The sequence below is a fragment of the Thermococcus sp. JCM 11816 genome, assembly GCF_055396515.1.
The window spans coordinates 980,232-1,084,549 of sequence record NZ_AP043741.1 but is presented as its reverse complement, the minus strand read 5'-3'; the positions used below and the strand labels follow the sequence as shown (position 1 = coordinate 1,084,549).

At 51.9% G+C, this 104,318-nt stretch carries 134 protein-coding genes, 1 rRNA gene and 2 pseudogenes (1 of these 137 only partly in view); 59 read left to right on the top strand and 78 right to left on the bottom strand.

The window, feature by feature from the left end:
• Positions 1-84: 84 nt before the first annotated feature.
• The 18 genes from ACZ5TN_RS06200 to ACZ5TN_RS06115 form a co-directional block, all read right to left on the bottom strand.
• Positions 85-255 (bottom strand): hypothetical protein, encoded by a 171-nt coding sequence (locus ACZ5TN_RS06200; RefSeq protein ID WP_367884938.1) that lies wholly within the window; start codon positions 253-255, stop codon positions 85-87.
• Positions 255-608: a hypothetical protein gene (locus ACZ5TN_RS06195; protein WP_464916256.1), complete on the bottom strand. Its 354-nt coding sequence runs from the start codon at positions 606-608 to the stop codon at positions 255-257. The genes ACZ5TN_RS06200 and ACZ5TN_RS06195 overlap by 1 nt, the downstream gene beginning before the upstream one ends.
• Before the next feature lie 171 nt (positions 609-779).
• Positions 780-1,130, bottom strand: a complete 351-nt coding sequence (locus ACZ5TN_RS06190) for a hypothetical protein (protein WP_054840547.1) — start codon at positions 1,128-1,130, stop codon at positions 780-782.
• Positions 1,131-1,136: 6 nt separating this feature from the next.
• Positions 1,137-1,670 carry a hypothetical protein gene (locus ACZ5TN_RS06185; protein WP_464916255.1) on the bottom strand — a complete coding sequence of 178 codons (534 nt, stop codon included), beginning with the start codon at positions 1,668-1,670 and terminating at the stop codon, positions 1,137-1,139.
• On the bottom strand, positions 1,670-2,095 hold the full coding sequence (locus ACZ5TN_RS06180; RefSeq protein WP_054840548.1) for a hypothetical protein: 426 nt from the start codon (positions 2,093-2,095) through the stop codon (positions 1,670-1,672). The genes ACZ5TN_RS06185 and ACZ5TN_RS06180 overlap by 1 nt, the downstream gene beginning before the upstream one ends.
• Positions 2,092-2,532 (bottom strand): hypothetical protein, encoded by a 441-nt coding sequence (locus tag ACZ5TN_RS06175; protein ID WP_464916254.1) that lies wholly within the window; start codon positions 2,530-2,532, stop codon positions 2,092-2,094. The genes ACZ5TN_RS06180 and ACZ5TN_RS06175 overlap by 4 nt, the downstream gene beginning before the upstream one ends.
• On the bottom strand, positions 2,529-2,861 hold the full coding sequence (locus tag ACZ5TN_RS06170; RefSeq protein WP_464916253.1) for a hypothetical protein: 333 nt from the start codon (positions 2,859-2,861) through the stop codon (positions 2,529-2,531). Before ACZ5TN_RS06170 ends, ACZ5TN_RS06175 begins: the two co-directional genes overlap by 4 nt.
• Positions 2,858-3,049 (bottom strand): hypothetical protein, encoded by a 192-nt coding sequence (locus tag ACZ5TN_RS06165; protein ID WP_464916252.1) that lies wholly within the window; start codon positions 3,047-3,049, stop codon positions 2,858-2,860. Before ACZ5TN_RS06165 ends, ACZ5TN_RS06170 begins: the two co-directional genes overlap by 4 nt.
• Positions 3,046-3,330, bottom strand: a complete 285-nt coding sequence (locus tag ACZ5TN_RS06160) for a hypothetical protein (RefSeq protein WP_464916251.1) — start codon at positions 3,328-3,330, stop codon at positions 3,046-3,048. The genes ACZ5TN_RS06165 and ACZ5TN_RS06160 overlap by 4 nt, the downstream gene beginning before the upstream one ends.
• Positions 3,327-3,572 carry a hypothetical protein gene (locus ACZ5TN_RS06155; protein WP_054840551.1) on the bottom strand — a complete coding sequence of 82 codons (246 nt, stop codon included), beginning with the start codon at positions 3,570-3,572 and terminating at the stop codon, positions 3,327-3,329. The genes ACZ5TN_RS06160 and ACZ5TN_RS06155 overlap by 4 nt, the downstream gene beginning before the upstream one ends.
• Positions 3,565-3,984: a hypothetical protein gene (locus ACZ5TN_RS06150; RefSeq protein ID WP_464916250.1), complete on the bottom strand. Its 420-nt coding sequence runs from the start codon at positions 3,982-3,984 to the stop codon at positions 3,565-3,567. The genes ACZ5TN_RS06155 and ACZ5TN_RS06150 overlap by 8 nt, the downstream gene beginning before the upstream one ends.
• On the bottom strand, positions 3,960-4,172 hold the full coding sequence (locus tag ACZ5TN_RS06145; protein WP_054840553.1) for a hypothetical protein: 213 nt from the start codon (positions 4,170-4,172) through the stop codon (positions 3,960-3,962). Before ACZ5TN_RS06145 ends, ACZ5TN_RS06150 begins: the two co-directional genes overlap by 25 nt.
• Positions 4,172-4,474, bottom strand: coding sequence for a hypothetical protein (locus tag ACZ5TN_RS06140; protein WP_464916249.1), 303 nt, complete (start codon positions 4,472-4,474; stop codon positions 4,172-4,174). Before ACZ5TN_RS06140 ends, ACZ5TN_RS06145 begins: the two co-directional genes overlap by 1 nt.
• Complete coding sequence (locus ACZ5TN_RS06135) at positions 4,467-5,438, bottom strand: hypothetical protein (protein WP_464916248.1); 972 nt, start codon at positions 5,436-5,438, stop codon at positions 4,467-4,469. Before ACZ5TN_RS06135 ends, ACZ5TN_RS06140 begins: the two co-directional genes overlap by 8 nt.
• Before the next feature lie 11 nt (positions 5,439-5,449).
• The gene (locus ACZ5TN_RS06130; protein WP_367884943.1) at positions 5,450-5,611 is read right to left on the bottom strand and encodes a hypothetical protein; all 162 of its coding nucleotides are present in this window, start codon (positions 5,609-5,611) and stop codon (positions 5,450-5,452) included.
• On the bottom strand, positions 5,589-5,798 hold the full coding sequence (locus ACZ5TN_RS06125) for a hypothetical protein (protein WP_464916247.1): 210 nt from the start codon (positions 5,796-5,798) through the stop codon (positions 5,589-5,591). The genes ACZ5TN_RS06130 and ACZ5TN_RS06125 overlap by 23 nt, the downstream gene beginning before the upstream one ends.
• 405 nt (positions 5,799-6,203) lie before the next feature.
• Positions 6,204-6,629 carry an AbrB/MazE/SpoVT family DNA-binding domain-containing protein gene (locus ACZ5TN_RS06120; RefSeq protein WP_054840104.1) on the bottom strand — a complete coding sequence of 142 codons (426 nt, stop codon included), beginning with the start codon at positions 6,627-6,629 and terminating at the stop codon, positions 6,204-6,206.
• Positions 6,630-6,633: 4 nt separating this feature from the next.
• Positions 6,634-7,014: a hypothetical protein gene (locus ACZ5TN_RS06115; protein ID WP_054840105.1), complete on the bottom strand. Its 381-nt coding sequence runs from the start codon at positions 7,012-7,014 to the stop codon at positions 6,634-6,636.
• Between the two features lie 285 nt (positions 7,015-7,299).
• Here ACZ5TN_RS06115 and ACZ5TN_RS06110 point away from each other — a divergent pair, with 285 nt between their 5' ends.
• Together ACZ5TN_RS06110 and ACZ5TN_RS06105 are read left to right on the top strand one after the other, a co-directional pair.
• Positions 7,300-8,616 (top strand): hypothetical protein, encoded by a 1,317-nt coding sequence (locus ACZ5TN_RS06110; RefSeq protein WP_464916246.1) that lies wholly within the window; start codon positions 7,300-7,302, stop codon positions 8,614-8,616.
• Between the two features lie 62 nt (positions 8,617-8,678).
• Positions 8,679-9,596, top strand: a complete 918-nt coding sequence (locus tag ACZ5TN_RS06105; RefSeq protein ID WP_464916245.1) for a hypothetical protein — start codon at positions 8,679-8,681, stop codon at positions 9,594-9,596.
• On the opposite strand, the gene ACZ5TN_RS06100 is transcribed toward ACZ5TN_RS06105, so the two are convergent.
• Positions 9,565-9,714 (bottom strand): hypothetical protein, encoded by a 150-nt coding sequence (locus ACZ5TN_RS06100; RefSeq protein ID WP_367884552.1) that lies wholly within the window; start codon positions 9,712-9,714, stop codon positions 9,565-9,567. The genes ACZ5TN_RS06105 and ACZ5TN_RS06100 overlap by 32 nt on opposite strands.
• A gap of 224 nt (positions 9,715-9,938) precedes the next feature.
• On the opposite strand from ACZ5TN_RS06100, the gene ACZ5TN_RS06095 reads away from it, so the two are divergent.
• Positions 9,939-10,886 carry an LEA/WHy family protein gene (locus ACZ5TN_RS06095; RefSeq protein WP_464916244.1) on the top strand — a complete coding sequence of 316 codons (948 nt, stop codon included), beginning with the start codon at positions 9,939-9,941 and terminating at the stop codon, positions 10,884-10,886.
• Between the two features lie 17 nt (positions 10,887-10,903).
• Here the strand turns inward: ACZ5TN_RS06095 and ACZ5TN_RS06090 are convergent, their stop codons facing one another.
• From ACZ5TN_RS06090 to cgi121, 25 genes are all read right to left on the bottom strand, one after another.
• Positions 10,904-11,104: a hypothetical protein gene (locus ACZ5TN_RS06090; RefSeq protein WP_464916243.1), complete on the bottom strand. Its 201-nt coding sequence runs from the start codon at positions 11,102-11,104 to the stop codon at positions 10,904-10,906.
• A 13-nt stretch (positions 11,105-11,117) separates the two neighbouring features.
• A complete protein-coding gene (locus ACZ5TN_RS06085) occupies positions 11,118-11,396 on the bottom strand; it encodes a hypothetical protein (protein ID WP_464916242.1) in 279 nt (92 codons plus the stop codon).
• Positions 11,389-12,357 (bottom strand): hypothetical protein, encoded by a 969-nt coding sequence (locus tag ACZ5TN_RS06080; protein WP_464916241.1) that lies wholly within the window; start codon positions 12,355-12,357, stop codon positions 11,389-11,391. Before ACZ5TN_RS06080 ends, ACZ5TN_RS06085 begins: the two co-directional genes overlap by 8 nt.
• A gap of 148 nt (positions 12,358-12,505) precedes the next feature.
• Positions 12,506-13,813: a P-loop NTPase family protein gene (locus tag ACZ5TN_RS06075; RefSeq protein ID WP_464916240.1), complete on the bottom strand. Its 1,308-nt coding sequence runs from the start codon at positions 13,811-13,813 to the stop codon at positions 12,506-12,508.
• A complete protein-coding gene (locus ACZ5TN_RS06070) occupies positions 13,810-14,385 on the bottom strand; it encodes a hypothetical protein (protein ID WP_464916239.1) in 576 nt (191 codons plus the stop codon). The genes ACZ5TN_RS06075 and ACZ5TN_RS06070 overlap by 4 nt, the downstream gene beginning before the upstream one ends.
• Before the next feature lie 170 nt (positions 14,386-14,555).
• On the bottom strand, positions 14,556-15,461 hold the full coding sequence (locus ACZ5TN_RS06065; RefSeq protein WP_464916238.1) for a hypothetical protein: 906 nt from the start codon (positions 15,459-15,461) through the stop codon (positions 14,556-14,558).
• Complete coding sequence (locus ACZ5TN_RS06060) at positions 15,445-15,585, bottom strand: hypothetical protein (RefSeq protein WP_464916237.1); 141 nt, start codon at positions 15,583-15,585, stop codon at positions 15,445-15,447. The genes ACZ5TN_RS06065 and ACZ5TN_RS06060 overlap by 17 nt, the downstream gene beginning before the upstream one ends.
• A 1-nt stretch (position 15,586) precedes the next feature.
• Positions 15,587-15,907 (bottom strand): hypothetical protein, encoded by a 321-nt coding sequence (locus ACZ5TN_RS06055; RefSeq protein WP_464916236.1) that lies wholly within the window; start codon positions 15,905-15,907, stop codon positions 15,587-15,589.
• The gene (locus ACZ5TN_RS06050) at positions 15,904-16,029 is read right to left on the bottom strand and encodes a hypothetical protein (protein ID WP_464916235.1); all 126 of its coding nucleotides are present in this window, start codon (positions 16,027-16,029) and stop codon (positions 15,904-15,906) included. Before ACZ5TN_RS06050 ends, ACZ5TN_RS06055 begins: the two co-directional genes overlap by 4 nt.
• A 3-nt stretch (positions 16,030-16,032) precedes the next feature.
• Positions 16,033-16,689: a hypothetical protein gene (locus ACZ5TN_RS06045; protein ID WP_464916234.1), complete on the bottom strand. Its 657-nt coding sequence runs from the start codon at positions 16,687-16,689 to the stop codon at positions 16,033-16,035.
• The gene (locus ACZ5TN_RS06040; RefSeq protein WP_464916233.1) at positions 16,686-17,402 is read right to left on the bottom strand and encodes a hypothetical protein; all 717 of its coding nucleotides are present in this window, start codon (positions 17,400-17,402) and stop codon (positions 16,686-16,688) included. Before ACZ5TN_RS06040 ends, ACZ5TN_RS06045 begins: the two co-directional genes overlap by 4 nt.
• Positions 17,402-17,785 carry a hypothetical protein gene (locus ACZ5TN_RS06035; RefSeq protein ID WP_464916232.1) on the bottom strand — a complete coding sequence of 128 codons (384 nt, stop codon included), beginning with the start codon at positions 17,783-17,785 and terminating at the stop codon, positions 17,402-17,404. The genes ACZ5TN_RS06040 and ACZ5TN_RS06035 overlap by 1 nt, the downstream gene beginning before the upstream one ends.
• Before the next feature lie 38 nt (positions 17,786-17,823).
• On the bottom strand, positions 17,824-18,162 hold the full coding sequence (locus ACZ5TN_RS06030; protein WP_464916231.1) for a hypothetical protein: 339 nt from the start codon (positions 18,160-18,162) through the stop codon (positions 17,824-17,826).
• 15 nt (positions 18,163-18,177) lie between these two features.
• Positions 18,178-18,435, bottom strand: coding sequence for a hypothetical protein (locus ACZ5TN_RS06025; protein WP_054840126.1), 258 nt, complete (start codon positions 18,433-18,435; stop codon positions 18,178-18,180).
• A gap of 1 nt (position 18,436) precedes the next feature.
• Positions 18,437-18,577 (bottom strand): hypothetical protein, encoded by a 141-nt coding sequence (locus tag ACZ5TN_RS06020; RefSeq protein WP_464916230.1) that lies wholly within the window; start codon positions 18,575-18,577, stop codon positions 18,437-18,439.
• On the bottom strand, positions 18,574-20,139 hold the full coding sequence (locus ACZ5TN_RS06015; RefSeq protein ID WP_464916229.1) for a S8 family peptidase: 1,566 nt from the start codon (positions 20,137-20,139) through the stop codon (positions 18,574-18,576). Before ACZ5TN_RS06015 ends, ACZ5TN_RS06020 begins: the two co-directional genes overlap by 4 nt.
• A 15-nt stretch (positions 20,140-20,154) precedes the next feature.
• Positions 20,155-21,486, bottom strand: a complete 1,332-nt coding sequence (locus ACZ5TN_RS06010; RefSeq protein WP_464916228.1) for a hypothetical protein — start codon at positions 21,484-21,486, stop codon at positions 20,155-20,157.
• A gap of 48 nt (positions 21,487-21,534) precedes the next feature.
• Positions 21,535-23,361 (bottom strand): hypothetical protein, encoded by a 1,827-nt coding sequence (locus ACZ5TN_RS06005; RefSeq protein WP_464916227.1) that lies wholly within the window; start codon positions 23,359-23,361, stop codon positions 21,535-21,537.
• A gap of 165 nt (positions 23,362-23,526) precedes the next feature.
• The gene (locus ACZ5TN_RS06000; protein WP_464916226.1) at positions 23,527-23,727 is read right to left on the bottom strand and encodes a hypothetical protein; all 201 of its coding nucleotides are present in this window, start codon (positions 23,725-23,727) and stop codon (positions 23,527-23,529) included.
• Positions 23,727-24,569 carry an integrase gene (locus ACZ5TN_RS05995; RefSeq protein WP_464916225.1) on the bottom strand — a complete coding sequence of 281 codons (843 nt, stop codon included), beginning with the start codon at positions 24,567-24,569 and terminating at the stop codon, positions 23,727-23,729. The genes ACZ5TN_RS06000 and ACZ5TN_RS05995 overlap by 1 nt, the downstream gene beginning before the upstream one ends.
• A gap of 113 nt (positions 24,570-24,682) precedes the next feature.
• Positions 24,683-25,000, bottom strand: coding sequence for a hypothetical protein (locus ACZ5TN_RS05990; protein ID WP_011251215.1), 318 nt, complete (start codon positions 24,998-25,000; stop codon positions 24,683-24,685).
• Positions 24,997-26,151, bottom strand: coding sequence for an MFS transporter (locus tag ACZ5TN_RS05985; RefSeq protein ID WP_464917538.1), 1,155 nt, complete (start codon positions 26,149-26,151; stop codon positions 24,997-24,999). Before ACZ5TN_RS05985 ends, ACZ5TN_RS05990 begins: the two co-directional genes overlap by 4 nt.
• 57 nt (positions 26,152-26,208) lie before the next feature.
• Complete coding sequence (locus ACZ5TN_RS05980) at positions 26,209-26,472, bottom strand: TMEM165/GDT1 family protein (protein ID WP_011251217.1); 264 nt, start codon at positions 26,470-26,472, stop codon at positions 26,209-26,211.
• A 12-nt stretch (positions 26,473-26,484) separates the two neighbouring features.
• Positions 26,485-27,663: an aminotransferase class I/II-fold pyridoxal phosphate-dependent enzyme gene (locus ACZ5TN_RS05975; protein WP_464916224.1), complete on the bottom strand. Its 1,179-nt coding sequence runs from the start codon at positions 27,661-27,663 to the stop codon at positions 26,485-26,487.
• 86 nt (positions 27,664-27,749) lie between these two features.
• The gene (gene cgi121 / locus ACZ5TN_RS05970; RefSeq protein ID WP_464916223.1) at positions 27,750-28,157 is read right to left on the bottom strand and encodes a KEOPS complex subunit Cgi121; all 408 of its coding nucleotides are present in this window, start codon (positions 28,155-28,157) and stop codon (positions 27,750-27,752) included.
• Between the two features lie 160 nt (positions 28,158-28,317).
• On the opposite strand from cgi121, the gene ACZ5TN_RS05965 reads away from it, so the two are divergent.
• The 4 genes from ACZ5TN_RS05965 to ACZ5TN_RS05950 are packed head-to-tail and all read left to right on the top strand — an operon-like array spanning position 28,318 to position 30,920.
• Complete coding sequence (locus tag ACZ5TN_RS05965) at positions 28,318-28,509, top strand: ribbon-helix-helix domain-containing protein (protein ID WP_011251220.1); 192 nt, start codon at positions 28,318-28,320, stop codon at positions 28,507-28,509.
• A 59-nt stretch (positions 28,510-28,568) separates the two neighbouring features.
• Positions 28,569-29,810: a cell division protein FtsZ gene (gene ftsZ / locus ACZ5TN_RS05960; protein ID WP_464916222.1), complete on the top strand. Its 1,242-nt coding sequence runs from the start codon at positions 28,569-28,571 to the stop codon at positions 29,808-29,810.
• Between the two features lie 26 nt (positions 29,811-29,836).
• A complete protein-coding gene (locus ACZ5TN_RS05955; RefSeq protein WP_011251222.1) occupies positions 29,837-30,607 on the top strand; it encodes a ParA family protein in 771 nt (256 codons plus the stop codon).
• The gene (locus ACZ5TN_RS05950; RefSeq protein WP_011251223.1) at positions 30,594-30,920 is read left to right on the top strand and encodes a hypothetical protein; all 327 of its coding nucleotides are present in this window, start codon (positions 30,594-30,596) and stop codon (positions 30,918-30,920) included. The genes ACZ5TN_RS05955 and ACZ5TN_RS05950 overlap by 14 nt, the downstream gene beginning before the upstream one ends.
• 85 nt (positions 30,921-31,005) lie before the next feature.
• Here ACZ5TN_RS05950 and ACZ5TN_RS05945 read toward each other — a convergent pair whose 3' ends face one another.
• The 6 genes from ACZ5TN_RS05945 to ACZ5TN_RS05920 form a co-directional block, all read right to left on the bottom strand.
• Positions 31,006-31,455, bottom strand: a complete 450-nt coding sequence (locus ACZ5TN_RS05945) for an FAD synthase family protein (protein WP_011251224.1) — start codon at positions 31,453-31,455, stop codon at positions 31,006-31,008.
• 1 nt (position 31,456) lies between these two features.
• Entirely contained in the window at positions 31,457-31,975 is a 519-nt protein-coding gene (locus ACZ5TN_RS05940) for an RNA-binding protein (protein WP_464916221.1), read from the bottom strand.
• Positions 31,975-32,616, bottom strand: coding sequence for an orotidine-5'-phosphate decarboxylase (gene pyrF, locus ACZ5TN_RS05935; RefSeq protein ID WP_464916220.1), 642 nt, complete (start codon positions 32,614-32,616; stop codon positions 31,975-31,977). The genes ACZ5TN_RS05940 and pyrF overlap by 1 nt, the downstream gene beginning before the upstream one ends.
• A gap of 4 nt (positions 32,617-32,620) precedes the next feature.
• Positions 32,621-33,223 carry a DUF4443 domain-containing protein gene (locus ACZ5TN_RS05930; RefSeq protein WP_011251227.1) on the bottom strand — a complete coding sequence of 201 codons (603 nt, stop codon included), beginning with the start codon at positions 33,221-33,223 and terminating at the stop codon, positions 32,621-32,623.
• A 65-nt stretch (positions 33,224-33,288) separates the two neighbouring features.
• The gene (locus tag ACZ5TN_RS05925) at positions 33,289-34,437 is read right to left on the bottom strand and encodes an inositol-3-phosphate synthase (RefSeq protein ID WP_464916219.1); all 1,149 of its coding nucleotides are present in this window, start codon (positions 34,435-34,437) and stop codon (positions 33,289-33,291) included.
• A 42-nt stretch (positions 34,438-34,479) separates the two neighbouring features.
• Complete coding sequence (locus ACZ5TN_RS05920) at positions 34,480-35,778, bottom strand: bifunctional L-myo-inositol-1-phosphate cytidylyltransferase/CDP-L-myo-inositol myo-inositolphosphotransferase (RefSeq protein WP_464917537.1); 1,299 nt, start codon at positions 35,776-35,778, stop codon at positions 34,480-34,482.
• A 102-nt stretch (positions 35,779-35,880) separates the two neighbouring features.
• Here ACZ5TN_RS05920 and ACZ5TN_RS05915 point away from each other — a divergent pair, with 102 nt between their 5' ends.
• From ACZ5TN_RS05915 to ACZ5TN_RS05905, 3 genes are all read left to right on the top strand, one after another.
• Entirely contained in the window at positions 35,881-36,567 is a 687-nt protein-coding gene (locus tag ACZ5TN_RS05915) for a diphthine--ammonia ligase (RefSeq protein WP_011251230.1), read from the top strand.
• A gap of 64 nt (positions 36,568-36,631) precedes the next feature.
• Positions 36,632-37,393: an ABC transporter ATP-binding protein gene (locus ACZ5TN_RS05910; protein ID WP_464917408.1), complete on the top strand. Its 762-nt coding sequence runs from the start codon at positions 36,632-36,634 to the stop codon at positions 37,391-37,393.
• The gene (locus tag ACZ5TN_RS05905; protein WP_011251232.1) at positions 37,393-38,847 is read left to right on the top strand and encodes a hypothetical protein; all 1,455 of its coding nucleotides are present in this window, start codon (positions 37,393-37,395) and stop codon (positions 38,845-38,847) included. The genes ACZ5TN_RS05910 and ACZ5TN_RS05905 overlap by 1 nt, the downstream gene beginning before the upstream one ends.
• Here ACZ5TN_RS05905 and ACZ5TN_RS05900 read toward each other — a convergent pair.
• From ACZ5TN_RS05900 to ACZ5TN_RS05890, 3 genes are all read right to left on the bottom strand, one after another.
• Entirely contained in the window at positions 38,837-39,193 is a 357-nt protein-coding gene (locus ACZ5TN_RS05900) for an Mth938-like domain-containing protein (RefSeq protein ID WP_011251233.1), read from the bottom strand. The genes ACZ5TN_RS05905 and ACZ5TN_RS05900 overlap by 11 nt on opposite strands.
• A 4-nt stretch (positions 39,194-39,197) precedes the next feature.
• On the bottom strand, positions 39,198-39,701 hold the full coding sequence (locus ACZ5TN_RS05895; protein WP_464917407.1) for an NUDIX domain-containing protein: 504 nt from the start codon (positions 39,699-39,701) through the stop codon (positions 39,198-39,200).
• 85 nt (positions 39,702-39,786) lie between these two features.
• Complete coding sequence (locus tag ACZ5TN_RS05890) at positions 39,787-40,608, bottom strand: carbohydrate kinase family protein (protein WP_464917406.1); 822 nt, start codon at positions 40,606-40,608, stop codon at positions 39,787-39,789.
• Positions 40,609-40,730: 122 nt separating this feature from the next.
• Between ACZ5TN_RS05890 and ACZ5TN_RS05885 the strand changes: the two genes are divergently transcribed.
• From ACZ5TN_RS05885 to ACZ5TN_RS05875, 3 genes are read left to right on the top strand one after another with little or no spacing between them, the layout of a single operon-like run.
• A complete protein-coding gene (locus tag ACZ5TN_RS05885) occupies positions 40,731-41,078 on the top strand; it encodes a Gar1/Naf1 family protein (RefSeq protein WP_011251236.1) in 348 nt (115 codons plus the stop codon).
• Between the two features lie 5 nt (positions 41,079-41,083).
• Complete coding sequence (locus ACZ5TN_RS05880) at positions 41,084-41,995, top strand: transcription initiation factor IIB (protein WP_464917536.1); 912 nt, start codon at positions 41,084-41,086, stop codon at positions 41,993-41,995.
• A gap of 9 nt (positions 41,996-42,004) precedes the next feature.
• A complete protein-coding gene (locus ACZ5TN_RS05875; RefSeq protein WP_464917405.1) occupies positions 42,005-42,499 on the top strand; it encodes a metallophosphoesterase in 495 nt (164 codons plus the stop codon).
• A gap of 43 nt (positions 42,500-42,542) precedes the next feature.
• Here the strand turns inward: ACZ5TN_RS05875 and hpkB are convergent, their stop codons facing one another.
• Positions 42,543-42,746, bottom strand: coding sequence for an archaeal histone HpkB (hpkB, locus tag ACZ5TN_RS05870; RefSeq protein ID WP_011251239.1), 204 nt, complete (start codon positions 42,744-42,746; stop codon positions 42,543-42,545).
• Between the two features lie 353 nt (positions 42,747-43,099).
• Between hpkB and rbcL the strand changes: the two genes are divergently transcribed.
• A complete protein-coding gene (rbcL, locus tag ACZ5TN_RS05865; RefSeq protein ID WP_054840143.1) occupies positions 43,100-44,434 on the top strand; it encodes a type III ribulose-bisphosphate carboxylase in 1,335 nt (444 codons plus the stop codon).
• Between the two features lie 141 nt (positions 44,435-44,575).
• Positions 44,576-45,172 (top strand): ArsR/SmtB family transcription factor, encoded by a 597-nt coding sequence (locus ACZ5TN_RS05860; protein WP_011251241.1) that lies wholly within the window; start codon positions 44,576-44,578, stop codon positions 45,170-45,172.
• 36 nt (positions 45,173-45,208) lie between these two features.
• Here ACZ5TN_RS05860 and ACZ5TN_RS05855 read toward each other — a convergent pair whose 3' ends face one another.
• Complete coding sequence (locus ACZ5TN_RS05855) at positions 45,209-45,412, bottom strand: 30S ribosomal protein S17e (protein WP_011251242.1); 204 nt, start codon at positions 45,410-45,412, stop codon at positions 45,209-45,211.
• Between the two features lie 125 nt (positions 45,413-45,537).
• Here ACZ5TN_RS05855 and ACZ5TN_RS05850 point away from each other — a divergent pair, with 125 nt between their 5' ends.
• Genes ACZ5TN_RS05850 through ACZ5TN_RS05840 form a run of 3 tightly spaced genes read left to right on the top strand, consistent with a single transcriptional unit; the run spans position 45,538 to position 47,162 of the window.
• Positions 45,538-45,969, top strand: coding sequence for a DUF371 domain-containing protein (locus ACZ5TN_RS05850; RefSeq protein WP_464917404.1), 432 nt, complete (start codon positions 45,538-45,540; stop codon positions 45,967-45,969).
• A gap of 35 nt (positions 45,970-46,004) precedes the next feature.
• The gene (locus ACZ5TN_RS05845) at positions 46,005-46,673 is read left to right on the top strand and encodes a TIGR00703 family protein (RefSeq protein ID WP_464917535.1); all 669 of its coding nucleotides are present in this window, start codon (positions 46,005-46,007) and stop codon (positions 46,671-46,673) included.
• Between the two features lie 39 nt (positions 46,674-46,712).
• A complete protein-coding gene (locus tag ACZ5TN_RS05840) occupies positions 46,713-47,162 on the top strand; it encodes a hypothetical protein (RefSeq protein ID WP_464917403.1) in 450 nt (149 codons plus the stop codon).
• An 11-nt stretch (positions 47,163-47,173) separates the two neighbouring features.
• Here ACZ5TN_RS05840 and ACZ5TN_RS05835 read toward each other — a convergent pair whose 3' ends face one another.
• Both ACZ5TN_RS05835 and ACZ5TN_RS05830 read right to left on the bottom strand, forming a co-directional pair.
• On the bottom strand, positions 47,174-47,974 hold the full coding sequence (locus tag ACZ5TN_RS05835) for an SPL family radical SAM protein (protein ID WP_464917402.1): 801 nt from the start codon (positions 47,972-47,974) through the stop codon (positions 47,174-47,176).
• Between the two features lie 36 nt (positions 47,975-48,010).
• Positions 48,011-49,036, bottom strand: a complete 1,026-nt coding sequence (locus tag ACZ5TN_RS05830) for a tetratricopeptide repeat protein (protein WP_011251247.1) — start codon at positions 49,034-49,036, stop codon at positions 48,011-48,013.
• 301 nt (positions 49,037-49,337) lie between these two features.
• On the opposite strand from ACZ5TN_RS05830, the gene ACZ5TN_RS05825 reads away from it, so the two are divergent.
• Together ACZ5TN_RS05825 and ACZ5TN_RS05820 are read left to right on the top strand one after the other, a co-directional pair.
• Positions 49,338-51,179 carry an anaerobic ribonucleoside triphosphate reductase gene (locus ACZ5TN_RS05825; RefSeq protein WP_464917401.1) on the top strand — a complete coding sequence of 614 codons (1,842 nt, stop codon included), beginning with the start codon at positions 49,338-49,340 and terminating at the stop codon, positions 51,177-51,179.
• Positions 51,180-51,196: 17 nt separating this feature from the next.
• Positions 51,197-51,907, top strand: coding sequence for an anaerobic ribonucleoside-triphosphate reductase activating protein (locus ACZ5TN_RS05820; RefSeq protein WP_011251249.1), 711 nt, complete (start codon positions 51,197-51,199; stop codon positions 51,905-51,907).
• 21 nt (positions 51,908-51,928) lie between these two features.
• Here ACZ5TN_RS05820 and pth2 read toward each other — a convergent pair whose 3' ends face one another.
• From pth2 to truD, 3 genes are read right to left on the bottom strand one after another with little or no spacing between them, the layout of a single operon-like run.
• Positions 51,929-52,285 carry a peptidyl-tRNA hydrolase Pth2 gene (pth2, locus tag ACZ5TN_RS05815; protein WP_011251250.1) on the bottom strand — a complete coding sequence of 119 codons (357 nt, stop codon included), beginning with the start codon at positions 52,283-52,285 and terminating at the stop codon, positions 51,929-51,931.
• A 12-nt stretch (positions 52,286-52,297) separates the two neighbouring features.
• Positions 52,298-53,017 (bottom strand): phosphoglycolate phosphatase, encoded by a 720-nt coding sequence (locus ACZ5TN_RS05810; RefSeq protein WP_464917400.1) that lies wholly within the window; start codon positions 53,015-53,017, stop codon positions 52,298-52,300.
• A 49-nt stretch (positions 53,018-53,066) separates the two neighbouring features.
• On the bottom strand, positions 53,067-54,317 hold the full coding sequence (gene truD, locus ACZ5TN_RS05805; protein WP_464917399.1) for a tRNA pseudouridine(13) synthase TruD: 1,251 nt from the start codon (positions 54,315-54,317) through the stop codon (positions 53,067-53,069).
• Between the two features lie 162 nt (positions 54,318-54,479).
• On the opposite strand from truD, the gene thsB reads away from it, so the two are divergent.
• From thsB to ACZ5TN_RS05785, 4 genes are all read left to right on the top strand, one after another.
• Positions 54,480-56,120 (top strand): thermosome subunit beta, encoded by a 1,641-nt coding sequence (gene thsB / locus ACZ5TN_RS05800; RefSeq protein WP_464917398.1) that lies wholly within the window; start codon positions 54,480-54,482, stop codon positions 56,118-56,120.
• A gap of 413 nt (positions 56,121-56,533) precedes the next feature.
• Complete coding sequence (locus ACZ5TN_RS05795; protein WP_464917397.1) at positions 56,534-56,854, top strand: hypothetical protein; 321 nt, start codon at positions 56,534-56,536, stop codon at positions 56,852-56,854.
• A 51-nt stretch (positions 56,855-56,905) separates the two neighbouring features.
• Positions 56,906-57,790, top strand: coding sequence for an ABC transporter ATP-binding protein (locus tag ACZ5TN_RS05790; protein ID WP_464917396.1), 885 nt, complete (start codon positions 56,906-56,908; stop codon positions 57,788-57,790).
• Entirely contained in the window at positions 57,774-58,454 is a 681-nt protein-coding gene (locus tag ACZ5TN_RS05785) for a multidrug transporter (protein ID WP_464917395.1), read from the top strand. Before ACZ5TN_RS05790 ends, ACZ5TN_RS05785 begins: the two co-directional genes overlap by 17 nt.
• Before the next feature lie 216 nt (positions 58,455-58,670).
• Here ACZ5TN_RS05785 and ACZ5TN_RS05780 read toward each other — a convergent pair whose 3' ends face one another.
• Positions 58,671-60,023: an RsmB/NOP family class I SAM-dependent RNA methyltransferase gene (locus tag ACZ5TN_RS05780; RefSeq protein WP_464917394.1), complete on the bottom strand. Its 1,353-nt coding sequence runs from the start codon at positions 60,021-60,023 to the stop codon at positions 58,671-58,673.
• Positions 60,024-60,103: 80 nt separating this feature from the next.
• On the opposite strand from ACZ5TN_RS05780, the gene ACZ5TN_RS05775 reads away from it, so the two are divergent.
• The 5 genes from ACZ5TN_RS05775 (at position 60,104) to ACZ5TN_RS05755 (ending at position 66,951) form a co-directional block, all read left to right on the top strand.
• A complete protein-coding gene (locus ACZ5TN_RS05775; protein WP_011251255.1) occupies positions 60,104-60,376 on the top strand; it encodes a hypothetical protein in 273 nt (90 codons plus the stop codon).
• Entirely contained in the window at positions 60,360-60,836 is a 477-nt protein-coding gene (locus ACZ5TN_RS05770) for a PIN domain-containing protein (RefSeq protein ID WP_011248955.1), read from the top strand. Before ACZ5TN_RS05775 ends, ACZ5TN_RS05770 begins: the two co-directional genes overlap by 17 nt.
• Positions 60,833-65,848 (top strand): DNA polymerase, encoded by a 5,016-nt coding sequence (pol, locus tag ACZ5TN_RS05765; protein WP_464917393.1) that lies wholly within the window; start codon positions 60,833-60,835, stop codon positions 65,846-65,848. Before ACZ5TN_RS05770 ends, pol begins: the two co-directional genes overlap by 4 nt.
• A gap of 69 nt (positions 65,849-65,917) precedes the next feature.
• A complete protein-coding gene (locus tag ACZ5TN_RS05760) occupies positions 65,918-66,565 on the top strand; it encodes a M48 family metallopeptidase (protein WP_011248957.1) in 648 nt (215 codons plus the stop codon).
• Positions 66,511-66,951 carry an NfeD family protein gene (locus ACZ5TN_RS05755; protein WP_464917392.1) on the top strand — a complete coding sequence of 147 codons (441 nt, stop codon included), beginning with the start codon at positions 66,511-66,513 and terminating at the stop codon, positions 66,949-66,951. The genes ACZ5TN_RS05760 and ACZ5TN_RS05755 overlap by 55 nt, the downstream gene beginning before the upstream one ends.
• Here ACZ5TN_RS05755 and ACZ5TN_RS05750 read toward each other — a convergent pair.
• On the bottom strand, positions 66,911-67,357 hold the full coding sequence (locus tag ACZ5TN_RS05750) for a hypothetical protein (protein ID WP_464917391.1): 447 nt from the start codon (positions 67,355-67,357) through the stop codon (positions 66,911-66,913). The genes ACZ5TN_RS05755 and ACZ5TN_RS05750 overlap by 41 nt on opposite strands.
• Positions 67,358-67,417: 60 nt before the next feature.
• Here ACZ5TN_RS05750 and ACZ5TN_RS05745 point away from each other — a divergent pair, with 60 nt between their 5' ends.
• Complete coding sequence (locus ACZ5TN_RS05745; RefSeq protein WP_054840150.1) at positions 67,418-67,846, top strand: CoA-binding protein; 429 nt, start codon at positions 67,418-67,420, stop codon at positions 67,844-67,846.
• A 137-nt stretch (positions 67,847-67,983) separates the two neighbouring features.
• Here ACZ5TN_RS05745 and ACZ5TN_RS05740 read toward each other — a convergent pair whose 3' ends face one another.
• Genes ACZ5TN_RS05740 through ACZ5TN_RS05730 form a run of 3 tightly spaced genes read right to left on the bottom strand, consistent with a single transcriptional unit; the run spans position 67,984 to position 69,588 of the window.
• The gene (locus tag ACZ5TN_RS05740; protein WP_464917390.1) at positions 67,984-68,178 is read right to left on the bottom strand and encodes a PIN domain-containing protein; all 195 of its coding nucleotides are present in this window, start codon (positions 68,176-68,178) and stop codon (positions 67,984-67,986) included.
• Positions 68,179-68,231: 53 nt separating this feature from the next.
• The gene (locus ACZ5TN_RS05735; protein WP_011248962.1) at positions 68,232-68,447 is read right to left on the bottom strand and encodes a hypothetical protein; all 216 of its coding nucleotides are present in this window, start codon (positions 68,445-68,447) and stop codon (positions 68,232-68,234) included.
• Between the two features lie 40 nt (positions 68,448-68,487).
• Complete coding sequence (locus tag ACZ5TN_RS05730) at positions 68,488-69,588, bottom strand: DNA methyltransferase (RefSeq protein ID WP_464917389.1); 1,101 nt, start codon at positions 69,586-69,588, stop codon at positions 68,488-68,490.
• Positions 69,589-69,675: 87 nt separating this feature from the next.
• Here ACZ5TN_RS05730 and ACZ5TN_RS05725 point away from each other — a divergent pair, with 87 nt between their 5' ends.
• From ACZ5TN_RS05725 to ACZ5TN_RS05715, 3 genes are read left to right on the top strand one after another with little or no spacing between them, the layout of a single operon-like run.
• The gene (locus ACZ5TN_RS05725) at positions 69,676-70,926 is read left to right on the top strand and encodes a tetratricopeptide repeat protein (RefSeq protein WP_464917388.1); all 1,251 of its coding nucleotides are present in this window, start codon (positions 69,676-69,678) and stop codon (positions 70,924-70,926) included.
• Entirely contained in the window at positions 70,927-71,211 is a 285-nt protein-coding gene (locus ACZ5TN_RS05720; RefSeq protein WP_054840153.1) for a hypothetical protein, read from the top strand.
• 5 nt (positions 71,212-71,216) lie between these two features.
• Positions 71,217-71,639, top strand: coding sequence for a secondary thiamine-phosphate synthase enzyme YjbQ (locus tag ACZ5TN_RS05715; protein WP_464917534.1), 423 nt, complete (start codon positions 71,217-71,219; stop codon positions 71,637-71,639).
• Here the strand turns inward: ACZ5TN_RS05715 and ACZ5TN_RS05710 are convergent, their stop codons facing one another.
• On the bottom strand, positions 71,640-72,197 hold the full coding sequence (locus tag ACZ5TN_RS05710; protein WP_011248967.1) for an Era-like GTP-binding protein: 558 nt from the start codon (positions 72,195-72,197) through the stop codon (positions 71,640-71,642).
• Between the two features lie 49 nt (positions 72,198-72,246).
• On the opposite strand from ACZ5TN_RS05710, the gene ACZ5TN_RS05705 reads away from it, so the two are divergent.
• The 3 genes from ACZ5TN_RS05705 to wtpA are packed head-to-tail and all read left to right on the top strand — an operon-like array spanning position 72,247 to position 74,243.
• The gene (locus ACZ5TN_RS05705; RefSeq protein WP_464917533.1) at positions 72,247-72,558 is read left to right on the top strand and encodes a GTP-binding protein; all 312 of its coding nucleotides are present in this window, start codon (positions 72,247-72,249) and stop codon (positions 72,556-72,558) included.
• Between the two features lie 2 nt (positions 72,559-72,560).
• Entirely contained in the window at positions 72,561-73,118 is a 558-nt protein-coding gene (locus ACZ5TN_RS05700) for an HD domain-containing protein (RefSeq protein WP_011248969.1), read from the top strand.
• Positions 73,119-73,178: 60 nt separating this feature from the next.
• Positions 73,179-74,243: a tungstate ABC transporter substrate-binding protein WtpA gene (wtpA, locus tag ACZ5TN_RS05695; RefSeq protein WP_464917532.1), complete on the top strand. Its 1,065-nt coding sequence runs from the start codon at positions 73,179-73,181 to the stop codon at positions 74,241-74,243.
• Here wtpA and ACZ5TN_RS05690 read toward each other — a convergent pair.
• Both ACZ5TN_RS05690 and ACZ5TN_RS05685 read right to left on the bottom strand, forming a co-directional pair.
• Complete coding sequence (locus ACZ5TN_RS05690) at positions 74,224-74,640, bottom strand: type II toxin-antitoxin system VapC family toxin (RefSeq protein ID WP_464917387.1); 417 nt, start codon at positions 74,638-74,640, stop codon at positions 74,224-74,226. The two genes, wtpA and ACZ5TN_RS05690, sit on opposite strands and share 20 nt — an antisense overlap.
• On the bottom strand, positions 74,640-74,855 hold the full coding sequence (locus tag ACZ5TN_RS05685) for an AbrB/MazE/SpoVT family DNA-binding domain-containing protein (protein ID WP_011248972.1): 216 nt from the start codon (positions 74,853-74,855) through the stop codon (positions 74,640-74,642). The genes ACZ5TN_RS05690 and ACZ5TN_RS05685 overlap by 1 nt, the downstream gene beginning before the upstream one ends.
• A gap of 129 nt (positions 74,856-74,984) precedes the next feature.
• Between ACZ5TN_RS05685 and wtpB the strand changes: the two genes are divergently transcribed.
• The 4 genes from wtpB to wtpC are packed head-to-tail and all read left to right on the top strand — an operon-like array spanning position 74,985 to position 78,574.
• Positions 74,985-75,728, top strand: coding sequence for a tungstate ABC transporter permease WtpB (wtpB, locus tag ACZ5TN_RS05680; protein WP_011248973.1), 744 nt, complete (start codon positions 74,985-74,987; stop codon positions 75,726-75,728).
• A 48-nt stretch (positions 75,729-75,776) separates the two neighbouring features.
• Positions 75,777-76,796, top strand: coding sequence for an AAA family ATPase (locus tag ACZ5TN_RS05675; protein ID WP_011248974.1), 1,020 nt, complete (start codon positions 75,777-75,779; stop codon positions 76,794-76,796).
• A 3-nt stretch (positions 76,797-76,799) separates the two neighbouring features.
• Positions 76,800-77,531 carry a DUF3226 domain-containing protein gene (locus tag ACZ5TN_RS05670; RefSeq protein WP_011248975.1) on the top strand — a complete coding sequence of 244 codons (732 nt, stop codon included), beginning with the start codon at positions 76,800-76,802 and terminating at the stop codon, positions 77,529-77,531.
• 5 nt (positions 77,532-77,536) lie between these two features.
• The gene (gene wtpC / locus ACZ5TN_RS05665) at positions 77,537-78,574 is read left to right on the top strand and encodes a tungstate ABC transporter ATP-binding protein WtpC (protein WP_464917386.1); all 1,038 of its coding nucleotides are present in this window, start codon (positions 77,537-77,539) and stop codon (positions 78,572-78,574) included.
• A gap of 27 nt (positions 78,575-78,601) precedes the next feature.
• Here the strand turns inward: wtpC and ACZ5TN_RS05660 are convergent, their stop codons facing one another.
• From ACZ5TN_RS05660 to ACZ5TN_RS05630, 7 genes are all read right to left on the bottom strand, one after another.
• Positions 78,602-79,606 carry an SPFH domain-containing protein gene (locus tag ACZ5TN_RS05660; protein WP_011248977.1) on the bottom strand — a complete coding sequence of 335 codons (1,005 nt, stop codon included), beginning with the start codon at positions 79,604-79,606 and terminating at the stop codon, positions 78,602-78,604.
• Position 79,607: 1 nt separating this feature from the next.
• Positions 79,608-80,102, bottom strand: coding sequence for a hypothetical protein (locus tag ACZ5TN_RS05655; protein ID WP_464917385.1), 495 nt, complete (start codon positions 80,100-80,102; stop codon positions 79,608-79,610).
• A gap of 9 nt (positions 80,103-80,111) precedes the next feature.
• The gene (locus ACZ5TN_RS05650) at positions 80,112-81,005 is read right to left on the bottom strand and encodes a zinc ribbon domain-containing protein (protein ID WP_464917384.1); all 894 of its coding nucleotides are present in this window, start codon (positions 81,003-81,005) and stop codon (positions 80,112-80,114) included.
• The gene (locus ACZ5TN_RS05645) at positions 81,005-81,994 is read right to left on the bottom strand and encodes a TFIIB-type zinc ribbon-containing protein (RefSeq protein ID WP_464917531.1); all 990 of its coding nucleotides are present in this window, start codon (positions 81,992-81,994) and stop codon (positions 81,005-81,007) included. The genes ACZ5TN_RS05650 and ACZ5TN_RS05645 overlap by 1 nt, the downstream gene beginning before the upstream one ends.
• A 93-nt stretch (positions 81,995-82,087) precedes the next feature.
• Positions 82,088-82,741 carry an HAD family hydrolase gene (locus tag ACZ5TN_RS05640; protein WP_464917383.1) on the bottom strand — a complete coding sequence of 218 codons (654 nt, stop codon included), beginning with the start codon at positions 82,739-82,741 and terminating at the stop codon, positions 82,088-82,090.
• Positions 82,735-83,391, bottom strand: a complete 657-nt coding sequence (gene tsaA, locus ACZ5TN_RS05635; protein WP_464917382.1) for a tRNA (N6-threonylcarbamoyladenosine(37)-N6)-methyltransferase TrmO — start codon at positions 83,389-83,391, stop codon at positions 82,735-82,737. The genes ACZ5TN_RS05640 and tsaA overlap by 7 nt, the downstream gene beginning before the upstream one ends.
• A gap of 26 nt (positions 83,392-83,417) precedes the next feature.
• Positions 83,418-84,683, bottom strand: a complete 1,266-nt coding sequence (locus tag ACZ5TN_RS05630; RefSeq protein WP_464917530.1) for an adenosylhomocysteinase — start codon at positions 84,681-84,683, stop codon at positions 83,418-83,420.
• 93 nt (positions 84,684-84,776) lie between these two features.
• Here ACZ5TN_RS05630 and ACZ5TN_RS05625 point away from each other — a divergent pair, with 93 nt between their 5' ends.
• Together ACZ5TN_RS05625 and ACZ5TN_RS05620 are read left to right on the top strand one after the other, a co-directional pair.
• Positions 84,777-85,655 carry an MBL fold metallo-hydrolase gene (locus tag ACZ5TN_RS05625; protein WP_464917529.1) on the top strand — a complete coding sequence of 293 codons (879 nt, stop codon included), beginning with the start codon at positions 84,777-84,779 and terminating at the stop codon, positions 85,653-85,655.
• 47 nt (positions 85,656-85,702) lie between these two features.
• A complete protein-coding gene (locus tag ACZ5TN_RS05620) occupies positions 85,703-86,272 on the top strand; it encodes a cyclase family protein (protein ID WP_464917381.1) in 570 nt (189 codons plus the stop codon).
• Here ACZ5TN_RS05620 and ACZ5TN_RS05615 read toward each other — a convergent pair.
• On the bottom strand, positions 86,234-86,632 hold the full coding sequence (locus ACZ5TN_RS05615; protein WP_464917380.1) for a ribonuclease P protein component 4: 399 nt from the start codon (positions 86,630-86,632) through the stop codon (positions 86,234-86,236). The genes ACZ5TN_RS05620 and ACZ5TN_RS05615 overlap by 39 nt on opposite strands.
• 1 nt (position 86,633) lies before the next feature.
• Positions 86,634-88,136, bottom strand: a complete 1,503-nt coding sequence (locus ACZ5TN_RS05610) for a hypothetical protein (RefSeq protein ID WP_464917379.1) — start codon at positions 88,134-88,136, stop codon at positions 86,634-86,636.
• A 54-nt stretch (positions 88,137-88,190) separates the two neighbouring features.
• Between ACZ5TN_RS05610 and rrf the strand changes: the two genes are divergently transcribed.
• Positions 88,191-88,312 (top strand): 5S ribosomal RNA (gene rrf, locus ACZ5TN_RS05605).
• 74 nt (positions 88,313-88,386) lie between these two features.
• Positions 88,387-89,442, top strand: coding sequence for a hypothetical protein (locus tag ACZ5TN_RS05600; protein ID WP_464917378.1), 1,056 nt, complete (start codon positions 88,387-88,389; stop codon positions 89,440-89,442).
• On the opposite strand, the gene ACZ5TN_RS05595 is transcribed toward ACZ5TN_RS05600, so the two are convergent.
• Complete coding sequence (locus tag ACZ5TN_RS05595) at positions 89,413-90,156, bottom strand: PH0542 domain-containing protein (protein ID WP_464917377.1); 744 nt, start codon at positions 90,154-90,156, stop codon at positions 89,413-89,415. The genes ACZ5TN_RS05600 and ACZ5TN_RS05595 overlap by 30 nt on opposite strands.
• A 69-nt stretch (positions 90,157-90,225) precedes the next feature.
• On the opposite strand from ACZ5TN_RS05595, the gene ACZ5TN_RS05590 reads away from it, so the two are divergent.
• The 15 genes and pseudogenes from ACZ5TN_RS05590 to flaJ form a co-directional block, all read left to right on the top strand.
• Positions 90,226-91,503: an outer membrane protein assembly factor BamB family protein gene (locus ACZ5TN_RS05590; protein ID WP_464917528.1), complete on the top strand. Its 1,278-nt coding sequence runs from the start codon at positions 90,226-90,228 to the stop codon at positions 91,501-91,503.
• A gap of 255 nt (positions 91,504-91,758) precedes the next feature.
• Positions 91,759-92,088, top strand: a complete 330-nt coding sequence (locus ACZ5TN_RS05585) for a helix-turn-helix domain-containing protein (RefSeq protein ID WP_011248991.1) — start codon at positions 91,759-91,761, stop codon at positions 92,086-92,088.
• 9 nt (positions 92,089-92,097) lie between these two features.
• Positions 92,098-93,057 (top strand): class I SAM-dependent methyltransferase, encoded by a 960-nt coding sequence (locus tag ACZ5TN_RS05580; RefSeq protein WP_464917376.1) that lies wholly within the window; start codon positions 92,098-92,100, stop codon positions 93,055-93,057.
• A gap of 130 nt (positions 93,058-93,187) precedes the next feature.
• Positions 93,188-93,673, top strand: a pseudogene (locus ACZ5TN_RS05575) (archaellin/type IV pilin N-terminal domain-containing protein); the annotation flags it as partial.
• A 767-nt stretch (positions 93,674-94,440) separates the two neighbouring features.
• Positions 94,441-94,920, top strand: a pseudogene (locus ACZ5TN_RS05570) (archaellin/type IV pilin N-terminal domain-containing protein); the annotation flags it as partial.
• Complete coding sequence (locus ACZ5TN_RS05565; RefSeq protein ID WP_464917527.1) at positions 94,912-96,147, top strand: hypothetical protein; 1,236 nt, start codon at positions 94,912-94,914, stop codon at positions 96,145-96,147. The pseudogene ACZ5TN_RS05570 and the gene ACZ5TN_RS05565, both read left to right, overlap by 9 nt.
• 59 nt (positions 96,148-96,206) lie before the next feature.
• Entirely contained in the window at positions 96,207-96,866 is a 660-nt protein-coding gene (locus ACZ5TN_RS05560; RefSeq protein WP_464917375.1) for a flagellin, read from the top strand.
• 11 nt (positions 96,867-96,877) lie between these two features.
• The gene (gene flaB5 / locus ACZ5TN_RS05555) at positions 96,878-97,720 is read left to right on the top strand and encodes a flagellin B5 (protein WP_464917374.1); all 843 of its coding nucleotides are present in this window, start codon (positions 96,878-96,880) and stop codon (positions 97,718-97,720) included.
• A gap of 13 nt (positions 97,721-97,733) precedes the next feature.
• Positions 97,734-98,210: a flagella accessory protein C gene (locus tag ACZ5TN_RS05550; RefSeq protein WP_011248998.1), complete on the top strand. Its 477-nt coding sequence runs from the start codon at positions 97,734-97,736 to the stop codon at positions 98,208-98,210.
• A 3-nt stretch (positions 98,211-98,213) separates the two neighbouring features.
• Complete coding sequence (locus ACZ5TN_RS05545; protein ID WP_011248999.1) at positions 98,214-99,638, top strand: FlaD/FlaE family flagellar protein; 1,425 nt, start codon at positions 98,214-98,216, stop codon at positions 99,636-99,638.
• Between the two features lie 24 nt (positions 99,639-99,662).
• Complete coding sequence (locus ACZ5TN_RS05540; protein WP_464917373.1) at positions 99,663-100,187, top strand: flagella; 525 nt, start codon at positions 99,663-99,665, stop codon at positions 100,185-100,187.
• A complete protein-coding gene (gene arlG / locus ACZ5TN_RS05535) occupies positions 100,187-100,672 on the top strand; it encodes an archaellum stator protein ArlG (protein ID WP_011249001.1) in 486 nt (161 codons plus the stop codon). Before ACZ5TN_RS05540 ends, arlG begins: the two co-directional genes overlap by 1 nt.
• 39 nt (positions 100,673-100,711) lie before the next feature.
• Complete coding sequence (gene arlH, locus ACZ5TN_RS05530; protein ID WP_011249002.1) at positions 100,712-101,410, top strand: archaellum protein ArlH; 699 nt, start codon at positions 100,712-100,714, stop codon at positions 101,408-101,410.
• Between the two features lies 1 nt (position 101,411).
• Positions 101,412-103,034 carry a type II/IV secretion system ATPase subunit gene (locus tag ACZ5TN_RS05525; protein ID WP_011249003.1) on the top strand — a complete coding sequence of 541 codons (1,623 nt, stop codon included), beginning with the start codon at positions 101,412-101,414 and terminating at the stop codon, positions 103,032-103,034.
• 10 nt (positions 103,035-103,044) lie between these two features.
• A protein-coding gene (gene flaJ, locus ACZ5TN_RS05520) for an archaellar assembly protein FlaJ (RefSeq protein ID WP_011249004.1) crosses the window boundary here: on the top strand, positions 103,045-104,318 show its 5' portion. The gene runs 466 nt beyond the window's last position; only the first 1,274 of its 1,740 coding nucleotides appear in the window; its start codon is at positions 103,045-103,047; its stop codon lies beyond the right edge, outside the window.

The window sequence follows — 104,318 nt, the reverse complement described above, 5'->3', positions numbered from 1 at the left end:
CAATGACCTCCGGGATTTCTTCTCCCAAGAAAACCCACCTCGCCGTTTTGTTGAAGAATTGTGACTTGTTGATGCCCATCTCGGTCATGGCACCGACCACCTCTTCATCAAGGGTAATATGTAAGCGTGTCTTTCGCCTTTTTTCAGGCTTATCTCCTGAATGAGAGCCTCTTTTTTCAGTGGCCACTTTGGCCATTTTGACCCACCAAAAATCAAATACGAGCCAGTGATGATAAACACTGCGGTCATGAGCATCACCACAGTTCCTCGACTTTTCCGATCTTGAAGAGCCAGAGCTTTGAGAGATACTCCAGCCTATCGCAGAACTTCTTTGAGAGGATGTAAGTGTTGTAGGCTCCGCGGCCGATGAGACCAAGGGCCTCCATGCGCTTCATGACTCTGAAGTACAAGTAGTGCTTCTCGGGAGGAAAGAGGTCGCGGTACTCGTCCCAACCCATGCGCTTGTTCTTCTTGAGGTACTCAACAATCTGCTCGGCCATCTTCCTGGCTTCCTCACTCTCGAAGATCACGTCAAAGATGTCCCTCGGCTGTTCATAAGTGGGCAGTTTCAGGGTCACAACATCTGGTAGGCGCCTTTTCCTCGGCATACTTACACCACCTCAGTTATTAACTGCGAAGAGGGTTAGATTATTCTTCGAGTTGGGGTGAGCGAGTTGGTGGAGAATACTGCACAGGAGTGCAAGTATTTTGGATTTGTGGAGTTTGGCCTTGTTGTGTCGGAAAGATGTTTTGGAAAGAATGATACTATACATGAAGCGTTAGTATTCTTCAAGACCAGCATTCTCTTTCACCTCGTCTCTTGCCCTCATGACTGCAGCATACACCTCATCCAGAGGAACCCACACGCAACCATTCTCATCCTCCTGAGCGATACTGAAGTACTTCTCATAGTGAGCCTCAATCTCGGCTCTCGCAAGGTCGTCAAGCTTCTCGAGAACCATCTGAGCCTCCCGAGCCCAATCTTTCCAATCCTCGATAATACTCCATGCCTCCTCGAGGAGTAGCCTGGCGCCCTCTGGCATTGTTTTATAACGAGCTATCATATAGCACAGTTTCCATACTTCTACCATATCTTCATGCAAGTCTTGGAAAGTCCTAGCCTCAACCATAATCCTTCACCCGAACACGTTCTCGGCAAGGAACAGTATCAGCTCGTCCTCGTCAAGCTCAGCCACGTAATCCTTGTGGACAAGCGCGTAATAATCATAAGTCCCACGCGCCCGGTCGCCGAGCCACTTGAACTCAACCGGAGCCTTCCTGACGTTCCACAGGTAGTACTTCCTCCCGACGCGGATCAGGTAGTAGAAGTCCATCATCGCCTTGTCGCTCATGAAGTAGTGCAGCTCGTACTGCTTCCCGTTCACCTTGACATAAGAACCCCTGAGGCCGACATCAGCCCTCATGTTCTTGAACTCGAAACCAATGAAACGCCTTCCCTCGACGCCGTTTGCTCGCCTGTACTGCATCATGAGCGAGTCCACATCTGAGATATACACTGGAACCCTCGTCCGCGCCATCCGGCGGGCTTCTTCGAGAATCCTGCTGAGCCTGAGCCTATTCATCACGTCCCTGCTGTGCCGGTACATGAACGTCTCAACAGTGTCAAGCGAAAAATGAGAGTTGTAAACGAGCTCAGTGCGGGAAGCCATCACTCAACACCTCCTCCATGCATCGTTCCGACCTCGCCCTGGCCAGGCACAATGACCGGAACCTCAGGCACTTCTTCCTCGGCTGGAGCCTCCTCGTAGCGAAGAACCTTGATTATGTGCTCCCGCTTATCCCACCAGGCCCTGCTGAGGCCCTGCAGGGTCTCAAGTATTGCCTTGTACTCCTCCCTGCTAACGCGCTTCCTCAGCTTGATCTTGTACACCCTTCCATCAACGTAGAGCTTAGTCGGGACTGGCAAGCCCTGGAGGACTTCTTCAATCTGCTCGAGCGGGACGAGGTTGCTCGCGTTCTCAGGCACGTCATCGTCCTCGATGAGAACCTGAACCTTCCTAGCCTCCCACGCCGCGCGGGCCTCCTCGAGCTTGACCTCAATTTCCTCGGGAAGAGAAAGAGAACGAGTGCTCATGAACCCACCTCCCATCCAAATGACTCCTTGATGACAAACCAAAAATTCTCAATATCAACCGCATCGCGGTCAAAATACTGAATGTCATAAGCAAGGTGAAACCACACAAGCTCATTGTCGAAAATCGAGCCATTCAGGAACGTCCTGAGCTTTTTAATGAGATACTTAACCTTTGATTTCTCGACCTCTACGACTAAGGCTAGGCTTGCCCACACTGCCTCAATTATTACGACGTACTTCTTCTCAAGCTCAAAGATGTTGATGACGAACTCTTCCCACCCACGCTTTGTGTTTACCTTCACCCCATCCCTGAGCCTGCGCTTCGCCTTTCTGAGTAGATAAGACTCCCTATGCTCCAGATAAGCCTTCCAGAACCACTCGTGATAAAGCGTCACTTTCAGCCACTGCGCATCTGAGAACAGTACTTGCCCCTTCATGCTCTCACCCCAAAGGCTTCGAGCGTCGGCTGGACTGGCTTCTCCATAGCGTAGCGCCGAGCTTCCCTGTCGAGGAACTCCTTGAACTCATCTAGAGCCTGCTCGTAAGTCACTTCCTCGAGGAAAGCAACCTCGGCATTCACGAGAAGGCCGCGCCTGTACGCGTCGGTCAGAGGCATCACTTCCCACCGGCCCTCGGGGAGGTCATCGAGCTCGTCCCTGTGCTTGTAGATGAAGTGGGCTAAAGCAGCCCTTGCCGCGTCCTCAAGGCTGTCCGCGAGGACGAGGTACTCCTCATTAGTGCTCGTGAAGTACGCGTAGAACTTCATCCCCGCACCCCCCGGAGCGTGAAACAGTACTCGTCCTTGACCACGACCCCCCTCCTGCCAAGCTCGTCCAAGGCTGAAGCGACATCCCTGACAGGAAGGCCAGTCCGCTTCATCAGCTCTGAGAAAGTAGCCGGGCCGTCCTCGAGGACCTGCTGAACGAAGAAAGCAGAAGGAATGCGCGCGATCATGAGCGGCCCTCCTCCGCGTTTTCGACTCTGTAGAATAGGACCGAGAAACTCCTGGCGTCGTTGCTCGAGACGACTTCCACCTCAAGCCCGTGCTTCTCGGCGAACCGCGACAGCCACTCCATATCCTTGCCCCATGCGCGCCTACTCCTGACCACCAAGATGAACTCCTCGTCAAAGGGGTAGTCCATGTCCCGGGCAACCACTACCTCAGTGACGTATGCGTGTCCCTCGAACTGTTCAAGAACCTCTTTTGCCAGCCCCAAGACCTCCGAATACCTCATGCCCTCACCTCCCTTCTCTGTATTGCCTTCATCAAATCCTCCAATGCGTCCGCGTAGCCCGTCCAGTACGCCGCATTCTCCTTCTCGCCGCGAGCGGAGAGGGAGAACGCCGTGTCGCGAGCTACCTGGAGCTCGCGCTCGACGTACTCAAGCAAGGAAGGCACTTCCTCGACCTGCTCAAGCACTGTATCCAGCTTGCGCTTCTCGGAAGCGACCCAACTCCAGAAGTCGGCCTCACTCATGGCTTTCACCTCCGAGAAGGTCTCTTCCAGTTAGCTTTATTCCACCCGTCTTTGCCAGATGAGAGTTGATTTCCTCGATTGCGCCCCCCAAGTCCGCATTCTTGCCTTTCAGAACAATTGACTTGATTTCTATGTCTTCCGAATTGCCAGTACAGTCAGGCGAATAGTAGAATATCAAAGCCTTTCCACCCACAAGAGCCTCGCGATACTCTTCGACTTGGCTCTTCTCAAGCGGTTGGAATATCAAACCGATGCCCAAATCCTGCGTAGCTGGATTTACTGTTAACACAACTGCCCCGCCGTTAGAAATCACTGCTAACGGGACTCCATCCATAATCTCGTTCGCGACATCCCAAAACGTGGTTACGAGCTGACTCCAAACCTCACTCATTCCTCCTCCCTCCTCAACCATACGCGGAACAGCTTGTAGCTCGACTCGACCGAGCGAACAACGAAACCATCACCCTGCAAGGCCTCAACCGCCTTGAGGAAGCCCTGGAAATCCTCCCACGAGGCTGGCGTCGTCAGGCTCAGCACCACGGCACCGGGGACCTCCGAGGGCTTGGTGATGCTGACCTTCTCAGAGAACTCTGCCGCCATCACGAGCCACCTCCCAAGCACTTGCGAACCTTTCCGGCCAGAACAAGGAAAGCGAGAACCTCATCAACGCTCTGAAGCCCCTTGGCAGTTAGCTTCACCTCGGCAATTCCCTGCTCCCACATGGCAAGGACTCTGACTCCTTTCTGAGATGACATCAGGTGTGCCTTCATCCCATTCTCGAAGTGTAACCACGCGACGTTCGCGCCCTCGACTATCTCTACGTCCACTTGTGGCCTAACGCTCTCGGGCATCTCATCCAGCAGGGCCTGGACGAACTCTTCAATAGGCACAGGCTCAGACATCGGCCTTCACCTCTAGCTTTTTCTCGGAAAGCTTCAGGAGAAACGGGCCGAACAAGGCCCGAAAATCCGCGTTAGAACCAACAACCTCGGCCACAACATCGAAACCGTACTCCTCCACAAGCCGCCTAAGGCCATTTTTGCCGACGCTCCTTAGATGAGCCTCGGCCTTCTCCTTAGTCCGCCAGTCTGAAGCCCACTCCTCGTACTGCTTCAACCACACCCTTAGAGTCTTCTCCACCTTGACCCTCGGAATCTCAACCGCGGGCTGGCCCTTCGCGGCTGGTTTGGGTTTCTCGACCTTGAGGCTCTTCACTGCCTTGAGAGTGTCCTCGTGGACAAGCTTAGCGAAGCGGATGTTCTCTCCATTCGGCCGGTAGAGGACAATACCTTTCAACTCCTCAATGCCCTCGATTGGGTGAAGAACCTCTGGAATCCTGCCGTTCTCGTCAATTGTAATGAAAAGCTGTTGGAGAATCCTAACTTGCTCTTGTGGAGCGCGGATATTGAACTTTCTCATGAAGTCATTCCAGGTGAGGCCTTCCTCGATGGCCTCTGGAATTGCCGCGATTATCTTGGACAACTTAGAACCGAAGTCATTCTTCTTATTCTTGCATTCATCGAGTTTCCTACAACAGTCCTCAAGCTTAAGCTGGAGCTTCTCGTAATCCTGGATAAGACGTTCATAATCCCTCAGGAGCTTGTCTTTTTCCTTCTGCTCCCTCTCAAGGGCTTCGGCCAAGTGCTTAGCCTTCGCAAGAACCTCAAGCTTATCAATCTGGCCGTTAGCGAGCTGAACAAGCCAAGTGAGAAGCTCTGAGAACGAGACGCCGAGCTTTTCCTTAAGCTCATAGAGTCCGTCGTATGTTGACTCTGGAGTAGCAGTTTGGAACTTCTTTAAGTCTTCCCCGTATTTTCGTGGCCGTCCAGGGCCTGCTGAACGTCGCTGGTATCTCTTCGCTGGCATTTATAACACCTTCAAGATGTTTCAGGGTGGTGAAGCTTCCAGAACTCCCAAAGCTCCCAAACGAAGTCGCCCCAAGAGAGCTTTCCCTTAGCCTGCTCAAGCTCATCCGCCTTCTCTGGCGGAAGCTGGACTTCTATGCGCCTGACGGCATCATATTTTCTTCTCCTCGGCACTGGCCTCACACTCCTTGAGCTTCTTTCTGCAGTACTCGGCGGTCTCATCGAGAAAAGTCAGCTCGAACTCGATCAGGCTGGCGAGGTCCTTGGCCTTGACGTTGAGGCCCCTTTCCACGAGCTTCTGCCGTATCTCCTCGATCTTCTCAACAACAGACTCCGGGAGTTCGACCACATATGCCTTCATGGCTACCACCTTTTGTGGATATTACACTTAAGTGGAATTTCCACATAAATCATACGGATGGAAAGCTTATAAGTTTTGTGTGACTGGAAAAGTCCAATGTTGGGCAAAGTTGTTACACTCAATTTTTGGATACAAAAATTTGGCTCAAATACCACAGTAAGTAATAATTATGGGGTTTCAATTTTGAAACTTTCAAAAGTAGCCGAATGCACAGAAGTGCAAAGCTCTAAAAACGTTTTATTAAGCCAAACGGCCGTTACTTTTCTTGGTTAAATCAGCCGGAATTTTTGTATCCAAAAATTCATCCCTCAAAAAAGAAGCTATCAGAGAGCAGGAAACATGCCTTATCTCTTTTCTTCTTTCTTCTTTTTTCTGAATTAATTTATTCATGAATAAATTAAACATTCAAAAAAGATATTTGTATTTGATCCCTATCTCTGATAGATATTGGGAGTCGGTTGGGAGAATCCAGTAATTGTTTCTTGACTGAAGCTTGGACAAAAGTTCTCTACCTTTCTCACTTACCAGCTCTTCAAATTTGTAATAATCTAAAATAATGACTTCAACTGGCTCGTTTTCTTTCAGCTCAAACTCTTTTACGAGTTTTTTTGGAAGTGTTATGGCCCCATACTTCCCGATTTTCACTGCCAGGAGGGCCTGAGCAATTACTGCAACTGTTTTGTCAGATATTTCGATTTTTCTGATTAGAACTTTGACGTAGTCGTTTTGTTTTAGGCCGAATGCTTCGAGGATTGGCCGAGGGATAGTTACGCGGTTGTCTTTGTTAACTCTTGCTTGAAACTTTGCTAGTGGTTCTTTGGTTTCTTTCATGGGCTCACCTCGAGAGGTATGTTTCTACTAAGTGGTCTTTCTCCTTGCCCCACAGGATTGCGAATTTGCTATACCATGTTCCGCTTCTTGGCTTCTTGTTTGTGTAGCGCCAGGTGTCCTTGACGGGATCGTACTCAGCTAGGGCTATTTCATCCCATCCTTCAACGCCGTTTTTATCCCTGGTTAGGGCGTAAATTTCATAGTAGTCTTTTCCATCTGCGAAGAAGTGTTTCACGACGAGGTACGTGCCTATGAAAATATCCTCGCCTTTCTCGTCTTTTTCAAAGAATTCGCCGGCGTGTAGGAATGCTCTCATGCTCTTTAGATGGCCGATAGCGTCTTTGCTTCTGATTCTTACCCATCGGGTTTTGAATGTTGATCCCATCTAGTACACCCCACGCTAAATGGCTAATGTTCAAGCGATTTCCCTCAACATGTTTTCACGAAAGACCAATCTATGTCCAATTCTATAGTACACCCCCGATGGTGCTATTTGACATTTTGGTTAAATAAGGTTTACCGTTAAGCGACTGATTCAGTAGCCTTCTTGGGCTTTACCTTGACCTCTCTGGATTCTAAGCAGTGTTAGGGAGGTAAAACCGAAACACTAAGGTAGAGCGTAAGGATTACGTACGGAAATTATTTAAAGGATAATGTTTCAGTTTAAGTGGTGACCTCCATGAAGCCTAAACAAATGCCTCTGACTGATGATGAAAAGTTGAAGTTTAAGAAAATCTTTGAAGACTTAAGTTTAAGTACTATTGAGGGGATATATCACAAGAAATTTGGCAAAGAGTTTGAGGCAGGAAGAGAAAAAAAGAAGAAAGACAAGATTATACAAGAACTATTGAATGCAAAATGGAGTGAAGAAGAAAAAAAGGAACTGATAGATTATTATCTTGAAGTTCTGAGAAAGAGTAAACCAGTAGCTGCGTATATCTTAAAGGTTGAAGGGTCGGTGACTTGGAAGACAATAGAGGATATGGTAAAGAATAATAAGGCAAATCTGTCTCAAGATCCCATAACCCCCGGATTTGTTATTGATGATCCGGATGAGTTTAGATTTAGTTACTGGTATCCATATGTCCATGGATTCTTTACAGATACGGGTAATTATGTTAAAGTTACATATCCCGTTTTAGTGCCTTTCAAAATAGACTTTGAGAGAAATCTTCTTTATATTGAGGATTCGATTCCGTATAAGTTTATTAAGGGTGTTTCTATATTGAAAAACACGCTTTCATTGAAGAGCATCCTCAAGGAAGGAATGTCTGAAGAAGACATTAATATGAGATTCAAGAAATTTTTAGATGATATTCGAGCGATCTTAATTATTAAACAAGCTATCAGTGCTCAAAGAGAAAATACAAAGAAAATCCGGAGAAGGACTCCTCCTCAAGATTCAGAAAATCAGGTAATAAATGTTGACGAATTTGTCAGGAAATCATTCCTTCAAAGGTTACAAAAAATAAGTGAGAGTGAAAGAGAGTTTTATCTATCGCTTATTGAACTGAAATATAGAAAGGAATCTCAACAGGAGCCTATTTCATACCTTTTGAATCTACCTTTGCCAGCAGTAGTAAAAGTCAAGGATGTGTTCAGTATCAAAGATGTGGATATAGATGTCAGCGATATTGAAATAGATGACATTGAAGACGAAAAGCTCAAAGAAAAACTAAGTGGTATTGACGATTTAGTGCGGATTGAGCTAAAAGGTGATAGAGATATTTTTGAGAATGAAACTGTAAAAGCATACATAACTGCCGGGGGTAGAATTGTGGGAATCAGCGGTCTCTTGCATTATGGAATAGGCGTCTACGAGTTCTCACTAAAACATGGCGTCAATTTTAATATTCAAGAAGTTCCAGGATACATAAAAGTAAAAAGAAAAGGAAAAGAAATTATAGAAAGTGATGAAGAAAGAGAGGAGCTGGAGAATGTCTTTAACTTGTTGCTAGCTCTTTATGTTCACACCTTTATATCCTAATTGGTATTGTTCTTTTTAATTTTAATTGAAATGTAATTGCTAATGTTTCCCTGGTGAAATTTATGGCAGGAGATATTGAAATTAAGTTAGGATACAAGTTGGGATATAGCCAACATGTGATTAGTATAGTTGTTCTAGTTTTGACATTATTTACACTCAAATTACCTCTCTCAGCGGGGGATAAATTTTTACTAAAGCTTTTAGCTTCAATATTATTCTTCGTTACTATTATATATGTAACAACAATCAATTTTGAAATAATCAACGGTCATTTATCATTAATTCAGACTCAAGACAGTTATGACATGAAGGTTCTAAGCTCTCAAATACGGGAGATCGCTCTCATTCAAATTTTTTCACTGATTACATGGCTTTTTCTATATATCGGTGTTTTGATTCTTCTTATGTTTATTTTGGACATTTGGAGTTTTATAGACCCTATGAAGATAACTTTTCAAATAGGCCAAAACCTTATTAACCTCAAAGAAATTACACACCTTGTCATAATTCCCTTGGTGTTGCTTATGATTGTACACAAGTACATAGCCACCCCATTGAGTGAGAAGATTGGATTCAAAATAATACTTCATCCAAAAGATGAGCTCGTAATTGGGGAGGATTACGATGAGCCTTTAGTTATAACTATGAAGAATACTGGTATCAAAAAAATAGAGATAAAGGATCTTGTTATAGAGTTTCCTGAAAGAGTAACCCTAAAAATTGATAACAATGAGTTTGAAAAAAATCGTTTGACATTAGAGGATTTGAAAAAAGTAGGCCTTCCAACACTGTTAATTCCCAAGAAAAATGCCCAAACAATGAAAGATGGCAAATATAAAATTAAGTTGGAAATTTACTCAAAGTATAATCCTGGTCCCGAGGATCGAAAATCAAAAATTTATGATTATGTACTTGTATATGTAAGAACTGATAAGTTAGGGCCTATAACTAAATATTTAGATGCCGTAATAACAGTGTAATAACAGTGACGAGAGCCTGGTTCTCAAGCTCGAGCTTTTCTATCCTCTCGAGAAGCTTCTCGCGCTCCTCAAGAAGGGCCTGCTTTTCCTTCTCGAGCTGAGAAACATAATTCCTCATCTTCCCTGAATCATTACTTTCGCATGAAACTTGGCTAGCGGCTCGATCACTCGCGCTCCTTGCTCGTCCTGGTCGGGCATTGGTCTCAACTCCTCTATTTTATAAAAATCAGAATATTGTTGCCTTAAAAGTATTAAAACATTTTGCGGGCTTAATCAGGACTGCGAAAGTTTAATATCCAAAGGGATAAATTTGTTTAATGAAAACAAGTCGGTGGGATCGCCATGAAGAGGCTGTCCGCTGTTGTTATCCTAGCTCTTCTGCTAGTCAGCTTGGCAAGCGGTTGCACTGGTTCGGGCACAGTCAAGGAGAAGATTGAAAAGAAGGTTGAGACTCTTAAGCCTCAGATTCTCAGCGTCTCCAACCGGTGGGGCGAGATAACTCCCTCGACTTCGGAAATAATCACAGAAATCGTGGTGTACAACCCTAACTCAATCCCGATCCCAATAAAGGCCATTTCAGTGCACCTTTACATGAATGGCATTGATATGGGCGCGGGCAAGAACGTGGGGCCTGCGAGCCTCCAGCCCAAGGCCAACACGACAATAGTCCTCTCGACGAAGATTGACAACACGAAGATTCCCACATGGTGGGTTTCTCACCTCAGGAGCGGGGAGAAGACAGAGGTCATCCTGAAGGGCTCGATAACTTTTGACCTGAAGGTTACTGACTTCAAGTGGCCGTTTGAGCAAAAGACCGAGATTAGGACTGACATCCTCAGGGGCCTGTCCATGGACAATTCTTCGTTCCAGCTCGATTTGAAGATTTACAAGCCTGTTTTCTACGTGACTCTCAGGTCTCAGTGGGGCAGCATCACCTCGGAGACGACGGAGATTCGCCACCACGTGACGATCTACAACCCTCAGCAGATCCCGTTTGTCCTCTCCAACATCGGTTATGAGGTGTATATGAATGACATATTGATGGGTGAGGGCACTTTAGACGAAACTGTGGTACTCAAGCCGAGGGCAAGTACTGATGTATTGTTGAGCAGCTTTATTGACAATACTAAGCTCGGCGAGTGGTGGTATACTCATTTGAAAAATGGGGAAAAGAGCACTGTCTTGATTAAGCTGTATTGGGTCTTCGATGTCGGCGGCACTGAGATCAAGGTACCTCTGCCGATGGATATGAAGTCAGAGATAAAGACTGATATCTTAGGTGGTTCCTGACTTTTCTTTTTTAATTTTCACATAATATCGAGTTCACGCAGGATTAAGATTAAAACACCAATGGCTATTCCAAAAAGTACTATGGCTATTGCCAAAAAGCCAATATTGCTGAACATTTTCCCGAATGACCCACCTACTTTGTGCCCCACAAATATGAGAGAGACTGCAAGAAGTACTATCCAAAAAATTTGAATAATGCCCTCTTCTTTGTTGCTCATGTTCCCCACCTTCTTAGCCTTTTGAGGGATCCGTCTCTTCTTTTTTGTCAGTTCTTCCAAAAAACTTTTTCCTCTTTGGTTTGGAAGGCTTTTCGGCGCTGATTTTGAAACTGCGGATTTTTATCTTCTGGTCCTTCGCGAGTTGCTTGATTAGGTACTCGGCGCGCTCGGCGTCGCCCTCGACGTTGAGGGTGATCCAGTAGCGTCCGGGGCCGCGGACTTTGTCTTTTGTGATCTCATAGATCAGCCAGCCGGCCAGGGCGAGGGAGATGTAGAGGAACCATTCAAACATCTTCTCCGACCTCCTCCTTTATGGCTTCCTTCAGCTCGGCGAGCTTCTTCTTCAGGTATTCGACGCGGTTCTCCTTGAGGAGGAATTTCTTGCGGGCGAGCTCTGCGACCTGGTCGATGTCGATGTTCAGGATGTCACCCTTTGTGATTTCTGTGGAGCCTGTGATCTGCGGGATGATGGTGCGGAGAATCACCAGCAGGTTCGGGTCGTCCACGATGGTCTCGATCTTCGCGCGGAGGATGTCTTTCTTGAGGTATTCAGAAAGTAGCTCTTCCTTGAGCTCTCTGGCCTTCTGGTCGATCATGACCTCAGCGTACTTCTTCGTCCGCTTGTATCTGCGGTAGTACACGACAAGGCTTCCCAAGACCACAGGGAAGAGATAGGGCGTCCAGAGGAGGTACTGTTCCTCGCTCTTCTCGCGGAAGGTTTCCCAACTCCACTGCTGCGCCTGCAGTTCCTCGATCTGTCTCTCTAATTCACGTATGCGCTGGTTCTTCTCTTCGAGGGCCTGCTCGAGTATTCTGAGCTGCTTCTTCAGCTGCTCGTTCTCTACTTGTGTCATGTTGCAAAATGTGGCTTGTTGTCGGAGATATTCTATCTGTTTCTCAAGCTCAGCTCTCTCTTGCTTCTCCTTCTCAAGCTCGTTCTCGAGTTTAGCTATTATTGCCTGGCACTCCTCGACGCTTGAGCAGGTGTAATTGGCCGTGATGTTGGCCGGCTCAGGAGCTGTGGAGTTCGTCAGGTTCGCCGGGGCCGGCGCGGTGGTGTTGGTTTGGTTCGCTACGGTCACGTTGGTGGCAGTCAGGTTCTCTTCTTCTGGAAACCTCACCGTGAAGTTGAAGGGCGCGGAGACCATAAGGTAAACGTAGTCCTTGAATGGGATAACCTCGATGGTGTAGTTTCCGATTGTTTTGTTTTGGCCCTCGAATATGAGGAACGTCGAGTTTTGGTACTCGATCACCGCAGCGGTACGGTTATCTACTCTGCTCTTGTCTATAAATATGTGTATATCGTCGATATATACTTCATCACCAACATGGAGTTTGATGGCTTGGCTATACGCCGCTACGTATCCCAAAGTTCCTATTATATATAATATGAATATCAGGCTAAAAGTTAGCTTCCTCATTCTCCCACCTCTCATAAGCATCTAGAAAGTGAATTGGTGCATACTCTCCAGCCGCGGCTTTGCGGGAAATTGGGGGTCGGAGAAGTACTTTGTACCTTGTCAGCGGCCCGACGTAGATTGCCTTCTCTATTGAGAGCGTCCTCAGAAGCCTCGGCTCGACTCCAAGCTTTTGGGCGAATTCCCGAGCATACATCCTCTTGACGAACCACTCCTTGCACTCGCTGATGATACTTGGGCTTAGATCGTCATGTCTCTGTGTGTCAAGTGTCCAGGCCATGTTCTTTCCACGGGAGATCTTCACGTAGATCTGAAGTTCCTGCCTCATGAGCGTCTGAAAGTAGGAGAGTTTTTCGATGATGTCTCTTGGAGAACTCGGCGCGAGGAGGTTTGCGTCAGCAACAAAGAAGCTCATGAGGTAGTCGCGCTTGAGGTTGCCGATCCAGTTTGAGTACACCGTGACGAGTATTGCAAAGGTCCATATGTATCGGTCTTCAGGCCTCTCGATGAAGTGTGTTGTGAAGACGCTGATCTCCTTTGGGTTCTTCATCATCTCGTTGAGAGTAACCCCGTTCTCGACTTCCAGCCCTTTCAGGACATGGTAGAAGCGGTTGATCTTCATGAGTGTGTTGTCTATGTTGACGTTTGTCCCTTCTCCGATCTCCTTGACGTAGTTCTTGAACTCCTCGATGTTCCTCTTCTTCCGCTTCTTGACTGTGTTGACGTACTGGTCATATGCATCGGCAACGATCAGGCCCTCAATCGAGCCTGTTGGGAGCGTCCTCGCGATGATGTCAATCAGGTCGGCCTCAGTGAAGACTAGGGGTTTGAAGAACCCAATCCCTGGATGATCTCCATACTTCCGAAGGAAGCCAATGAATCGTGGGGTGGCCGGACTGTACACAACGGCCCTGAATGGCCACTCATTGAGGTCCTCAATATCAATCCCGAACTTTTCGAGCAGGACTCGGCGCATCCTGCTGTCGTTGTTGGGGAGGTTCATGAAAGCTCGCTCTGATTTGGCCTCAAGCGCGGGTTCTATTTCGAAGACCTTGCGGCCCCTCAGGAAGTCGATTTCCATCAGTGTTTGGGCGAGGGTCGTCTTTCCGGCTCCAGTCTGCCCCATTATGAGCCTGTGGCTTGGGCCGCTTAGGGGGTAGGCGAGTTTGCCCCTTTTGGTGAGGCCAAAGGCCAGGAGCGGGTTCTCTGAATATGAAGTTTTTTCTTCATACCTATGCAAATCTTCCTCCAGCACGTCCCGGGGCCAGATCTCCTCGAGGTTCGCTCTCATTCATCTGCTCCCTCCAGGGTCTGCTCAAGAAGTATCTCCTCGAGCTGGCCGAAGATGTCGTCGAAAAGCTCCCACAAGGCGTCTTCAATCCCTGGCCGGAGCTTTAGCCCATTCTCACCCCTCACCACGTAGCCCTCGAGGATGAGAAACTTCATGGCCTTGCTGATTGTTGACTCATCTCTTCCGAGTATTTGGGCGATACCTTGAGATGTCATCTCTCCATGGATCAGTAGAGTCATGAGGATCTTCGTCCTCAGGTGGGCTTTTCTTCCGAAAACGCGCCTCATCGAGTTGATTTTCTCTTCAACGTCCTCGCCAGAATAGATGCCTTTAAATGCATACTCGAGGGCTTCTTTCAGGCGCTCGATGGTTTCGAAGGCGAGCTCGAGCTTCCTGGTGACGTAGATGTTCGGCAGTTCCCTGGCTTCCTTTTCTGTTGCCTCGGCCTTCTTTGCAACCGTCTTAGCTATGTCAATGTACTTTTTCTCCGGTGTGAGTTTGGCGTTCTTGGAGCGCTCTATAATGACGTCTATACTCCCCACTAACCCTTTTGATGAGTTTCCCACTACCACCTTAAGGACCCCCTTTCTTTTCCTCAGTCAGGATGCGTCAACTTGGCGTGGGGTATACGCCAACTCACCTCCGCGGTGTTCTGGCCCGAATAGGGCCATCCAGGGGGCCGGACCGTTCGGAATCCCTACTTGGCCCGATGCCCCTTTCTGGATGGCAAAAATGGGAGAGGTCAAAGCTCTCCCTCCTTTTTGAGTGCGTCTATGATGGCAGTCAGCTCTTCTTTCCTCATCTTGCCCATCTCCGCGAAGAAGCCCTTTCCGAGGACTTCCTTCATGATCCTTAGGGCGTCCTCGTAGCCCTTCTCGCGCAGGCTGTCGAAGAATTCCCTTGGCAGGGCCGCGATCGTCCTGGCTAATTCGTAGCCTTTCTCGGCGTAGGCCCTCAGTGCGGTGTTCTCTGCCTTGAGGTATTCTATCTCCTTGAGGGCGCGGAGGTATAGCTCATCTCCAATGTTCACGGGTTCCCAAACGTAGACTGGAATCTGTTCTCCGGTGGTTTTGTCAACCTCGTAGTAGGTTGGCCTGCTCGGCTTCTTCGCCGCGATTATTCTTGTGTTCCCATAGCCGAATATTGCGTCGCCTGGAATGAAGTGAACTGTCCCATCCCACTGCTGTGAGAGAAGGGACTTGTTCGGATAGACTCTCCACCCGAGCTCTGTCTCGAGGATGTGGGGCTTTATCCTGCGGCTTTTGACTTCTTTTGATGTGAATGGTAGCTTTATTCCAAGAAGCGGCTTTTCCTTGACCCAAATTTCCAGCTCAGGGCTGGTGAGCGGTATGAGCCTCTTTGAGCGGGCCTTCGCACTCTCGACCCACGTGGCCCTCATGAACTCGACGAAGAGGATTGAGCCGAGCAGGACGTAGAACGAATATCTCGGTTTGGATAGGGCTTGGTGGATCTGGACGAGCGTGTCATAGAATCCTGGAAATGCGAGCATGATTAGGCCGACGGCTATTCCGGCGCCGATTCCGAGCAGTGTGAACTTGAGTATCCTGCTTTTCTGACTGTCTTTTCCTTCGACCTTCGCCGCGAGCTCGGCGCGGATGTCTTCTCTGACTTCAGGCGCGGCTTCCATGACCTCCACCCCTCTCAAGCTGTTTCAGTTCTCTGTTGACGCGGGCAAGCTCTTTCTCAAGCTTCGTGATGACCTGGTGAAGGATCTCGCGCTTCCTCTTGAGGTACACCTTCCTGCTGACCATTTTAGTCACCCCCTATCAAACCAACTAGGAAGGCGAGGGCTGTGGGCACGATGTAGACCCCCCACATCAGGCCGAGGATTGGGCTGAAAAGGAATGACAGGGCTGGCGAGCCGAGCAGGAGGATCAGGCCCAATGGGATGAATTCAACGTCGAGGAACTTCCAAGCGACAATGACAGCGCCTAGCATGACAATTCCAGAAACTATCGGGTAGAGGAACCAGAAGAAGACGGCCCCTGGAGAGTTTGTGCTCTCAGGAGGTATTAGTATGGCAAAGGGCACAATGTAGGCGAGTGCAAGGAGGATGCCGCTCTTCAGGCTCATATGCTCGCCTCCTTGCGGTGGTTCCCAAGGTCTTCTTCAATTGCCCACATCAGGAGCAGGCCAAACACTACTCCAAACCCAAACGCGACCTGTGGGGAGAGTATGTTAAGGAAATCGAGCATTTTTCACCCCCTCCTGACAAGATAGAGCGACCCAATCAGGTGCTTGAACGTCACATTTACCGTCTCAACACCGCTAAAACCTTCAAACTCGCTGAAATCAAGCGTTTTTGTCGTGCCGTTTGCGTAGAGAACTCTTACCGAGCCGTTCTGGAGAATCGTGACGTTTTGGACAGAGAGGTCTTGAGCACTCGGCAGGTTGTAGGCGATGTATGCTTTGCCTGCCTTTCTCCAGCCGTGGCCGGGCTTCCAGCTGAAGTCCCATACAAAGAACGCTCCGATCCAGCCGTCGCCGACTGGTGCTTTCTTCCACCAGATGTCGTTGTAACTATCATCCTCGACAGGAAACGCGAAGATGCCGAAGTAGACCTTCATGACCCGGACTTTGACATCAACGTCTGTTGGTATGAGCACGTTCCAATAGATGCGGCTGTCGTTGAGCTGGACAATGTAATCCGGGTTCCAGAAGTGTTCGCCTTTTATGATGAAGCTCTCTCCGACCTTGAGTCCCTTGTAACCATCAACGGGCATGACTTCGCGTTTGAAGAGTTCGAGAGCCTTGTCAGTTGTCCCCTTGAGCAGGTTCTTCAAGCTCCAAGCCGAGACGGCTGGAGTGGCGAGGATAAGGATCAAGACTACAACTGCGAGTGCTTTTTTCCTCATTCTGTCACCTCCAGGAGGATGAATACCGCCACAAGGACAGCCCCAAGCGGGCCGAGAACTCCCAAAGCGTGTTGGTGCTGATTGTACAAGAAGTAAGCCACGACGTCGTCAAGCCAAATGATGAAGCCTGCCACAAAGGCCGTCACTGCTACAAAGCCACCGGTGAGCTTCTTCATAATGATGCCGAAGATCATGATGGCGATGCCCCAAATGAGGTGAGTGACTCCAAAGACATGCATCATGCCAAAGGCGATAACGAACGCGAGAACCATAGCAATGAAGCTCTCTCCGTCGTACTCGAAGCCCGAACGGAGCCCTTCGACGAGGATTATCAGCGCGGCAGGAAGCGCAACGAAGAAGGCGAAGGTAGTATCGTACTGGTCGGGGCCGTTGGGTAAGGTGACTGGCATGATGTAGTACAGCAGGAGGCTGATGAACGTCCCGAGGCCCGCGAAGTAGAGCGCTCCGCGGAAGGTCCCCTCGTCGTAGTCCGTGATGCTCATGAGGACTGCGAAGCCGAGCATTCCCCCCGCGGCGTAGACTAGGTGGTAGTAGTCTCTTGCCACAAAGGCGAGAATGAGCATGAGTACTGAAGCCCCTAAGGCCCTCGCGTCTTGGCTGATGAGGAAGTAGACTCCCCACGCTAATGCAACGATGAAGACTGAGAAGATGATGCCCTGACTGCTAGCCTGTGCAAGAGAAGCCGAGTACATCAGGGCTCACCTCCTACCTGAACGGCCTGCTTGATTGCCCCAATATCTCCGTGGGCGATAGGCCCTAGAAGGCCGAGCGAGTAGAGGACGATGAGTATGACGACGAGGATGACGATTGCTTTCCCGACTGCTCCAAAGACATAGCCACCAAGGAGAGTTAGGTACAGGAAGAGGGCCGTCCAGAGCCGGATGCCGAGCCAAGGGCCGATGTTGATGACCGGTGAAAGCATGAGCTGGCCCTGGTTGCCTGATAGATCCCACAGAAAGAGCAGGGCCACGATGATGAGGCTGATGAAGAATGCCATCTCGCCTGACGAGTAGAGCATCGTCGCTAGCCCAAAGACGATGATCGCCGTGAGGATGATGATGCCGGTAAGCGCCATTTTCTCACCTCTCGCATGGAATTTGGAAAAAAGAAAGATCAACGGAGGAAGCCTTCACTCTCGTAGCCGAAGCTTGAGCCTATTGCCGCTCCAATCACCCCTAAGAACCCGCCGAGGAGTGCTGGAATCCACCCTGATCTCCATCCCCAAATGAGCCAGAGTACCAGTCCTGGAATGATGAAGAACGCTAGTCCAATTCCTACCACGAGAGTGTTGATGAGATACCACATGAAGCTGTGCCAATCGCCATTGTAGTGTATCATGATGAAGATTGCCAGGCCCCAAACGAGTAGTGTTAGGAACAGGCCGATTATGTCCAAAATACCAAACTTTGCAAAAACTGGAAAGGTTAGCAGACTCGGAATTGATATGTCCACATCACCACCTCCTTTTCAGATCCACCCCATATGGTCGGCTATTACGACAAGAGTCGCCGTCGGGAAGATGTCAAAAGGTGCCGGAATCAGGCCGTCAATGCTGTTTGCAGTTGCCGCGAGAATGTTATCTGTCAGGACGTAGGCCACGAAAGCGTTGATAGGAGTCTCTATGAGGTCTCCGACTCCTGGAATGAGATTTAGGGCGTCAATCAGATCGGCGAGGATTGCTATGAGGAGTTTAACTGGAAACGGGAGGTCTTCTAGGCCGAACATCTCAATCCACCACCTGGTCAACCAATCGTAGTATGAGCGCTATTGCGATCGCTGATGCGACGCTTTTCAGGAACTGGTCAACGCCTATGAGGGCTATTGTAAAGATGAGGATGATGAGGAGGAAGATGATGAACTTCTTCATGGTATCAGCCTCCTGAACCAGTCCCAAATGCTCTCCTTCGGCGGTTCTGCATTCACGGCAGCGTAGGCGTCAACGAGGCCAGCTCCTGACCATGTGGGCAGGGCGTTGATGCCCTCAAGGGGAATCGCCGTCTTTTCGAGAACGAGCTTGACCGACTCGGGCGTCAGCGTGCCGTACTTCTGGAGAACCAACGCGACTACTCCAGAGACGTGCGGGGTGGCCATACTGGTTCCTGACATTGCTATGAGGCCGTTTCCGCTTCCCGCCTTCGCGGCGACTATCTTCACTCCTGGCGCAGCTATGTCGGGCTTGACCTCAGTGCTCAGTCCAGGACCCTTCCCGCTGAAGCTGGCGACCTTCATGTCTCTATCCACTGCCGCTACTGTGATAGCGTTAGGCGCTACTCCTGGCGTGTCTATGACAACGAACTCGTTTCCAGCCGCGATGACGACGGGAATGTGTTCCTCTCTGATGAGTTGTTCAACTTTCTGAACCATAGGGTCGCGTGGAGAACCGAACGGACTTCCGAGGCTCATACTCACGACGAGAGGCTCGTTCGGGTGCTTGTGGTGCCATTCAACCACGTAGTCAAGGCCCTGAATGATCTGAGTCATCGTTCCGCTCCCGGCCTTGTTCAGAACCTTGACTGCCAGAATATTTGCCTCAGGCGCCACACCACTCACGTAAACGATGCGACCGTCCACGTTTGCCTTGACTGGCCTTCCAGCTGCTATGCTCGCTACGTGGGTTCCATGGCCGTTTAGATCCTTGCTCGGCTCGTCCGTCACGAAGTTGGCGAAGCCAACACAGGCCCCTTTTAGCATTGCATGCTCACAGTCAACGCCGGTGTCAACCACTGCGATCGTGACGCCTTTTCCAGTGATGCCATCCTTTGACCAAGTCAAATCCGCTTTTATCAACTTGATATTCCAGTTTGTGTTTGCAACCTGTTCGGGAGTGATGTTCCCCTGAAGGAAGGCCGCGCTAACGTTCTCTATCTTCGTTGGCCCATTGGCAACGTAGAGGTCAGGCCAGACCTCGCGGATGTAGAAGCGGTAGGGGAAGTCAAAAGCCTGGTTGTAAACGAGGTTCTTGATAAGGCTTGGGCGGGCGCTGATACTTATCGCGTTGATGCCGTCGTCAACGTAGAGAACCTTTGCTCCAACTGCCTCGAGGGCCTCTTTCATCCTGTCATTTGGCTTCACCCAAGTGATGATAATCCACTGCACCGGCTCGTCGTTCTGCACTTTTTCCTTGAAGGCATTGAGCCAGTCAAGAGCCATATCCGTGAGGTTGGCCGAGGCCTGGATCGAGCCCGTGACCCAATTCCAGAACTGTTCGTCCACGAAGATCCCGGTATTTGTTTCTGTGAGTCCTGCTGAGTTGAAGCGCCACTTCTTAAATTCAATGAGAGCCTTGTTCACGTAGTCTGAGATTGTGAGTGATGGCATTTCGAGAGCGGGCGTGTTGGCGGTCTCGTTGAAGCTGCTGTCAGCTACTGCAACGCTGAGGGTAGAAAAAAGCAACACTGAAATAATGAAGAGCGCTGGAAGGGCCTTCATTGTTCAGGCCCTCCTTCAAGAGCCCTCTTCCTCGTCAAGGCCGAGGATGCTTGCCCAATCAATTGAAGGCTTGAATAGGCCGCGCCCACTTGGCTGTAGTATGGGGTTGAATCCTCTAAAGTCCTCGCTGGAATACGCGAGGTCGCGGAGATCTCTGTCCCTAAACTCATAGCTGTTGGGGAACTGGATGTCGCCGAGCGCCTTCTTAATCTCCCATCTAAATAATTCAAACCGAACCATGTTGCCGAGCTGGAGCGTCCACTTGCCAAGAATCTTCCCAATATCATCTATGTTCACGTTCTTGTTCCAGATATCGCCGCTGAAGATCTCCTCCTCTTTCCCATAGAGGCCCCAAAAGTATGTCGTCCTCTTGATTATCTTTACATCCATATGGGCTTTGTCTACCGCTTCCCACCAGTGCTCGCGGCCCTGGACAGGTATAATGTAATAGTCCGTTGCCTTGATGCCGAGGTTTGCAAGAGTGCTCTTGTCCCAAAGGACGAACGCTTTGTATCTGTCGTGGTCTTTGAAGGTAACAGTCTTTCTAATGTCGTTCCCGAGAACCCTTATCTCTCCGAGAGTGTTGTTGAAGTCGAGAACGCTCGCATCTTTTGAGTAGATGAAGAGGTTGTACTCGTTGCTGTCATCACTGCTCTTGACGAAGACGACCCAATCGTCAACACCGTCTCCCGTCAGGTCGTGCTTCCAGGAGAAGATTCCGTCTCTGTCGTCGTCAGTCAGGGTCTGCGTGCTCAGGTTGCCGAGGTCAAGGATAGCGCCGAGGTCTGAAAGCCCTCTGATAGTGAAGCTCTGGCTTCCAATCTCAATCGTGTCTCCATCCCTGACGCCAGAGCGGAGAACCCAATACGGGCCGCCAGCGATCCAGACCTGGAGCTCAAGAGTCGCGTTGTCAACGACGGTGTTGGTAGTGCTGTTCTGCGCTATGGCCTCGATCTTAAGAGTGTACATGCCAGGAGTAACGTTTGAGACGTTGATTGTGGCTGTCCAGAGGCCCGGCGTAGAAGTGTTCGTGAAGGTGTAAATGTCGGCAACGCCATCGCCAGTCATGTCGAGGGCGTTTCCATACTCGTCAATGAACTTTCCAGTCACGCTGATGCTATCAGCGCCTTGGATGTTGTCGAGGGCGAAGGGCTCACCGCTAGAAGTCAGGATAGTCAGGTTGAGAGTCGCGGGATAGCCTTCGACGATCTCGACTGGAAGGTCTTCAGGCTCGGTGATTGCGTTGCCCCACTCCGTCTCGGTGATGGTCGCCGCTCTCACTACGGCAAAGACGGAAAACACAACCAGGAAAACGGCCAGCAGGCCGAAAGCTTTCCTCCACCTCATCTTTCATTCACCTCGATACGAGTGATTATAGTGGCGCAAACAACCAAGTCAGCCACCTCCAAAGCCGAAAAAGCTCTTAATCATCTTGACCATGCTCATGATCCTGTCCAGAATGCTCTTCCACCAGCTCGTCTCCTTGTTGTAGAAGACTTTGATCTCTGCCTGTCCGCTCACAAAGGCTTCGGCTGGAACCTTGACAGCGATGGTGCCATCCTCAAGTTCCTCAACCTGCAGGGTCGCCCGTGAGCCGGTGAGAGCTACTGCTTCAACAACATCATCAACGTCCTCGACGTCCTTGAGCGGGACGTAGATCGTGACGTTGCTCACGTCAGCGTTGCTTGAGACCTTGATGACCCTGACCCAAGTGTCAGCCTTGCCCTTCGCGGCGTTCTCGGCCATCTTTTGAGCAGTCTGCCAGTCGAGGATGTTTCTAAAGTCTTCGAGCTTCGCCGGGAAGTTCAGCTCTTCTTTCGAGAGCGTCCAGATACTTCTGATCCAGTGAGTACTGATCTCACCAGGCTCAAGCGTGTCGGTGCGGATGAGGTAAAGTTCAGTTGAGTTATCATTAGGCCTCCAAGAAACCATGCGGACGCCGTCGAGTTCGAAGTCCGGGAACTGGAGAACGCTGAAGCCGAGTGCGGTCGGGTCGAGAGAATAAACGACGTTCAGCTTTGCACCGGTCGGGTTGGTGACCTTGAACTCGCGCTCATAGACATATGTTTTCTGTTCCTCGTCGAGGATTATGACGTTGTCGAAATCCCCTTTAGTGCGGACTGTTTCGAATTGGATTGGCAGATTGAACTGGATTTTGTCAGCTCTATACCAGTAGTGGCCCTGGTAGTAGAACGGAGCATTGGTGTAGTCGCTCGTGAGCTTCTCGGCGCTCGTGATGCTCATGTTGACCGCGCTCTCAGGAACGGGCACGTATCCGTTCGGGTCGGTCGTGCTGACCTCAAGCCCTGCATAGAAGGTCGCCCTGTCTCTGGTCAAGTCAATGAGCGGGCTGAAGATCTGGCGGAAGTTTGCGGGCTCGGAGAGCTTCTTGCGGCCTGCACGATAGAGCAAGTTGAGTTCGTCGTCACTCAGCTCTCTATCGTAGATCCTTGCCTCATCAACGTCCCAAACGTGCCTTCCCGAATAATCGTAATCACCAATCCTAACGTTCGTCAGGACAAGACTGTCAACACCTCCAAGGCTCGCGAAGCTAGCACACGTCCACTGCCAGTCATCGACACGCAAGCAGATCTGCTTCGTGTTGAAGTCGACCTTTCCCTGATAGAAATGCCACTCTCTGATGTTGATGTCATTCACCTGTACACTGACCTGAGTGGTGTCATTCCTGATGCGGAATGCTACTCCTTCACTGCTGTCCTCCCCTACCGAACTACCAGTGATGAACTCCAATCTAATATTCCAGTTCCAGTACACTCCGCCCGCTTTGTTTGAGTCCCACCCTAAGACGATGTCCGGGAACTCCCACGTAGCATCGTCCCTCACAAGTCTTGCCCACGCTGTGTACACTATGACTCCACCACCGATACTCAGCCCCGACTTTGCAACATAAGTGCCACCTGTGAACTCAAACGCGTTCAAGAGTTTTCCAGAAACGAGTTTTGGATACCCTGTCGTCGAAGATGTAATCGTCGCATTCGTCAGCGCCCCGTTGTAGTAGCAAGGTGTCGTGTTCGTGCTCGCATCGTACGCGTCCAGCCCGCAGAACAGCGTCACGTCGCTGAAGCTTGAGTCCTCTGGAACAATGACCCACTTTGGCAGGTCAATTTTTGGAGAGTGTGTATCTGCGGCGCTTGCCGTGCCCGCCAGGGCCGCGAGAAAGAGAGCCACTACTACCAAGCCAGAGAGTTTCTTCCAGTTCACATCCACATCCCTCCGGAGGGTTGCTCGGCGGCCTCATCGCCGCGGGCGTGGCCGCCCTGCCGGCTCGGCCTTGCTGTGAATTTGAGAGAAGTGATTTGAGCGAAAGAGACTTCTCAACGTGTTACTCACAAAAAAGAAAGCTAAAATACATTGTAACAAAAGAAATCACAAGAGAAGCTTTTTCACGAAGTCCTCGAATTTCTGCGTCGGTTTTCGCCTGCCGTCCGCATCTATGATAACATAGCGAGGATCGTCGCCATGGATGGAACAGTATAGGTTGAACAGGCGCCATACTCTCATGTGATTGAGACCATACTTCCTCGCGATACCCCTAATCGAGACAATCCGAATCCGATCCAAAAACATCACCCCTCCAAAACCTTCTTTAGCTCCCCAACAATCTCAGCGTATTCCCTATCAGCGTGCCTTTCGAGGAGAGAATAATCAGCATCCAGAACCTTCTTCGGAACCCTCCCCTGGATGTAGTTGATAACCGCCGGCTGAACCTTAAGTTCAACAAGGTAATCTGAGAACCAAGTCCTGATGTGGCTTGCATTCAGCCGGCCATAGCGCAGGTACTTCTTTGCCATGTCATAGGAGTAGTTGCTCCTGAACAGCTCACCTGCCAGCTCGGCCGGCATGTAAACATAGAACATTGACTTCGTACCTTCGTGGTAGAATAGTGCGTACTTTGCTATGCCTTTGTCCTTCAGTACTGTCAGCTTCTCGGGTGTGTAATTGTTGAGAAGCAGCTCGACCAGGTGCTTGAGTCTCGCACCACTGAGGACAAGCAACTTGTAGAGCAGAACCTCCTCGGGCCGACCATATTTCTTGAAGTACTCGTACCCCTCGCGGATCTCCTCGGGGAGAATGTGAAGCTTGCGGACATTTGCCTCCTTGATTTTGATGATCCTCTTGAGCTTCATATAGAGCTCGCCGGAGATGACATCGTGGTCATAGAGGAAGCCAAAGAACTTCCTGAGAGCCTTTCCATAGTTTCTCTTTTGGCCTTCTGTTATGTATGCCCTGCGAAGTTCCTCAGTTGTGCTGATTTTGTGAGCACCGAAAAAGCGGTTGAGCGCGCTTAAGTAGTCTTTCGCCGTAGATTCTGCAACTTCTGCAAAGAGAGCCTCTGCAAACTGCTCCTTATACCTGACCCACAACTCATTGAACTCTACCGGCCTTCCAAGCCGGTGACCCGGGTTCAAATCCCGGCCACCGCACCACAAAACGTTTTTATCACGTTTCTATCCAGCACTTCTTGTTAGGAGTTTCCCGTGTATTCTTTTCAGTGGATAAGGGTTAGCTGAATACCTTTGGGCTATGTTCTCTCAAGTTCATCCCTTACCTCTTCATCGAGGAGAACCGCCAGGATTAGGCCTGCAAGAAGAGACAGAGTAATAGACGAGGCCGACGGCATCCCAATCGTCCAGATAATCCCAAAGACAAAGTCAAGCAGTGCTATATAAACGGAGAATCTTATCAGGTTTCTTACTCCTCTGAAGATCCCCACTGCAAGAACACCATGGATCAGACCAATGAGGAGCAGTATCCAGTCCGGGCCCCTTAAGAGAGCTAATCCACTGAAGAAAAGGGCGATTAAAAGAAAAGCAAGGAAGAGGGTTGTTCTGGCCTTCATTCTCCGAGCTCCTCCACTGGGAGTCTCATTCTTGAGACCGTTACCAGTGTCAAGATGCCGAGGAGCGGCATTAATGTGAGCTCAGCAAGGGCGAGCTTCTCGCTGATGGAAGCCAGGGCTTCTGTGACCGATGGAGCTATGGCGTTTGCAGAGTTTGAGATGAGGCCAAGGGCGAACGAAGCTTTTGGATAGATGCGCTTTGGATAAGTGGCGGGGGCACTCGTCCAGAAAGCCGGCCCCGTCCCCTGAAGGGCACCAACGAGTACAACGCTCGCGAGAGCCATGGCATAGTTCCCTGCAAGCATTGCCTTTGAGTAGAGGATAAGCCCGATGAAGGCTATTGTGTAGGATATCATCATGACCTGTACGATGGCTTTGAAGAGTCCCCTTGGAGTGGTGTTCTTCTTGGATAGCTGGAAGCCGACGAAACCCATGGCTATGCTCCAGAGGGCCTTTGAGACGTTGAGGGTCGTGCTGAGGTTGGAGACTTGGTCTTTTGTCCAGCCGAGGTCGTAGCCGAGGCTCGCGGAGAAGCCGACTATCGTGAATATCACCCACAGGGCCGGGAAGAAAGTCAGACCAAGGACCCACGTGAAGGGCATCTTCCAGATGTTCACGTCGCTACCCGTCTTCTCAGGGATGATCTCAAAGTCCTCAACGAGAAGCCACCAGAGGAGCAGGACGGCGTACATTATGATTGCAGTTACAACGAAGCCCATCTTCCAGCCAACCGCTTCGACGAGGTAGCGGGCGCTAATGCTTCCGAAAACCCCGCCCCAGAATATTCCAGAGAGGATTATGCCCTTGGCGAAGGGTCTTTCTGCGACAAAGAAGCGTGCTATCTGGGTGCTGAAGAGCGGGACAAGGCTGACTACAAAACCCTGGATGAAGCGGAGGGCAACGACGAGGTACCAGTTGCCCACGTAGGGTATGAGGAGCTGTGGAATCGCGGCCCAGCTGAGTGCTATCGCGACGCTCCTCTTAAAGCTCCCCTCGTAGAGCTTTGTGTGTCCGAGCAGGAAAGCGACGAAGAGACCAAAGACGTAGGCAACGTGCTGTAGGTCATAGGCCGAGTTGCTTATTCCAAAGTGGCTGATAATATCTGGCTTTGCAACTCCCATCATGCTCAGCGTGCCAAAACCCGCCGTCATGACGAGCGTGTCCAGTATGACCGTTTTCCACCTATTGTCAGTCAATTCTGTCCCTCCTCACATTTTTCCAAGCAGCATTAAGATGCCAAAGACTATGAACAGAACGCCAGCGCCTTTGTGAATAACTTCAATCGGTAGAACATCTCCAATTTTATCCCCAATAAGGGCACCTATCAGATTAACGGTCGCTAACCCCAGGATAGCCCCCAGAAAGGCGGTTTTCCACCCGTACTTTGAGGCGAAAGCTATCGTAGCGAGCTGGGTCTTATCCCCGAGCTCCGCCAGAAAAATGGAAACGAAGACGGCAAGCAGGTTTTCCACGGAATCACCTCCTCACAGCTTCGAGAGGGCCTCTTTCATTCTCTCCATGGCCTCTATGAGCTTCTCCTTCTCTGTGGCGTAGCTTATCCTTATCCAGCCCTCACCCTGCCTTCCAAAGGCAGTTCCAGGGATAACCACAACTCCAGCGTTCTCAAGGAGCCACTCGGCGAAGTCTTCGCTGGTCATATCGAGCTCAGGATCGATCTTGGCCCAGATGTAGAAAGCTCCCTTCGGTCTGAAGGGCGTTATGTGCGGCATATCGTTGAGGTACTTGAGGACGAGCTTTCTCCTCTCGTCGTACACCTGCCGCATCCTTTCGACGGCTTCCCAGCTCCTCTTGTCGCGCAGGGCCGTTATGCCCGCTATCTGGATGAAGGACGTGACGTTGCCGATGACATAAGCGTGGAGCTTTATCATATCGCGGATGACCTGCTCAGGCGCTATGGCGAAGCCGAGGCGCCAGCCCGTCATGGCGAAGGTCTTGGAGAAGCTGTTGGCGAGTATCGTGTTGTCCGGGGCGTACTTTATCATTGGGTGGTGCTTGGCTCCCTCGTAGAGGAAGTGTTCATAGGGCTCATCGCTGAGGATGTAGATGTTGTAGTCCTGGGCTATATCGGCTATAGCCTTCGCAACGTCCTTCTTCATTATCGCTCCCGTCGGGTTGTTTGGGTAGTTCATGACTATCATTCTTGTCCTCTTTGTTATCGCCTCAAGGAGCTCGTCAGGGTCAATGCGGAACTTGTTCTCCTCCCTGAGCGGGATGCGGATTATCCCTGCCTCGGCTATTTTGGCATCTTCGACGTAGCAGACAAAGGCCGGGTCGGGGATTATCACGTCGTCGCCCTGTTCGAGTATGCTCTCGAAGGCGAGGTAAGTAGCCTCGTACGCACCCGCGGTGACTATTATGTTGTTCATATCAACATCAACGTTGTAGAACTCCTTATAGTACTCGGCGATGGCCTCCCTAAACTCAGGGATGCCTGCGTTGGGGGTGTAATGAGTGTAGCCTTCATCAATCGCCCTCTTGGCAGCTTCTTTTATGACCTCGGGCGTGTCAAAATCTGGCTCGCCGATGCCGAGTGAGATGACGTTTTCCATCTTGGAAGCCTTCTCAAAAAGCTCCCTTATCTTCGACCTCTGGAGGATGTTTATCCTGCCTGCCATGAAGTACTTTCTCTTCTTATACCTCATCGATGTTCCCCCCGGGCAGTTCGGGAATGATAAAGGCAGTTATATAAACCTATCCAATAGAATCGCCAAAAATGTTGTAAAAACCCCTATAAAACTTCGACTAAGGCGCTTTTTTCAAAGAATCTTTTCACTTCCTCATCGGAACAGTCCTTGATTTCGATCTCTTCGAGACCAAGGCTTCTTAGAATCTCTTCTGCCTCCGAGTTATCCCCAAACACTACGAGGTAGTTGGGGCCGTTTTTGGCTCCTACCTCTTTTATTGCTTCCCTTATCTGGTGGGTTCCAGCCAAGCGGAGGAGCAGCTCCCCCCCAAGAGTTTTTGCGTGGGCAGTGCCCCTTTTTACTGCCCTCTCAGCGAGTACTGCCGCGAAGGCCACCGCTCTCCAGCACTCAACGCTAACTAGTTGCACATTCGAACCTAAGTAACCGAGTATATTATCAACATTGTGTACATCGACTCTCGCTATATGTATGCTTTTGGTTACGGAGATCACCCTCAATCACCTGTCTCATCGTTTAGAAATGGGCCTTAAAAGAGTTCTTCAAAAAATTTTTGAAAATCATAATATCAAAATATTAAAATTGAGCCACAAAGTATTTAACTACTTAACTCATTAACTAATTCAGCGGCCTGGTGAACTGGGTGGTGCAGGGATGAGCAGAATGAGGATCATCAGCGTCCAGCTCCCGCAGGGGCTAATAAACGCCATGGATCAGCTCGTCAAAAAAGGCGTTTATCCGAACAGGAGTGAGGTCATCCGTGAGGCCATCCGCGAACTTCTGAAAAAGGAACTGTACCGCCTGGAGACTGAAGAACGCTCAACGCCGGACTACATCATCAAATAAGTGCTAAAATTAGCGATAAAATAATGTTTGGAATCTCCGATGGGAGAGGGGGTTGGAAAATGGTGTTTAAACTGCTCGAGCAGGCGGGGATAAAAATAGACCTGGACGATGAGCCAAAAAAAGTTCAAACTGCACCTCAGTTCGATGACGACGATGAGAACGAAATAAGGATAGTTATAGTGGGCGTAGGTGGCTCTGGAAACAACACTATAACAAGGCTTTACGATCTCGGTGTTCAGGGTGCCGAGCTTATTGCCATGAACACAGACGCGCAGGCCCTCAAGCACGCCAAAGCTCACAAGAAACTCCTCCTTGGAAAGGATCTGACCCAGGGAAAGGGTTCTGGCGGCGATCCAGAAGTTGGATACCGCGCCGCCGAGGCGAGTGCACATGAGATAGCCGAGACAATTGGGGACGCTGACCTGGTATTCATAACGGCCGGAATGGGTAACGGAACTGGTACAGGTGCTGCTCCCGTCGTTGCCAGGGTTATAAAGGAGCGCGCCCGCCACAACGGCCGCTTTAGAGAGCCTCTCGTCATAAGCGTTGTTACCTACCCGTTTAAGAACGAAGGAAAGATCAGGGAAGAGAAAGCCAAAGCTGGAATAAAGGCCCTCCTGTACTATTCGGACACAGTCGTAATAATTGAGAACGACAAGCTCCTCCAGCTCGTCCCCAAGCTTCCGATCAACGCGGCATTCCGCTTTGCGGATGAGATTATAGCCAGGATGGTCAAGGGCATAACCGAAACTATAAAGCTCCCGTCCATGGTGAACATAGACTTCGCCGACGTTTACAGCATAATGCACAACGGCGGTGCTGCCCTCATAGGTATCGGTGAAAGCGACTCAAGCAACAGGGCCGTTGACGCCGTCAAGAACGCTCTCCAGAACAAGCTCCTCGACGTGGAGTACGGCAGTGGAGAGAAGGCACTCGTCCACTTCACAGTTGGTCCCGACGTCAGCCTCGGTGAAATCAACGAGGCCATGAACATCGTCTATGAGAAGCTTGGCGAAAAGAGCGAAATCAAGTGGGGTGCCAGGATAGATGAGGACATGGGCAAGATGGTCCGCGCCATGGTCATAATGACCGGCGTCAAGAGCCCGCACATCCTCGGCGGTGAAACAGCCCTCCAGCTCCCAGTGAAGGAGTCCCTGCTCCCAGCTAAGCCAAAAGCAGGATTCAACTCCTTTGAGGACAAGATATACAAGGTGATATCTCGCAAGTCCGATGAAAAGCCGGGAAGTGACATGAGGGGATACATAAACAAGCTCCTGGCCGATTTCGACGACCTCAGCTGACTTTTATTCCTTTTAGGGTGAAACCGATGGCAGTCGTAATCAGCGTTGCCAATCAGAAGGGGGGAGTGGGCAAGACAACGCTCACGATGAACCTCGGCTTCGCCCTTTCCGAGATGGGCAAGAGGGTTCTCCTGGTTGACGTTGACCCCCAGTTCAACCTCACCTTTGGTCTAATCGGGATGAAGGTTCTTGAGCACTCCAGCAGGAACGTTGGAACGCTGATGACAAGGGAAAGCGAGATTGAGGAGACCATTGTCCCTGTCAAGGAGAACCTTGATCTCATTCCAAGCCATTTGAACCTATCGGCCAAGGAGATCGAGATAATAAACGCCTACAACCGTGAGAGACGACTTGAAAAGGCCCTTATCCCGGTACTCCCAGACTACGACTACGTCCTCATTGACAACCCGCCCAGCATGGGAATATTCCTCGTGAATTCTCTCACCGCGTCGGACTACGTTCTGATACCGCTCGAGCTTAGCTACTTCGGAGTAATCGGCATGCAGCTCATGTTCAACCTGATGAGAATGATCAGGGAGGAGACCAACGAGAACCTCAAGCTCCTCGGCCTCGTTCCCAATAAGTTTACCAAGCAAACAAAAGTCCCGAAGATGCGCCTCAAGGAGCTGAAGGAGGCCTATCCAGACGCTCCAATACTGACCACGATACCAAAGGCCATAGCCCTAGAAAAGGCCCAGAGTGAAGGTAAGAGCATATTTGAGTTTGAGCCGAACGGTAGGGCTTCTAAGGCCTTCCAAAAGCTTGCCAAAGAGGTGGTTGAAATTGTCGAAGGATAAACTCCCGAGGCTTTTTGACGGCTCAATAAACGAGTTGACCCGCCCTTCTAAGCCCAAGAAAGAGAAAACCACCGATTTGAAGAAGGATAAAATGCAGAAGACTCTCTACATCACCAAAGATATGAACAGAAAGCTCATCGAGCTCTACGGTGAGGAGGGGAGGAGACAGAGCATAATAGTCGAGGATGCGGTCAACCTGTACTACTACCTCAAGCGGGCCCTCGGCGAGAAGAAGTTCGAGGAGCTAATGAGCGCGGTCAAAAGGGAAGACCCCGAATTCCTTCGCGATTATCTGAGCAGGTTTAAGCTCTAATCAGACGCTTCAATTTAGAGGTTTAATAAAACTCTTTAAAATCAAACCCTGAAAATCACTAAACTGCTGAAATCAGGGAGTTCAATCATTCACAGAAGGTTTCCACAATCCTTTGGATTATTTTGCTCGTCTTCGCCCTGTCGCTCTTGTAGAGATAGGGTATCCGTATGACCTCTGCATTTATCCCGTGCTTTCTCAGTTCCTCCTTCAGCTTTTCACAGTTGAAGAACTGGTCTGGGCCGATTGCTATGACGTCAGGGTCTATTCTCTTCACTAGCTCCATGTCTATCGTCCCGGGCGTTCCTATGTAAACTTCATCCACATACCTTATCGCCCTTAGAAGTTCGGCCCTGTCTTCTGCTGGGTTTATGGGCTCTCTCCTCTTCTGCATCCTCACGGTCTCGTCGTGTGCAACTATAACGACCAGCTCGTCGCCAAGCTCCTTGGCCTGCTTCAAAAAATGGATGTGGCCGACGTGGAGGATATCAAAGACTCCCCCAACTAGAACCCTGATCTTCTTCCGCTTCTCTTCCATTTCATCCCACCGTGACCTGCCAGATTTTATCCTTGGCGTGGTGGATGTTCTTCACGGCCTTGCCCTTCGGCTTCTCCTTCATCTTCCTGCCGTCCATGAGGGCTATCCCAATCGCCAGGGGCCTTCCGTAGTTCTCCTCGACCACGAAGACGAAGTCGCCCTCGTTGATGTTCTCGTCTGCGTCAGTTATACCTGCGGCCATGACGTCGGCACCGTTCAGGATGTATGGAACTGCGCCCTCATCGACAACGACTCTTCTCGGCCACTTTCTCAAGTCTTCTTCGTTGGAGAGCTCGTAGAGCGCTATGACGAGGGGAAAAACAAGCTCCTTTCTCCTTATGAAGAAGGGCTTCCCGTTCACGAGGAGAATTTCGGTGGTCTTGTCAAACTCGGCTACCTCCACCCTGTCCTTCTTGTTCAGCATTTTCTTCGCTATCTCCTCGCCGAAGATCTCGCTCATCTCGCGGATTATCTCCTTTATCTCCTTCTTGCTGAGGGGGTGTTTGACTTTCAACTCCATCAGACCACCTCCGAAATCTCTTCGTGGAGCTTTCTCGCGGCCTCGCGCGGGTTATTACTGCCGTAGATCGAGCGCCCGACTATCACGTAGTCAGCACCGGCCTTGATGGCATCACTGGCTTTCCCACCCTGGGCACCCACTCCGGGAGTCAGAATCCTTATCCCCCTCTCGAGCCTTGAACGGATGTACGAGACCCGCTCCGGCCTGGTCGCGGGGGCTATTACTCCGAAGGGCTTCAGCTCGTTCGCAAGCTCGATCAGCTTGTCGGTGATGGGCTGAATGAACTCTTTAGCTCCGGGATGGCTCATCTCGACAACGATGATCGTTTTTCCAAGCTCCATAACGGCCTCAACGCTGTCCCGGCCTACGAAGCCGTGGGCAATTATGTAGTCCGCTCCGGCCTCGAATACTTTACTCGCTATCAGTCTGTTCGTGTTGGGGATATCAGCGAGTTTGAGGTCGGCTATTATCGGAAGCCCTGTGGCCTGCTTGAGCTCGGTGATTATCTTCAATCCGGAACCGATGATGAGGGGCCAGTTTACCTTAATTGCCCAGAGGTAATCTGCTGTGCACTCCGCTATCTCAAGTGCCCTCTCCCTATCATAAACGTCGAGCGCCAGAATGAGCCTGCTCTCCTCCATCTCCTCACCTCACGAGAGACTTGAGTTCTTCGGGGATTTCGTCATTCTTTAAGGTCAGGGCAACGTGATAGGCGCTCTTCATGGCATCTGACGGGTTTTCTGCCCATGTTACGACTATCAGGTCCCCATCTGAGAAGTTCAGGACTTCCTCAATGTTCATTGCAAGTTCTTCCATTGTATCTCTCAGCGGCCTCTCGTCCTCAGGAAAGACTGGCTCGCCGTTTTTAACGATCAGTATCATGGCCCCCTTTGCGAAGAACCTTATTGCCTCGTCCCTCAGCTCGATGCTCTTGAACTGAGGCGGGTTTTTAACGACGATAGCATAGGCGGGCATTCCATCGACTTTCCCAACGAAGTGTGCCTCCGAGAATAGCCCCTTAAGCCTCTCAAGGAGTTTTTTCCCTGTTTTGCTTAGAAAGTGCCCACGCTGGGCCGAATCTATGACATCAATCCAGTTGAGCTTTTTGAGTAGAGTCCTGACGCTGCCTTCGCCGATGTCGAGAGTTTCGGCGATTGCCTTTCTCCCAATCGGTTCCCTCAGAAGAAAAATCGTTGCAATGACGTCTTCAAGAGTAAACTCGGGATAAGCTCCCCTCTTCCAGCTCATTGGTTTCCCTCCAGAAGAAGTGGGAGGAAGTTATTAAAAAAGTTGCCGAAAGGGAGAAAAAGCCCTCAGAGCCACCTGGGCTTCAGCCCGGCCCACATCCTCATCTTCTCGTGGGCGATTATCCTCGGTATGTTCCTGGCCTCCTTAGGTCCGGGGTTCTTCATGTAGAAGGCGTTGACCTCGTAGACGGTTCCGAACTCCTTCTTCTCGATAGCTATCTTTCCGAGCCTGACGAGGTCAACGAGCAGGCCAGCGAGGGCAGGGCTGTCGTTTATCCTGCCGGTGATGACGAGTTCGTCGTGGGCGCCGTTGAAGCTGACGTACTCGATGTGCATGGCGATGAACTTCTTGTCGCCGAGCGGTTCGAGGAAGCCGGTCGGCTTGATGTAGTGCGGGGCGTTGTAGCCGAGCAGGTCCTCAACGACCGAGCTCTTGGTGAACTCCTTGCTCCTGTTCCTCTCCTTGTCAGTCAGGGCAAGGAAGTCCTGGTTGCCGCCGATGTTGAACTGGGCTATGTCGAGGACGTAGCGGTTCCTCTGGGCGAGGTGGCTGAGAATGTCTGCGGTAAGCGGTGTTGCACCTGTTGCACCGTCGTCACCGAAGATAACGAGGTTGCTCTCCTTCGCAAGCTCAACGAAGACCGGGTCGTTCGCTATGAGGGTTGGAATTGCATTGACGAAGGCCGCTCCGCCGACTTCCTTGGCATACCTGGCGGCCGCATACACGTAGAACTGTGTCGCCGTGAGCCTCTCCTTGTTGTTCTCCTCGATGGCCTTCTCAAGCTCCTCCCTGCTCTCGAACGGGACGAATGCCTCTGTTGTGCAAACGTTCACGAAAACATCAGGCTTAAGCTCCTTCCACTCGTTAACGAGGTGGTCAACAGCCTCCTTAAGCGTCATCTCGTCGTCGAGGCCGGTAGGGGTGAGCGGAAGGTTCCTGAGGCTTCCGAGGTGGACGCCCTTCCTTATGGTTATTCCCCTGAGGCTCTCCGGGGCCTCCGGGTCGTAGCTCTTAACGACTTCGTAGAGGTCCTTACCGACTTTGTTGGAGTCAACGTCGTATGAACCCACGATCTCGATGTCCTTTATCTTAATCGGAAGCTCGTCTGCCAGCGGGACTCCGTAGGGCTCCATCTTCCCTGCCTTTATCTTCTCAAGCCCGCTCGCGAAGATGCTGGCAACGTATCCCTGTCCGAGTATGACAACCCTCACCATCTTCCTTCACCTCCTTTAGTGCTGTAAGATATTTTACAGTAGTTAAATAGTTTTCGGATGTGAAACTTTCTTGACGACGAAATACAGGGTTAGTGCAACCCTAAAGTTCGTCAGTACGGCAAGGGTCAGGAAGAGTGCCTTTATCGAGGCCGCAATCGGATACAGCAGGAAGAGCATCGTCAGGAATACTCTCTCGTCCCTTTTTCCGGGCAGTTTTCTGAGGGCCGGTACCTCCTTGTAGGCGTCCCTGCAGAAGGCTCCCCTGAATCTCTCCGTTGAGTAGCTGACCATCACCGAGCCGAGGAGGGCTAGCAGTGCCACGAAGTACCAGATTGGCTCGTTTATCGTCGTATAGGCCAGCAGTGCCAGGAAGCTTCCGTCAACGTAGCGGTCGAGGATTGAATCAACGTAGCCGCCGAGCTTACTTGTCCTCAACTGTGCCCTTGCGAGCTCTCCATCAACGCCGTCAAGGATTGAGCTGAGCTGGTAGAGTATTCCCGCCAGCGGAAGGCTTACCAGTGTCGTCAACGCCGAGATAATGCCGAGTAAGAACGTTACAACCGTCATCTGGTTCGGCGTAACTTTCTCTACCAGCAGTTCACTGACCCTCGTCGAAATCCTCCTGTTCAGGTGTCTGCTGACGAACCCGTCCCCCGTTCCCTTTACTGCGGTTCTGACGAGCATCCTCCTTGCCCTCTTGATCTCTTCGGGGGTGTCAACGTCCGTCCAGCCGAGTCCGTCAACGAAGGTCACTGAAACCTTTGCCCGTTCCATAACCTCGCTCAGGGAGTAGTCGCCGTTCTTCTCATTTTCGAGGATCTCTGTAACCTTGAAAATCTCATCATCGAGGACGAAGAACCCGGTATCAACGGCGTCCCATTCCTTGAGCGCTTTCCCGATTTTCCAGACCTTTCCGTCCTTTACCTGGACTTTCGTTGCCTCCTCAATATCAACCCATCTCGGCTCCCTGTCCGCTATTAGTCCTCGCCCTCTTACTGCCCTCTCGATGAAGTCCCTGGAATAGACATGGTCGCTCATTGTCAGTACGAACTTCCCTGAGACTTTCTCCCGGGCAAGGTGAAGGGAATGGCCGTTGCCCTTCTCCGGCTCGGGGTTTATGATGATTTCAGCGTCAAAGCCGTGCCTCTCTATGAACTCCTGATAAAGGGGGGCGTACCTCTCGTTGGTGACCACAATGAACTTTTTAACACCATTTTCCTGGAGCAGCCTCATTGTCCTGTACAGAATCTCCCTCCCGGCTACTCTGACAAGTCCCTTGGGCTTTCTACCCATCCTTGTCCCGAGGCCAGCCGCTAGGATTACTGCCCTCTCTGGAACCATGGCCATCACCTTTTTAACGGCCCTCTCCAAGAGCCGTCAGAAGGACTCAAACGCTCGAGATTAAATTAACCCTTAGTATTTAAAAATTTTCGGGTGAGCAAAATGCGCGTTGCAGTCCTCTACTCAGGCGGGAAAGACTCGAACTACGCCCTCTACTGGGCGCTGAAGCAGGGGTTTGAGGTGAAGTACCTCGTCTCAATGGTGAGCGAGAGCGACGAGAGCTACATGTACCACGTCCCAAACATACACCTCACTGAACTTCAGGCAAGGGCAATAGGGATTCCCCTCGTCAAGGGTTTCACCTCCGGAGAGAAGGAGAAGGAAGTCGAGGACATGAAGGCCGTCCTTGAGGGACTGAAGATTGATGGAGTCGTTGTAGGCGCTTTGGCGAGTGAGTACCAGAAGCAGAGAGTAGATAGGGTCGCCAAAGAGCTTGGAATAGAGAGTTTTGCCCCCGCCTGGCACAGAGACCCTGTGGACTACATGAGAGAGATCATAGGCATCTTTGACGTGGTCATAGTCGGAACAGCGGCTTACGGTCTTGACCAGAACTGGCTCGGAAGAAGGATAGATGAGAAGGCCCTGGAAGAGCTGATAAAGCTCAACGAAAAGTACAAGGTCCACGTTGCTGGGGAAGGCGGTGAGTTTGAGACCTTCGTGAGGGACGCGCCGTTCTTTAGGGCAAGGGTTGTCTTTGACGAGGTCGAGAAGAAGTGGAACGAGTGCAGTTATTCGGGAGTTCTAGAGGTAAGGAGTGCACACTTAGAGCCGAAGGGCAGTTCTTGGTAGTACCGTTGCCAATTCATGAAAATATTTATAATCTTCTTCCCCTTTTTACGTTGGGTGGTTGTTTATGATAATCGTAGAAGACCTTGTTAAGAGTTTTGGGCCGACGACAGCAGTGAGGGGAATAAGCTTCTCCGTGAACGATGGCGAGATATACGGCCTTCTTGGACCTAACGGGAGCGGTAAATCGACGACGATGAAGATAGTGGCTGGAATAATACCGCCCACGTCGGGAAAGGTAACGGTAAATGGAATTGACGTTTCTGCTAATCCTCTCAAAGTTAAGGAAATCGCAGGATACATCCCTGAGACTCCAGCACTTTACGAAAGCCTCACTCCAATGGAGTTCTTCTCATTCGTCGGAAGCATAAGACGAGTTCCCAAGGAGGAGCTTGAAGAGAGGGTTGAAAAGCTCTCCAGGGCCTTTGGGATAGATTCCTTCCTCGGGGAGCTAATAGGGACGCTCAGCTTTGGTACGAAGCAGAAGGTTTCGATAATCTCCGCCCTCCTCCACGATCCTGAGGTTCTCGTTCTCGATGAGGCTGTAAACGGGCTCGACCCAAAGAGCGCAAGGATTCTGAAGGAGCTACTCCTTGACTTCAAGAAACGGGGGAGGAGCATACTCTTCTCGACCCATGTATTAGAGGTCGCGGAGGCGCTCTGCGACAGGATAGGGATCATCTACCGCGGCGAGATCGTCGCCGAGGGGACTCCAAAGGAGCTTAAGGAATTCACAAAGGAGGAGAGCCTTGAAGAGGTATTCCTGAAGCTCACCGAGGGCAAGAGCGAGGTGGAGGGCATAGTAAAAGCCCTAAGGGAGGCGTTCTGATGAAAGTCCTTGAAGTCCTCTACCGCGAGGTCGTTTACAGGAGGATGAAGGACAACCCGCGTTCGGCGGGCAAGATTTCCCTCGGTCTCGGCTCTTCCGGAGACCTGAAAAAGACGCTCCTGTTTCAGACAGCTATGTATGCCGTTTTCGGCCTGATGCTCTTCCCTTCGCTCAAAGGAGAGCGTGATGCAGTGCTTGTGATGGCCTCCACGTACGCCATCCTGCCGTTCATAATAGCTTTCTACGCCACGGTTACGAATTCTAGTTACATAGCTTCGCTCGACCTTTTCAAGCCCCTCCTTCCGCTCCCGATTAAACTCGGCGGGAGGTATATGAGCGTTCTCCTGCTCCTCGAATCGCTCCCAGTGATGGCTTTCATGGTTCCAGGGGCCGTCAGGATTGGGATGGTCGTTTCGGCTACATCCGGGTTGTTAGTACTCCTTTGGTCTGCCGTAGGCCTGATGCTCGGCCACGTTTTTGGGCTGCTCGTTTACTACTCCTTTGGGAAGACCTCCTCCGGAAGGTTCGCGGACCTCAAGAGTCTGGCTAAGGCACTGGGAGTCATCCTAATATTCGGCCTCTTCTACGGCTTCAGCTACTTCCAGGATTACGTCCTCCAGAACTACACCTCCATCAAGGAGTCCCTCGGCGGTTACGAGTTTATCTACCCGCTCTCCGTACTTTCCGTGGACAGGCCGTCGTTTTCGGCACCGCTCGCTGGAATCTACATCGCTATCCTGGGGGTTGCCTACTATGTCCTTATCTCCCGCCTCTGGGTGAGGATAAGCGAGGGTTCTTACACAAGTGGAAGAAGGAGGAGAGCGGGCGGACTCGGGGTGTATCCGCCTGAGCTGGCTCTGATGGTGAAGGATTTCAAGACCGCGCTGAGGAACACACCCGTCCTTACGGGCCTGCTGGTGCCCATAGTTATCCCCATCATAAACGTGGCGGGAATTTTTTCGAATCCAGATATCGGGGCGTTCGGGGGCAGGCTCGCAACCATAACTTTCGTGGCGGCGCTCGGCTGGGTCTCTGCGGTGTCCGTGGAAACCCTCACCAAAATAGAGGTGAAGTCTTTCGAGCTCCTCCTTTCCCTTCCGCTTGAGCGGGGTCGGTTCCTCAGAGGCAAGCTCCTGACTATGGCGGCGATTCCATCGGCGGTGGGGGTCTTGGCGCTGCTCGGCCTGTCCCTTAAGGGTTTTTCATCCCCGATCTACCTTCCAATGGCCGTCCTCGTCCCGCTGGCAACGTGCGGCATCGCCCTCCATGTGTACTACCACGGCACAGAGGGCCTGGCCCTGCCTCAGGGCGGCATTTTGAAGAGCCTGGCAGTGTGGATCCTAAACGCGGTGGTAGTCGGCATCATAGCCGGTTCTTGGTACCTCTCGTATCCAATCGCCCTTCTCCTGACGGCTGCAATAGATGCCCTCCTTCTCTGGAGCCTTAACAGGTGATGTGGAATATTCCCAGCACTTTTTTCTTTCCATAGAGTTCGTTGAAGACTTCGACGGCCTTTTTGGTTGGGAGTTCAAGGACTTCTTTCCCTTTTATGAGTTCTCTGCTCTCAGGTAGGAGTGACAGCTTTCCGTACATCCCAGTTCCCACAACGAGAACGTCAAAGTCCTCGGTTAGGTATTCTTTCAGTTCCTCGGGGTCGAGCTTGTGGCTCGTCCCGTGTTTTTGCTTGCTTATTTTCTTCTTCCTGCGCTCGACCTTTCCGCTTGGATAGAGGACGATGTCGTGCTCGTAGGTGGCTCCATCAACGATTATCTTCCCGAAAGCGGGGTATTCGAGCCTCATGCTCTCACCTCAGACTGAGCGCGTCCCTGAGTATCTCCCCGTGGTCAAATGCCAGTGGGAGGTTCAGGGCTTCCTCTATCGGGAACACGAAGACTTCCTTGGCGTCGTCGCCTGCCTTCAGCTCTCCCTCCCCGATGCAGAGGAAAGCAACCGTTACCGTGTGTCCTCTGGGGTCCCTGTCGGGCCTTGAATAAACGCCCACTAGCTTCACTGGCTTCACGTCAAGTCCCGTCTCTTCCTTAACCTCACGCAGAAGGGCCTCCTCAACGGTCTCGCCGTATTCGACGAAGCCTCCTGGAAGGGCGTAGTGGTCTTTGAAGGGCTCGTTTTTCCGCTTTATCAGGACGATTCCGTTGTTGTACACTATCACGGCATCGACCGTAAGGCCGATACACCTGTGAATTTCTGCCTCAAAGCCGTATTTCTCTGCCAGCGCCTTTGCTTCGTCTCTAAAGGAAGATAAGTCGGCCCCTCTCGGGGCCTTAACCAGAAGAACGTACCTGTCCATTGAAACCACCTCAGGGAAGTCCCTTCTCATCATCATTCAGCGTGCTGACGTTTCATCATCGGCGTTGAGAGTTGGAAGAGGGGGTTTATACCCTTTTCACCTCGACTTTCATTGCAAGCTCGTTCACTTCATCCATAGAAAAATCAACGCTCCTGTTCTTGAGGAACAGCGCCGTAAAGGCGGCTGCTCGTTTAAGGGCCTGCGCGAAGGGACACTGTGAGTAGAATCCAGTAAAGGCCCCGAGAAAAACATCTCCCGCCCCAGTCGATTCGTCCACTCCCACGTGGACTGGCTCAAACGTGTACTCCCTTCCGTGCAGAAATGCCTTCCCCGGCTCTGGCCCGTTGGAGAGGAGAAGAACGTCAACGAATTCGGGGGAGAACCCCTCCAGATATTGGTATTCCCCAAGGTCTGCGTGAAGAATCTTTACCCCCTCTAAGAATGAACCGTCGATGGGCTGGTACTGAATTTCTCCTGGACTTGAGGAACGGATAAACCCCTGTATGTCAACCGCAACAAATGGGAACTTTTTGAGAGCACTGGTAACCAGGGCAGGAGACACTTCTCCTGCAACGGGATTTATGAGGAGGACATCGTAATCTTCATCTGGGAGCTCTTCAATTGGAGACGCCCTCTCTAGAAGTTTTAGCCTCCTCCTGTTGCCGTCGAGGTACGTTAGTTCGTAAGTCGTCGTTGTCTCAGAGGGAACTACCTGCAGTTTCGCCATTGACTCCAATTCTTTGATCCACTCCTCTGGGAGATTTGAGAAAGAAGTGAGTATCTCAACATCGCAGAATCTTGAAAGGGCGAGTGCAGAATAATAAGCACCGCCACCGAGCCTTTCAAGAACCTTGTTGCCTTTTTTAACTATGTCCCTGACAACATGGCCAACAACAAGACACTTCATTTTACCCTTCCCAAATCTTACTATTCGGCACTCTCTGTTAAAAATCTTTCTCTGATTATCGAAAGCTTTATAAAGGGGAAAAGCGAAAAGTTTAAAAGGAAACCTGGTTTTGGGGTGGGGCTATGAAACGCCTGGGAGTTGTTTCTCACTACGCGAAGCAGGGCTTTCTCATAGTTAGGACGAACTGGGTGCCGTCGCTTAATGACCCAGTTGTCGACAAGGAACTGAAGCCCGTCGGAGTAGTCAAGGATGTTTTTGGTCCGGTTAATTATCCCTATGTCGCCGTTAAGCCTCGGGTTAAAGATCCCGAGAAGTACGTTGGTGCCCTTCTCTACGTTGGCAGGCGGGAAAAAGGTGGCAAGAAGGCCCCCCAGAAAGGAAAGACTAGCGGTAAAAACAGATCTCCAAAGAAGGCTAGAAAAGGTAAGACTGGCAAGCGTTCCGGCCCCACCCCCAGGAGAAGGGGGTGAGAGGGATTAGCCCGAAGAGGGTATGCCCTATTTGCGGTTCGACCGAATTTATATACGACCCGCGAAGGGGAGAGATAGTCTGTGCCAAGTGCGGCTACGTAATTGAGGAGAACGTGGTGGATGAGGGGCCGGAGTGGAGGGCGTTCGAGCCAGGTCAGAGGGAAAAGCGCGCCAGAACAGGGGCGCCCATGACGTTGATGATCCACGACAAAGGCCTTTCTACGGATATAGACTGGCGCGACAAGGATATACACGGGAACCAGATAACCGGCATGTACAGGAACAAGCTTAGAAGGCTCCGCATGTGGCAGCGCAGGATGCGCATCAACGACGCCGCCGAGAGAAACCTTGCATTCGCCCTCAGCGAGCTTGACAGGATGGCCGCCCAGCTCCGCCTGCCGAGGCACCTTAAGGAGGTCGCCGCTTCCCTCTACAGGAAGGCGGTCATGAAGAAGCTCATCCGCGGCCGTTCAATAGAGGGTATGGTCTCCGCCGCACTCTACGCCGCCTGCAGGATGGAGGGCATTCCAAGAACGCTGGACGAGATTGCATCGGTTGCCAAGGTTTCCAAGAAGGAAATCGGGAGGAGCTACCGCTTTATGGCCAGGGGGTTAGGTTTGAACCTCAGGCCAACCAGCCCAATAGAGTACGTTGACCGCTTTGGCGACGCCCTTGGAGTGAGTGCCAGGACCAAGAAGAGGGCCAAGGAAATCCTGAACGAGGCTATAAAGCGCGGGATAACCAGCGGTAAGGGCCCAACGGGTCTCGCCGCGGCGGCCCTCTACATAGCGGCTCTCCTTGAGGGCGAAAAGAAGACGCAGAGGGAAGTCGCTGAAGTTGCTCACGTAACCGAAGTAACCGTCAGGAACCGCTATAAGGAGCTCGTTGAAAAGCTCGGCATAAACGTCCCGATATGAGGGATACCCTTGAAGGTGGCAGTAGTAAGTGACACCCACTACGGGGACAAGACGAGAAACCTCCCTACTCTTTTATTTGAACACCTCATGAAAATCCAGCCAGAGCTTATTCTCCATGCAGGCGATGTAACCAGCCCTGAGCTTCTTGAGAAGCTTGAGGAGATTGCCCCAACCCTGGCAGTTAGGGGAAACGTTGACAGGCTTAACCTTCCCGAGGAAGAGGTCGTCGATGTCGAAGACGTTAAGATAGGCATGATCCACGGCCATCAGCTGCTCTCTCTGAACGCCCACTTCCTAACTCTCAAGGCCCTCGAGATGGACGTTGACGTTCTTGTTTTCGGTCACACTCATAGATACTATTATGATATACACTCCCTTTATGGCAAAAAAGTTATTCTGCTCAATCCGGGGTCGCCGGTGTTTCCCAGGATGGATTCCCCAGGCTTTGCTGTTCTCAAGGTCTCCGGAGAAAACGTGAGTGTTGAGAGAATAACGTTCTGGTAAGTTTCAGAAAGGTTGTGAAAAGGCAAAGAGGCAAAAAGCGCCATCAGCTCTTGATGGCAAGCTTGATGTCCTCAGCCTTGACGGTCTTTCTGCCGGCGTGCTGGGCGAGGGCGACGGCCTTCTTGGCGATCTCCAGGGCCTTCTCCTCAAGGTGCTCGGCGAGAACCTTGGCGGCCTCCTCGCTGACGCGGGCGGCACCGGCCTTCCTTATAAGCCTGTCAACCGGGGCAATCGGAAGCTCGGCCATTCACAACACCTCCTTTATGGTTGTCTGCAGAGTTCTGCGTTCTAAATTAGGAGCAAAGGCCTATATAAATCTTTCGGAAAAGGACGGTTATGGGGCCAGCTTTCTGGCGATTTTGGGTGGGATAGTTAGAAATTTGGCCGGGAAAACTTATTGACTTATAAGGTCAAAAACTGAGAGTTTTTAACCGTCATCTGATTTAGACATGAAAACGCCCCGATTGGCCTAATAAACTCTCATTAAGCTCCGCTGTCCAATATCTTTTCTGTAAAATTGTGTGCTTAGGTGGCCAAATCTGTCCAGAAAACTTTTTATGTGTGTCAATGTAACGTTAAATTTACCTGGGGGTGAAAGGCATGGTTGAGAAGTTTGATACGATATACGACTACTATGTTGACAAGGGCTACGAGCCCAGCAAGAAGAGGGACATCATAGCTGTATTCCGTGTGACGCCGGCAGAGGGCTACACTATCGAGCAGGCGGCAGGAGCAGTTGCTGCCGAGAGCTCCACTGGTACATGGACAACTCTCTATCCCTGGTACGAGCAGGAGAGATGGGCCGACCTCTCGGCCAAGGCCTACGACTTCCACGACATGGGCGACGGCAGCTGGATAGTCAGAATAGCCTACCCGTTCCACGCCTTTGAGGAGGCCAACCTTCCGGGCCTTCTCGCGAGCATAGCCGGAAACGTTTTCGGAATGAAGCGCGTCAAGGGGCTCCGCCTTGAGGATCTTTACTTCCCGGAGAAGCTCATAAGGGAGTTCGACGGCCCTGCCTTCGGTATCGAGGGCGTAAGGAAGATGCTCGAGATTAAGGACAGGCCTATCTATGGTGTCGTTCCAAAGCCAAAAGTCGGTTATTCTCCGGAGGAGTTCGAGAAGCTGGCCTACGACCTTCTCTCAAACGGTGCCGACTACATGAAGGACGACGAGAACCTCACGAGCCCGTGGTACAACCGCTTCGAGGAGAGGGCCGAGATAATGGCGAGGATAATTGACAAGGTGGAGAACGAGACGGGTGAGAAGAAGACATGGTTCGCGAACATAACCGCTGACCTCCTCGAAATGGAGCAGAGGCTTGAGGTTCTTGCTGACCTTGGTCTCAAGCATGCGATGGTTGATGTTGTTATAACCGGCTGGGGAGCGCTAAGGTACATCAGGGACCTCGCGGCCGATTACGGGCTTGCCATCCACGGCCACAGGGCAATGCACGCGGCCTTCACGAGGAACCCGTACCACGGCATCTCGATGTTCGTTCTTGCGAAGCTCTACAGGCTCATAGGCATTGACCAGCTCCACGTTGGAACCGCTGGAGCTGGCAAGCTTGAGGGCGGCAAGTGGGACGTCATCCAGAACGCCAGGATTCTCAGGGAGAGCCACTACAAGCCCGATGAAAACGACGTCTTCCACCTTGAGCAGAAGTTCTACAGCATAAAGGCCGCGTTCCCGACAAGCTCTGGTGGATTACATCCGGGCAACATCCAGCCCGTTATAGAGGCCCTCGGAACCGACATAGTCCTCCAGCTCGGAGGTGGAACCCTCGGCCATCCGGACGGGCCTGCCGCAGGTGCACGGGCAGTCAGGCAGGCAATCGATGCCATAATGCAGGGAATACCGCTCGACGAGTACGCGAAGACTCACAAGGAGCTTGCGAGGGCCCTGGAGAAGTGGGGTCACGTTACTCCAGTCTGAGCTGTTTCAGGGTTAGTGTTCTTTTCTTCCTTTTCTATCTGTCCTTTATCTCCATGTGTGTTTGACATTACCACCAGCTCAAACCGAAAAAGGTTTAAATACTTTTTACTAACTTTGGGTTAGGGAAAGGGGGTGAGAGCTATGGAGTCAAATCGAGACCTTGGGAGACTCCTTGATATCCTGGGTAATGAGACGAGGAGGAGAATACTCCTCCTGCTCACAAAGAGGCCATACTTCGTCAGCGAGCTGAGTCAAGAGCTTGGCGTTGGGCAGAAGGCGGTGCTGGAGCACCTTAGAATACTCGAGAGTGCAGGGCTGATCGAGGGGAGGACAGAAAAGATACCGAGGGGCAGACCCAGAAAGTACTACACGATAAAGCGCGGCTTCAGGCTTGAGGTACTGCTCACTCCATACACATTCGGCACAGATATATACGAACCGAAGAAACCAAGGGCGACAGCCGAGTACCAGCAGGCTAGGGAGCTGATAAAGTCAACGGAGCCAATTGAGACTAAGGTGGACGAGCTGGTTCAGTTCCTCGATGAGGTGCAGAGGCGCATTGATGAGGCCATGAGAATGAAGCAGGAGCTTGAGGAGGTCCGCCTGCTGGTTGAGACCTACATAGAGAACCTTATGCGAAGGATTGCCCAGGAAAACGAGGCGGAGTTCGAGAGATTACTGAAAGAGCTCAGACCTAAACTTCCAAAGAAGATACTGGAAGACCTAGAGAGCTTTTAGGAAGTCGTTAAAGGAGAAAGCTGAAAAAGAGAGACTTTAGAGTATTTTGCCCTCTTCCTTCATTCTTACGAGCCTCGTTATGTAGCCGGCGATCCTGTTCCTTATCGTCTTGCTGGTAACGTTGGTGAGCTCGGCCACCATCTTCTTGTTGTGCTCAAAGTCCCTGGTGAACTTGTCAGGGTACCTGTCAAAGAGCTCACGGGCAGTCCTCTTAATGAACGTCTGCTTGATGTTTCCCATTCTCACCACCTCTCGGATAATCTTCAGCCGTAACCAAAATCAGGAGTGTCCTTTTAAAGGTTTTCCCGTCCGGCTGGTTCTTCAAAGAAGCAAACGTTATTAACCGCCTCCGGGAACGTGAGACCATGTTGAGGGAAGTAATCCACTGCCACGGGCACGAGAACGTCAAAGCCACGCACCGCTCAACCCTTGAATTCACCAAAGAGGACTTTCTGACACCGAGAGGAGACTGCATAATATGCATTGGGGCAGACAAAGCAATCAACGACCTCAGCGATGAGTTCAAAAATGCACTTAGGGAAGGTAAAAAGCTCCTGATAAGGATAAAGGTCGGTGACCTCGTGGATGAGGTCGTTGCGTGGGGGAGTCCCGAGCTTATTCTTGACCATGATGTATCCATGGTCGTCAGAAAAAGCACCTACATAGATGCGAGAACGCTCGCTATAAGGGCCAACAAGGCCGCCAGAGATGTGGACAGGCGTATCATCGAACTCCTGAAAAATCCCGGGCAGAGGGCCATCATTGAGCTTATCATCGAGGACAACGAAAACCTTTAAAAGCTCAACATTTTTACTAACCTTTGGTGATGAAAATGCTCGAGGGATACTACATAGTCGAGAACACCGGTGTTGTCCCGGCCGAGAGGAGGTTCAAGTTTAAGGACCTCAAGGCCTGGGGCTACGACCTCCACCTTGGGACGATAGACGGCAGGGAAGCCTACTTCGTCTCAAAGGCCGGCACCAGGGAAGAGGGAGAGACATACACGGAAGGAGGGAAGGAGTACCACATCAGCGAGACCCAGAGCGAGATTCCCAGGGATGCAAGGCTCTTGGCGAGAATAGTCATCGAGAAGGGTCAGCCCTACCTTGAGTTCTGGCTCGACACAGAGGACGGCAACTTCCCGCTGGCAAAGGAAGACCCGAGGCTCATACTCCACCGCTTCTGGACCGAGAAGAAGTTCAACCAGCTCGAGAAGCACGTGGGAAGCGTCGGCCTGACGACGGACTTCTTCAAGGACAGGGTCTTCGTCAAGAGCATTCCCCTTCCCTACGAGGAGTACCCGCCGAAGGTTAGAAGGGTCTTAAGGGAGGTGAGGGACGTCCACAGAGACATGATGGGCTTTGGAAGGTTCGTCTTCCAGTACTTTGGAGAGGAAGACAAGACCCACCAGTACCGCCTCTGGTGGCTCCTGCCGACGATACACCTCTTCGACGTTGAGGTCTCCAACGAGGTCGACAAGATACTCGCTATGCTCGACTGAAGGACTTTAAGCCGTTTTCAATTTTCTTCGGGTGGGAATATGGACATCAGAAAGCTCGTACGGACGAGGGATCTGCTGGTTTTGTGGAAGCTGAAGATAACGAGGGCGGCGAGCTACCTCAGCATCGCCAACAGCTTCATGATACTCTTCGTTTTCATCAAGGAGCTCTATTCGGTTCCATGGATAGCGGAGAGGTTCTCCTTCAGGGAGTTCGTGGGTATAGCCTACGCTCTGGCGATTGTCGGGTTTATAGTTCTGGCCCAGCTCGACTGGCACTTCATGTACAAGAGGGAGCAGAGCTACGCCCTGACCAGGAACCCACTCCTCCCAGCCCAGTGCTTTACGACTCTGTACCTCCTTGAAAAGGCCGTTGAGGAGGGCAGGATAACCGAGGAAGAAGCCAGAAGGGTCATTGCTTCCCTCCAGTTGGCGGGCTGCGATGTCAGTAATGCAAAGGTTGAAGCTGGGCCAAGTGGGGATGGGGATTAATTGATGTTGTTTCAAACTTTAACAAGCTCCCAACCCCGCTTGTGCGTCTCTATCCCCTCGGTTTTCACTCCAAGCTCTTTGATTTCTCTCCTGAGCTTCTCTACGAACTTCCCGAACTTTCCGTCGTCGGTTAGGATTTCGTAAATCTCCGGATACCCCTCCTGAAGGAGTCTTTGAAACTCCCTGCCGGAAGCGCGGAGGTTGAGGACTTCGAAGAAGTAGTAGTCGGCGAAGTCCCGTGTTTCTTCCACTATGGAAGAGATGTCAGTAACTTCCGGTATTATAGGGCTCACGAAAACGTAGGTTTTCAGGCCGGCTTCTTTAAGCTCCTTCAGGGCGTTAATCCGGGCTTCCTGAACTGGCGTTAGGGGCTCAAAGAGCCTTTTCTCCCTCCCTCTAAACCCGTTTATTGTCAGTCCGACCTCTATCCTGTCAAAGAGCCTGAAAAGGTCTATGTCCCGGGTGACGAGCGGCGACTTCGTTAGTATTGAGAGCTCGTTCCTCTTGTCCATGTACTGGAGAACCCGCCTCGTAAGCTTCAACTTGGCCTCTATTGGCTGGTAGGGGTCGCTGACCGTTGACATGACGACGCTTCCCTTCACCCTCTTTCTTGCAAGCTCGGGTGCGTTGACCTTAACCTCAACCCAGCTTCCCCATTTCCCATAATCCTTCCACTTCGTGAGGAACTTGGCGTAGCAGTAGGAGCAGGCGAAGGCGCAGCCGACGTATTGGTTGACCGTCCACTCAACTCCTGGTATCCTGGAGGGAGTGTAGATGCTCTTTGCCCGGGTCTTTATGATATTCACTTCCATTTCAACGCACCGGGAGTAAAGGTTGGAAAAGAAAAGTCAGAGACTCAAGCCGAGAGCCAGCTTGGGTTTCTTCCACTCGTCGAGGATTTCTTTCAGTTCTTCGTTCTCGACTTTCTCGTAAAGTTCATCAAAGCGCTTCTTGGCCTCGTCGTCTCCCGCCTTCCACCTGGCGAGCTCCCCAATGGCCCTGAAGAAGTATGCTGTGTCGTCCTCGAAAAGCTCGGCAAAGGCCTCCATGTTCTTTGCAACGGCCTCGTAGGAGCCTTCTTCGAAAAGCCCGCTGATGAAGTCTATCAGGGTGTCGAAGACGATTCCGAAGATGTCATCGCTCACGTCTATCGCTTTGACGAGGGCCTCGCGCAGGGCCTTGAAGGCTTTATCGTAGTCTCCCCTCCCAGCCCAGATTTCGGCCTCAATGAGCTTGGCGTTAATCTCTATTTCGTCGTCCCTAGGGTTCCTGAGGACTTCCTTTATCAGGGCCTCGGCTTCGTCGTATTCGCCCAGCTCGTACTTGAAGTGGGCCAAATCGAGAAGGCTTATGAGGTAGTTCTTCTCCTCGTTCAGCCTCTCGAATATCTCTCTGGCCTTCTCCATGAGCTCTATGGCCTTCTCGGTCTCGCCTATCTCGTCGTAGTTCACCGCAAGGTTGGCGAGGGTCAGGGCTATCTCCTTCTCGTTCTTCAGGACTTTCTCTTCATGCTCAAGGAGCTTCTGGTAGGTCTCTATAGCTTTCTCAGGCATTCCAAAGTGCTCGTAGGCGTCGGCGAGGTAATAGAGTGCCGTCGCGTACTCTTCGGGATCGTCCTTTTTCATCTCGACGAGCTTCTTGTAGAGTTCAATTCCCGCCTCAACATCGCCGAGGTGGGAATAAACATGGGCTATCTCATGGGCCAGGTCGTAGGGGTCTTCGCACTGGAGGGCAACTTCTTTGAGACGTTCAAGCTCCTTTCTGAGGGTCTCTTCGTCCTCGATTGAGTCGATATAATCGTCAAAGAGCTCAAGGAGCTTCTCGCAGTCCTTCTCTTCAAGGGCCTTTTTCCATTCGAGTTTAATTTCACTCATTTCTGATCACCGGGCCTTATCTTGGTTGAGGGGTTAAAAAGGTATGCCGTCCAGATTCGGAGCATTTTGCTAGAAAAATTCTTGCATTTTTGAATAAATGTCAAAATTCTGACGCATTTTATTTGGATGTGGGGTTCTCCTGACGTTTTGACCTGTAAGAACGTCAATAATTAGGTGGCCAATTTGGATAATTTATCCAAAACTTGCCACATTTATGGAACAGTGACCATCGGTTCAAAGGTAATCGTTATTAACTCCCTTCTCATTCACCCTATTTGGATAAATTATCCAGGTGTTGAAAATGGAGGCAGTGAAGAAGGACGTGATCCAAGAATACGCTGGCTGGAAAAGTCTGGACGTGCTCGAAAACGCCAACCGCTATCCAGGTCCGACGGGGTTCTTCGCCTACGTCATGGAGGAGGCCCTGAAGGAGAGCACGGCCTTGGTTCCAGAGGAGGGGAGGAAGGCGCACTTCTCGGGGGAGGTCTACATCCACAAGCTCCCCTACAGCCTGTACATACCCTACTGCTCTGGCCACAGCACCTCAAGGCTGCTCAAAAAGGGGCTGAGAACCCCGACGATAACTTCTAGACCAGCCAGGCACTTCGACACCTACGTTGATCACATAGCGAACTACCTCATAACCATGCAGCACTACTTCAGTGGTGCTCAGGCTCTCTCAAGCGTCGAGTGGTACGCGGGGCCCTTCATAAGAAAGGACGGCCTGAGCAGGGAGAAGATACGCCAGCACGTTCAGAGGCTCGTCTACAACCTCAACTACCCGAGCAGGGTCGGGATGCAGACGCCTTTTACAAACTTCACCGTGACCCTCGACGCTCCCAAGGAGATGCTCACGGGCGATATGGCCGTCTACGACGGGAAGGAGGTTGGCCCGCTCGGGGGCTACGAGAGGGAAGCAAAGGAGTTCTTCCTGGCTCTGGTTGACGTTCTCAGGGAGGGCGATGCTAAGGGCCAGCCCTTCACCTTCCCGATACCAACGATAATGGGAACCGCGAAGATGCTCTGGGACGATCCCGAAGTGTTCGAGGCCGTTTTCACGACGGCTGCGAAGAGGGGAAGCTTCTACTGGCTCAACACGAACGTGGTTGACCCAGATGCGAGCTACTCGATGTGCTGCAGGATAAACATAGACAAGAGGGAGTTCGCATTCGCCTTCAGCGCTTCCCCAAAGAGCGCCGAGGAGGAGGCGATGGAGATGCTTGAGAGACAGCGCTTTGGTGGCCTCTGGGCGATGCCAGACGTAACCGGTTCTGTGAACGTCACAACGGTTAACCTGCCGAGGCTCGCGCTGAAGGCGGGGGACGACGATAGGTTCTGGGAGGAGTACGCCAGAATCCTCGAAACCGTCAGAAAGACTACCGACTGGTTCAGGGAAAGGTACGTGAAGCTGCTGACGAACTACCGCGAGATGTACAGCATGATACACACATACCTCGAGGAGTTCCCGTCAAGCCACTTCAACACCATCGGAATCCTCGGCCTTCCCGAGGCAGCGGCGGTATACCTCAACGAGCCCGATCTGTGGAAAGAGGGCTCAAGGGCCGAGTGGATGAAGGCCGCGAAGCTGATGAAGAGGATGGTGGAGTTCGCAGTCGAAAAAGCTAGGGAGTGGATGAGGGAGAGCGGAATTCCCTGGAACGTTGAGGAAGTCCCCGGAGAGAGCGCCGCGGCAAAGCTCGCCATTAAAGACCTGCGCGAGTTCCCGGAGCTGAGGGATTACCTCGACGACCCCGAGAACCCGATATACTCAACGAGCATCGCCCCCTACTACGGGCCGATTGAGCTGGCCGACAGGATTAGGATCGAGGAAGAAGTCCAGGGGAGCTTCACGGGAGGAGTCATGATGCACATCTTCCTTGGAGAGGAGCCCGACCCAGAGGCGCTGGCGAAGCTCACCAAAAGGCTCCTGAGGACGAAGCTGGTCTACTGGAGCTACACACCTGCAGTAACGGTCTGCAATGCCTGCGGGAGGTCATCAACGGGACTCCACACGGCTTGCCCCCACTGCGGGAGCGAGGACGTCGAGGTCTGGAGCAGAATCATAGGCTACTACCGCCCGCTCAAGAACTGGAACCCCTACAGGAAGAGGGAGTTCTGGAGCAGGAGGCACTACTCCTCCTGATTTTTGGAGGTGGTTCCGTGCTCACAAGCGGCTGGAAGAGCGTCAGCATGGTCGATGTACACGGGAAGGTGACCTTTACCCTCTGGCTCTGCGGCTGCAATCTGAAGTGCCCTTTCTGCCACAACTGGCTGATAGCGGAGGGTAAGGAGTGCTTCCCCCTCGATAGAGGTGCTCTCCTCGGCGACTTGTCCTCAAGCTCCTTCCTAGTGGACTACTTCCACATAACCGGCGGCGAGCCACTGATGCAGTGGGCCGAGCTGTCATCCCTGCTCGCGGAAGCCAAGGAACTCCTCCCCATCAGTCTCAACACCAACCTCACGCTCTTGAAACCCCTGGAGAGACTCCTGAAGGCGGAGCTGGTTGACCACATAGCGACCGACCTGAAGGCCCCTCCTGCTGAGCTCTACGGCCTCCCAGGGGAAGCATCAAAGCGCCTCTGGGAGCTTTTCCTTATGGGCCTTGAGTTAATCTCGGACTACGGCATCCCCTTGGAGCTAAGGATACCCGTGGCCAGAGGGCTCGACCAGTGGCCGTGGATAGAGGAGGGGCTTAAGCACGTTGACACGGACTTTTACGCTGTCCTGAACCCCCTCGTGGGCCCACCTTTGACCAGCCCCAGAAATGGAGCCTGGTGCTCGGAGCACTGCTGGCCTGAGAGAGAAGTGGAAGGTCTGAAGGAGAGGCTGGGAGAAATTGGGATTAGAACCTACGTGAACCGCTTTGCTTGACTTTTTCATTTCCTTTTTGAGTCACAGGAGCTTTAAGTGCCCAGTCACCTTGTCCACGACCTCTTCTGGCCCGGGCCCGATGGCGAGAACCGTTACAGTCCCGGGTGGAATTTCCGTCAGCCCTGCGTCCTTTATCAGGGCCGTTGGAAGTCCGAGCTTCTCTGCCTCCGCTTTCAGCTTAAACAGCTCCTCCAGGTTTTCAGCCTTGACGACGACCTTCTTCTGTCCCTCGTGGAACCATGCCTTGAACCACTCGGGCTTTTCCTTCTGGGCTTTTATCGCGGCAGTAACGGCCCCGTGGGCAACCTGGACGGCGAACTTCCCCTTGCTGAGCTTGAGGTCTTTTCTAGCCACTATAACCTGCTTGTACTTGAACATGACAACCACCCTTCAGGTCTTTTCTTCGGGGAGATATCCGAACTTTCTCAAGATGTGCTCTATGGCCTCCGCACCTCCTTCCCCATAGGGCTTAGTCGTCACGTAGTCAGCTTTTTCCTTGAGGCTTTCTGGGGCCTGTGCAACTGCAACCCGATAACCAACGACTCCAAATGCGTCGAGGTCGTTTTCCCCGTCACCGATGTGGGCGACTTCCTTTGGCGAGATGCCCAAATACTCGCAGGCCTTCTCTATCCCGGTCCCCTTGTTTATCCAGGGCTTCTTTATGTGGATTGCAAAACCAGAATCAACGGCGATGAGATTGAGTCCAAGTTCCTTTATGAGCTCCCTCACGGCTTTCACAGGAACAGTCCTGAGCACGACGAGGCCGGCTTTCCTCTCGGGCATTGAGAAGCTCAAGAGAGCCTCGGGATACCTCTTTTTCAGCTCGCCCCAGAGTATCCACTCCTCGTCCATGTTGGTCAGGTAGACCCTCTTTCTGAGCTTTCCTTCCTTAATCGAGAGCGCTCCCCCGTCCTCTCCAACAACGGGTCCGCTCGTCCCTATTAGTATCGCCGCCGCCTCCCCGAATTGGACTGTGTTTCCTGTAACCAGCATTACGGGTACTCCAAGGCTTTCTGCGAGCCTTATTGCCTTAAGGGCCTTCTCGTGAAGACGCCGGTCGGGATAGGTTATCGTGCCGTCTATATCGACAGATATTGCCTTTATTGTCATTTATCTCACCCGGAAAATGAGGGAGAAGCTCCCAATAAAAGGGTTCCCATCAGTGATCTTTCATGATTTCCCTGAGAACGCTCGTGGCGTATGTTCCCTTCGGCAGGAAGAAGCGGAAGCACATTCCCTCCTCCTGGATGTACCCATAGGCCATCCCCATGGGCCTCAGTAGGAGCTCTCTTCTCCCGCCAGGTTCGGCCATAGGCTTCGGCAGCCTCCTGAAGGTTTCGAGGCTTAGGCCCTCTTCCTCAAGTATTTCTTTCTCAAGCTCTCCTGGAAGGCCCTTTGCCCTCCTCATCGCGAACCCAAAGAGCGGACCTGAAACCATAGCTTGGTTCTTCCTTACCTTTTCCCTCACGAACTCAAGGTTGGTCTCAGTTACGCGGTAAGTCCTGTCCCTGTATGGAATTCCTCCCTTGACCTGCACCACTATGTCACCGACGAGGGGTTCGTTCAGGGGCAGGCCCTCTTCAATCCTCCTCGAGAGGTAGAGGTTGAAGAGGTAGCTCTGGTAGGCGTGGATGAATATGCGCATTATTGGGAGCGGAAGGCTGAGAAATGCCCTCTTCCAGTTCCCAGTATCTTTGTACCTGTGGAGGAGCGTTCTTTCATACCTCAGAAAGCCCGGGAACTCCTCAAGCGCCCTATCAACGTCTCCGGTCTCCCAGAAGTTCTTTCTGGCTTCATCTCCTTCCATGCTTCCATCGTGCGCCCCTAAGAAGAGCCTCGCAGCTCCTTCAAAGTCCCCCTGAAGGAGCAGTTTGCCTATTATGTGGTTTACTACCCTCCTTTCTCCGAACCTCTGGTAGCCGAAGTAGTTGGGGAAGCCGCCCTTCTCTCTGAGCTCCCGCACTATTTCCTTAGTCCTATCAAAGGCATCTTCGCTGACATCTCTAACTATTATCCTGAACCTGTTGCCGAGAAGATGTCCGAGCTTGATGAACCTGCCGTAGGAGACGAAGCGCAGTTCAATGTCCCTGATACTCACCTGCTCAACCCTTTCCCTGGCCTCGGCCGGCACGCTTATGTACTGGTAGGTGACCGCGTGCCTGTCCTTCGTTCCAGCGAAGCCGATTTCCCTGTAGTTTATCCCTGCCCTCTTGGCTATTTCCTTCACTGCCGCCATCGTCTCCCAGTTCCGCTTCTTGAGGAGGAAGATGGCGTACTTCCTTCCTTCAAAGATTGAAGGGATAGGCTCTTCTATTACAATGAAGTCCTCGGGGTAAATTTTTATCTTCCCGCCTATCCCAGGCTTCTCGCTGAGGTGCTTGAATTGGGAGAAGAACTCGCGGTAGTCCATCCCTATCACCGCTCTATCGTTCCCGTTGCCATTGCGGTGGTTGGCTTTTAATCATTACCGAAAACTTTATAAATAGCACAAAAGAACAATAGCGCGGAAAACACGAATTGTAACTAAAACTCATCCACCCTCAAAAACAAAAAAGGGTGGGGGTGAGGGGAGATGGCCCAGCTTGCAGGCCAGCCAGTTGTTATTCTACCTGAGGGAACTCAGAGGTACGTTGGAAGGGACGCCCAGAGGCTCAACATTCTTGCTGCCAGGATTATAGCCGAGACGGTTAGAACCACCCTTGGACCAAAGGGAATGGACAAGATGCTCGTTGACAGCCTCGGCGACATCGTCATCACCAACGACGGTGCAACCATTCTCGACGAGATGGACATCCAGCACCCTGCTGCTAAGATGATGGTTGAGGTTGCTAAGACTCAGGATAAGGAGGCTGGTGATGGTACTACTACTGCGGTTGTTATTGCTGGTGAGCTTCTGAGGAAGGCTGAGGAGCTTCTCGACCAGAACATTCACCCGAGCATAATCATCAAGGGCTACGCCCTCGCAGCAGAGAAAGCCCAGGAAATACTCGACGAGATAGCCAAGGACGTTGACGTCGAGGACAGGGAGATTCTCAAGAAGGCCGCGGTCACCTCCATCACCGGAAAGGCCGCCGAGGAGGAGAGGGAGTACCTCGCTGAGATAGCAGTTGAGGCCGTCAAGCAGGTTGCCGAGAAGGTTGGCGAGACCTACAAGGTCGACCTCGACAACATCAAGTTCGAGAAGAAGGAAGGTGGAAGCGTCAAGGACACCCAGCTCATAAAGGGTGTCGTCATCGACAAGGAGGTCGTCCACCCAGGCATGCCGAAGAGGGTCGAGGGTGCTAAGATCGCCCTCATCAACGAGGCCCTTGAGGTCAAGGAGACTGAGACCGACGCCGAGATCAGGATCACCAGCCCGGAGCAGCTCCAGGCCTTCCTTGAGCAGGAGGAGAAGATGCTCAGGGAGATGGTCGACAAGATCAAGGAGGTCGGCGCGAACGTCGTGTTCGTCCAGAAGGGCATTGACGACCTTGCCCAGCACTACCTGGCCAAGTACGGCATAATGGCAGTCAGGAGGGTCAAGAAGAGCGACATGGAGAAGCTCGCCAAGGCCACTGGAGCTAAGATCGTCACCAACGTCCGCGACCTCACCCCGGAGGACCTCGGTGAGGCCGAGCTCGTCGAGCAGAGGAAGGTCGCCGGCGAGAACATGATCTTCGTCGAGGGCTGCAAGAACCCGAAGGCAGTGACAATACTCATCAGGGGCGGTACCGAGCACGTCGTTGACGAGGTCGAGAGGGCCCTCGAGGATGCCGTCAAGGTCGTCAAGGACATCGTCGAGGACGGCAAGATCGTCGCCGCCGGCGGTGCTCCGGAGATCGAGCTCAGCATCAGGCTCGACGAGTACGCGAAGGAGGTCGGCGGCAAGGAGCAGCTCGCCATCGAGGCCTTTGCAGAGGCCCTCAAGGTCATTCCGAGGACCCTCGCCGAGAACGCCGGTCTCGACCCGATCGAGACCCTCGTTAAGGTCATCGCCGCCCACAAGGAGAAGGGACCGACCATCGGTGTTGACGTCTTCGAGGGCGAGCCGGCCGACATGCTCGAGCGCGGCGTCATCGCCCCGGTCAGGGTTCCGAAGCAGGCCATCAAGAGCGCCAGCGAGGCCGCCATAATGATCCTCAGGATCGACGACGTCATCGCCGCCAGCAAGCTCGAGAAGGACAAGGAGGGCGGCAAGGGCGGTAGCGAGGACTTCGGAAGCGATCTCGACTGAAGTCTCTAATCTTTTCTCCTCTTTTGGCCCATTTTAGCTGATTCTGGAAATTAGAGCACTTTTTATACATCACAGGCAACATTTTTGGTTAACTATCAAAAATCATATGAACCTTAAACGCTATACTCCGAAATAACGGTTGTAGAAGGGGGCAAGCGGGAGGCAGAGATATGAACTCTCAGTTAAAACGTCCTCTGGCAGCTTTTTTCATCCTTTGGGCACTCTTATCGGCCGCTTGCATTCAGGATAACCAAAAAACGACCGACACAATCACTAAGCCTTCATCTAATCCCCCTTCCTTTCCCCAAGACCTTTACTACACCGGAAACCTCTCTCTCGAAATAAAAGCTCCCGAATGTTCCTCGGGAGAATTTAACGTAAGTGTAAAGCTATCAAACGTTGGAAACACTACAGTGGCGATACTACCACCCACACCATTCATTGTTCTCACTTTCAAGCTCTACGCCCAGAACGGAAGCGAAATGAGGTACAAGGGGCCGGTTACTACATATCTCCCCTTCAAGAACTCTGACCTGATAGTCCTCAGACCGGGTGAGTTTTATGAACGAGAAATAGTGCTCAATACGGACTACTGGCTGGCGGGCAACGGAACTTACAAACTCGTTGCTATCTACGACTCACGGGAGATACGTGCAGAAGTCAGCGTTCCAATTTGGAGGGGCAAGCTGAAGGAGTTTACCTGGATAACCTTTGGGGAGTGCGCCCAAAACTGAATCTCATTCCCCTCTCCAAAAAACTTTTTTATTGGGCTTCGCCTAAACCTCTTGTATGCCCGCCATCAAAGCGGAGAACATCTCAAAATCCTTCGGCTCAAAGCGCGCCCTCGATGGCGTGTCCTTTTCCATAGAAGGGTCAGGATAGTTGGAATAATAGGCCCCAACGGTGCCGGAAAGACCACCCTGATCAGAATCCTCACTGGTCTTTTGAGGCCCGATTCTGGGAGGGTGAACCTCTTCGGGAGAGAACCTGGGAAAGCCAGGGATCTGTTCGCCCTCCTGCCCCAAGATGTTAGGGCCCACTTCTACACGCTCACGCCGAGGGATTACGTCTACCACTACCTCAGGATGCGCGGGCTTTCAAAGGGGAAGGCAAGGGAGAAGGCCGATGAAGCGATGGAAGCCTTCGGGATAACGTATGCGGATGAGCTCTTTTCAACCCTTTCCGGAGGGATGGTTAGACGGGCCCTTCTGGCCATGGTTCTCTCCGCTGATGTTCCGCTTTACTTCCTCGACGAACCTACCATCGGCCTCGACGTCCAGAACAGGCTCAGGCTGTGGGAAACCCTTCGCGAGAGGGCTGAGGAAGCCACCATAGTCCTCACGAGCCACTACCTAAACGAGATATCGAGCGTCTGCGACAGGGTGCTCCTCCTCAAAGCTGGGAAGATTGTAGCCGACGGCAGACCGGAGGAGATAGCGCGGGACTACCTCAGCGGGTTTACATCGAAGATCGTGGCTTTTGAGGGAGTTTCCCTTGGGGGCTTCTTCCTGAGGAGGGCCGGGAGGAAGGCCTACATCTACGCACGCTCCAAAGCGGAGGAGAGGGAAATAATCGAGAGGCTTGAGGAGCTTGGGATTCCCTTCAGGAGGGAGGAGGTAACCATAGAGGACGTCTTCCTGGTCGGTGGTCTCGATGATGGCGCTGGTTGAGTACTACGCGAGAGCCCTAACCAAGGGAAAGTTCGCACTTGTGAGCTTTGCTCTTCAGCCACTCTCTTTCATCTTCATAGTCTACGTCGTGAGCGGCGGGAGGTTCCTTGACAGGGCTCTGGCGGGAGCGATAGTGAGCTTCATAGCTGGCGTCGGCATAGCCGACCTCTCCATCGAGCTCGTGGGCATGAAGGCCCGTTCGAAGTTCTACGACATAATTATGTCTCTCCCCGGTGGAAACTGGAGAAAGGCCCTTGGAATATCCATTGGGATGAGCATTCCAGCCTTTCCCCACGTCACCCTCCTAACGTTCCTGCTCTCGTGGCGTCTCCGATTGGAAGCAATACCCGGAATCTTGTTTGGAATAGTTTCTCTCTGGCTCTGGAGTGCTGGAGTTGGCTTCCTCATGGGGGTCAAGATAAAGGAACCGCTGACTGTGATGAGGCTCTCCAACTTGACCGTCACGGCCCTAACGGTCTTTCCACCTGTGTATTATCCCGAAAGCGTTCTTCCTGATAAAATCGCCGTGGCGATGAACTTTCTCCCAACGGTGAGCGCGGCCAAGCTGATGACGGGAGGTGGTGGAAGCGCTTTTCTGATCTCTCTTTTCTGGACAGTTTTCGGAGCGCTCCTCCTCTGGAAGTTCAGAGGGTTTGAAGATTAGAACCTCCCTCACCCCGCGATGTTGTTAAGCTTCAAAGCAATCCAATTTTGCTATGGGGACGTGTTCAGAGGTATCGTTCTTGTGTCGAACGACCGGATCATGGTCAGAGCAATAAAGAATCGCGCCAGGGCCTTCTGTCCGCTTGGAAGGCTTGAAAAACTAAAACAAACCTTGAAATTCTCACATAGTTCTCCCCAGTCTCCTTTCTAAGCTGTTCTACCTCTTCAGCTTCGCTATGAAGAAGCTGTTGCAGTCGTGCCTGTGCGTCCAAGCCCTGAAAACCTTATCCCCAATCTCCAAGAAGCCATGATCACCCCAGCTGAAGGGATAGTCCGCCAGTTCAAGACCCACCCTGCTGATTGCAAACAGAACGTTCTCCTCGTCCTCGTCAATCCTGATTGAGCAGGTAGAATAAGTCATCTCACCGCCTTCTCTGAGGTTCTCGTAGGCGTTCCTCAGCATGTTCCTCTGGACGCTGATAATCTTCTTTATCTTCGCCTCGTCGAAGCGCCACTTCACCTCTGGAAACTGGCGGTATGTTCCTGATGACGAGCAAGGGGCGTCGAGGATTATCTTATCGAACTTCTTTTTATCTCTGAAGCTCTGGCCGTCGGCGTGGACGAAGCGGACGTTCTTAACGCCAAGAACCTTCGCCTTCTCCTTCATGCGCATAAGCCGGTCGTAGGAGTAGTCAACGGCCACAATTTCTCCTTTGTTCTCCATCAGCGCCGCGGCGTGGAAGGTCTTTGAGCCAGGAGCTGCCGCCAGATCGAGCAACCTCTCCCCAGGCTCTGGAGAAAGGACATGAGCGACGTAAGCTGAAGCCAAATCCTGGATCACGAACTTGCCCTCTTTGTACCAGTCAAGCCTCGTGACCGGTGTTTTGTACTCAAGAACCTTTAAAACGTCTGGAACTGGGGTTAGTGCAGTCCTAACGCCGTTCTCCTCAAGGTAGTCGCGGAGGGAATCAATGTCCGTCTTTAGCGTGTTGGCCCTCACGTAATACCTCTGGGGCCGGTTGTTGCTGAGGAGGAGCCTTACGGCCTCGTCGTAGCCGAAGAGGTTTATAACGTACTCCACATACCAGCGGGGGTGGGAAAAGCGAACGGAGAGCCACTCAATTCTGTCCTTCTCTTTGAGTCTCTTTAAGGCCCTCTCTACGTCGAACTTCTCTATCTCGTGCATTAGAGCGTTGACGAACTTGGCTTTGGAGAAGTCGAACTTCTCCTTTACAACCCTGACTATCGAGTCCGTCGCCACAGCGGGCGGCACTTTGCGGAAGTGTATTTCGAAAGTCCCTATACGGAGAAGGTTCGCAAGATAGGGGTCGAGGTCTTCAACCTTTGAACCCTTGAGAACTGAGTTTATTATGAAGTCTATTTTCGCGCGCCACTTCTCGATCTCGAAGACGTAAGCATGCGCCAAACCGCGCGCCTTCTCGCGGCCTCTTCCGGCTACCTTCTTAAAGACCCTCTCAAGGGCGTGCTTCGATGACAGCTCACGCTCCTCCACAAGCATGAGCGCATCGGCCACAACTTCCTGAAAGCTCACGCGGTAAAACAGCTCCATGAGAGGGCCTTTGAAAGTTGGCTTAAAAAGGTGGCGGTGAAGTTTATTAGGTTAAAAGTCTACCTATTGTAGGTGAGAGTATGGAGGAGATAGACCGCATTGTGTTCAGCTTTCCCCTGTTCAAGGATTATCGCGAAAAGGAGCGGTTCCTCAAGGTAGTTGGTCTTCTGGTAAGTCATCAGATAACCTTTGAGAAAGCCGCCCAACTGCTCGGGATTAAGCTTGAGGAGCTCTCGTTTCTCCTCGACAAGCTCGGAGTCGAATACTCTTTCCTTGACGAAGAAGAGGCCGAGCTTGAGATCGAGGAAATAAGAAGAGTAAGGGAGGAGCTGAAGCGTGAGGGTCGTCTTTAATTCCTCTCCGATTATTGTCCTCGGGAAACTTGGCTACCTTGAGAAGGCAGTTGAACTTTTTGGCGAGGTTTTCATCCCCAAAGCAGTGGCCGATGAAATCAACGTGAGAGAAGATGAAGTTACTTCACTGCTCTCCCGGCTCATTGCAGAGGGCAAAATATCCTTAGAAACTGTCGAGGATACGTCTCCATTCGAATATCCTGGACTCCATGCAGGAGAAATTGAAGTTATTGGTCTGGCTAAGAGGCTCAACGCGGTAGCTATCCTGGATGATCTAAAAGCCAGAAAAGCCGCAAGGCTTGAGGGCCTGCGGGTTATGGGGACGGTTGCAGTTTTGCGCCTACTCAAAGATGCCGGTTTTATAACGGAGAAAAATGGGGAGCTATTACGATCTCTCCTTGATGTGGGGTTTAGAATAAAGCCTGGATTGTTCTACAAGATTATGGGGGATGAAAGATGATCCTCGACACTGACTACATAACTGAGAATGGAAAACCCGTCATAAGGATTTTCAAGAAGGAGAACGGCGAGTTTAAGATTGAGTACGATAGGACTTTTGAACCCTACATTTACGCCCTCCTGAAGGACGATTCTGCCATTGAGGAGGTCAAGAAGATAACCGCCGAGAGGCACGGAACGGTTGTAACGGTTAAGCGGGCTGAAAAGGTTCAGAAGAAGTTCCTCGGGAGACCAGTTGAGGTCTGGAAACTCTACTTTACTCACCCTCAGGACGTCCCAGCGATAAGGGACAAGATACGAGAGCATCCAGCAGTTATTGACATCTACGAGTACGACATACCCTTCGCCAAGCGCTACCTCATAGACAAGGGATTAGTGCCAATGGAAGGCGACGAGGAGCTGAAAATGCTTGCCTTTGATATCGAGACGCTCTACCATGAGGGCGAGGAGTTCGCCGAGGGGCCAATCCTTATGATAAGCTACGCCGACGAGGAAGGGGCCAGGGTGATAACGTGGAAGAACGCGGATCTGCCCTACGTTGACGTCGTCTCGACGGAGAGGGAGATGATAAAGCGCTTCCTAAAGGTGGTCAAAGAGAAAGATCCTGACGTCCTAATAACCTACAACGGCGACAACTTCGACTTCGCCTACCTAAAAAAACGCTGTGAAAAGCTTGGAATAAACTTCACGCTCGGAAGGGACGGAAGCGAGCCGAAGATTCAGAGGATGGGCGACAGGTTTGCCGTCGAAGTGAAGGGACGGATACACTTCGATCTCTATCCTGTGATAAGACGGACGATAAACCTGCCCACATACACGCTTGAGGCCGTTTATGAAGCCGTCTTCGGTCAGCCGAAGGAGAAGGTCTACGCTGAGGAGATAGCTACAGCTTGGGAGAGCGGTGAAGGCCTTGAGAGAGTAGCCAGATACTCGATGGAAGATGCGAAGGTCACATACGAGCTTGGGAAGGAGTTTTTCCCTATGGAGGCCCAGCTTTCTCGCTTAATCGGCCAGTCCCTCTGGGACGTCTCCCGCTCCAGCACTGGCAACCTCGTTGAGTGGTTCCTCCTCAGGAAGGCCTACGAGAGGAATGAGCTGGCCCCGAACAAGCCCGATGAAAAGGAGCTGGCCAGAAGACGACAGAGCTATGAAGGAGGCTATGTAAAAGAGCCCGAGAGAGGGTTGTGGGAGAACATAGTGTACCTAGATTTTAGATGCCATCCAGCCGATACGAAGGTTGTCGTCAAGGGGAAGGGGATTATAAACATCAGCGAGGTTCAGGAAGGTGACTATGTCCTTGGGATTGACGGCTGGCAGAGAGTTAGAAAAGTATGGGAATACGACTACAAAGGGGAGCTTGTAAACATAAACGGGTTAAAGTGTACGCCCAATCATAAGCTTCCCGTTGTTACAAAGAACGAACGACAAACGAGAATAAGAGACAGTCTTGCTAAGTCTTTCCTTACTAAAAAAGTTAAGGGCAAGATAATAACCACTCCCCTTTTCTATGAAATAGGCAGAGCGACAAGTGAGAATATTCCAGAAGAAGAGGTTCTCAAGGGAGAGCTCGCTGGCATACTATTGGCTGAAGGAACGCTCTTGAGGAAAGACGTTGAATACTTTGATTCATCCCGCAAAAAACGGAGGATTTCACACCAGTATCGTGTTGAGATAACCATTGGGAAAGACGAGGAGGAGTTTAGGGATCGTATCACATACATTTTTGAGCGTTTGTTTGGGATTACTCCAAGCATCTCGGAGAAGAAAGGAACTAACGCAGTAACACTCAAAGTTGCGAAGAAGAATGTTTATCTTAAAGTCAAGGAAATTATGGACAACATAGAGTCCCTACATGCCCCCTCGGTTCTCAGGGGATTCTTCGAAGGCGACGGTTCAGTAAACAGGGTTAGGAGGAGTATTGTTGCAACCCAGGGTACAAAGAACGAGTGGAAGATTAAACTGGTGTCAAAACTGCTCTCCCAGCTTGGTATCCCTCATCAAACGTACACGTATCAGTATCAGGAAAATGGGAAAGATCGGAGCAGGTATATACTGGAGATAACTGGAAAGGACGGATTGATACTGTTCCAAACACTCATTGGATTCATCAGTGAAAGAAAGAACGCTCTGCTTAATAAGGCAATATCTCAGAGGGAAATGAACAACTTGGAAAACAATGGATTTTACAGGCTCAGTGAATTCAATGTCAGCACGGAATACTATGAGGGCAAGGTCTATGACTTAACTCTTGAAGGAACTCCCTACTACTTTGCCAATGGCATATTGACCCATAACTCCCTGTACCCCTCAATCATCATCACCCACAACGTCTCGCCGGATACTCTCAACAGGGAAGGATGCAAGGAATATGACGTTGCCCCCCAGGTCGGTCACCGCTTCTGCAAGGACTTCCCAGGATTTATCCCGAGCCTGCTTGGAGACCTCCTAGAGGAGAGGCAGAAGATAAAGAAGAAGATGAAGGCCACGATTGACCCGATCGAGAGGAAGCTCCTCGATTACAGGCAGAGGGCCATCAAGATCCTGGCAAACAGCATCCTACCCGAGGAATGGCTTCCAGTCCTCGAGGAAGGGGAGGTTCACTTCGTCAGGATTGGAGAGCTCATAGACCGGATGATGGAGGAAAATGCTGGGAAAGTAAAGAGAGAGGGCGAGACGGAAGTGCTTGAGGTCAGTGGGCTTGAAGTCCTGTCCTTTAACAGGAAAACTAAGAAGGCCGAGCTCAAGAGAGTAAAGGCCCTGATTAGGCACGATTATTCTGGCAAGGTCTACACCATCAGACTGAAGTCGGGGAGGAGAATAAAGATAACCTCTGGCCACAGCCTCTTCTCGGTGAGAGACGGGGAGCTCGTTGAAGTTACGGGCGATGAACTAAAGCCAGGTGACCTCGTTGCAGTCCCGCGGAGATTGGAGCTTCCTGAGAGAAACCACGTGCTGAACCTCGTTGAACTGCTCCTTGGAGTGCCAGAAGAAGAAACTTTGGACATCGTTATGACGATCCCAGTCAAGGGTAAGAAGAACTTCTTTAAGGGGATGCTCAGGACTTTGCGCTGGATTTTCGGAGAGGAAAAGAGGCCCAGAACCGCGAGACGCTATCTCAGGCACCTTGAGGATCTGGGCTATGTCCGGCTTAAGAAGATCGGCTACGAAGTCCTCGACTGGAACTCACTTAAGAACTACAGAAGGCTCTACGAGGCGCTTGTCGAGAACGTCAGATACAACGGCAACAAGAGGGAGTACCTCGTTGAATTCAACTCCATCCGGGATGCAGTTGGCATAATGCCCCTAAAAGAGCTGAAGGAGTGGAAGATCGGCACGCTGAACGGCTTCAGAATGAGCCCGCTCATTGAAGTGGACGAGTCGTTAGCAAAGCTCCTCGGCTACTACGTGAGTGAGGGGCATGCGAGAAAGCAGAGGAACCTCAAAAACGGCTGGAGCTATAGCGTCAAGCTCTACAACGAAGACCCAGAAGTACTGGACGATATGGAAAGACTCGCCAGCAGGTTTTTTGGGAAGGTGAGGCGGGGCAGGAACTACGTTGAGATACCGAAAAAGATGGGCTACCTGCTCTTTGAGAGCCTGTGCGGTGTTCTGGCGGAGAACAAGAGGATCCCTGAGTTCATCTTCACGTCTCCAATAGGGGTTCGGCTGGCCTTCCTTGAGGGCTACTTCATCGGCGATGGCGACGTCCACCCGAACAAGAGGCTTAGGCTTTCAACGAAAAGCGAGCTTTTAGCGAACCAGCTCGTCCTCCTCTTGAACTCGGTGGGGGTCTCTGCTGTAAAACTTGGGCACGACAGCGGCGTTTACAGGGTCTATATAAACGAGGAGCTCCCGTTCGTAAAGCTGGACAAGAAAAAGAACGCCTACTACTCACACGTGATCCCCAAGGAAGTCCTGAGCGAGGTCTTTGGGAAGGTTTTCCAGAAAAACGTCAGCCCTCAGACCTTCAGGAAGATGGTTGAAGATGGAAAGCTCGATCCCGAAAAGGCCCAGAGGCTCTCCTGGCTCATTGAGGGGGACGTAGTGCTCGACCGCGTTGAGTCCGTTGATGTGGAAGACTACGATGGTTATGTCTATGACCTGAGCGTCGAGGACAACGAGAACTTCCTCGTTGGCTTTGGGTTGGTCTATGCTCACAACAGCTACTACGGTTACTACGGCTATGCAAGGGCGCGCTGGTACTGCAAGGAGTGTGCAGAGAGCGTAACGGCCTGGGGAAGGGAGTACATAACGATGACCATCAGAGAGATAGAGGAAAAGTACGGCTTTAAGGTAATCTACAGCGACACCGACGGATTTTTTGCCACAATACCTGGAGCCGATGCTGAAACCGTCAAAAAGAAGGCGATGGAGTTCCTCAAGTATATCAACGCCAAACTCCCGGGCGCGCTTGAGCTCGAGTACGAGGGCTTCTACAAACGCGGCTTCTTCGTCACGAAGAAGAAGTACGCGGTGATAGACGAGGAAGGCAAGATAACAACGCGCGGACTTGAGATTGTGAGGCGCGACTGGAGCGAGATAGCGAAAGAGACGCAGGCGAGGGTTCTTGAAGCTTTGCTAAAGGACGGTGACGTCGAGAAGGCCGTGAGGATAGTCAAAGAAGTTACCGAAAAGCTGAGCAAGTACGAGGTTCCGCCGGAGAAGCTGGTGATCCACGAGCAGATAACGAGGGATTTAAAGGACTACAAGGCAACCGGTCCCCACGTTGCCGTTGCCAAGAGGTTGGCCGCGAGAGGAGTCAAAATACGCCCTGGAACGGTGATAAGCTACATCGTGCTCAAGGGCTCTGGGAGGATAGGCGACAGGGCGATACCGTTCGACGAGTTCGACCCGACGAAGCACAAGTACGACGCCGAGTACTACATTGAGAACCAGGTTCTCCCAGCCGTTGAGAGAATTCTGAGAGCCTTCGGTTACCGCAAGGAAGACCTGCGCTACCAGAAGACGAGACAGGTTGGTCTGGGAGCCTGGCTGAAGCCGAAGGGAACTTGACCTTTCCATTTGTTTTCCAGCGGATAACCCTTTAACTTCCCTTTCAAAAACTCCCTTTAGGGAAAGACCATGAAGATAGAAATCCGGCGGCGCCCGGTTAAATACGCTAGGATAGAAGTGAAGCCAGACGGCAGGGTAGTCGTCACTGCCCCCGAGGGGTTCAACGTTGAGAAGTTCATAGCAAAGAACGCCGCCTGGCTGGAGGGGAAGCTGGCCCAGATTGAAGGTCTGAAAGAGCTTGCAGAGTCGGGCTTTCCCCTGAACGGCGAGTTCTACAAGGTCATACACGGAAGGAGGGCGAAAGTTCATGACAGCTTTAGGACCGTTGTTCTCCCCCCTTATCCCGAAGACATGCGGGAAGAACTGAAAAGGCTTCTCCGGCCGGAGATATTTGGGCTTATTGAAAAATACGCAGGAAAAATGGGAGTATCCCCCGGCAAGGTCTTCATCCGTTCGCAGAGGACAAGGTGGGGCAGCTGTTCTGGAAAGGGCAACCTGAACTTCAACCTTCGCCTGATAGCCCTTCCGCCGGAGCTCAGGGAGTACGTTGTCGTCCACGAGCTTGCTCACCTTAAGCACAGAAACCACTCAAAGGCCTTCTGGAGCCTTGTCTCCCGCTTCTACCCGGACTACCGCTCCGCAAGGGAAGAGCTGAAGAAGTGGTGGAGCATTCTGGAGCTGAACCCGTACTGGCGGTGGCTGGAGGGAAGGGAGTGACGCTGAAGGGAGTTTTAAAGCTCCTCCTTCTTTCAGCGGACGAAATAGCTGTCGCGGTCTTTATCTTTGTAGTTCTCCCCGGATTTGGGGTTGATGTGCCCTTGAAAGTATCCGTTCCACTTTTGGTGCTCCTGCTCCTCAAGGATATTTTAATCGCCCCATACGTCCTCGGAGGCGGACTCGAAAAGAGGCCTTTAACTGGCCCTGAGGCTTTGATAGGGATGGAGGCGGTGGTCGTTGAAGACCTATCTCCAGAGGGTATCGTCAAAGTTGGGAACGAGCTGTGGAGAGGGGTCTGCTTAAACGGAAGGGCCAAGAGGGGAGAAAAAGTCAGGATCGTTGGATTCAGGGGGAACCTCCTACTGCTGGAACGCCCAGAGTCCTGAGAACCTCTGCCAGCTCTTCGGGCCTGTTGGTGGTGAATGAGATGCTCCAGCCTTTAGTTCTTTCAATGAGAACGCAGGCCTTCCCTGGGTAAGTGTAGTGTATCGTCCCGCTGCAGCTCATCCAGCCCTCTGAAATTCTGACGAGCTTTATCTCGTCGAGCCGGATCGTCTTTCTGGCGAGGAGACCGAGGGCACTTCTGATTTTCAGTCTCTCCTCATCCACTTCAATCTTTAGCTGCATCAGGTCAAGGGCTATTGCCACAAACGGGAGGAAGAGAACGAGGAGAAACGTCACGTCTTCGCCCGTCATGTATGAAGCTCCTATTCCTATGGTCATTCCTAGGAAGGCTGGGAGCATTATGAGGAGCATCTTCCAGCTCCTGACGGTCTCGGAGTAGATGGCCACCACCGAGGGATTTTCCACTACCTCTTTAAAGCCCTTTTCCAAAGGTTACCAGGTGATAAGATGGTTCGGATAATGCCCGTTGACAGGCTGAGCGATGAGGAGGTAAGAGAAATTCTCACAAAGCACCGGAAGATAGCGCTCGTCGGCGCCTCACCAAAGCCGGAGCGCGATGCTAACGGGGTCATGCGCTATCTCCTCGAACACGGCTATGAGGTCTATCCCGTGAACCCGCGCTACGATGAGGTTCTCGGGAGGAAGTGCTATCCTAGCGTTCTTGACATCCCGGATGAGGTTGAAATCGTTGACCTCTTCGTTAGGCCAGAGTTCACTATGGACTACGTGGAACAGGCGATAAAGAAGGGTGCGAAGGTGGTCTGGTTCCAGTTCAACACCTACAACAGGGAGGCGTTCAGGAAAGCGAAAGAAGCGGGCCTTACAGCAGTCGCTCACAGGTGCATAAAGCAGGAGCACGAGAGGCTTATCGGGTAATTCCAAGGAGCTCAAGGAGTTCTTTGGTGTTCAGCACATCGATCTCCTTTATTTCCTTCAGTCTCTTGTCGTTGTTCCACAGGGGGCTTTTACTTTTAGGGCCAGTGCCACAAAGTCAGCGTCATCTTTGTCGGGGGTTATTCGAGTGCTAGAGGTATGAACTCGGCGTAGAACCCCTCGTTTACGAATATGACATGCTCTTTAAGAACGGACAGTATCTCCTCGAACTCTTTCTCTCCGATCTTTGCTTTTTTCAGGACTTCGTCCCTGTGCTCGTGAAGCTCTTCCAGTGCAAACTCGGGACTTATAAGTCTCCCCGATAGCAAGAACACGAGCTCTCTGGTTACTGTTGATTTCCCCGAAGAAAGAGAATAGCACGTTCGTGTTAACTACGAGAAGAATATCTTCTCTCAAGGTACTCGCCCCTTCCCATTTTCGCCTTCCGTCCGAGTTCTATTGCATCCTCTTCTGAGAGTTCGGAGTTCTTGAGCATCTCATTGAGCCTTGCGAGGGTTTTCAGTCTCTCCGCGATAGTCTTTGCTATCAAATCGGCCAGCTTTTCGTCCACACTCGGGGGGACCTTGACCACTATGTCTCCCACGCTATCACCGCTCTTACTACGCCGCTCTGCTTATAACGGTTTATCCTCTATACCTCAGCACGTGGATGTCCCTGACAACTCTGTGCCTCTCCTCGTAGTCAAGGTATCTTCCGAGAACCTCAAAGCCGAGCTTCCCGAGCCACTTCCTTTCCTTCCGGTATATTCCACCGCCGCTCAGCTTGTAGGCCGGGAAGACAAAGACAACCTTTCCGTTTCTTTTCAGAACGTCGGCAAAGCTCTCGAAGACCGAATAATAGAAGCGGTCGAGCTCGTTGGCCAGCTTTATGGCCTCGCCCCTACTCGGGTGTCTTTTGAGGGGCTTTCCGAGGTAGGGTTCGGTGACTATCGCATCGAATCTCTGTCTAAAACACTTCTTCAGCTTTCTGGCGTCGCAGACTTCTAAGTGAGCCGAGTTTTTGAGCCGGAACTCTTTCCTCAGCCAGGTGAGATTCTTCTTGGCATCCCTGATCTGCCCCTCGTCGCGGTCGCTCCCGTAGGCAGTAAGCCCCTGAAGAACGAACTCCTGAACCACCGTTCCAATGCCGCAGAACGGATCCAGGAAGCTCCCCTTTCTAACCTCCGTCAGGTTCACCATTATCCTTGCCAGTCTCGGCGGAATCGAGAGGATGGGCTTCTGGACGGGCCTCTCGACGTCGAGCTTCTTCAGCTCGAAGGGGTCCGTTACTCTGATCGTCTCGCCGACGAGGAAGCTCCCGTCTTCCCTGAACAGAAAGACGAAGTCCTTAACCTCCGGAAAGCCCTTGAGGATGAGCTCCGCGGGCATGGCATATGTTTTTGCGGGCTTGAAGAACTTAGCTGATCCCTTCTCTTTGAACCTCTTCTTTATCTCACTTCCGAGCTTGCGCCAGAGCTTCCAGTCGCTCTTCCCGTAGAGACTGACCGTAAAAAGCCTGGAGTACTCCAGCTCCTCCAGAGCCTCTTCTCCCTCCCCAACTATCCTGACGAGCTTGAGAGAACCGCCTATCCACCGGAAATATCTCTCCACCGAAGGCTTGGATTCAAAGACTATCCAGTTATGCTCTTCCTCAATCGATTTAACTTTTAGTCCGAATCTTCTCCCGAAAGAGTAAAATTCAGCACGGCTGAGCTCTGAATTCTTTCCTAAGATTACTCCATACATGGATTGCGCTTTGAGTAAGCTTTTAAAAAGGTTCCGCGTAAATATAATTGGGATTTAATCAAAAACATGAGTCCACGGTGACCACCTATGCTGACGGTTGAGGTTCTTAAATCAGCTGACATCATACCTGATCCATATACGCGCGCGGTAACCTATTCCAGGTTAGGTGAGACGCTTGTGCGCAGGAAGGATCCCCTTTATAAGGAGGCGTTTTTGAAGGCGTTTGACGCGTTGAACGATATAAACGATCCCGAACTTCTACTCAGGGCAACCCTAGCCATAGGGTACCACATGGGAAAAGCTGGGATCAAAGCGTACTACAAGGTGTTTCTGAGGGTGGTTGAAGATTCCTCTGCTTTATCTCCTCCAGTTAGAGACGAAATTTTAGCACTTGCCGTCAGGTACCTAGTGGGCCTCGGGAACCTCGGACAGGCCGTAACACTCGCGACGGAAATTTCGGATAAGAAACTTGCACAGGCCACTCTCTTCTCCATAGTCCGGGCGGGGAGCAGGTTAATTCAGGACAGCTCCCTAAAGGCGGCCTACAAGCTCAGGAAAATCAAGCTGGCGCTTGAGTATATAACTGACGAGCCATATCGCTCAAAGGCCCTGATAGAGCTGGCAAAGGCTTTTATTGCGGTGGGGAGTTATGAGAGGGCGCTGGCCACGATTAGGGAAATAGAATCCCCAGATTGGGCTAAGGTTGCCTTCAAGGAACTTACCTTTAGTTTGGGCAGGATGGGCGTCATAGACAAGTTCATAAGCGGGCTTTCTGAGCTGGCGGATGATTTCAGCTCGCGTTTTGGTGCCGATTTTGTTGTGGAGCTTGCAGAGGCTTTTCTGCTTGCTGGGAAACCGGATATTGCCGTTGGAATGCTCCGCAATCTTGATGATTCAGTTCAGGTGATCTCTGAAGTTGCACTTGAGGTTCTGGACAAAAATCCCGCGGTTATTCCGGGTTTTCTTGAAGTTCTCTCCGATGATGAGGCACGTATCGTTGGAAAGTTGTTGATGGATAAAATCCTTGAGCATCCGACAAAGGCCCTTGAGGAAGTTGTCAAGGCCGTGGCGAGGAGGGTTAGATCAGAAGCCATGTGGGTAAAGGTCGCCAGGTACTACACTCTGCTGGGGGACGTTGAGACGGCTAGAAATATCGGGGTTGTACTCCAGAATCCCAAGCTCCGCTCGATAGTTCTTGCGGACGTTGCCAGAAGCTACTTGAAACAGAACAAAATAGAAGAGGCTATAGATGCCGCCCTCGAAGTCAGGGACAGGAAGTTTGCTTCATTACTAATGTCAGAAATACTGGTTAGGGCACTGAGCGTGGGGGGAACCTGAATGGAAGTTATCCGTCTGCTGAAGAGAAAGTCCCAAGACAAGGTTGAGTTCGTGCGCGATCTGGTAGTTTTTATGGCTTCTCCCGACGTTGATTTTTCCCATGAGGTTCTGTTTAAGGACGCCGTTGATGAGATATACTCAATCCTGAGGGAGGAAGTCATTGAAAATGGGAACAAAGAGCTAGCCAGCGCGTATGAAAAAGCTGTCCTGCTTAAGGCCGTTGTTTTTGGAGAGGAAACTGATCCGAAAAAGCTCCTTAAGGGCATTCTCGAGGAGCTGAGGTGATTGAGATGCTGTATGAAATACCCATATCGACGAAGGAGAGGCTCCAGATAATAGATATAACGGACGAAGTTCAAAAAATGGTTTACAAATCAAAGGTGAAGCACGGCATAGCGGTTGTTTTCACACACCACACGACGACAGGCCTCATGATAAACGAATATGAGAGCGGCCTAATCGAGGACTTCAAGGCCAAGATGAAGGAGCTGATCCCGAAGGGTGCCGGCTACTCCCACGACAGGATAGACAGCAACGCCCACGCCCACCTCAGGGCTTCCCTGCTCCTGAACCCGGAGGTCGTCATACCCATAGACCAGGCCGAACTCCAGCTGGGAACTTGGCAGAGGATTCTTTTCGTCGAGCTTGACGGCCCGAGGCACAGGCGGGTCTACGTGATGGTCTGCCCGTGCCCCGAGTTTCCGGAGGAGTGATTACACGTACTGGGCCATGTAGGCTATCCTCTCAAGCAGTTCATTAAAGCCCTCGTAGGTAACCAGCGACAGTGCTATCGGCTCCTGCTCAAGTCTCTTCTTTATGATTTCCCTCAGTTCCTCGACGCGCTCCCGCGGAACGAGGTCAATCTTGTTGATAACCACTATTATGGGCTTCTCGTAGCGGAACTTCAGCATATGGTGGAGCTTCTCCATCCCCCTATGAAGGCCGACCGTCGCGTCAACCATGTGGATAATGATGTCGGCCGAGGTTATCTCATTGATTATTTCGCGGAATTTCTCCTCGCTCAGAACCTTTCCTCTGAGCTCCCTCTCCGGGTCAAAGAGACCGGCAGTGTCAATGAGAACGAACTCGTCGGCTCCACCGTAGGGGTTCTTCATGCCCTTGGGTATCTTAAGCTTTCCAAAGCGCCGCCGGATGACTCCCTTTGTTGTCCCCGGCAGGTTCTCGACTTCACTCACTTTCCCACCGATGAGAGCGTTCATAAGCGTTGATTTGCCAACGTTCTCAGCACCTATAATCGCAACCTTTATCATACCACCACCCATAAAGTGGTAGAGCGGACGGGATATAAAGGTGATGAGCATGAAGAGGATCAAGCTGGGCCATCACTATTATTACGTTGTAACCCCCGACGACCTCTCAACGAGAAAATTTAGGGGAAAAAACATCGTTCTTGAGGGGGTCGTGGAGGACAAGCCTCTCGTGGAGTTCCTCCCGATGGAGCTCCCCAGCTGGAGGACAACGTTCAAGATCCACGGGTTCTCCGTCGAGTTCGCGGGAAGTCCGTGCGTTGGAAAAGGGGACACCGTGAAAGTCTACGGCCGCTTTGTTGGAGACAGAATAATAGCGACCGCCATCGAGACCGAAAGGGCCATCTTCACCACGGAGGAATGACCATGCTGGGGCTTTTCATTGAGCTCGGTAACCTGAAGAAGCTGAAGAGGACAGGCTGGGTTCTGAGGGGCGTTCCAAATCCGGAGAGCATAGCCGACCATTCCTTCAGGGTGGCTTTGATAACTTTCTTCTTGGCAGACGAGCTTAAAAAGAGGGGCGTTGAAATCAACCCCGATAAAGCCGTTCGAATAGCCCTCCTCCACGACATTGGGGAGGCGAGGATAACAGATATCCCCCAGCCGGCCCTCAAGTACGTGGACAAGTCCGAAGCGGAAAGAAAGGCCGTTGAAGACCTTCTGAAAACCAGTCCGCTTCCCGAAGAATACTACCAACTCTGGCTTGAGTATGAGGAGGGGAGCACGCTGGAAGGCCGGCTCGTCAGGTTCGCCGACAAGCTTGAAATGCTAATCCAGGCCCTTGAGTACGAGTCCGCCGGGGCTTCAGGCCTCGACGAGTTCTGGAATGTCCTTGAGAACCTCAGGAGTAGCGAGTTCTACGGGCATTTCAAAGATATAGTTGACGGCCTCGAAGACATGAGAAAACAAAAGCGTTTGCTTTAATTCTTTTGTTTACCCAAAACGTTTAAATTACCCACTTCTGTCCTCTTTACGGTGGTTCAAATGAGAAAGGTCGGACTGTTGCTGACCGCGGTTCTTCTGCTGGCCGTTTTCTCGGCCGGCTGTATATCGAGCTCTTCGGAAAATGCCAACACATCTGAGAAGGAGACAACCCTGATAGTTTTCCATGCGGGTTCCCTCAGCATACCTTTCCAGGGGCTCGAAAACGAGTTCTCCGCATATGCTGAGAAGAACCTCGGCCTCAAGGTGAAGTTCCAGGACGAGGCGAGCGGGAGCGTTATGGCAGTTAGAAAGGTCACCGACCTGCACAGGAAGGCCGACATAGTGGCAACCGCCGACTACACCCTCATACCCCAGATGCTCGTCCCCAACTACACGGACTTCTACGTCCTCTTCGCGACCAACGAGATCGTCATAGCCTTCACAGAGGAGAGCAAGTACGCCGACGAGATGAAGGCCCATCCAGAGAAGTGGTACGAGATACTGGCACGCGATGACGTTTCCTTCGGCTTCTCAGACCCTAACCAGGACCCCTGCGGCTACCGCTCGGTAATGGTTATGAAGCTTGCCGACCTCTACTACGGCAAGCCCATCTTTGAGACGCTGGTGGAGAAGAATACTAACATCTACGCCAACGGCACGCACATCTACGCCCCGAAGGAAATTCAGGTTAAGAACAACAGGATCGTCATAAGGCCGAAGGAGACCGACTTAACTGGCCTCGTCGAGTCCGGAAGCCTAGACTACTTCTTCATCTATAAGAGCGTCGCCGAACAGCACAACCTCAGCTACATCACCCTGCCGGACGAGATCAACCTCAAGGACTTCAGCAAGGCCGACTACTACGGACAGGTCGAGATAACCCTCGGTTCGACCGGGAAGACAATAAAAGCCAAGCCCATCGTTTACGGTGTTACAGTGCTCAAGGACGCACCAAACAGGGAGCTGGCGATTGAATTCCTCAAGTTCCTGCTTGGGGAGGAGGGCAGGAAGGTATTCAGGGAGAACCACCAGGACTTCCTGAACCCGCCGGTGGCCTTCGGAAACGTGCCCGAGGAGATAAAGGGGCTGGTCGAGGTTCGGGAGCTTACTCCAGGACAACCCTGATGTCAAGCTTTTCAAAGTCCCTGTCAAAGGTGTAGATTTCACCTATCCCCTCTTCTTTCATTTTCACGTAAGCCAGTGCGTCGTTTATGCCGAGGTTCTTCTCCTCTGCTATCAGTGTTGCCTTCAGGTAGTCCCCATAGGATACATCGAGAACCTTCAGGTTTTCCATAGTTAAAAGCGTCAGGAGAATCTCAGCTGCCTTTTTCTTCCCTGTACGGCTTTCGATGACGTTTGCAACTTCGCTGAGATGTACTACTGTTGTGACAACTTCCTCTCCCTCGCTTACTCTCTTGAGTATCTCCTTGGCAACCTCTTTCATCATGCGGACGTTCTCTGGCGGTTCCTTCTTAGGCCGCAAGAAGGCGTAAATGAAGACATTGGCGTCAATGAACCTCATCACTCCCACAGCTCCCGCTTGAGTTCTTCCCATTCTTTCAGCTCTTCTACTTCAACGCTGTCGAAAAACTTCTTCAGGTTGGCCTTTCTCCGTGGTAGAACCTCAACTCTGTCGCCCAAATCAACGATGATTACTTCATCACCGAGCTTTTCCCTGAGTTCCTTTGGGAGATGGAGCCTTCCCTGCGCGTCTATCCTCTTCACAACTACTTCCATGCTCTCACCAAAACTGATATATTCTTGGAGCACTAAATAGTTTTTGGTAGAAATTTGGCTTTGTGGAGAAAGCAGTTTAGCTTAACAAACCCACAACTCTTAAATAAGCATTCCTCCAACTTTGGAGCGATGCGCCGGGACTACACCCTCTACCTCTTTGCAGCACTGGGGACCTTCCTGATAGCCTACATAGCCGTCCCGATAGCGGTTATTTTCCTCAAACAGGCCTCCGACGTGGAAATGCTTGTTAAAACCCTCCACGATCCGTATGTGATAGAGGCCATCAGAAACTCCCTTCTAACCGCGACCGCGACCGCCCTGATAGCCCTTCTCTTCGGTGTCCCCCTCGGCTACGTCCTGGCGAGAAAAGATTTCCCCGGAAAGAGCGCGGTTCAGGCTTTGGTGGACGTTCCGATAGTCATACCGCACTCAGTCGTCGGCATAATGCTTCTCGTCACGTTCTCAAACTCAATCCTCGACAGTTATAAGGGGATAGTAGCCGCGATGCTCTTCGTCTCTGCTCCGTTCACGATCAACGCCGCAAGGGATGGGTTTCTTGCGGTTGATGAGAAGCTTGAAGCCGTCGCCAGAACCCTCGGTGCTTCTCGTTGGCGGGCGTTTCTGTCTATTTCACTCCCGATGGCGTTTCCATCCATAGCGAGCGGGGCGATAATGACGTGGGCGAGGGCAATAAGCGAGGTCGGTGCGATACTGATAGTCGCTTACTACCCTAAAACTGCCCAGGTTCTCATCCTGGAGTACTTCAACAACTACGGACTGCGAGCATCGAGGCCTATAGCAGTGATTATGGTGAGCCTGAGCCTCGGAATCTTCGTAATACTCCGCTGGCTGGTGGGGAGGAAGAACGCTTGAGGATAAAACTTTAATTAGAGTAGCGTCGATAACGAAGAGGGGAGAGCTATGATAACATCTCTTCAGATTGAGAACTTCAGGGGCATAAAAAAGCTGAATCTGAGTAATCTTGGTCAGATTAATGTAATTGCGGGTAAAAACAACGCAGGCAAGTCGAGCGTGCTTGAGGCGTTATCTCTTTTCTTGGCGGCTTTTGGAGGAATTCAGTCAGTTAAGAGCGCTCTTCAAGAAATCCTGATATGGCGCGGATGGTATGGTTCTCAGGCTATAGAGGACTTATTTCATTCAAAGGCAGAACTTGCTAGGATTGTATCTACGAAGATAGATGCTTCATGGGAGCTTGTGCTAAAAAAGGAGATGTCCGGACTCAATGCATTGCCCACCCTTAAAGTTACGCTAAAACAGATCGATGAGGAGCATCCAAAGTTTAGTGCGGGATTTCAGATTCATAATCTAGTTGACAACAATGTATTGTCTATATCCCTGCTTTCATCAAAATTTGACCCCAGTCTTAATTTTGAATTCATAACTCCTCTGACTCTCCGTAAGTTTGGATATGTTGAGAGCCTCTACTCCATTGGCTATGAGAGGAAGGTTGTAAAAGAAAGCATAAACATCCTTAACGAGGCTTATCCTGAGGTTGAGGGGTTTAGTCCCCTGTTCAAAGCAAATAAATGGATACTCCACGTCGAGACCAAATATGGTGTTTATCCATATTACTTAATGGGAGAAGGATTCAAAAACGCGATGATCATAGCGTTTCTGGCATCGCTTTTAAAGGGGGGATACCTTCTCATAGACTCCGCAGAGGCCTTCCATCACCCCAAGTCCCTGAGGGTCATGTCCAAGACCCTCGTTAAAGGGGCAAAGCAAAACGATGTCCAGGTGTTTTTAACCACCCACAGCATTGAGCTTATCGACATGCTAATCAAATATGGCTTAGAAAGCAAGGTTGATGGAAGGGTGATTTACATGAAGCGTGAGAACGGAAACGTAAAAGCCTCAATAGAAACCTTTGAAGAATCGCAAGAACTAAGGGAAACCCTGGGATTGGATCTGAGGGGATGAAACATGGAGACTAGGCTTTTGCTTTTGGAAGGTCGGACTGATGTTAGTTTCTTTCTTCCTTTGATAAAAGAGCTTTATGGATTCAAAGAGGCCAAATGTGAGGATCTTCCAGTTTTAGAAGAAGGTCCGAAAAAGAAAGGACTATCACGGGCAATCTGCCTGAGTAAAGATGATACTAGGTTGGTTGTGTGGCACGCCAACGGAAAGGACAATCTAAAAAACGCCCTTAAATTGATTTTCAAAGCGATTGAGAGGCTTGAGGATACACCCGCCATCATCGGGATTGCGAGGGACGTTGATACCGAGGAGAGCATCTTAAACTGGGCTAAAAGCACTTTGCAGAGTGGGGGTTTTGAACCCGATGTAAAAGATGGATATCTCATGATAAACGGGATAAAGGTCATTCCATTTGGAATTGGGGAAGTTGATTTTGATGCAAGGGACATCGATCTAAAAAAAGAACTTGAACTCTTAATGGCTCTTCTAGCTAAGAAGGAAAGCAGCCTCTCAAAGCTAGAGGGTTCTATAAGTCAGCTCAGGAAAGACTTGGGGAGAAAGCTCACCCCAAAGGATATCATGCATCTCCTGGCAATCGCCCGGAACTATGGTGGAGACTCTATGTCGGGACTGTACCGAAACTTCATTGAGAAACTAATCAGGGAAAACAGGGAGCTCGTGGAGGAGTTTTTGAACGAGTCGGGATTGAAAGAATTCCTAAACGCTATTGCTCGGTGAGAATCATGGTTCTTATGGTTGAAGGAATCTCCAAGGACTACCGTGAGTTTCATCTAAGGGATGTAACGTTCTCGGTAGAGAAGGGGGAGCATTTTATAGTACTCGGGCCAAGCGGTGCTGGAAAGACGGTTCTTCTTGAAGTGATAGCGGGGATAATAGAGCCCGACTCTGGAAGGATATTCCTGAACGGGGAGGACATAACTGACCTGCCGCCCGAGAAAAGGGGCCTGGCTTACATACCCCAGAACTACGCCCTCTTCCCGAACATGAGCGTCTTCGACAACATAGCCTTCGGCCTGAAAGTGCGGAAGGTTCCGAAAGCCGAAATTGAGCGGAAAGTAAGAGAGCTCTCGGAAGTCCTCGGCATTTCCCACCTTCTCAAAAGAAAGCCGAAGACCCTGAGCGGCGGTGAGATGCAGAGGGTAGCGATAGCGAGGGCTCTTGCAGTTGAACCCGAGCTTCTTCTCTTGGATGAGCCCTTTGCCAACCTTGACGTACAGACAAGGGGAAGACTCATTAACGAAATGAAAAGGTGGAGGAAAGAGCTTGGCTTCACAGCCCTCCATGTCACGCACTCCTTTGAGGAGGCCGTGAGCCTGGGCGATAGGGTCGGGGTCATGCTCAATGGACGGCTCGTTCAAGTTGGCCCTGTTAGAGAAGTGTTCTCACGGCCAGCGAGCGAGGAAGTTGCGAAATTCCTTGGCTTTGAAAATATCGTTGAGGGCATAGCCGAGGGAAGAGTTCTCCGCGCAAACGGCCTCGTGATAGAGCTCCCCATTGAGGCTTCTGGAAAAATCAGGGTCGGGATAAGGCCCGAGGACATCGTGCTGTCTGATGAACCTCTGAAGAGCTCGATGAGAAACACCTTCCAGGCCGAAGTCGTCGGCATTGAGGAGCTCGGTCCGCTCGTCCGCGTAAGGCTAAAGGCCGGTGGAGTGGAGCTTTCAGCATTCGTTACCCGCTCTTCGGTGCTGGAGCTGGGGCTCGAGGCCGGAAAAAACGTGTGGGTGGGCTTCAAGGCAAGTGCCGTCCACGTCTTTTAAAATTGAAAATTTGAAAACGCAGAAGACTCATTCAATCTTTGCCCCGCAGACCGGGCAGAACTTCGCTCCTTCAGGAACTATGTGGCCGTTCGGACAGCGTTTTATCTCGTGGCCGCAGTAGGGACAGAACCTCGCTCCAGGTGGAAGGGGCTTGCCGCAGTACGGGCATATCTCCTGCTGTTGGGCCTGCGGTTGGGCTTGTTGCTGTGCCGGCTGGTTCTGGTATCCTGCCGGAGGAACTCCACCTCCAGCATTGGGCTGGGCGGGCTGAGCCGGGGCCTGCGGCTGCATCAGCTGGGGAATGAGAACCATTCCTGTGCCAACCGAGGCGCTTCCGCTCTTTCCGAGTTCAGCAGCAACCTGCTTCGCGGTATCTAACTGCATTACAGCCTGGGCGTTGCCAGTCTGCATTATCCAGAAGAGCCTCTGCCTCCACTCGTCTGTCGTGTTCACGCCCTCTATCTTCACATCTACAAGTTCAAGGCCCAGCCTCCTGAAGTCCTCCATGAGCTTTACCTTGACCTGCGTGCTGACCATGTCGAGGTTCTGGAAGAGATCAACGATGGAGTAGGAGCTGAGGTGCTTCATCATGCCCTCGTTGAAGTAAGCGCGGATGAACTTCGTAACGTCGCTCGTGTCGTAGAGGCTCTGGCCACCTACGACCTCCGTCAGGAACTGGACAGGATCAGCAACCTTGAACCAGTAGACACCGTAGTACTTTATGGGAGCGAGCTCTCTCGTCTGCGTCTCGCCTCCGTACCTTCCCTGGAACTCCTTGGTGCTGACGAAGATTACCGTCGCTTTAAACGGGCTGTTGCTCCCGCCGACGAGTTTGTAAAGCAATGGAAGGTTCTGGGTCGTCAGCGTGTGCCTGCCCGGCCCGAAGACGTCGTAAACCTTCCCGTCGCGCATGAAGACCGCAACTTCATACTCGTGGACTACCAGCTGGGCGCCCCACTTTATGACCTCGTTTGGGTACCTCCAGATTATCTCGTCCTCTCCTGGATTGACCCACTCAATAACCTGCACCATATCACTCACCCCTCAGTATTGCGCTCCTTCCTTCGAGGACTTCCTCGAAGTTCCTCAGCATGTCATCGAGGGCGAAGACCTCCCCACCAAGTCTTTGAGGATCGGCAACGGCTCCGGAGATTGCGCCGGCCTTATCCCTGATCCCTTCGGCCAGCTCTATCATCTTCGCGTCGTACTCGATGAGCTTCTCAAGCTCCTTCTCCTTTATCTTCACCCTGTCAAAAAAGCCGGCGTAGCCTGCTTCGGCGTGCTTGACCTTCCCCTCGAGCATAACCAGCCTCTTCCTCATGTCCTCTATTGCCATAAGCATGTTGCAGTTCACCATTGCGCACCTCTGTAGGGCCCTTTCGAGCTCTCTCCTTGCCCCTGCGAGTATCTCTGCTACCTTTGCCCTCACAAGCCTGTCGTCCTCCCTCAGGAGCTCCTTCTTCTTGTAGCCGTGGAAGCCGGGAACGACGAGCTCAAGCTTTTCCCATATCGAAGTTTCCTTCCCCATAATACCACCTCAAACGGGCATGAAGTATGTGTTGCCCTTCATTACCCCCATAACCTCACTAACAACCCTCTTGCTAACAGAGCCTTTTGAAAAGACTCCTGCGGCTCCGGCGCCTCCCCCAACGAGGCCGCCGATGAGTCCCCAGACTGTTCCAGTGTAGGCCGACGCTATGATTCCGAGCACCGCCCCGGCACCGATAAGTCCGATGCCGAGGAGAGTAGCCCTCTTCCTGGCCTCGCTCATCAGCGGATACTCCGCTCTTATCACCCTTCCATCGGTCCCGTCAACGAAGTTGACGAAGCTCTGGCCATCGTACTCATAGTGGACTTCCCAGACTGGGTAGTGCACAAGACCCTGGAAGACCACTTCAAGCTCGAACTCACCGGTTCTGGCGCTTTCCTCCCTCACCTCCTGCTGCAACGCCGTCGTTATGTGGGAGCGGGCTATCTCCTCCGCCTTCTCCCTTGGCATCTCCGGCTCGTAGTACTTTCCCTTCTTCACTATGGCCTCGTCAAAGAACCTCTTACCCCTGACCGGGAACGGGTAGTTCATCAGGAGCGTCTTGAAGGGCGAACCTGCTGGAATCCCGAGAAAGCGGACTTCTTCAACGGTCTCCTTGTACTTGTCCCCCCCGTGGAGGTAGAAGAAGTAGACCGGAACCCAGTGGAGCTCCTTCTTAGTTATCCTCGCGTCCACTATGTCAGCCGGGGCACCGTACTGCCTTGAGAGGAACTTGAGGAGCTTTCCAGCGGGGTCTTCCCTCATCGGCGGGAAGAAGAAGTGCTCCCCAACCTTCTCGCCGCTTTCAACCTTGAACGTTGCCCCGCAGTATGGGCAGGTCGCAACGGTTACTGTATCTGGAACTTTGAATGTGGCTGAACAGACGGGGCAGGTTACCTCCATCAGATCACCCCCAGGGAGCCTTCCCTCTCGACCCTCTGCCCTTCGAGGGCCTTACTCCCTGCGACCCAGCCGAGGACTGCTCCGCCGACCATCGCGATTATTCCGAAGACCGGCGATGTTGAGACCAATGCCCCGCCGAAGGCCGCTATCAGCGCCCCGACCCCTGCCCCTGCCAGGTATTCGGCTCTTCTGAACAGGTTCATCGGCTCGGTGGCAGCGACTGCCTTTCCATCCCAGCCCGCGAAGACCGTCTGGAATATCGAGTTGCCGTACCTGTAGTAGACCGTCCACAGAGGAAGGAGGATGAGCCTGACGTTTTCCGGTTCTGATGCGTGTATATCAAACCGCTCTATCCTGTCGGATTTCGCTAAAAAGCGGTTCCTTATCACGTCCACGGCGTCTTCCCTCATCATGAGCTTCGCGTGGAGCTCGTCCATCTCCGTGTTGAGGATTTCGAGCTTTATCTTGCCCCAGTTCTCCTCGTCGAGGTCAAGGAGTTTTTTCTCCTTCGGCCTGCTCTTTGAGAAGTGCTTTACCATATCTTCAACGCCGAGGCTCTTTACTTGCCTCCTGGCCGAGCCGAGGAGCGAGAGGTTCTCGTTCACCCTCTCCGTGTAGTGCATCTCGACCGTGTGGCAGTGGGTATTTCCTTTGGAATCCGTGTGGCACTCCTGCTCGCGCTTCATATACCTTACAGTTCCCTCAACGTGCACGTTTCCTGCCCAGTAGGGAGCGTAGTGCCCCTCTATCCCGACTATCTGGATGTCATCCTTTATTCTCCTCAAGTCGAAGTCCTTCTCGACCCTCTTCCAGAAGGATTGGGCTATCGTGTTCTTGTCGAGGGAGGGGACGATGTAGATGTTCTCGGTCTTTATGTTGCCACTTATATGGTTCGGATAACCGCAGTAGGGACAGACCGCTATTATCGTCTCTGGAGAAACCTCAAGCGGTGCCCCACAACGCTCGCACTTAAAAGTGAGCTCCTCCATGTTGACCACTCTCATAGTTAGTAAAGGACTTTAGAGTTTTTAAGGATATTTTAAAAGAAAAACCGAGGCGTTATGACGACTGTTAAACTCCCATTATAACATGCCTTTAACAAGCTCCATGAGCTCCCAGAGGTCTTTCACGTAGTAGTCTGCTCCTTCAACCTTTCCAAACCTGATCACGTTTACGGCCTTAACTCCAGCCCCGTGAGCTGCTAGGACGTCGTTCGAACTGTCGCCCACAACTATAGCCTCCTCCGGCCGGAGGTTGAGCATTTTGAGCGCCTTTTGAATCAGATACGGACTGGGCTTCACCCCGTCGAGATTCGAGTAGTCCTTCCCTAGGACGAGGTCGAAGTGCTTCTCAAGGTCAAAGGCCCTCAGCACGAGGAGGGTGTTCTCGAGGGAGGCGTTGCTCACTGCCGCGAGCTTAAGGTTCAGTTTTTTCAGCTCTTCGAGTGCCAAAACGTCGGGAAAAGCCTTTATCTTCCCCCCGGCGAGCATTTTCTTCCGATATTTGTTATTCGCCGCGTCAATGATTTTCCACAGCTCGATTGGGTCTATGCCGAGTTTCTTCACGTAAGTCCTGGGGAGCTCCAGGCGGGCTGTCTTGGAGTAAAGCTCGTAGTCAAGTTTTATACCGTGCCTCTCAAGCTCCGGCTTGACCCACTCCTCGAACCACTTTTTATGGTCGTAACCCTCATAATAAACGAGGGTCTCGTCAACGTCGAAGATAATTCCCCTCAACATTCGAGTTCACCGAGCTTGTCCTTAATCTCAACGGGAAGGCTATCGTAAACCTCTTTTAGAGCTTCTATCAAGTCCTTCAGCTCCCTGGCAGTCAGTGTCGTGGTCTTTGGGCCGATTTCAAGGATGAGGGCATCGTACTCCCCAGGTGAGACCTCCTCAAGCTCATCCAGATGTTCGCTCCTCCGCGGGATGATGTTCACCTCACCTATCATTCTGCCCTCCCGTACGTGGGCTTCCCGTTCCTCTATGGGGACTTCCTTGGGACAGTCGTAGCGCTCGACGAATATCTTTATGTCCACCACGGGCGTTCCGTCGTGAGCATCAATCCAATCAATATAGAGCCTGTTTTCATCTATTCTGTGTATCCTGACTGTGTAGAGCGCTATCGGGTTCGGTCTGTAAGGTGAGCGCGTCGCGAAAACTCCAGTGAGCGGGTTCTTTGGGTTGCCGTAGGGATGAACTTTAAGGACCCTCCGCCTGGCAGGGGTGTCGCTCTCGTGGAACCACAGGACGAGCTTTATCCAGTCCCCCTCGCGGAGACCATCAATGGCCCCTCTGAACTCAGGAAGGATTTCAATGAACGTCTCATGAAGCTCCTCGTCCTTTCTCACGTGGCCGAGGGGGACTAGTTTGAGGGGCTCGAACTCCATACTCCCACCTCAAAAATGGAAGGGAGTCAGGTGCCGTGCTCCCAGCTTTCCAGATATTTCTTTTGCTCTTCTGTGAGTTCCTCAATTTTTATCCCCATCGAGGCGAGCTTTATCCTCGCCACCATCTCGTCTATCTCCCTCGGAAGAACGTAGACCTTCGGCTCAAGCCTTCCGCGGTTCTCCTTGATGTACTCAGCGGCTTTCGCCTGGAGCGCGAAGCTCATGTCCATTATCTCCGCTGGATGACCGTCGGCAGCGGCTAGATTCACAAGCCTGCCCTCGGCAAGGAGGTAGAGCCTCCTCCCGTCTGCCATCTTGTACTCTGTGATGTTCGGCCTTGGCTCGCTTATCTCAACGGCCAGCTCTTCAAGGTCGGGCTTTGAAATCTCGACGTCGAAGTGGCCGGCGTTTGCGAGAATAGCTCCGTCCTTCATGAGCTCGAAGTGCTCCTTCCTTATGCAGTTGATATCGCCAGTGGCAGTTATGAAGATGTCGCCTACCTTAGCCGCCTCCATCATGTCCATGACGAGGAATCCGTCCATTCTGGCCTCCAGTGCCCTAATGGGGTCGACCTCAACCACGATGACAGTTGCACCCAATCCTCTGGCGCGCATCGCTATGCCCCTTCCGCACCAGCCGTAGCCGACAACGACGACGTTCTTTCCAGCGACGAGGAGGTTCGTCGTCCTTATGATGCCGTCCCAAGTGGACTGTCCCGTCCCGTAGCGGTTGTCGAAGAGGTACTTGGTGTAGGAATCGTTGACCGCTATGATCGGGAACTTGAGGACGCCATCCTTCTCCATGGCACGGAGCCTTATGACGCCGGTTGTGGTTTCCTCGCTTGCCCCCCATATTTCGGGAATCAGCTCCTGCCTCTCCTTCAAAACCGTGCTCACCATGTCCGCTCCGTCGTCTATGATGATGTTTGGTTTTACGTCGAGGGCCTTGTGCATGAACTCGTAGTACTGCTCCCTGTCCTCTCCCCTTATAGCGTAGACCTTGACCCCCGCCTTTGCCAGAGCGGCAACTACATCGTCCTGGGTGGAGAGTGGGTTGCTGGCAGCTGCCGAAACTTCGGCTCCAGCCGCTTTCAGCGTCAGAAGCAGAAAGGCAGTCTTCATCTCAAGGTGTAGAGTCGCTGCTATCCTAACGCCCTTAAACGGTTTCCTCTCTTCAAAGTCCTTCCTGATGTGCTGGAGAACCGGCATGAAGCGGGAGACCCAGTCTATCTTCTTCTCCCCGCTCGGTGCCAGGGAGATGTCCTTAACGCAGTAATCCTTCGTGCAGTCCATAAACTTCACCGACCTTAACTCAACGGGGGAGCTTAAAAGCCTCTCCCCGGGAAGGTTTATCTGCTTTGAAAACAATTCCCCTTGGTGAAAACGATGGGAGTTAGAAAGCTCGGAGACAGCGCTTACCTCTACCCAGGAAGTCCCTCGACTCTTATTCGGATTCATGAGGGAAATGCCGTCCTCGTTGATCCCGGACACGGAAGCGGGAGGCACAAGGACCTGAGGAGGGAAGTCGGGAAGCTCGGACTTGAGGTAAATCTCCAGCTCGCAACCCACGGGCACGCCGACCACGTCTCGGTATGTCCAAAGATCGACGCTCCCCTCCTCACCCATCGCTTTGAGTTCTCAATAGCCGAAAGCCCTCTCAACAGGGAGATTCTGACATTTGGCTCAAAGGCTCCAGAGGGTTTTCTGGCCTATGCTTTTCCGGAGGAAGTAAAAGCTCACGGAGTTTTTGAGTGGGGCGATGAAATAGCCGGCTTGAAGGCAGTTCAGCTCAACGGCCACTCCCCCGGCATGACGGGCTTTTTAGATGAGGAGAACGGCTTAATTTACGCTGGGGACTCCTTCTTTGGCGAGAGGCTCCTCCAGTCGGTTGGCCTGCCGTACCTCGTGGATGTTGGGCTTTTCAGGAAGTCCCTTGAGACTCTGCGAGAGTATGCAGGCTCAGGCTACCTCCTGATACCATCCCACGGAAAATCAGTCTCGGGTGAAGAAGCCATTGAAACTCTCGAATTCAATATCAAACGAGTCGAAGACTCTGAGAAGCTTGCCTTGGAGTTTCTCAGAGAACCTCTGTCTGTGGATGAGCTTGCCTTCAGGATTATGCGCTCTTTGGGGGTTGAGATCACCCCCAAGAAGCTTTCCCTGAACCTTGTGCCTGCGAGGGCCCTAATAGCGGAACTCTACAACAGGGGAGAGCTTGAAGCGGTCGTTGAGAACGGCCTCAAATGGGTTCGGCAGAAGGAATAGTCCGAAAAGGTTTATATGGATTAGCTCAAAATTTCAGTGGTGGGTCTATGATAGTTGACCTTTCCCTTCCCCTCAATGAGGAGACGCCGGTTTATCCCGGCGACCCGGAGATAAAGGTTCGCCCGTGGGCTTTCATGGATACCGACGGCTACTACATGAACGTCATAAAGATGGGAGAGCACTCCGGGACGCATGTGGATGCCCCAGCCCACTTTGTTCCCGGCGGAAAGACCGTAGATGAGCTTCCACTCGATAAGTTCATCGGCAAAGCTTTTGTCATTGATGTCCGCGGTGGGGAGGGCCCGGTCAGGCTTGAGGAAATCCCCGACTCTGGCTATTACGGCAAGATAGTCCTGTTCCTCACTGGCGGCAGGGAGCTTTCCCCAGAGGTTGCCCTCTTCCTCGTTGCCGAGGGAGTTAAGGCCGTTGGAACCGATTATATGACGATAGGGGACGAGACGACTCATACGATCTTCCTCTCAGAGGAGATTCCAATCTTCGAGAACCTGGCAAACCTTGAAGAAGTTCTTGGAAGGGAGTTCACGTTCATAGCGTTCCCGTTGAAAATAGAAGGTGGTTCAGGAAGTCCAGTCAGGGCCGTTGCCATTCTCGGTTGATTTAGAGGTATACTTCCTCCGAGCTTTCTTCTCCTTCAGGTATGGATAGCGCATTATGTTGCCGCAGTTCAGACACGTTATGACGACGTGGGGATAGGGCTTGTCTCTGAGCCTTACCCTCGCGTTCACACCCGGGACGAGGAAGGAGTGGCATTTCTTGCAGTAGCGCCTTTTCCATTTCCTCGGCATCCTTATCTTGGCCTTCTGTTGAACAGCAAGGGCTATTTCTACGTACCTGTTGGCCAGCTCTGGCGAATACGGGAAGACCCTCTCCGCGAGTGTGAAAAGGGTTTCCACCCTCTCGCGGGCTATCCTCTTCTTTTCCCTCTGCTCCTTTCTCCTGATGTCCTTTTTCCCCATGCTACCACCTTATTAGCCTGAGCTTACCCGGGAGAGGTTCGTAAAGGTAGCCCTCGCGGAGGAGGTTATCTACTATCTCCTCGGCCTTACCCTTAGCAATCCCGTACTCCACGAGCGCCCTTATGAACTCTTCCCTCGAAACTGTGCCGTCCTTCCTCGTTGCCTCTAGGTCAGCAAAGATTCCGAGTGCCCTGCCGGCGAGCTTATCACTCCCGACGTACCGCTCATATTCCCTCACAAGCCTCAGCTTCTCCCTTTCGGGGAGTTCGTTTACCCAGAGGTCGGTGAGTTCCTGGTAAATCCCGATTAGGTCAGTTATCAGCGGCTTTGAGAGCCGTCCCTCCAGACGGGCCATTGAACCCAACAGCCTCGCTCCCAGACGGTAGCGCAGGTTCGCGTTGAAGACCTTCCCGGAGAGGGTGAGCGCATCGAACAGCTCGCCGTACTCCCGTCTGTTCTTTGCGAGAAAATTCTCAAATTTTCTTCCATAGTCCTTAAGATCCCAGGGGTTTAGGGTACCGAGCCTTTCCCTGGCGAGCATTACGGTAACTATCAGGTTTGGGATCAGCTCCTCAAGCTCCCTGTTTTTTTCATAACTTACTGGCTCTGTCAGGACAAACGGCGTCTCGGCCAGCAGCGCTGCTTCATCCTCGGGTCTTATCCCTGCTCTCGGCGTAAGGAAAGTTGCCTCCTTTTTCTCAAAGGTTTTCAGGGCCCACTTCGGGACTGGAACTTCACTCTCTAGCAGGGTCTTGTTGTGGGGGACATAGTAAAGGGGGCCCGCTCTTGATGGCCACGTGAACCTGAAGTCTATCCCTAGAAAGCCATCGTCCTCAACTTCTCCCCATCTGTCCCTTCTCAACTGCATCTCCCAGGGGAGCAGGGAGTAAATGTATTTTAGAGCCTCCCACAGGGAAAGCGTGACGTTCTTTGAGCCCTCGAGTCCTTTGAACCCCGAAAGCGTGAACCCATCAAGCCAGTTCGTGCCAACCACAAAGGGTGCTGTAAGGATGGAATACATGATTGCCCTCTCTAACTCGTAGCTGGCGTAGATAGTATCCGAGACTAAGTTCTCAAGTTCGCTTTTTGACAGCGCCAGCGAACGGTAGTCCTTCCAGTATTCGGAGTAGTCTGCCGGCGATATTCTCCTCGCGTGGAGCAGTCTCAGAGTTCCGAAAGGATAAGCGTCGAGTATTCCCTCAGCCTCTACGTATTCACCAGGTTGTATCCTTGCGTCTATTCTTGTGTCCTCGTTTATCTTGACGACGAGGTAAGCCCTGGGTCCGCGGTAGCTTTTCATCTCGGAGGGAGCGAGTGGAGAGAGCAGGTAGTAAATCCCGTCTCTGGGCGCGTTTGGAGGTTTTCTCAGAATAATGAATCCTCTAACTCTGATATCCTCTCCATTTTTGGTCCTTTGCAGGGTTTCAAGGAAGTCTTTAACCTTTCTTTCAGGGGTTAATGCGGGCTTTCTCTCAAGGTGAATTAGTTTTATGAGCTCCTCCATCGTGACTCGCTTGACCGCAAAGTTTATAAAGTCATCTCTGGAGCTATGAAACGGCACGGCGGCCATAGCGGCGGGGCCACACCCGGTCTCGTTTCGACCCCGGAAGTTAAGCCCGCCAGCGTTCCCGGGTGTACTGCCCTCCGAGAGGGGGCGGGAAACCGGGAACGCCGCCGGCCACTAACCTTCTGTCGTAATTATCTACACAAAAGCTATTTAAATTTTGAAACGTTACTGTTTCTGGTCGGTTGTTATGCTCGGCAAATCCAAGGGGGGCAAGGGGGATTGGGATTACATAGTTCAGAATCATCCCGAGATAATTGAGGAACTGAAGAGTTTACACAATTGGGACGAGATTAAGTCGATTATTCCCGAGGCGGAAAACCTAGGAGCTTATCATCTGATATCCCTCCAGGCTATAGCCGCCCTTATCCGGGAGCTTAAAATTCAGAGGGGGCACCTTAGTGAGAGAATAGAGAGGCTGTCTTCTAATCTTGACTACTTCCACAGCACCCAGCGGGAGCAGAATGCTTCTTTTGAAAAGCGCCTGAAGGAGCTTGAGGACAGGATTTCCACCCTGGAACAGAGAACCCTCTTTATGGACAGTGTGGAGGCGATAATCCCCCGCATGAACGAGCTTGAGGAGAAGCTCGAGGGGCTTCCTGCTGAGCTCTATAAAAGGCTGGAGGGCGCCTATTCTCAGAAGCTTGATGAGGAAATGAGGAAGATAGTTGCCGAAAAGGTTGAGGAGCTTAAGAAGGAGCTAGAGCAGGAGACGCTCTCGGTGGGTGTTGAACTTGCAAGAACACTCAAAGAGATTCAGGAGCACTACGAACGGCTCGTCCAGGAAAACGTCAAGTTGAAGGGCCTTGCCAGGGAAAATGAAGCCCTGAAAAGAGAGCTGCTCGAAAAGGAGAGGGAGCTTGAGGAACTGAGAAAGAGACTGGCATTGATGGATGAAATGACCATGCGGGTTGAGAAGCTGGGAGAAAAGATTAACGCCTATGAGGTCCAGCTTAGGAAAATGAAGGCAGTTGAAAAGCAGCTGCTTGAGATTACCGGTGCCAGGGATGTTTCTTCTGCCATTGAGATAATCAAGAAGGAATTCATTCCGCGCTCGAAGTTTGAGAAGATTCTGGGAGAGGTAAAGGCGGCAGTGGCGGAGATGGACGTTTTAAAGGAGGAAAACGAGAGACTGCGTAGGGAGAACGAAAAGCTCAAAGATGCCCTTAAGATGCTCCTCCAGGAGAGGACTTCGAGCGAGAACACTGAGCAGGAATCACTCCTTCTCAAGGAGGAGGAGTCTTGAGAGGGCTTCCTCGATTTTGCGCTTTACTAGGTCGCTTGGGTCTTTCATTTCCTTGAGCTTTTCGATGACTATAACGCGGAGCTTCTTGTTTTTCTCCGCCAGCTTCTCAAGGGTCTCGACTGCACTCGCGCGAACAACCTCGTCCTTGTCATTTAGGAGCGCAAAGAGCTTTGGAAGGAACGGAGTCACATACTTAAGCCCGTTATCCCCAAGTGCTGCGATGAAGTTGAGGGCGGCGAGCTTGTCTGCATTGTTCTTTGATGTGAGCAATATTCCTATGTCTTTGAAAACTCCGCTGAGGAGTGATGGGTTTGCCCTCATGATTTCTTCAAGCACGTAAGTCATGTTTATCTTAATCTTTGGATCACCAAGGCGGTAGTTTGCGAAGATTATCGGCACAACTTTTCTGACTTCCTCGGGGTTAATCCTTGCCAGTAAGCCGAATGTTCTTGCTATTTCCTGAGTTAGTGGAACGGCCTCGCTCTTCCGAACCATGACCATTAGTTTCGTAACAAGGGCTTCCTGGAGTGAGGGTATTTCCTCCATTATTGCAGAAATAACTCTGAGTGCGTTTTTCTGAACCGTCCAGAGATCATCGTCGAGGAGACTGATTACCTCTTTGAGGAACTCTCTGTCGATGATGGCCCGTGCTATTATCTCCTGTATCTGTTCTCCTGTTGCTAGGACCTCCCTGAGGTCCAGCTCTTTTTCCATCTTCCCACCACGGTAGAGATCGGCAAGGTTTTATATTAATCTTTTCATTACCTTTTCTTGGTGAAAACCATGGGAAAGGTAAAGGGTGTTTCGGCGCTGTTGCTAATCATCGCGATGCTGACTCTCCCGGCCGTTTCAAGCTCGGAAAACCCAGTGCTGTGGAAGGGTTCGGTGTGCAGTGATGTCCAGTATCAGAAGAGTATTGAGGCTGTGGCGATTACAAACACCACCATCTACGCTGCCTGCTCCTACCGTCAGGTCGCGAACTCCTCGGGGCTGATAGGAGTGTATTACCTTGGAACGCTCTATGCGTATTCCTTAAACGGCTCAAAGCTGTGGGAGAATGCTTCTGGTTACGTTGTCAAGCTCCATCCGATCGATGGGGGTGTTCTCGCGGGCAGTATGGGGGGATTGATACTCTTTGACAACTCCAGCAGAATCCTCTCCGTGGCCAACACTATGGGCAAGCTCTACGACTTCACGGTTAAAGATGGCGTCATCTACGCAGCCGGCGGTGACTACTTTATATCCGGCCCGAACTCTTCGGTAACCTACAGGGGCAGTCTCTACGCCGTTAACCTTGGAAAAAATCTAACTTTTATATGGAACGTCTCCGTTGATGACATGCTCTCCAGGGTTCGGGTTGGAAGGGGAGTCATCTATGCCTCCTCGGGGTTCCCATCGGGGTATTCTTTCTCGCACCAGTTTGGGTCGCTCTACGCGTTCTCCCTCGATGGAAGGCCCCTATGGAACATAACCCTCGGCCACTGGGTCAGGGACATGGAGGTGTGGAACGGCAGTGCGCTCCTGGGAACGGGCTTTGACAATTCAAGGGGCGAGATTTATCTGGTGTCCCCCAATGGAGAAGTACTGATGAAGGGGAGTGCCTTCTATGTGGAGGACATCCTCGTGGTTGGGGATACCGCTTATGTCTCGGGGTACAATGGGCAAAACGGCAGTGTAATTTCCCTGAGACTTCCGTCGGGCCAGGTGATCTGGGAGCAAGAGCTTCCATATAGGGCCAAAGTGATGGCCTACTCAGACGGTCTCCTCCTGGTTGGCGTGGGTAAGTTTGAGCAGAAGACCGAGAACGGTACAACGTACATCTACAGCGTCGGTTCCCTCTATGCTCTTGACCCAGAGAGCGGAGAGGTCGTCGGAAGTGTCCCTAACACCGGCTATGTAAGGAGCATCGCCGTCCTCGGGGACAGAGCTGTTGTTGGGACTGCCAGTTCGGAGTTCTACGTGATTGACGTCAGTGCCCTCAAGGGCAAAAAGGGAACGTGCGGGCCGGCGGGTATAGTCCTGCTGGCTGTACTATTTGGGCTTCTGATTAAGAGACTTTGAGAATTTTGCTTTTTTCTTAATCTATTTGTCGAACAACCTGTGTTGGATATCCTGCAACTGATTGGTAATAAAATTCTATGTTGAAGGGTGGCAATGTGACTGGATGTTCTCTTATTAATGGGCGTTAAGGCTAAATAAGGGACATAGTCTATACGAAAAAGTTATATACTTTTCAACCGCTAATAAAACTGTGGCAACATGCTCAGTCAATATCAGCAGGCTACAATCAGCCACAGAATTTCCGGAGGTGACAGGATGAACTCGGTAGTAATCGAACCACAGGTATTGCGCTCCCTTCACCGCAGCGAGCTCAGAAAGAGGATATTGATGTATCTCAATGAGATATACCCATCCGCAACTTACCTGTCCGAGATAGCTCGGGTAATCGGCTCGGACCCCTCCAACGTCCGTGGGGCGCTGGTGGGTCTTGGGAATAGGTACAACAACGAAAGCTCCCTCGTTTACCTGGGTCTTGTCGAGGAGATAAGCAGGAACGGCTTCAAGTACTACCGTCTCACAGAGTACGGCAAGAGGGTCGTGGACTACCTCAGGGAGTACCACCGCTATTATCGGCGCTTCCTGTGAGGTGGAGAGATGCCCACCTCCCTAGTTCGCGCCGTCGATACCAACCTAGACCTTATGACCGAGATGTCCCTATTTTTTATAATCTCCCTTGGGGTAAAGCGCGGTATTTTTTCAGCGCTTTCAAAGCGGCCGTCCCTTTCAAGGTTCATGGACGAAGTTAGGATCCCAAACAGAAGGCTCCTTTCCCGCTTTCTGGCGACCCTCGACAGACTGGGCATGGTCAAAACGACCAACGATCACATTGAGCTGGCGGAATTCTCTCACAACCTTGTCGTTGCGGCAGAACGGTACGGTGCCCTGGTTTCAGACTGGGCATCCGTTCTTGAGGAGATATACAAGATGGCTGACTACGCTTTCATAACCCCCACTCATCCCCAGATCCTTATGGACTTCGATAAGGACGCCGACTTCTGGGACATGAGAATGAGCACCTCATTTTCCAACCTCTATCGTAGGGCGATAGCCGAAGTTGCAGGGATAAAACCTGGCATGTCGGTCCTGGATATCGGCTGTGGGTCGGTTTCTCCCTCTTATTTCGGCAGGCTCGTTGGCTACAACGGCTTTTATCTGGGTTTGGATTACTCTTATGCCCTCCTGGACATAGCCCGGGCCAGAATCGCGGGCGAGGCCCTCCCCGTTGTCCTCAAGGAGATTGATGCTACCATTATACGCCCGGTGAACTCTTACGATGTTGTGATAATGAGCTTTGTCCTTGAGTACATCCAGAACAGGAAAAGGGCCATAAAAAACGCCCTTGAGGGCCTCAGGGAAGGGGGAAAGCTCGTTATCGTTGATCCCTTCAGGGACAGGTTTAAGTACGTCCCAGCGCTGGAGTTTTTTGAGGCTCTAAACAAAGACTTTGTAGGGTTTCCCTCGGTTTCAGAGATAGAGGGGATAGTTTCCAGTTTGAACTTCAAAGTGAGTGTAAGGTCTCCGAGCAGGAGCGTTCTTCTTCTGGAAAAATTATGAGTTCTTATTTTTTGTTTGTGTACCTACATATGTAGGTACAATCCTACTTACACTACCAACAACAAAAAAGGCCTTTATATAATCCCGTTGTAAAGATTAGTGCAAAGAACCCCTAGGGGGTGCGTGGCTAATGAAGACCAGAACAAGGAAAGGTGCGGTTGGTATTGGAACCCTGATTGTTTTCATAGCCATGGTTCTAGTGGCGGCAGTGGCCGCGGCAGTGCTGATCAACACGAGCGGCTACCTGCAGCAGAAGAGCCAGGCTACTGGAAGAGAGACCACCCAGGAAGTAGCCAGCGGAATAAAGGTCGAGAGAGTCGTCGGTAAGACAGACCTCCCGTATACCAACATTGGATCCGATTCAACGGAGCTTGATTACATAAGGCAGCTCGCCATCTACGTCAGCCCGAACGCCGGAAGCAGCGGGATTGACCTCAGGTACACCAAGGTATTCCTCAGCGACGGCACCAGCCAGCTCGTCTTCAAGTACGACAAGGAGGACAACTACACAATAAGCGCGACTGACCTTGACAACTACATCGCCGGCGGCGGGAAGCTCTACCTCAGGATACACGACAGCACCCACGGCTACGGCTACCTCGTCATAGAGAAGGCTTCTGGCTATACGAGCGGCAAGATTACCGTTACACCCAGCAGTGACCTTAGCACTTCTCCACACAAGATAACCTTCACTTTCGCGAGTGAGACCTCAGATAGTGGTAGTGCCCATACTGTGGAGGAATACTTCAAGATATACGCCATCTGGGACGATGGAACCACCACCCAGATAACTCCAAATCTTCCCATTAATTCCAATACGGAATCAGCAACCCTTGTAGTTACCTTCGATGACGAGGGTAAGAACGACAACAACAACCTCGTCTACGTCGCCGACCAGGATAAGTACCCGTTCATGAGCGGCGTTGTCAGCGACGTCTTTGACGTTGCCCCCGTCAACGCCTGGCACATCCTCAGCCCCGACAGGTTCGGCATCATAGCCATCCAGGACGCCGACAACAGCCTCAAGAACGCTACGCCCACCCTCAACAGCGGCGACCTCGCGATTCTCACCGTCTTCGTCGGCAACACCTGGATGACCTTCGACGGCAGCTCAAACGACCAGGTCCTGATTGACACTGATGGAAGTGATAGCGGGAACCCAACTGCTTCAACTGCTGATAACACCTTCACCCTCTACGGCATGACCACCACCAACAAGGTCTTCGGCGGTATCAGCAACAGGGCCAAGATCACCGGTGAGGTCAGGCCCGAGAACGGAGCCGCGGGTGTCATCGACTTCGTCACCCCGAGCACCTACACCGAGAGCGTGGTGGAGCTCCAGTGATGCCCTTTCCTTTCCACTTATTGAGGAGGTGAGAGGCCATGTTTAGGAAGCTGAAGAAGAGGGGTGCGGTTGGTATTGGAACCCTGATAGTGTTTATTGCCATGGTGCTGGTGGCTGCAGTTGCCGCTGCAGTACTCATCAACACCAGCGGCTACCTCCAGCAGAAGAGCCAGTCAACTGGCAGGCAGACCACCGAGGAAGTGGCGAGCGGAATCAAGGTCGTCCACGTCGTCGGCTACGCCCCGGAGAAGGGCGGAACCTTTGAGGACATCAAGAAGCTCGCCGTTTACGTCAGCCCGAACGCCGGAAGCACCGGCATTGACATGAAGAAGGTCCGCGTCATGCTCAGCGACGGTAAGAAGCAGGCCATCTACGACTACTTCGTCGGCGACTTCGCCGACCCGAGCGTGGGTGTGAAGATTGACGCGGACGGAAACTTTGATTCAGGGGCTGTCACGATCAAGGACAAACTCGCCATTGAGCTTGACACATCAGGCAACAAGTTGCACATGGGAACTGATCTAACTAACAGCAACAAGTACGTCGAGGTCTCAGCAACCTCAACACCGAGCACCGGTGATAATCCCCAAGTATGGGAGTTCACGGTCTACGCCGACCACGACGCCCTCATAGCGGTCGAGTACAACGACGAGGTCGTCGGTGGCCTCGTCCTCGACGAGGGGGCTAACACCATAGTCGTCAAGGCCTACGACTATGGTTCCAACGGACTTGCCAGCTCCTACACCGAGCCGGACTACATCGAGGTCTACAATGAGAAGTACCCGAACCACGCGATAACCTGGGGCGAGAAGAAGGACGACGAGGTTGATAACAGTGCCCAGGCAAAGATCACCATACTCGATACGACCGCTGCGAACAGCGTAACTGTAGAGGACGACCCAGAGATCGGAAACTTTGATTCAAGTACTACATCAGGGACTTCTACATCTACCAGCGGAGTCACCTTCGCCAATACTGGAACTATCACGATAAAGGCCAAGGATCAGGGAGGGGATGGCTCCGCCACTTATGACGACTATGTGACGGTGATAATATCCGATAGTAACAACCACCAGCTCGCAGTTGACGTATCAATCGTTAATAACCCAGGCACCGATCACACTCTCAAGTCAAGTGGCACTGCCACGTTAACTATCTACGCGACTGAGAATGCTACTGTAACGCTAGCAGGCAACACGATCCATCTCAAGGCGGGGGCTAACACTCTGAAGGTTGATGTTTCAGTAGATACCGCTAACAAGATTGTAACAGAGATTGATGTCTACATCAACGGTGAGCTCCTTGCCAGCGGTACTTGGGATACTGGCAGCACTACCAAGATTACACTTAATGATGGTGCTTCGCATGAAGTAACCCTTGTCAACGCTGTCGCTCCATCAGTCACCGACAGCACTCCAGCCCTCTACGGTGCCGCATTCACCGACTTCAACGACGTCAAGGATGGAATCTTCGGTGACATGAACGACGCCTGGGTGGCCCTCAGGTCGGTGACCAACTTCGGTATCATAGCCCTCCAGGACGCCGACAACAGCCTCAAGGCAACCACCCCGACCCTCACCGAGGGCGACATCGCCGTCCTCACGATTGACGTCAGCGGTGTCTTCGACGGGTTCGCGCCCGGAAGCCACGTCACCGGCCAGGTCGTTCCTGAGCACGGTGCCGCGGGTGTCATTGACTTCACCACCCCATCAACCTACACCCAGAGCGTCATGGAGCTCCAGTGATTCCAGCGGCTCTTCTTTCTCCCTTTCGTTCTTTAACAACCCTCTTTGGAGGTGGTGCTATGCGTAGGAGGGGAGCAATAGGCATCGGCACGCTGATCGTCTTCATCGCAATGGTTCTAGTGGCCGCAGTGGCCGCAGGGGTTATCATCGGTACAGCGGGCTACCTTGAGCAGAAGGCCCAGGCCGCTGGCAGGCAGACCACACAGGAGGTAGCCAGCGGAATAAAAGTCATCAACGTCTACGGCTACACCAACGCCACACCCCCGAGCAGTGGTACGATACAGAGGATGGCCATATTCATATCACCGAACGCCGGCAGTGAGGGAATTGACCTGAGCAACGTTAAGATCGTCCTGAGCGACGGTAGGAGGCTTGTCGTCTACAATTACTCTGGGGCTTTCAACAACACTGAGAGCGTTAAGGATCTCTTCAATACAAGTGAGGTTAAGGTATGGGACAACATAACTGACACAGCCAGCTTCGCCATAGCCGTCGTCAACGATATAGGAAGTGAGATGCAGAGCAACCACCCAACCCTGGAGTTCGGCGACATGGTGGCCCTCTGCATCTGGACAACGATGTTCGAGTACGAGGGTAAGGACGGCATAGGCCCGAGCACCAGGATAACCGGAAAGGTCATCCCCGAGAGGGGCGCCGCCGGTGTGCTCGACTTCACCACGCCGGCCACGTTCAGCTACAACGTGATGGTGCTCCAGTGAGGTGATGTGAGATGAGGAGGGGAGCAATAGGCATTGGAACGCTCATCGTGTTCATTGCCATGGTGCTGGTTGCCGCGGTGGCCGCTGGAGTGCTCATAAGCACCAGCGGCTACCTCCAGCAGAAGGCAATGAGCGCCGGCAGGCAGACCACCCAGGAGGTCGCGAGCGGAATAAAGGTACTCAACGTCTACGGCTACATCAACGGTTCAACACCCGGCGCCCACAATATAACCAGGCTCGTCCTCTACGTCAGCCCGAATGCCGGATCCGGTGGCATTGACCTTGCCCACGTTAAGGTCGTCATAAGCGACGGCAAGAGGATGGCCGTTTATCGTTACTACGACCCCAATGAGGACAAAAACAGTGATATCCAGCCAGCTTACATCCACTACACAGGGGACATCGCGAACATCTTCGCCTATGAGAAGTGGGAGCCGTACTATAAAGGTAAGTACCCCACCGGGTTTGGCTCCAACAATAAGTTCTACATAACGGACAACATCAACATAAGCGCCGTCTGGTGGAACCTCTACAGCGCCTACAACAAGACCACCGGCACAAACATTAATGATAATGATAAGGACTACGGTAAACTCCTCTTTGGAATTGCGGTCGTTCAGGACGGCGACGAAAGCCTTGACAGTGAGAACCACCCCAGCCTCAGCTGGGGGGACATAGCGGCCATTATGCTGTGGACGTTCCCGTTTGATGATAACAACAATCCGATCGATGGATTCGGTCTGCCACCGAGCACCAAGGTCACCGGAAAGGTCATACCTGAGAACGGTGCGGGCGGCGTCATAGACTTTACAACACCATCGACGTATACTGACAACATACTGGAACTCCAGTGATGGGGGTGGGCCTATGGCGCTAGATTTCCTTTCATCTTTATTCAAGAAGAAAAAGACGGAAAGCCCCGCCCCCGAGGAAGAGCACATCGACCTGGAGGAACTTGAAGAAGCTGTCGAGAACAGGGAGGAGAACGAACAGCTGAACCAGCTTATGGAGAGGGTCAACGAGATAGAGAACGACCTCCCGAGGATAAAGATAGGCATTGACACCCTCAAGAAGCAGATGCAGGAGCTGAGGGACGAGATAGACAGGCTTGACAAGACCATCAAAGACGTCATGATGCTCTACGAGGTCATAAGCCAGGAGATAAACCCGTTCAAGGAGCAGATGAGCCAGGAAAACCCGCTCTCCAGCGAAATTCAGGACATCAGAAAGGAGCTTGAAGACCTCAAGCTCGAAATAGCACAGATCAAAAACGACATTAAGGTGCTCGCAGGATATGGTGTTGATCTGGACTCGATCATATACGAGGTCCTTGCGGAGGTGTGACGCATGGAGATGGCAAGGCTCGTCACAGAGGCAGACATCAACGCCAAGCTTTCAGAGCTGAAGGGCAAGGTTCCCAGCGTCATAATCAACGAACTCAGGGAGAAGCTCATAGCCAGAAAGGACAACCTCACCTACGAGCAGCTGGAGAAGATAGTCAAGAAGGTGCTGGAGACCTACGGCAACCAGGTGACCAAGTACGAGGAACTCAGCAAGAGAGTTGACGAGCTCGGCAAGAGGCTGACCGACCTCAGCATGCAGCTCACCAGGCTCGTTGAGACCCTTGAAACAGCAAAGTTTGACGTCCACGAGAAGAAGGCTGAGAAGGTCTCTGAAAAGGTAGAGGAAGTCCACGAGAAGATCGGAAAGCTTGAGGAAATCCTTGAGGGTGGAGAAGAGAAGGAAGAAGTTCCGTCTGAGGTTGTTCAGAAGCTCGAAGAGCTCCACAAGAAGATCGAGGAGCTTGAGGAGAAGGTGGAAGCTAAGACCGCTGCCGAGAAGCTTGAAGAAGCCCAAGAAAGGCTCGAAGAGCTCCAGGAGAAAATACGGGCTGGAGAAGAGGTCAGCGAGGAAGAGCTCGCTGAGGCCGAGAGGGCGGTTGCCGAGGCCCAGGAGGAAGTTGCCCGCGCCGAGGAGCAGGAAATCGAAGAGGCACCGATTCCGGCAGAAGAGAGTGAGGAAGTCTCAATTCCTGCGGAGATAGAGGAGGTCCCCACGGAGGAGACCGTTGAAGTCCCCGCAGAGGTTGTTCCTGAAGAAGCTCAGCCTGAGGCTGTAGAAGAAGTTCCCGAGGTTGGTGTCGAGGAGGTAGCCCCCGAAGCGGAGGAAGCGCCCTTGGAGGTGCAGCCTGAGGAAGTTGTCCCGGCCGAAGAGGCCGCTCCCGAGATGGAAATGGAAGTTGAAGCCCTCCCGCAGGAGGAAGCCCCCGAAGAGGTTTCGGTTGAAGAGGTTCCCGCTCACGAAGTTGTTGAGGAAGAAAAGAAGGAGGAAGGTGGTGTTGAGATGGCAAGCCAGCTTCAGATTCCCGAGGATATAGCTAGTCTCCTCTTCGAGGAGGAGCCGAGGAAGGCCAGGCTTGAGAAGCTTCCCGAGGACATAGTCTCGACCATGATAGCGCTCAAGTGGCTCGGCTTCCTGATTGACAGGGTCGGAATACAGAACCTTGAGAGGGTGCTGGAGTTCTACTACGAGATTGGCTGGATAAGCGAGGAAGTCCTCAACCAGCTCCTCAACTACGCCAGGGGAACAAGGCCGCACCACAGAGACCCAGAGTGGAAACCAGCCGAGAAGCTAACTGTCCAGGACCACCTCATAAGCCTGCTATTCATCGAGAGGCTCAGGGGCCTCAAGATAAACAGGGCAGTCCTTGACAAGCTTGAAAGGGAAATCAAGATGCTCGAAAAGACCCTCGATGAGTTCTACGGAATCTGAGGCACAAAAATCGGGGGGCGGCCTATGGGGTTCAGCGTGTCAGCGAGTACAGCGATCATCTTTATCTCATTTTTAATAGCCGCCAGCACACTCTATACTGCATGGGACAACACCTACACCACTGTCCAGGCCGCCCGGGAGGATTGGTACGGGCTGAAGCTTTCCCAGCTGAATACGCTCGTTGGATTGAACGCGTCGGTTGGAGAGTATTCGGTTTCCATCACTAATGGATATTACAACGTCACGCTCTACATTCAGAACTCTGGGGACACCCTCTATGTTTCAGGTTGGAGCGCGATTTACGACGGTAAATATGCCACGATATACGACGTCTCCGACGATAACGTTGGTCTGCTTGATTATCGTCCATATCTGCTTCCGTCGGAGAGCGTTCCCATCAACGTGACGAACATAAAGAGTGATAGTACCGTTCACAACCTCACCGTGGTGTTTGAAAACGGGTGTTGGCTCAGGATGAGCTGGCACTACACGGGAAGTTCTGTGGTGCTCGATGGCACCAGCGAGGGTTGTCCAGCGGAGGTGGGATGATGGCCGCAGGGGGACCAGCGAGCGAGCTGATAATGTTCATGGTGGCAGTGCTCGTCGCGGGGAGCGTCGCGGGGGCACTGGCCTATGTAACCACCGACATAGCTAACGGCATGAACGACAGAGGCGCTATGCTCGCCGATCAGCTCAGGACAGACTTCGCGATAATCAACGATCCCACCAATATACCGGTAGCGGGAACTGGGCCGTACACATATACGTTTTACATCAAGAATATTGGCAAGACATCCATCCCGTTCACATCCGACGCCATTCAGGTCTTCATCAACGGGGAGATCGTACCTCCCGCAAACCTAGCCTTTACTGATGTTAACGGCAACTCAATAACATCCTTGCCCCCCTACGAAGTTGGGGTCATAGTGGTTACTAGGGAAACTGCCTTAACTCCAGGAAATTACTACAAGCTCACAGTGGTTCTTGAGAATGGCAAGAAGCGCAGCCTCGTGTTTAAGGCTCCATCTCCGTGAGACCTGGGGTTAAATAACACCTTCCCGGTGGTGGTCACGTTGGTCGAGGAACTACTCAAGATAGAGCTCAAGGGAGACGAGCTGCACAGGCGCCTTGGCGGTGGAATCCCCGCCGGGACAATAATGCTAGTCGAGGGTGATAGGGGTAGCGGTAAGTCTATATTTGTCCAGAGGCTCCTCTACGGCTTCCTAATGAACGGCTACACGGCCAGCTACATCTCAAGTCAGTACACCACCGTTGAGTACATCAAACAGATGGAGTCTCTGGGTTACGGCATAATCCCTTTTCTAATCAGAAAAAAGCTGGTTTTTGTGTCGCTTTACCCCCTTCTCTCGGGTGTGAGCGAGAAGAGGAAGTTTTTGAGCAGGCTTTTCGGCGAGCCAAGGTTGTGGGAGCCAAACGTTATGATCATCGATGCGTTTTCATCCCTGCTCTCCAGGGAGCAGGACCCCGATGCCGTGAGGGATTTTCTCCTCTACGTCAAGAAGATGGCCTCCCTGGACAAGGTGATAATCCTCACCGCCAACACTGAGGAAATAGACAGGGACTCGCTCTTCGTCCTTGAGGAAGCCTCGACCATGCTGATCCGCCTCAACGTCAAAGTCTTCGGCGGTGATCTGAAGAACTCCGCGACTATTGTGAAGTACAACAACGCTAAGGGAGTCTTCCAGAAGATAATACCCTTCCGCGTTGAGCCGAAGGCCGGGCTTATAGTAGAAATAGCGGCGGTGGTGTGATATGGCGCAGGCGGTTATCAGTGACACCCTCGAAGACGCAATGGCGAGGAACCCCCACCTTAGGAGGTACATTGAGCAGTTCAGAAAGAAGTACGGTAAGATGCCGGAGTTTCACGCCCAGCTCAGCAGGGACATGAAGGACATACCGTATCCCAACATACTCTACCCCGTCGGAGACCCAATATTCGTCCACATCTATACGGACCCCGCCACCGCCGAAAAGCGCTACATTGTCATAGAGCCGAGGATAGAGAGCGCTGAGGAGGAGGAAAAGTACAAGCTCATCAAGGACAAGATACTAGAGCTTGCGCCGACCAGGGACATCCCCGAGGATCAGGAGGAGTTCGAGAGATTCCTCGATGCCCTCTTCGATGAGGCCGTCCTCAGCCTGGCGAAGGGAAGGAGGGCAAAGTTCACCATAACCAAGGACGAGATGGAGAAGTTCCGCTACCTCATAAAGCGCGACATCATCGGTATAGGCCCGCTGGAGCCAATAGCCAGGGATCCGTACATTGAGGATATCCACATCATAGGTGCCCACAACGTTTCCCTCGTCCACAAGATATTCGAGATGATGCAGACCAACATAGACTTCGGCGACGATGTCAAGCTGGCCGACTACTTCAAGAACATGGCGGAGCGCATAGGAAGGCCTGTGAGCGACAGGACGCCTATAGTCGACGGTGCCTTGCCAGACGGCTCCCGTATCAACATCATCTACTCACCTGACATCTCAATAAAGGGTCCGAGCGCGACCATCCGTAAGTTCTCGGCGACACCAATAAGCATAGTCCAGCTCATAGGTTGGGGCACGCTCAGCGCCGAGGTGGCAGCCTACCTGTGGATTGCCCTTGAGTACGGCATGAGCGTCTTCGTCTGTGGTGAGACGGCCTCTGGTAAGACTACTCTCCTCAATGCCATAATCCCGTTCATCAAGCCTGGGTCAAAGATTTATACTGCTGAGGACACTCCTGAGGTCCAGGTTCCCCACCCGGTCTGGCAGAGACTCATAACCCGTGAGAGGGGCCCTGAGGAGAGCAGGGTTACGCTCTTCGATCTCCTGAAGGCGGCGCTGCGTTCGAGGCCGAACTACATCATCGTCGGTGAGATTCGTGGTGCCGAGGGTGCCATAGCCTTCCAAGCAATGCAGACCGGCCACCCGGTTATGGCGACCTTCCACGCGGGCGACATCAAGAAGATGATCCAGCGTTTTACTGGCCACCCGATCAACGTTCCGATAACCTTCATCGACAACCTGAACATAGCGGTCTTCCAGCAGGCGGTCTACGTTAAGGGCAAGTTCCTCAGGAGAACAATCAGCGTCGTTGAGATTGAGGGCTACTACGAGGAGCTTGGCGGTGTGGCAACGAGGAACGTCTTCGAGTGGGACTCGGTATCTGACAGACACATCTTCCGTGGATTCAACAACTCGTACATCCTGGAGAGGAAGATAGCGGAGATAGCGGGTTATGAGGATCCCAAGGACATCTATAACGAGCTTTTCCTGAGGGCAAGGATACTCCAAAGGATGGTCGAGCTTGGCATAACCAACTACTGGGACGTCTACAGGGAGATCAAGGCCTTCTATCTCAAGGGTATCGAGGGCCTCAGCTTCAGGATCTGAGGTGATGCAAATGCCCGAAGAGAAAGCCAGCGTCTTCACCAAGGCCGACCTAAGCATGGAGGCTTACCTTAAGGGCATTCTTCTGCCCTACCTTGGAATCTCAGCGGTGCTTTTCATAGTCATCGGATTTATAACGAGGATTCTTCCTGTTGCCCGGAGTCTCCAAGTTTTAATGTTCTTAATCCCGATAGTTCTGATAATCTACGCTGCTGCCTATCCGTACGTAGTGGCCGACTCCAAGAAGATTTCGATAAACTCGAAGATGCCGTACTTCATCACGTACTTTGCGGTTCTCTCCACGAGCGAGATGGGCAGAAGCGATCTTGTGGCAGTACTCGCCAAGGATCCAAAGCTGGGTGCAATAGCAAGTGAGCTGAAGAAAGTCCACACGATTGTTAACAAACTCCACCTCTCGATGCCGGAAGCATTCCGCTTTCTCGCCAGGAGAACCCCGAGCAAGATGTTCGCAGACTTTCTCGACAGGCTTGCCTACTCCCTTGACAGCGGTGTTGACCTGAAGGAATACCTCTTCCAGGAGCAGAAGACCGTTATGGACGACTATGAGACCTTCTACGAGGGAGCGCTTTATGATCTCGATGTTTTCAAGGAGATATACGAGTCGATCATCATTTCAGTCGTTTTCATAGCGTCGTTCATCATCATCGGTCCGATCATTACGGGAATGGACATAGGCAGGATGGGCCTCTACGCGCTCCTCATGATCATAGCGGCAGAAGTCGGTGTTCTGCTCGTCGTCAAGTTCAGGATGCCAGAAGACCCGATCTGGGCCGACAGCAGGGGAATAAGGGATCCCAAGAGGGAACGCATCAAAATGGCGGCGATTTACTCCAGTATTGGAACCGTTATCCTGACGTTGGTTTATCTCCTGTTTATCAGGCAGAGGTTCAGCATTCCCGAGCCGTTCGTGGTGGCCATGGTTCTTACCCCGTTCTACTACCTCGGAATGGTGGTCGACAGAGAGGAAAAGCGCATCTTCAGGAAGGACGAGAACTTCCCGGCCTTCATCAGGAGCCTCAGCTCTTCCCTTGCCGCCAGCGGTGCATCCCTCGTCCTCGTTCTCAAGTACCTCAGCGCCCACGACTTTGGGTCACTCACGGACGACATCAAAGCTCTCTACAGGAGGCTCGCCATCAGGGTTGACAGGGACAGGGCTTGGGACTTCTTCATCGCCGGAACTGGAAGCTGGCTCATAGGAATATTCTCCGAGATATTCAGGGAGAGCCTGCACATGGGTGCCGAGCCAGATTACGTGGGTCTGGTCAT

What these genes read in the sequence shown, in the direction of transcription:
- ACZ5TN_RS06200 (WP_367884938.1), bottom strand. Translation starts at nt 255, where the DNA reads ATGCTCATGACCGCAGTGTTTATCATCACTGGCTCGTATTTGATTTTT.
- ACZ5TN_RS06195 (WP_464916256.1), bottom strand. Translation starts at nt 608, where the DNA reads ATGCCGAGGAAAAGGCGCCTACCAGATGTTGTGACCCTGAAACTGCCC.
- ACZ5TN_RS06190 (WP_054840547.1), bottom strand. Translation starts at nt 1,130, where the DNA reads ATGGTTGAGGCTAGGACTTTCCAAGACTTGCATGAAGATATGGTAGAA.
- ACZ5TN_RS06185 (WP_464916255.1), bottom strand. Translation starts at nt 1,670, where the DNA reads ATGGCTTCCCGCACTGAGCTCGTTTACAACTCTCATTTTTCGCTTGAC.
- ACZ5TN_RS06180 (WP_054840548.1), bottom strand. Translation starts at nt 2,095, where the DNA reads ATGAGCACTCGTTCTCTTTCTCTTCCCGAGGAAATTGAGGTCAAGCTC.
- ACZ5TN_RS06175 (WP_464916254.1), bottom strand. Translation starts at nt 2,532, where the DNA reads ATGAAGGGGCAAGTACTGTTCTCAGATGCGCAGTGGCTGAAAGTGACG.
- ACZ5TN_RS06170 (WP_464916253.1), bottom strand. Translation starts at nt 2,861, where the DNA reads ATGAAGTTCTACGCGTACTTCACGAGCACTAATGAGGAGTACCTCGTC.
- ACZ5TN_RS06165 (WP_464916252.1), bottom strand. Translation starts at nt 3,049, where the DNA reads ATGATCGCGCGCATTCCTTCTGCTTTCTTCGTTCAGCAGGTCCTCGAG.
- ACZ5TN_RS06160 (WP_464916251.1), bottom strand. Translation starts at nt 3,330, where the DNA reads ATGAGGTATTCGGAGGTCTTGGGGCTGGCAAAAGAGGTTCTTGAACAG.
- ACZ5TN_RS06155 (WP_054840551.1), bottom strand. Translation starts at nt 3,572, where the DNA reads ATGAGTGAGGCCGACTTCTGGAGTTGGGTCGCTTCCGAGAAGCGCAAG.
- ACZ5TN_RS06150 (WP_464916250.1), bottom strand. Translation starts at nt 3,984, where the DNA reads ATGGTTGAGGAGGGAGGAGGAATGAGTGAGGTTTGGAGTCAGCTCGTA.
- ACZ5TN_RS06145 (WP_054840553.1), bottom strand. Translation starts at nt 4,172, where the DNA reads ATGGCGGCAGAGTTCTCTGAGAAGGTCAGCATCACCAAGCCCTCGGAG.
- ACZ5TN_RS06140 (WP_464916249.1), bottom strand. Translation starts at nt 4,474, where the DNA reads ATGTCTGAGCCTGTGCCTATTGAAGAGTTCGTCCAGGCCCTGCTGGAT.
- ACZ5TN_RS06135 (WP_464916248.1), bottom strand. Translation starts at nt 5,438, where the DNA reads ATGCCAGCGAAGAGATACCAGCGACGTTCAGCAGGCCCTGGACGGCCA.
- ACZ5TN_RS06125 (WP_464916247.1), bottom strand. Translation starts at nt 5,798, where the DNA reads ATGAAGGCATATGTGGTCGAACTCCCGGAGTCTGTTGTTGAGAAGATC.
- ACZ5TN_RS06120 (WP_054840104.1), bottom strand. Translation starts at nt 6,629, where the DNA reads ATGAAAGAAACCAAAGAACCACTAGCAAAGTTTCAAGCAAGAGTTAAC.
- ACZ5TN_RS06115 (WP_054840105.1), bottom strand. Translation starts at nt 7,014, where the DNA reads ATGGGATCAACATTCAAAACCCGATGGGTAAGAATCAGAAGCAAAGAC.
- ACZ5TN_RS06105 (WP_464916245.1), top strand. Translation starts at nt 8,679, where the DNA reads ATGGCAGGAGATATTGAAATTAAGTTAGGATACAAGTTGGGATATAGC.
- ACZ5TN_RS06100 (WP_367884552.1), bottom strand. Translation starts at nt 9,714, where the DNA reads ATGAGGAATTATGTTTCTCAGCTCGAGAAGGAAAAGCAGGCCCTTCTT.
- ACZ5TN_RS06095 (WP_464916244.1), top strand. Translation starts at nt 9,939, where the DNA reads ATGAAGAGGCTGTCCGCTGTTGTTATCCTAGCTCTTCTGCTAGTCAGC.
- ACZ5TN_RS06090 (WP_464916243.1), bottom strand. Translation starts at nt 11,104, where the DNA reads ATGAGCAACAAAGAAGAGGGCATTATTCAAATTTTTTGGATAGTACTT.
- ACZ5TN_RS06085 (WP_464916242.1), bottom strand. Translation starts at nt 11,396, where the DNA reads ATGTTTGAATGGTTCCTCTACATCTCCCTCGCCCTGGCCGGCTGGCTG.
- ACZ5TN_RS06075 (WP_464916240.1), bottom strand. Translation starts at nt 13,813, where the DNA reads ATGAGAGCGAACCTCGAGGAGATCTGGCCCCGGGACGTGCTGGAGGAA.
- ACZ5TN_RS06065 (WP_464916238.1), bottom strand. Translation starts at nt 15,461, where the DNA reads ATGGAAGCCGCGCCTGAAGTCAGAGAAGACATCCGCGCCGAGCTCGCG.
- ACZ5TN_RS06060 (WP_464916237.1), bottom strand. Translation starts at nt 15,585, where the DNA reads ATGGTCAGCAGGAAGGTGTACCTCAAGAGGAAGCGCGAGATCCTTCAC.
- ACZ5TN_RS06055 (WP_464916236.1), bottom strand. Translation starts at nt 15,907, where the DNA reads ATGAGCCTGAAGAGCGGCATCCTCCTTGCACTCGCCTACATTGTGCCC.
- ACZ5TN_RS06050 (WP_464916235.1), bottom strand. Translation starts at nt 16,029, where the DNA reads ATGCTCGATTTCCTTAACATACTCTCCCCACAGGTCGCGTTTGGGTTT.
- ACZ5TN_RS06045 (WP_464916234.1), bottom strand. Translation starts at nt 16,689, where the DNA reads ATGAGGAAAAAAGCACTCGCAGTTGTAGTCTTGATCCTTATCCTCGCC.
- ACZ5TN_RS06040 (WP_464916233.1), bottom strand. Translation starts at nt 17,402, where the DNA reads ATGTACTCGGCTTCTCTTGCACAGGCTAGCAGTCAGGGCATCATCTTC.
- ACZ5TN_RS06035 (WP_464916232.1), bottom strand. Translation starts at nt 17,785, where the DNA reads ATGGCGCTTACCGGCATCATCATCCTCACGGCGATCATCGTCTTTGGG.
- ACZ5TN_RS06025 (WP_054840126.1), bottom strand. Translation starts at nt 18,435, where the DNA reads ATGTTCGGCCTAGAAGACCTCCCGTTTCCAGTTAAACTCCTCATAGCA.
- ACZ5TN_RS06020 (WP_464916230.1), bottom strand. Translation starts at nt 18,577, where the DNA reads ATGAAGAAGTTCATCATCTTCCTCCTCATCATCCTCATCTTTACAATA.
- ACZ5TN_RS06015 (WP_464916229.1), bottom strand. Translation starts at nt 20,139, where the DNA reads ATGAAGGCCCTTCCAGCGCTCTTCATTATTTCAGTGTTGCTTTTTTCT.
- ACZ5TN_RS06010 (WP_464916228.1), bottom strand. Translation starts at nt 21,486, where the DNA reads ATGAGGTGGAGGAAAGCTTTCGGCCTGCTGGCCGTTTTCCTGGTTGTG.
- ACZ5TN_RS06000 (WP_464916226.1), bottom strand. Translation starts at nt 23,727, where the DNA reads ATGTTTTTGGATCGGATTCGGATTGTCTCGATTAGGGGTATCGCGAGG.
- ACZ5TN_RS05990 (WP_011251215.1), bottom strand. Translation starts at nt 25,000, where the DNA reads ATGAAGGCCAGAACAACCCTCTTCCTTGCTTTTCTTTTAATCGCCCTT.
- ACZ5TN_RS05985 (WP_464917538.1), bottom strand. Translation starts at nt 26,151, where the DNA reads ATGACGGCGGGTTTTGGCACGCTGAGCATGATGGGAGTTGCAAAGCCA.
- ACZ5TN_RS05975 (WP_464916224.1), bottom strand. Translation starts at nt 27,663, where the DNA reads ATGAGGTATAAGAAGAGAAAGTACTTCATGGCAGGCAGGATAAACATC.
- ACZ5TN_RS05965 (WP_011251220.1), top strand. Translation starts at nt 28,318, where the DNA reads ATGAGCAGAATGAGGATCATCAGCGTCCAGCTCCCGCAGGGGCTAATA.
- ftsZ (WP_464916222.1), top strand. Translation starts at nt 28,569, where the DNA reads ATGGTGTTTAAACTGCTCGAGCAGGCGGGGATAAAAATAGACCTGGAC.
- ACZ5TN_RS05955 (WP_011251222.1), top strand. Translation starts at nt 29,837, where the DNA reads ATGGCAGTCGTAATCAGCGTTGCCAATCAGAAGGGGGGAGTGGGCAAG.
- ACZ5TN_RS05945 (WP_011251224.1), bottom strand. Translation starts at nt 31,455, where the DNA reads ATGGAAGAGAAGCGGAAGAAGATCAGGGTTCTAGTTGGGGGAGTCTTT.
- ACZ5TN_RS05940 (WP_464916221.1), bottom strand. Translation starts at nt 31,975, where the DNA reads ATGGAGTTGAAAGTCAAACACCCCCTCAGCAAGAAGGAGATAAAGGAG.
- pyrF (WP_464916220.1), bottom strand. Translation starts at nt 32,616, where the DNA reads ATGGAGGAGAGCAGGCTCATTCTGGCGCTCGACGTTTATGATAGGGAG.
- ACZ5TN_RS05930 (WP_011251227.1), bottom strand. Translation starts at nt 33,223, where the DNA reads ATGAGCTGGAAGAGGGGAGCTTATCCCGAGTTTACTCTTGAAGACGTC.
- ACZ5TN_RS05925 (WP_464916219.1), bottom strand. Translation starts at nt 34,437, where the DNA reads ATGGTGAGGGTTGTCATACTCGGACAGGGATACGTTGCCAGCATCTTC.
- ACZ5TN_RS05920 (WP_464917537.1), bottom strand. Translation starts at nt 35,778, where the DNA reads ATGGTTCCAGAGAGGGCAGTAATCCTAGCGGCTGGCCTCGGGACAAGG.
- ACZ5TN_RS05915 (WP_011251230.1), top strand. Translation starts at nt 35,881, where the DNA reads ATGCGCGTTGCAGTCCTCTACTCAGGCGGGAAAGACTCGAACTACGCC.
- ACZ5TN_RS05910 (WP_464917408.1), top strand. Translation starts at nt 36,632, where the DNA reads ATGATAATCGTAGAAGACCTTGTTAAGAGTTTTGGGCCGACGACAGCA.
- ACZ5TN_RS05905 (WP_011251232.1), top strand. Translation starts at nt 37,393, where the DNA reads ATGAAAGTCCTTGAAGTCCTCTACCGCGAGGTCGTTTACAGGAGGATG.
- ACZ5TN_RS05900 (WP_011251233.1), bottom strand. Translation starts at nt 39,193, where the DNA reads ATGAGGCTCGAATACCCCGCTTTCGGGAAGATAATCGTTGATGGAGCC.
- ACZ5TN_RS05895 (WP_464917407.1), bottom strand. Translation starts at nt 39,701, where the DNA reads ATGGACAGGTACGTTCTTCTGGTTAAGGCCCCGAGAGGGGCCGACTTA.
- ACZ5TN_RS05890 (WP_464917406.1), bottom strand. Translation starts at nt 40,608, where the DNA reads ATGAAGTGTCTTGTTGTTGGCCATGTTGTCAGGGACATAGTTAAAAAA.
- ACZ5TN_RS05885 (WP_011251236.1), top strand. Translation starts at nt 40,731, where the DNA reads ATGAAACGCCTGGGAGTTGTTTCTCACTACGCGAAGCAGGGCTTTCTC.
- hpkB (WP_011251239.1), bottom strand. Translation starts at nt 42,746, where the DNA reads ATGGCCGAGCTTCCGATTGCCCCGGTTGACAGGCTTATAAGGAAGGCC.
- rbcL (WP_054840143.1), top strand. Translation starts at nt 43,100, where the DNA reads ATGGTTGAGAAGTTTGATACGATATACGACTACTATGTTGACAAGGGC.
- ACZ5TN_RS05860 (WP_011251241.1), top strand. Translation starts at nt 44,576, where the DNA reads ATGGAGTCAAATCGAGACCTTGGGAGACTCCTTGATATCCTGGGTAAT.
- ACZ5TN_RS05855 (WP_011251242.1), bottom strand. Translation starts at nt 45,412, where the DNA reads ATGGGAAACATCAAGCAGACGTTCATTAAGAGGACTGCCCGTGAGCTC.
- ACZ5TN_RS05850 (WP_464917404.1), top strand. Translation starts at nt 45,538, where the DNA reads ATGTTGAGGGAAGTAATCCACTGCCACGGGCACGAGAACGTCAAAGCC.
- ACZ5TN_RS05845 (WP_464917535.1), top strand. Translation starts at nt 46,005, where the DNA reads ATGCTCGAGGGATACTACATAGTCGAGAACACCGGTGTTGTCCCGGCC.
- ACZ5TN_RS05840 (WP_464917403.1), top strand. Translation starts at nt 46,713, where the DNA reads ATGGACATCAGAAAGCTCGTACGGACGAGGGATCTGCTGGTTTTGTGG.
- ACZ5TN_RS05835 (WP_464917402.1), bottom strand. Translation starts at nt 47,974, where the DNA reads ATGGAAGTGAATATCATAAAGACCCGGGCAAAGAGCATCTACACTCCC.
- ACZ5TN_RS05830 (WP_011251247.1), bottom strand. Translation starts at nt 49,036, where the DNA reads ATGAGTGAAATTAAACTCGAATGGAAAAAGGCCCTTGAAGAGAAGGAC.
- ACZ5TN_RS05825 (WP_464917401.1), top strand. Translation starts at nt 49,338, where the DNA reads ATGGAGGCAGTGAAGAAGGACGTGATCCAAGAATACGCTGGCTGGAAA.
- pth2 (WP_011251250.1), bottom strand. Translation starts at nt 52,285, where the DNA reads ATGTTCAAGTACAAGCAGGTTATAGTGGCTAGAAAAGACCTCAAGCTC.
- ACZ5TN_RS05810 (WP_464917400.1), bottom strand. Translation starts at nt 53,017, where the DNA reads ATGACAATAAAGGCAATATCTGTCGATATAGACGGCACGATAACCTAT.
- truD (WP_464917399.1), bottom strand. Translation starts at nt 54,317, where the DNA reads ATGGACTACCGCGAGTTCTTCTCCCAATTCAAGCACCTCAGCGAGAAG.
- thsB (WP_464917398.1), top strand. Translation starts at nt 54,480, where the DNA reads ATGGCCCAGCTTGCAGGCCAGCCAGTTGTTATTCTACCTGAGGGAACT.
- ACZ5TN_RS05785 (WP_464917395.1), top strand. Translation starts at nt 57,774, where the DNA reads ATGATGGCGCTGGTTGAGTACTACGCGAGAGCCCTAACCAAGGGAAAG.
- ACZ5TN_RS05780 (WP_464917394.1), bottom strand. Translation starts at nt 60,023, where the DNA reads ATGGAGCTGTTTTACCGCGTGAGCTTTCAGGAAGTTGTGGCCGATGCG.
- ACZ5TN_RS05775 (WP_011251255.1), top strand. Translation starts at nt 60,104, where the DNA reads ATGGAGGAGATAGACCGCATTGTGTTCAGCTTTCCCCTGTTCAAGGAT.
- pol (WP_464917393.1), top strand. Translation starts at nt 60,833, where the DNA reads ATGATCCTCGACACTGACTACATAACTGAGAATGGAAAACCCGTCATA.
- ACZ5TN_RS05760 (WP_011248957.1), top strand. Translation starts at nt 65,918, where the DNA reads ATGAAGATAGAAATCCGGCGGCGCCCGGTTAAATACGCTAGGATAGAA.
- ACZ5TN_RS05745 (WP_054840150.1), top strand. Translation starts at nt 67,418, where the DNA reads ATGGTTCGGATAATGCCCGTTGACAGGCTGAGCGATGAGGAGGTAAGA.
- ACZ5TN_RS05730 (WP_464917389.1), bottom strand. Translation starts at nt 69,588, where the DNA reads ATGTATGGAGTAATCTTAGGAAAGAATTCAGAGCTCAGCCGTGCTGAA.
- ACZ5TN_RS05725 (WP_464917388.1), top strand. Translation starts at nt 69,676, where the DNA reads ATGCTGACGGTTGAGGTTCTTAAATCAGCTGACATCATACCTGATCCA.
- ACZ5TN_RS05720 (WP_054840153.1), top strand. Translation starts at nt 70,927, where the DNA reads ATGGAAGTTATCCGTCTGCTGAAGAGAAAGTCCCAAGACAAGGTTGAG.
- ACZ5TN_RS05715 (WP_464917534.1), top strand. Translation starts at nt 71,217, where the DNA reads ATGCTGTATGAAATACCCATATCGACGAAGGAGAGGCTCCAGATAATA.
- ACZ5TN_RS05710 (WP_011248967.1), bottom strand. Translation starts at nt 72,197, where the DNA reads ATGATAAAGGTTGCGATTATAGGTGCTGAGAACGTTGGCAAATCAACG.
- ACZ5TN_RS05705 (WP_464917533.1), top strand. Translation starts at nt 72,247, where the DNA reads ATGAAGAGGATCAAGCTGGGCCATCACTATTATTACGTTGTAACCCCC.
- ACZ5TN_RS05700 (WP_011248969.1), top strand. Translation starts at nt 72,561, where the DNA reads ATGCTGGGGCTTTTCATTGAGCTCGGTAACCTGAAGAAGCTGAAGAGG.
- wtpA (WP_464917532.1), top strand. Translation starts at nt 73,179, where the DNA reads ATGAGAAAGGTCGGACTGTTGCTGACCGCGGTTCTTCTGCTGGCCGTT.
- ACZ5TN_RS05690 (WP_464917387.1), bottom strand. Translation starts at nt 74,640, where the DNA reads ATGAGGTTCATTGACGCCAATGTCTTCATTTACGCCTTCTTGCGGCCT.
- ACZ5TN_RS05685 (WP_011248972.1), bottom strand. Translation starts at nt 74,855, where the DNA reads ATGGAAGTAGTTGTGAAGAGGATAGACGCGCAGGGAAGGCTCCATCTC.
- wtpB (WP_011248973.1), top strand. Translation starts at nt 74,985, where the DNA reads ATGCGCCGGGACTACACCCTCTACCTCTTTGCAGCACTGGGGACCTTC.
- ACZ5TN_RS05675 (WP_011248974.1), top strand. Translation starts at nt 75,777, where the DNA reads ATGATAACATCTCTTCAGATTGAGAACTTCAGGGGCATAAAAAAGCTG.
- ACZ5TN_RS05670 (WP_011248975.1), top strand. Translation starts at nt 76,800, where the DNA reads ATGGAGACTAGGCTTTTGCTTTTGGAAGGTCGGACTGATGTTAGTTTC.
- wtpC (WP_464917386.1), top strand. Translation starts at nt 77,537, where the DNA reads ATGGTTCTTATGGTTGAAGGAATCTCCAAGGACTACCGTGAGTTTCAT.
- ACZ5TN_RS05660 (WP_011248977.1), bottom strand. Translation starts at nt 79,606, where the DNA reads ATGGTGCAGGTTATTGAGTGGGTCAATCCAGGAGAGGACGAGATAATC.
- ACZ5TN_RS05655 (WP_464917385.1), bottom strand. Translation starts at nt 80,102, where the DNA reads ATGGGGAAGGAAACTTCGATATGGGAAAAGCTTGAGCTCGTCGTTCCC.
- ACZ5TN_RS05650 (WP_464917384.1), bottom strand. Translation starts at nt 81,005, where the DNA reads ATGGAGGTAACCTGCCCCGTCTGTTCAGCCACATTCAAAGTTCCAGAT.
- ACZ5TN_RS05645 (WP_464917531.1), bottom strand. Translation starts at nt 81,994, where the DNA reads ATGGAGGAGCTCACTTTTAAGTGCGAGCGTTGTGGGGCACCGCTTGAG.
- ACZ5TN_RS05640 (WP_464917383.1), bottom strand. Translation starts at nt 82,741, where the DNA reads ATGTTGAGGGGAATTATCTTCGACGTTGACGAGACCCTCGTTTATTAT.
- tsaA (WP_464917382.1), bottom strand. Translation starts at nt 83,391, where the DNA reads ATGGAGTTCGAGCCCCTCAAACTAGTCCCCCTCGGCCACGTGAGAAAG.
- ACZ5TN_RS05630 (WP_464917530.1), bottom strand. Translation starts at nt 84,683, where the DNA reads ATGGACTGCACGAAGGATTACTGCGTTAAGGACATCTCCCTGGCACCG.
- ACZ5TN_RS05625 (WP_464917529.1), top strand. Translation starts at nt 84,777, where the DNA reads ATGGGAGTTAGAAAGCTCGGAGACAGCGCTTACCTCTACCCAGGAAGT.
- ACZ5TN_RS05620 (WP_464917381.1), top strand. Translation starts at nt 85,703, where the DNA reads ATGATAGTTGACCTTTCCCTTCCCCTCAATGAGGAGACGCCGGTTTAT.
- ACZ5TN_RS05615 (WP_464917380.1), bottom strand. Translation starts at nt 86,632, where the DNA reads ATGGGGAAAAAGGACATCAGGAGAAAGGAGCAGAGGGAAAAGAAGAGG.
- ACZ5TN_RS05610 (WP_464917379.1), bottom strand. Translation starts at nt 88,136, where the DNA reads ATGGAGGAGCTCATAAAACTAATTCACCTTGAGAGAAAGCCCGCATTA.
- ACZ5TN_RS05600 (WP_464917378.1), top strand. Translation starts at nt 88,387, where the DNA reads ATGCTCGGCAAATCCAAGGGGGGCAAGGGGGATTGGGATTACATAGTT.
- ACZ5TN_RS05595 (WP_464917377.1), bottom strand. Translation starts at nt 90,156, where the DNA reads ATGGAAAAAGAGCTGGACCTCAGGGAGGTCCTAGCAACAGGAGAACAG.
- ACZ5TN_RS05590 (WP_464917528.1), top strand. Translation starts at nt 90,226, where the DNA reads ATGGGAAAGGTAAAGGGTGTTTCGGCGCTGTTGCTAATCATCGCGATG.
- ACZ5TN_RS05585 (WP_011248991.1), top strand. Translation starts at nt 91,759, where the DNA reads ATGAACTCGGTAGTAATCGAACCACAGGTATTGCGCTCCCTTCACCGC.
- ACZ5TN_RS05580 (WP_464917376.1), top strand. Translation starts at nt 92,098, where the DNA reads ATGCCCACCTCCCTAGTTCGCGCCGTCGATACCAACCTAGACCTTATG.
- ACZ5TN_RS05565 (WP_464917527.1), top strand. Translation starts at nt 94,912, where the DNA reads ATGGGAACTGATCTAACTAACAGCAACAAGTACGTCGAGGTCTCAGCA.
- ACZ5TN_RS05560 (WP_464917375.1), top strand. Translation starts at nt 96,207, where the DNA reads ATGCGTAGGAGGGGAGCAATAGGCATCGGCACGCTGATCGTCTTCATC.
- flaB5 (WP_464917374.1), top strand. Translation starts at nt 96,878, where the DNA reads ATGAGGAGGGGAGCAATAGGCATTGGAACGCTCATCGTGTTCATTGCC.
- ACZ5TN_RS05550 (WP_011248998.1), top strand. Translation starts at nt 97,734, where the DNA reads ATGGCGCTAGATTTCCTTTCATCTTTATTCAAGAAGAAAAAGACGGAA.
- ACZ5TN_RS05545 (WP_011248999.1), top strand. Translation starts at nt 98,214, where the DNA reads ATGGAGATGGCAAGGCTCGTCACAGAGGCAGACATCAACGCCAAGCTT.
- ACZ5TN_RS05540 (WP_464917373.1), top strand. Translation starts at nt 99,663, where the DNA reads ATGGGGTTCAGCGTGTCAGCGAGTACAGCGATCATCTTTATCTCATTT.
- arlG (WP_011249001.1), top strand. Translation starts at nt 100,187, where the DNA reads ATGGCCGCAGGGGGACCAGCGAGCGAGCTGATAATGTTCATGGTGGCA.
- ACZ5TN_RS05525 (WP_011249003.1), top strand. Translation starts at nt 101,412, where the DNA reads ATGGCGCAGGCGGTTATCAGTGACACCCTCGAAGACGCAATGGCGAGG.